Here is a 115,343-nt window from a genome sequence, read left to right as displayed (position 1 = left end):
AGATGGTTAATACCACCTGCGACGATCAGTTGGCGCTCGCCATAATTTGTTTTTTGTTCAATGACGGGGTCTAAATAGTAACCACATTGTGCGACGGCGTAACGGCCCAACTCCATCCACAACTCTTTTACGCCGCTTTGCCGCTTAATATCGCGCAGTGCGCCGAGCACATCCTGCCACTTTAGCGGGCTGCTTTCGCTGTCATAAGGAACGCCTAAGCCGCCACCTAAATCCAGTACTTGCATGGCAAAACCAAGGCGTTCACAGAGTGCTTGTAATGGCGCTAACATGCTTTGCCATAGGTGAAGCAGCTGGGCCGCATCAAGCATGTTGCCCCACTGAAAAATATGCAGGCCAATGCAATTCAGCGCAGGGTAGTCGGCTAAGTAGAGCCCTTGCCACTGCTCTGGCGCTAAGCCAAACGGAGTCAGGGTATTGCCACCGAGCGGATTACGCTCACCTTCTGGCCAGCGCAACTGCACTCTAAGCAACACATCCACTTCAATACCTTGGTTATACGCCAGCTCATTAAGCCAGCGAACTTGATTGATACTCTCCAACACAAAGGTACGTACCCCAGCGTCTAAGAATTCGCCTAACTGCTGGCGCGATTTTGCCGGCCCGGTGTTGAGGATGCGTTGTGCACCAACATGCTGTGAAAGCACCTGATTGAGCTCACCGCTGCTGGCGACATCAAAGTCAAAGCCAGCGGCTGCCAGAGTCTCGATAACCGCAGATAAAGGATTCGCTTTTACCGCATACCATAACTTCACCACATCTTGCGCCATCAGCTCATCAAGGTGCTTACGTAGACTGTCAAGATCGTAGACAAAGCAAGGTTCTTGGCGCTCCTGAGTGAGGGTATCAAAAGCGTTTAACAATGCGCCAGAGACAGGCATTAGCGTAATACCTCTTCTAACTCCAGCGATGCATCGCTGTGCTGATCGCGATACTTTACGATAAGCGCACAGCTCATACTGAGCCCTTGTTCGCGTCCCCAAGTGCTAGAGCTTGGGCGGGAGCCAGGTATAACGATGGCGTTGGCCGGAATCGCTTCGCCCTTATCGAGTTGTCGCTCGTTAACGCAGTCATATACTGGGATAGTGGCGCTTAAACGTACACCAGGGGCGAGTACCGCACCTTGGCGAACCACCACCCCTTCGACAATGACACAGCCCGCGCCGATAAAGGCATCACCTTCAATCACCACAGGGTTAGCGCCAATTGGCTCGAGCACGCCACCTAATTGCACGGCGGCACTGAGGTGAACGTTTTTGCCCACTTGCGCACATGACCCTACCAAGGCATGACTGTCGACCATAGTTCCACTGTCGATGAAGGCACCAATATTGACATATGCAGGTGGCATGATAATGGTGCCAGGGGCAACGTAAGCACCTCGACGCACAGCACTACCGCCAGGCACCATGCGAATATTATCTTGGGCGCTAAAACCGCGAGGAGCTAGATTATGCTTATCAACAAAGCCGCCCGCAAACTCGGTGTTATTGCCACTTTTGAAGGCTTCGAGAATGCCTTTTTTTACGTCCACATTGGCGTGCCATTGGCCGTGTTCGTCTTGTGTTGCGGCGCGTACGTGGCCGCTTTCGAGGTCATTTAGTAAGTCTAACCAACTCATAACTGAGGTACCTTGTTAACTAATTTTATCAATGTGCCCACGCAACAATGCGTTCATGGGCATTAAGAAGTGGTTGTGTGTCATTAAGCTCAAGGTGGCTTAATGGTGGTCGTAACACCGGGCTGTTGAGGCGTTCAAGAGCATGCAAAAGGCACTTAACGGGCACTGGATTGGCTGCACTGAACAGCGCATCAATTGCACTGCGCCAGGTTATAAAGGCATTGACGCTTTGCCCTTGAAGGCATTGTTGTACCAGATGCTGTGTCTGCTGTGGCCAGACGTTGGCGGCCACAGATACAAGGCCCGCTGCACCGGCCTGAGCAAAATAAGGCATCAGCGCGTCGTCGCCACTGAAAATCGCTAACTCAGGCGCGGCTTCGCGGTAAGCCTCAAATTGTGCAATATCACCGCTGGCTTCTTTAAGTGCCCAGCACAGTGGGTGCTGTTGTAGCTGTGCTAAGACCGTAGGGGGAATACTAACTGCAGCGCGTCCGGGCACGTTGTACAACATGCACGGCTTTTTGCTGGCATCCAGTAGTGCCGAGTACCAATGTAGCTGCCCCTGAATACCCGGTTTAGCATATAAGGGAGCTCCCAGAAGGTAGGCGTCTATGGGGTGTTGGTTACAAAAACTAAGCCAATGTAGTTGCTGGCTAAGGTTAAAACCGCCCACGCCAACCATCAGTGGCACACGCAAGGTGAGCGCTGTAACGTGACGAACTACGGCTTGTTGCTCATCTATACTGAGAGCCAGAGCTTCACCAGTAGAGCCAAGAATAAGAATGCCGTTTCCCGCTTGCTCTTGCTCGCGCACAAGTAGGGTTAAGGTGTTAAAATCAATACTGCCGTCAGCATGCATCGGAGTGATCAATGCTGTCCAGACAATGGTATCTGCTAAAGAATGAGTTGTAGTCATCTCTCACGAACTTAGTGCGAGTTCGATTGAATTAGGAAGGGGTTGCCCGCCTCGCATCGAACTGGTTAAATTCGAAGAGCGAATGGGCTTAAAACACAGAGCCAAATGGGCCCAGCGTTACTAAGACCAGAAGCTCTCCACCAAAAACATAGCGCTAAGCGCTAATGGTGACAGTCGCTGGGATTCAACCCATGCGCCCGAGACAGTAAGTAGCAAACTTTACAGGTCTCTCGGCGTACATTCCCCTCGTTATGGTGCTTTGGAGTTTGCTCTCCTTCCCATAACTACCTGAATGACGCTCCTCTTCTAGCCCTTGCGACCGCAGCACATGCGGCCGACTCAATAAGGGTGCCTTTTTATTCAATCACTTTATGCTTAACGCTGTCAACGCTAAAGCGAGAACAAATTTTACAAAGGCTGATTTTGTGTCAGTATTAAGGGGTTATTGCAAAGGCCCCTCTTATGCAACGTCTTACCAAACACTTACAAAAACGTTATTTCTGGGCAGCCAGTGTGCTTGTTGTTGTCATACTTAGCTCTACAGTGTATGTGATGAAAAGCATCAATATGCAGCGAAATGACGCAAAAGTAATAAACATTGCGGGTATGCAGCGGATGCTTTCGCAGAAGATTGCATTGCATAAATTGGCCGTCAATGACCGTGCTGTAAGATTTGAGCAGCAGCAACTCGCTCGTGCCACTATGCGCTTTTATAATAACCATGAGTTTTTATTAGGCTCACAGTTGGTGCAGCAAAGCCCTCAGGTGCTGGCGCTTTATCACCAGCAGGGCTTGGATGGTCGGGTGCGCCAGTATGTGCAGTTAGCGAGTCGCAGCGATGCATCTTTAAGTGCTTTTCAGGGTCAAAAACTACTGTCGTTATTGCAGGACTTAGATGCTGTTGTCACCGTATTAGAGTCAAAATCTAAGCAAAAAATAGAACATTTACAGCTTGTTATTCCCCTTTTAACGCTGGCAGCCATTGCTACTATTTTATGTGAGTGGTGGCTCATCTTTAATCCTTTGACACGTCGAGTGTCAGCCATTCTTTATCGGCTTCGTTACCAACGGCGTCAAGCCGCGCATGCGCATCGGGTAAAATCTGACTTTTTAGCTAATATGAGTCATGAGCTAATGACGCCAATTACAGGGATTATTGGCCTATTGGACTCTCATACTGCGGCTGGTCGCGAAGAACAGCAAACGGCATTGGGCTGCGCCCGACATTTGCAGGCGCTAGTGCAAGAAATGTTGGAATTACAGAAGCTTAAGTCGGGAGCGTTTACTACTTTAGTGACCGAGCAGTCATTAAAGCAAACGGTGAGTGCAATATTGGCGCCTTGGCAGCTTAAGTCTGAAACCCTGCAGCGATTGAGTGTCGAGGGTGAAGATAGCCTACCTGTTCAAGCACAAACTGATCATCTGCATTTAATCCAAGCAGTTAATCAGCTATTGAGCAACGCCTTTATACATACGCGCGCTGCGGTGCATGTGCAATTTGAATACCATGAACCAGCTGGGCTGCTGAGTGTTGTCGTTAAAGATAACGGCGATGGCATTGCTACTGCTGATATTGAGGCTGCTCAGCAGCATGCTGTGTATTACAACACCGAGCAGGTACAGCACTTTCAGGGCGCGAAATTAGGTCTCAGCCTCGTGTATGCGTTGGCTCAAGAGGTGGGTGGAAGCCTTACGATTCGTAGTACCACAACAGGCACTGAGGCCAAGCTAACTTGGCCCGTACTTACTATCGACAAAGCCCGGTTAGAGCCAAGCAGCCAGCATGGCGATATTCTGATTGTTGAAGATAACCCAATAAATCAGTTAGTTCTTGCTAAACAAGCTCAGCAAATAGGCTTTAACACCACCATTGTTGATGATGGTGAGCAAGCACTCAATAAATTACTAGAACATCACTATCAATGTGTATTAATGGATTTAAATATGCCAAACAAAGACGGCATAAGTACCATTATTGAGATTCGTGAGCGCTTAGCGCTCAGCGTGCCTATTTTTTTGGTGACTGCCAGTCAAGATGAGCATCGTATCGCGCAGAGTATCACTGTCGGCGCCAATGCCGTACTTAACAAGCCGGTCAATACTCAGCAGTTGAGCGCGTTATTAAAAAAACACGTTATTGAGAGGGCTGCCTTTTCGTAACCGTGAATCCTTGTTCGCGCAGTAGGTTAACGAGCCCATTTTTTTCCGGTAAATGGAGCGCACCTACGGCGATAAACATTGACTGCTGTTGCATTGGCTGGTTAAGTTGTGCGACCCAGTTTTGATTACGCTCAATAAGTAAAATATGCTCGTTAAGTTGGCCGAATTCAGAGTCATCAAAAGCATCGTGGTAGTACTGCCTCAGTATGTCAGTATCTCCCTGCTTCCACGCGCTGATCAATCGAGCAAAATAGTGGTCGAGGTCTTTGAGTTGGCGAAAAGTATCGTTGACCATTTCATCAGCGTAATTATCTAAGGCGCTGAACATTTCTAGTTGCTGCTCTAGCGACTCGAGCTCCATTATCGGCTTACCTATTGCGTTTGCCTTAGCTAACACTTGCTTGTCGATTCCGTTTTGCTCTGAATAGCCTGCATTTTGATACTCGATTTGCACCATAGTGAGTAAAACGGCCCAAGGCTTTAAGCCCGAGAACATGGCAATATTAATACTCTTTTGTGCAAAATAGTCACTGAGGCGTTGATAATTTTTACTACTCAGTTCAGTTTCTAGCGTGCGGCCGTTACGCAGCATCATTAGCGGCATGGAGCGTTGTTGAATTTGCATAGGTGAGAGCGCGCTAATATCTACTTCAACGACCACTTTATCACTGCGGCTGATTGCTTGCTCAACATAAGAGGGGAGGCCTTTCATTGCTTCATCACCAACATGCACAGTGCCAAACAAATAGGAAGTAACGCCATTTTTCTCCACTTGCCACAGTGCCGGAGTGGTGTTTGCGAGGCAGAGCTGAGTGAAAAATGCAAAACTAATGTACAGCAGTGGCCAGAAGGTTTTTTTCATAATGGTATCCAGAGGTAGTTGTTTTTAGCCAGTGTAACTGAGTTCGGTAATTTAGCCTATTGGCTGACCATTTTTACTAAAAATATTCAGCTGTTACAGCACGCTATGTTAAATACGTTTTAATGTCGCAATGAAAAATTTGGAATTATTTTTCACTTAATTGGCTTTTAAGGTTTTTTTATGTGATTGACGTCGCAATTTTTAGTTGTTTCGCATTGTTTTTATGGTTGACTTAGAAGGGCTGCCAAGGTACTAATAGAAAAAGAGCGCAGAAATGCGGTAACAAACTTAAAAAAGCGAAGCGAAAAAGTACATGTTGAATACGCAACTTAGCCTAGTCCTAGTGATTAACGTCGTGGTGATTATTATTACCACGGGGGCTTTGTAGTGCGTTAAAAAAGTAATTTCGCAAAGAAGCCCCCCGCACTGAAAAGTTCGGGGGGCTTCTTCGTTTATGGGCCAACACATTGAGGAATGAGGAAAAATGACTGGCGCAGAATTAGTGATCGACATATTAGCCAAAGAGGGCATAAACGAGGTATTTGGTTACCCTGGTGGGGCCATCATGCCCATTTACGATGCCCTTTATGAATCTCCAGTCACTCATTACTTAACTCGCCATGAGCAAGGAGCGGGCTTCGCCGCTGTGGGTTATGCACGCAGTAGTGGCAAACTGGGTGTGTGCATGGCCACTAGTGGCCCGGGGGCCACAAACCTGATCACCGCCCTTGCCGATGCCATGATGGACTCCGTGCCGTTATTAGCCATCACTGGGCAGGTACCCACAGCGGCAATCGGCTCGGATGCATTCCAAGAAGTTGACGTCTTGGGAATGTCTCTTTCATGCACTAAACACAGCTTTATGGTTGAGCGCAGTGAAGATTTAGCGCATACCCTGCAACAAGCCATCCACTTAGCTCAAAGTGGTCGCCCAGGCCCTGTGCTTGTTGATATTCCAAAAGATATTCAAATGAATGAGGCGCATTACCAGCCTTGGCTAGCCGAATCAGAGCCGACGTCGCAACCTTGCCAGCAACAAGTTCAATTGGCTAATCAGTTGCTAAGCGAAGCTCAGCGGCCAGTGGCCTATATCGGTGGTGGGGTTCAAAGTGCTGGAGCCCAGCAACAACTCATGCAGTTTCTATACAAGACCAATATGCCAGCGGTGCAAACACTTAAGGCGTTAGGCAGCGTCACACCGGATTATCCACTTAGTTTAGGCATGTTAGGTATGCATGGCACTAAGGCCGCTAACTTGGCGGTACAAGAATGTGACCTGCTGTTGTGTATTGGTGCCCGTTTTGACGATCGCGTGACCGGCAATCTGACTAAGTTCGCGGCGAACGCGAAAGTTGTGCACCTTGATATCGATGCTGCTGAAGTAGGCAAGCGAAAGCCTACAGATGCGTCGCTGGTGGCGGATTTAAAAATATCACTGCCGCAATTGCAATGTTTTGTCAGCGAGCCGCAGTGGTGTAACTATGTTGAGGAGCTAAACCAAGAGCATGCGTGGCGCTACGACTACCCCGGTGAAACCGTGTATGCACCAGCTTTACTTAATCAACTGTCGCAGCAGCTAAGTGCCGATGCAGTGGTATGTTGTGACGTTGGTCAGCACCAAATGTGGGTCGCGCAGCACATGCAATTTAGCCACCCGAGCAACCACTTAAGTAGCGGCGGTGCCGGGACCATGGGGTTTGGTTTACCTGCTGCCATTGGCGCGAAAATCGCCCGCCCCGAAGATACCGTGGTGGTGGTCTCTGGTGATGGCTCCATCATGATGAATATTCAAGAGCTGGCCACCATCCGCCGTAATAATTTAGATATTAAAATCGTGGTTATTGATAACCAAAGGTTGGGTATGGTGCGGCAATGGCAGCAGCTATTTTTCGCTGAACGCTACAGTGAAACGACCCTTTCTGACAATCCAGATTTTGTCGCTTTAGCGCGCGTTTTTGGCATCGCAGGGCGCTGTATCACTTCCCAGGAGCAAGTACAAGCTGCGCTTAGCGAGTTGCATAGCAGTGACGGCCCGTATTTGCTGCATGTGTGTATTGATGATGCCGATAACGTCTGGCCATTGGTACCGCCAGGTGCCGCGAACGATCAAATGCTGACGCAAACAAACCAACAGGGGCAACCATGAAACATCGCTTAACCTTACATCTTGCCAATCAAACCGTCGCCGTTGAACGCTTTTTACGAGTCGCTCGCCATCGTGGTTTCAAGCTAACGGCGTTGGAATTAGCCAGCAGTGAAGAGCATTATGCTATCAATATGACTGTCGACAGCGACAAACCCATCTATCTTTTAACGCAACAACTGAATAAGCTGGTAGATGTGCAAAGCGTGACTTTGCAACAACTACAACAACAAGCGATTTAGCGCTGCGACCAGCAAGGCGCACAGCAACACGGATTTATAAGAAGGTATTAACACATGACACAAACATCCGAATTAATCTGGCACAACGGCGAGATGATCCCTTACCAGCAAGCCACCACGCACGTATTAAGCCATGCCTTACATTATGGTAGCTCGGTATTTGAGGGGATCCGTGCCTATGACACCGCTAATGGGCCGGCTATTTTTCGTTTAACTGACCATATGAAGCGGCTTTTTGATTCAGCAAAAATCTACCGCATGGAAATCCCATTTTCACTGGAAGAGTTAAATCAGGCGTGTAAAGAAGCGGTGAAACAAAATGGCTTTAGCGATGCTTATCTGCGCCCGTTTGCCTTTTTAGGTCACGTTGGCTTGGGGTTAAACCCCAAATCACACCTAGCCGATGTCACCGTAGCGGCCATGGAATGGGGCGCCTATCTCGGTGAGGATAGTCTCGCTCAAGGCGTTGATGTATGTATCTCTTCATGGAACCGCCTAGCGCCTAATACCATGCCCACGGCGGCAAAAGCGGGCGGCAACTATTTGTCTTCGCAGCTTATATCTGGTGAAGCCAAGCGTAACGGCTATGTTGAAGGCATTGCCTTAGACACCAATGGGTGTTTGAGTGAAGGAGCAGGCGAAAACCTCTTTGTGATTAAAAATGGTGTGCTATACACGCCACCGACCACCGCCTGTATTTTACCTGGCCTGACCCGCGACACCATTATGACGCTTGCCAAAGAGCGCGGCTATGAAGTGCGTGAAGAGTCAATTGCCCGTGAGGCATTGTACCTTGCCGACGAATTCTTTATGACCGGTACGGCCGCCGAGGTCGTTCCGGTGCGCAGTGTCGACCAAATTCAGGTCGGCGAAGGCCAGCGTGGCGCTATCACCGAAGAGCTGCAAACCGCCTATTTTGATTTGGTCAAAGGGCGCAGTGAAGACCCGCGCGGCTGGCTAGAGTACGTAAACGACTAACGACGAGGTGCCACTAGCACCACCATTTTGGGAATGAGGTAAGTCAAGGCAGCCACGGCTGTACTTGCAAATATATAGAGGTAAACATGGCAAAACTGCGTAGCGCAACAACCACCGAAGGACGCAAAAGAGCAGGGGCTCGGGCGCTTTGGCGAGCGACCGGCATGAACGACAGCGATTTTAAAAAACCGATTATCGCGGTGGTTAATTCATACACTCAGTTCGTGCCGGGGCACGTGCATTTGAACCAGCTCAGCGAGCTAATGGCACACACCATTCGTGATGCCGGTGGGGTGCCACGTGAATTTAATACCATCGCCATTGATGACGGTATCGCCATGGGTCACGGCGGCATGCTGTATTCTCTGCCGTCACGAGACCTCATTGCCGATTCGGTGGAGTATATGGTTAATGCTCACTGTGCCGATGCCATGGTATGTATCTCTAACTGTGACAAAATCACCCCAGGGATGATGTTAGCCGCATTGCGATTAAATATTCCGGTGATCTTCGTCTCTGGCGGGCCGATGGAAGCGGGCAAAACCCGTCTTGCGGATATCGACATTAAATTAGATTTGGTTGATGCCATGGTCAAAGGCGCCGACCCTAGTGTCAGCGATGAAGACTCAGAACAAGTAGAGCGCTCTGCGTGTCCAACCTGCGGCTCATGCTCGGGCATGTTTACCGCCAACTCGATGAATTGTTTATTGGAAGCCCTAGGCTTGGCTCTTCCAGGAAACGGCACCACGTTAGCAACGCATAAGGATCGGATGCAGCTTTATGTTGAAGCCGGTCAACGCATCGTTGATTTATGTCAGCGTTACTATGGCCAAGAAGACGATTCGGTGCTGCCGCGTAATATCGCCAATCAGGCTGCCTTTATGAACTCAATGACGTTGGATATCGCCATGGGCGGTTCATCCAATACGGTGCTGCATTTATTAGCCGCCGCCCAAGAGGCTGGGGTGGATTTTGATATGAATGACATTGATAGGCTCTCACGCAGCACCCCATTTTTATGTAAAGTCGCTCCTGCGACGCAGCAATACCATATTGAGGATGTGCATCGCGCTGGCGGGATTATGGCCATTCTCAACGAATTGGCGAAAGCGGATAAGCTGGATTTATCCGTTGGCCATGTCGGGGGGGCCAACCTTGGCGAGGTGATCGCTCGCTATGATGCCAGCAAAGAAGAGAACACGGCGGCGCGCACATTTTACCGTGCTGGTCCTGCTGGCATCCGCACCACCAAAGCCATGAGTCAGGATTACCGTTGGCAAGAGATGGACTTGGACCGCGAGCAGGGGTGTATTCGCAGTGTCGAACATGCCTTTCGCCAAGATGGTGGGCTGGCGGTGCTTTATGGCAACTTAGCTCCCAACGGCTGTATTGTGAAAAGCGCGGGGGTCAGTGATGACATGTTGGTGTTTAAAGGCACTGCCAGGGTGTTTGAATCACAAGACGATGCAGTCGAAGGCATTTTAGGCGGCCAGGTACAAAAAGGCGATGTGGTGGTGATCCGCTACGAGGGCCCCAAGGGCGGCCCGGGCATGCAGGAAATGCTGTATCCGACTAGTTATCTAAAATCGATGGCCTTAGACAAGGACTGTGCGCTTATTACCGATGGCCGCTTTTCCGGTGGTACGTCGGGCTTTTCTGTGGGCCATGTTTCTCCTGAGGCTGCCAGTGGCGGTGCGATTGCTCTAGTTGAAGATGGGGATGAAGTGATACTCGATATCCCCAACCGAGGTATCAATCTGAGTTTATCGCAGCAGCAGCTTGAGGCGCGGGCGCAAAAACAGCAGCAACGTGGCAAAGATGCATATAAGCCGCTCAACCGTAATCGTCCTGTAACAGCCGCGCTCAAGGCGTATGCGCTGCTGGCAACCAGTGCGGACAAAGGTGCTGTTCGCGACCTTGAAAAGCTTGAGGAGCTAAGCTGATGGCCGCCTCCGAGCTTGACTATTTTCGCGCTATTATCCAAGCCAATATGGAGCCTTTGGTTAAGTTCACAGAGGTCAGTGAACTGACTGCGTTAGAGCAAAAACTAGGGTGCAAGGTGTGGCTTAAGCGCGAGGACCAACAACCCGTTTACTCCTTTAAGTTGCGAGGCGCTTACAACAAGCTAAGGCAACTGGAAAAAGGCAGCAAGGTGATCACCGCCTCAGCTGGTAATCACGCACAAGGAGTGGCGTTAAGTGCCACCGAGTTAGGGCATCAAGCCATTATCGTGATGCCCCTTACCACGCCGCAGATCAAGGTCAATGCAGTGCGTGGCTTCGGTGGTGAGGTGATTTTACACGGCCATCACTTTGATGCCGCAAAATCCCATGCCTTAAAACTGGCCGAGCAACTGCAGGCGGTGTTTGTGCCGCCATTCGACGATCCCGATGTGATCATTGGCCAAGGCACGATTGCGCGCGAGCTAATGCAGCAGCTTCCGCAATTGGATGCGGTGTTTGTCCCGGTTGGCGGCGGCGGTTTGTTAGCCGGTATGGCGGTGTATATTAAATCGCTGCGCCCAGATATCCGCATCATTGCTGTGGAGGCCGAGGAAAGCGCCTGTTTGCAAGCGGCTATGGCCGCTGGAAAACCTGTAGAGCTGGAGCGGGTGGGCAGTTTTGCCGATGGCGTTGCGGTGAAGACCATCGGCAGCGAAACCTTTCGTCTAGCGCAGCAGTTTTGCGACGAAGTCGTGACTGTCAGTGGTGATGAAATTTGCGCTGCGGTACAAGATATTTTTGTCAGCACGCGGGCTGTAGCGGAGCCCTCTGGCGCGCTGTCATTGGCAGGGCTAAAAAAATGGGCGACAACACAGGCTCAGCAAGGTGCTAATTTAGCGGCGGTGCTCTCTGGGGCGAACTTAAATTTTGACCGTCTTCGTCACATCGCCGAGAGAACGGCACTCGGTGAGAAGAACGAGGCGTTATTGGCGGTGACCATTAAAGAAGAGAAGGGCAGCTTCAAGCGTTTTTGCCAATGTTTAGGCGGGCGTGCGATTACTGAGTTTAATTACCGTTATGCCGGTCCGGGTGAAGCACAAATCTTTGTCGGTATCGGGTTGCGTCAAGGTGTTAGTGAGCTTGAAGAACTACTCGGTGAACTTGAACATCAGGGCTATCACTATGTTGATATGTCCGACAACGAGCTTGCTAAATTACATGTGCGTTATATGGTTGGCGGCAAGCCGACACAGCAGCTACAAGAGCGGGTACTGCGCTTTGAATTTCCCGAATACCCTGGTGCGCTAGCGCGGTTTCTCGATACTTTGGGGAGCAAATGGAATATTAGCTTATTCCACTATCGTAATCATGGGGCTGCGCTGGGTAATGTGTTGGCGGCATTTGAAGTACCCGGACAAGATTACAATGCCTTTGATGAGCACTTGAAACGCCTTGGATATGGGTTTGTAGAAGAAACAGGTAATTCGTGTTATCAGCAGTTTCTCGCACACAACGGCTGCGAAGAGGAGGGTAAAATTGCCCAACAAGCTGGTATTTAAGCCTAAGCTTTAATATAGTATTAACAGCATTAGCACAAGGAAGTACAGTGAAGCAGCGCATGGAATGGAAAAAGGGCCTACTGAGTTTATTTTTGCTTTTTGGCCCTTTTTTTTCAGTAATGGCCAGCCCGACTAAAGTGACCTTACAGTTAAAATGGCGACATCAATTTCAATTTGCAGGTTATTATGTTGCCAAAGAGCTGGGTTATTACCGTGATCTGGGCTTAGAGGTCGACATTGTCGAGGCTGTTGGTAACGACACTGACAGCGTGGCCAAGGTGCTCGATAATCATGCTCAGTTTGGTATCAGTCACTCCGGTTTGCTTAAGCATCGTCTGCAGGGTCAGCCTGTAGTCGCAATGGCCGCACTGATGCAATCTTCCCCCTATTGCTGGCTAGTAAAGAAACACTCACCAATATTCGCTCCGCAAGATTTCGATAGTAAGAAAATCAGCTCGCTTAGCGCCAGTGAGAATGCTGAGCTTATCACTATGCTTGCCAATGAAGGCATACAGCCAGAGGTTGTTGATATTGGTGCTCAGGAGCCATTGGCTGCATGGATTGAAGGGCGCCTCGATGCCATTCAGGTGTACATTACCAACGAGCCCTATACCTTGGCGCAGCAAGGTATTGATTATCGTCTCGTATGCCCAAAGCAACATGGCTTCAATGTATATGGTGACGTGTTGTTTACATCACAGACCTTTCTTGATGCTCAGCCTGAAGTGGTAGCGCGTTTTTATCAAGCGAGCATGCGCGGTTGGCGTTACGCGTTACTCAACCTACAGCACAGTATTGCCCTCACTAAGCGTCATTATGCCGTTGATAAAAGCTTACAAGAGCTGGCTTTTGAAGCAGACCAACTCAAACCTTTGATGATGCGAACTGGCAGTACGCTAGGTGCAATGTCTGATGCGCGATGGCGACTGATTGCAGAGCTTTATGCACTGGATGATAAGCCTATGCAGGAGTACTTTCGCGGTTTTATGTACCAGCCAATACAACAAAGTGGTATGCGCTTGTCGTGGATGTTCATTCTGGCTATTGCCATCATCTTAGTTGCCGTCCCGACTTATGTTCGACTCGTGGTGCAAGCGCGAAAATCTAAATAGTATAGTGGCGAGATAAAGTTTTCTGCGCTTGAGCCAAGCGATTTGATATAATCTAACAATTGCAGTCCGTTAGTCTTTCTCATGCCATCGTTAACATCGCACTTTCAACGCCTAGATCAATTGCTTAATGACACTCGAGATTACTGGCAATGTGTGGCATTTTCATGCGAGCACTACCCTTGGCCTGAACTGACAACGGTGCTGGAGAATCTCAGCGATGAGCAAGTGGCTGAGCTTGATGCCCAGCCATCACAGTTAATAGACTACTTCAGTGCTCATATTGACCAGCTTTCGCAGTTGCCAGAACTAACCGATTTGCCTACCAGCACACAGGCACAGCCTCAAGCGCTACCATTTTGGCTAAGTAATGGTATTAAAGGCCGTAAATTGACCCAGCTACAGTGCTTTGTTGATGGACTCGCACCTGCGCAGGAAGGCAGTACCGTCTTAGAGTGGTGTGCGGGTAAAGGTCATCTCGGGCGCCTCCTCGCGCACCAACATCAGGTACCCGTGCACAGTGTGGAAATTCAGCAGCATCTATGTGAGCAAGGTGAACAGCTAGCGGATAAGCTAAACTTACCGATTCACTTTCACCAAGGCAATGTACTGACAGATGATTTTAGTGCCCTAATTGAGCAGTGTGATCACGCTGTTGCCCTGCATGCTTGCGGTGGCTTGCATCAATCCTTGTTACGTCAGACCTGTCAGCAGCAAACACCTCGTATTTCAATTTCTCCCTGTTGCTATCATTTGTTTATTGATGGCGACTATTACCAACCAATGAGCGCAGCTGCACAGGCAAGCTCATTGCGGTTGACCAGCAGTGATCTAAAACTTGCGCTGCAACAAACTGTGACAGCACCACAGCGAGTGCGGCGCGTGCGGCAAAAAGAGGTGTTATGGCGACTCGGGTTTGATCAGTTGGTGCGTGAGCAGTTTAAGCGCTCACAGTACACGCCTGTGCCTTCGGTTGGTAAGCAAATATTCAGCGGTGAATTCTCAGATTTTTGTTTGTGGGCGGCACGAGAAAAGGGCTTAACCCTGCCAGAAAAGTGCGATTTTACTCGCTATTTGAAGCTCGCAGAGCAAAGGAAGCGCATGACGGAGCGAATCGAACTGGTAAGACATCTCTTTAGAAGGGCAATAGAAGTTTGGCTGGTTTTAGATCGTGCTTTATATTTGCAGCAACACAATTATCAGGTGGACCTCAGTGAGTTTTGCGAAACTGAAATCACACCTCGTAATATCTTAATTGAAGCCAGCATAAACAGTGAGATGCAATGAAGAATCTAGGTCACCTTTTTGAAAGTAATAGGCAATGGGCTGAACGAACTACGGACCATGACCCAGAATTTTTTCAAAAGTTATCGCAGCAGCAAAGCCCTAAATATTTGTGGATTGGTTGTTCAGATTCTCGCGTCCCTGCAAACCAAATAGTAGACCTTATGCCGGGCGAGTTATTTGTTCATCGCAACGTCGCCAATGTTGTGGTGCACACTGATCATAACTGTTTGTCGGTGATGCAATATGCAGTAGAAGTTTTGAAAGTTCAGCATATTATGGTGGTGGGTCATTATGGCTGTGGCGGCGTTAAGGCAGTGCTCGATGAGGCCAAGCTGGGGTTAATTGATAATTGGTTACGCCATGTTGATGACGTTAAAGCCCAGCATTTATCACTGTTAGATAGCGCACCTGAGGCCCAGCGTCTGGCTCGCTTAATTGAGCTTAATGTGATTGAACAAGTACGTAATGTTTGCCGTACCAACATAGTACAAGATGCATGGGCTAGAGAGCAGCCGTTGACGGTGCATGGTTGGGTGTATGGGCTTGAAAACGGCCGTTTACATGACCTCGATGCCGTGGTTCGCTGTCATCAAGAGCTACACAGCAGCTACAAAGAGGCGCTGCACAACGTTGCCTTGCGCGTGAGAGCTAATGCGCAATAACGAATAGTTGGGCAGCCAATCTCGCCTCGAATTAGCCTTCGTCTTGGTTTTCTTGGTTACCCTGAATTTGCGCTTCTAAAAGCGCCACTTTTTGCTCTAGCGCCGTCAGCTTTTCACGTGTTCTTACTAGCACTTGGCTTTGAATATCGAACTCTTCGCGGCTCACGAAGTCCATCTCTGAGAGTTTATTTTGCAGTACTTGTTTAGTCTTACTTTCAAAGTTTTCGGCCATATCGCGCATGCCTTTAGGCATGTTACTGCCAATCTGGCGAGCAATTTCTTCAATTTTTGCAGGGTTTATCATTGCACAGCTCCTTTTCTCACAGACTTAAGTGTAACTAACCTCAAGCACAAATAACAACTTGTTTGCCTTAGGGCAGCGTTTATATACGCTGTATCTAACCCAAGTCACAATACAGTTTGCGTTAGTGCATACTTATTTATTTCTCACGGCCCTGATATCGCGGCTGTATCACTTGCGCTAATAAGATAAAATACGTAGCCCACGGATACTCAGATTAGGTTTTATGAAGCTCAACCCTCAACAAAACGAAGCAGTGAAATACATTAGCGGGCCTTGTCTTGTCCTCGCTGGTGCGGGCTCTGGTAAAACCCGCGTGATCACTAATAAGATAGCTTATTTGGTTCAGCAGTGTGAGTATCGGGCCCGTAACATCGCGGCGGTTACCTTCACCAACAAGGCTGCCAAGGAAATGCGTGAGCGCGTTGCGCAAACTTTAGGTAAGCAAGAGGCCAAAGGGCTGTGGGTATCCACCTTTCATACCCTCGGCTTAGAGATAATTAAAAAAGAGTTGAAAACCTTGGGCTTTAAATCAGGCTTTTCACTCTTTGACGACCAAGATACGAATCAGCTCCTCAATGAGCTGACCGCAGACGAGCTCGATGGTGACAAAGACTTACTTAAGTTGTTGAAAATGCAAATCAGCGACTGGAAAAACGAGCTGATCTTGCCACAACAGGCTATTGCGGCTGCTCGAGAGCAGCAAAAAGCCCTTTTTGCACAACTTTATGCCCGCTATCAAACCCAGTTGCGTGCTTACAATGCGCTCGACTTTGACGATCTGATTATGATCCCGACGTTATTGCTTAATAGTCATGCCGAGGTGCGTGAGCGTTGGCAAAATCGCTTTCGTTATATGCTGGTGGATGAATATCAAGATACCAATACCAGCCAATACCAATTGGTTAAGCTATTGGTCGGGCAGCGGGCGCGCTTTACTGTCGTAGGTGATGATGACCAATCTATTTATTCGTGGCGCGGGGCAAAGCCACAAAACCTCGTACAATTGAGTAAAGACTACCCGCATCTGCGTCTTATCAAGCTAGAGCAAAATTACCGTAGTGCTGGACGCATTCTTAAAGCGGCTAATATTCTCATTGCCAATAACCCGCATGTTTTTGATAAAAAACTGTTTAGTGAGCTGGGCTTTGGTGATCAGATTAAAGTTATTGGTACTCGCGATGAGGAGCACGAAGCCGAACGTGTGGTAGCAGAAATTATTTCTCATAAGTTTACCAAGCGCACAAGCTACCGCGACTACGCTATTCTATATCGCGGTAATCACCAAGCGCGGGTGTTTGAAAAGGCGCTGATGAGTAACCGTATACCCTATAAAATCAGTGGTGGAATGTCCTTTTTTGCGCGTGCTGAGATCAAAGACATGATGGCTTACCTGCGATTGCTGGTAAACCAAGATGACGATAATGCGTTTTTGCGCATCGTAAACACTCCCAAGCGTGAAATTGGTCCTATGACCTTGGAGAAGCTGGGTTCGTTGGCGAATGACAAGCACATTAGCTTATTTGCTGCATGTTTTGAGCCCGAGCTTGCACAGCGTTTACAAGGGCGAGGTTTTAACGCGTTAATGGGGTTTGCTCGGTGGGTCGTGGAGTTAGCCGATAACTGCCAACGTAGTGACACCCTTGAGGCGGTGAAAGATTTAGTGCGACAAATTAATTATGAAGCCTATTTATATGAGACTTCGACTAGCGCTAAAGCCGCTGAGATGCGCATGAAGAATGTCTCTGAGTTATATCGTTGGATCACCGACATGCTCACTGGTGATGCTGACAATCCACCCCTTACCCTACCTGAGGTGGTGATGAAGCTCACTCTGCGCGATATGATGGAGCGTAATGAAGAGGAAGATGACAGTGATGCGGTGCAACTACTGACACTGCATGCCTCTAAGGGCTTGGAGTACCCTTATGTATTTATGGTAGGTATGGAAGAGGGGCTCTTGCCACACCAGACCAGTATTGACGAGGACAATGTTGAAGAGGAGCGTCGCTTGGCCTATGTGGGGATCACCCGAGCGCAACAAGAGTTAGTGATGACGTATGCCAAAAGCCGTCGTCAATTTGGTGAAACCATGACCCCAGAAATTAGTCGTTTTGTGGAGGAACTCCCGCAGCAAGATTTGGCTTTCGAAGCACGAAAAGCACCACAAAATCAGCAACAACGCATGGAGCAAGGGCAGGCCCGAGTGGCTAATTTAAGGGCTATGCTTAAGAAGGAATAGCGTGCAGTGGTTGTTGCTCGGCAATGGCGTGTTGCTGACCAATAAAGTGATGTACACCGTGATGCTCAAGCAACGAGCGATAATTAAGAATACAGGGCCCTTTAGCGATCACCATGCAGTCATTTAGTTGTGTGACTGCCAACACGCCTTGCAGCATATGATCGTAACGTGGGTCCTGTAATACTCGACGGCTAAAGGTGGCATTGAGTAATACACAGAAGTAGGGCAGCTGGGTCAGTAAGCTTAACTCGCAGCGATCTTTACCAAACTCATTGAGCCCAATATGCAATCCCTGCTGGTAGAGCTTGTCTAAATTTTTCATTTGGTTAGCGCTACAAAAGCGCAGTTCGGCTTCACTGAACAACAGGCAGAGTTTATCTTTATTCGTCAGTTGACCCACCCAATGACTAAGCCCCTCAAAGTGTTTATCATCCAGCAACAAACTTGAGCAATTGAGTAAACTCATAATGTCGCTCTGGTGTTGATTAAAGCCATATTTGAGCAGTTTGAGCTCTACCTTAGCGAGCTCGTAATTATCACTGGCAAAACGCTTAAGTTGTTCAAAACTGGTACTCCCGAGCACTGGGTGCTCGCCATAAGCATCAAGTAATTGCGCGTGAGGTTGCTGCTGGTCGAAGTTTACGATGTCGCTAGCACGAAAATGGGTGTGCAAATCCATTAGATGATGACGTTGATGTGGCTCTTGCTGATCGTTGCCATAGCCTAGCAGCGGGTGATAAAACTCAAAGCGGCCTTTGCCAGTTTGTTTGGCATAATACATGGCGGCATCGGCATCACGAATGATTTCATCGGTATGGCTGTAGTCGCGTTTACTGTAAGTAATGCCAATACTGGCACCGCTTTGAATACAAATCCCTTGGTTGCAGAAGGGTTGCTGCATCACTGCAATAATGCGCTTGGCAACATCCTCGGCTTGTTGACGCTCGTTGAGTTGGGTGAGCAGAATAACAAATTCGTCGCCACCAAGGCGGGCGATCAAATCATGATCGCGAATACATTGCTTAAGCTTATCCGCCACTTCAATGAGGAATTGGTCGCCACACTGATGACCCAGCTTATCATTGATATCTTTAAACTTATCCAGGTCGATGAACAATACGGCAAAGTCTTTTTCAGGAAAGCGCTGATATTGCCCCAATGTGCGATCAAGCTGAGATAAGAACAAACTGCGATTGGGTAACCCTGTTAGTGAGTCATGATGGGCATCATGATAAAGCTGCTGCTCTATTTTACGGCGCTCGTCAATTTGTAGTTGTAAATGTAAGTTGGCTTGACGTAGCTCCCGCGTTTTTTCAGCCACACGTAACTCTAATTCTTGGTGACTCTGTCGCAGCGCTTGCTGCGATAAATGGTTTTGCAGCACGTTGGCAATTTGGTTGGAGACGTAAGCGATGAGCTCAACATCCTCTTGCACGAAGTCGTACTTGTTGTTGTATGCCTGACAAACAATGAGTCCAATAACCCCTTGCGCTGTTTTTAGGGGAGCTCCTAGCCAGCTAGTACAGCGACAGCTCGGGTCTAATTTACCTTGGCGCTCAATGATGCCCTCGGCAATCAACTGCTCGCTGCGAGCCCTATCTATTAATTGGCACTGCTTGGATGTTAGTACTAACTCACTAAAGCCTTTTGCAAAGGGTCGCGGACCAAAGTCTTCGCTGCACTCATCGACGGCGTAAGGGAAGGTAAGCCAATTATTGTCTTTATCATACAGCGCAATATAAAGGTTTTCCGCATAGGTGATGGACTTCATGATCTGGTGAACATGGTAGTAGACATCATCAATATTGATCGACTGGCTCGCCAGTTCCGATATTTGGAATAACGTTTGCTGTCGTTCTAAAGCTTTTTTACGTTGGCTAATTTCGTCATTAAGCGCTTGGTTGCTAAGCGTTAATGCTTGAGTGCGTTGCTTTACTTGGCTTTCAAGTAATTCGCGCTTTTTTACCCGCTCAATGGCCGTTGCTAGGTACAGCGCGATGACCTCAAATAGCTCAATTTGCTCTTGGCTATAGCCTTGTTTGGCATCATAGCTTTGCGACACCATGACACCAATCACATCGGTATCTTGATAAATAGGCACACCAAGCCAATGTTCGGCTTGCGCTCCTAAAATTTTGAACTTGCCTTGTTGCTGCGCTGCCGTCATGGTTTCACGAGTGAAATAGGCGGTTGCCCGTGAACGAAATACGTAGCCAGTCACACCTTGCTCAAAATGCTGATCGGTGACTAAGGGAGTTTGTATTCCGTCTTTCTGATCAACGAAGTAGGAGAGCTCCAGTAGTCCTGTATCTGGGTTACGCAGGACCACATAAAAATTTTTACTCGGTACGTAATCGGCTAGCAGACGTTGAATTGCAGGGTAGAAAGAGCACAGCTCAGGAATGGTACTGGCTTGTTCTGACAGTAAAATAAGGGCATGTTGGAGGTGGTGTTGCTGCTTGTATTTTTGCAGCAACGCCTTCAGGCGTTTATTCTTTTTCTGGAGCTTATTGAGCTCCTGCGGGGACCACTCATCCACTGAACGTGCCATTTGTTATTTTTGTTTATTTATTAACCGCCAAATATTCCATCTTTTTTGGTTCAGGTCAAGGAGTATCGACCTCTATACTAGGAACGAAAAAGGGAGGCCATTGCCTCCCTTTTTAACTCTTTAACAAGTCGTTGTTACTGCTTAACCATAAAGTCGATAGCAGCTTGGATTTCCTCATCCGAACAATCCATACAAGTACCGCGCGGAGGCATTGCATTGAAACCATTGATCGCGTGATCAAGCAATGTATCCATGCCTTTTGCTAGGCGAGGTTCCCAGTCAGCTGCTGTTTTTGGAGCGCCGAGTGCACCTGAACCATGACATGCGAAACAGGCCGCTTGATATACTTGTTCACCACTGCGAGGGCCGCTTGGCGCCGCATCGGCAGCAGCAGTTTCACCGGCAAGGTAAACATCACCAACAGGTTGCAGGCGCTTTTTGATAGCTTCCTCGGTGAGTGAGTTGTCGTAAGGTTGCGCGTAAACAGCAGTGGATAACAGTAACAGTGCAGCTGATAGTTTCTTCATGTTTCTTTGCTCATTCGGGTGCTAACGGTCTATACGACCTGGTGACGAAATATCGGCAAATTATAACCGCAGCGAGCGATTTATAAAATGCCTAGATTTCATTAATGCGTTAAAAAGTAGCCATTTTATGCGCTAGCGCAAAATATTGTCGCCGTTGCACATCGCGTTAAACCCAGCTCAACAGCTTATTCACGGCTTTTTCGATACCGCTGGCTGCTTCTTTGACGGAGCCCGCAAGCATGTAGGCAGGCGTGGAAACAACCTTCGCTTTTTCATCAGCGACGATGTCATCAACGGCACAGTCCACATGCTCGGCGCCAAGTGCATTCATCGCCGAAGCAGTATCGTTGTCGTTACCTATGGTCGCTTTTGTGCCTTGTGGGTAGATGTGCGCAATCATTGCTGGCGCGATACACAAATAAGCCGCTGGCTTGCCTTGTTCGGCAAAGCTTTTACAGACCCGCTCTACCTCTGAATTTAATGAGCTATCGGCACCTTTTAGAGCGAAGTCGCATAAATTTTTTGCGGCGCCAAAGCCTCCGGGCAAAATAAGGGCGTCGTAGTCGCTAACATTAAGCTCTTTGAGATCGAGAATCTCCCCTCGGGCAATACGCGCCGCTTCTTCCAATACATTGCGTGTTTGCTGCTGCTCTTCCCCAGTTAAGTGATTAATCACATGGTGCTGGTCTATATTGGGGGCAAAACATTGATACTGCGCGCCCGCTTGCTCAAGATAAAGTAAAGTCAGTACTGATTCATGAATTTCGGCGCCATCAAAGACCCCACAGCCACTTAAAATTATCGCCACATTCGCCATTGTTTTGCTCCTTGATCAGATGAAAGATAATATTCTCTGCCCTAGTAAGGTAACGATCCTAGGTAGCTCCCGTCAACGCTGATTTATGCTCAGCTCTCATGCCACTAAGAGAAAAAAGTTATAAAGGATCACTAGGATCTTTGATCCTTTATGCTAGAATGCGTAGCTGGTTATCGAAAAGGACGTTGTACACGCACTCTTAGCGCCCCTTAGAAAGCCACTTTCCACATCGGATAAATAAAATAAAAAAGAAAACCGAATTACGTAGTCTTTTCTTTTTCTAACTAAAACAATAAGTTACAAACCTATCTGGATTCGAAAAATGAACCTGGAGGGTAAGTCGTGGTTTTTATCTACAAAGTTATCCACAGGTTTTTCGTTCATTACTTTTACTCTATTTACAGCGCTTAACAGCAATTGCAACTCGTTTTCTTAAGCGCCTTATGGCATCCTTGCGTTATTAAAAAACTGACATGTTTGAGTGTTGAAAAATGGCGCAGATCGCAGAAAATCCGCTTATCCTCGTTGATGGTTCCTCTTATTTATTCCGTGCATATCATGCGCCACCACACCTAACTAATTCTAAAGGGGAAGCTACGGGGGCTATTTATGGCGTAGTCAACATGCTGAAAAGCCTGGTCAAGCAGTATGACCCTACGCACATGGTGGTGATTTTTGATGCCAAAGGGAAAACCTTTCGCAACGATATGTACACTGAGTACAAGGCTAATCGCCCACCGATGCCGGATGACTTACGTACTCAGATAGAGCCGTTGCATAATATTATTCGTGCCATGGGTTTTCCTTTGATTAGTATTGAAGGTGTGGAAGCGGATGATGTGATTGGCACCTATGCACGTATTGCCAGTGAGCAGCAGCGTCACGTTTTGATATCCACAGGCGATAAAGATATGGCGCAGTTGGTCAACGAACACGTGACCTTGATCAATACCATGACGGGCAGTATTTCCGATCCCGATAGTGTAAAAGAAAAGTTCGGCGTGGGGCCCGATCGTATCATCGATTATTTAGCCTTGATGGGTGATAAAGTCGACAATATCCCAGGTGTAGAGGGGTGTGGTCCTAAAACCGCAGTTAAGTGGCTCGACAAGTACGGCTCTCTCGATGAAGTGATTGCCCATGCCGATGAAGTAAAGGGCAAAATAGGTGACAAGCTGCGCAATGCCCTGGAGCATCTGCCACTGAGCTATGAATTAGCAACGATCAAGCTCGATGTTGAACTCGACAGCGATTTGGAGCAGTTAAAACTGCAGCAACCTGATACCGACGCCCTGATTGAGCTATATGGTGAGTGTGAGTTCCGTCGTTGGTTGGCCGAAGTGCTGGATAAAGGCAGCAACACCGACACCCATCTTGATGCCCCCACCGATACTCAAGAAGTGCCAACCCGCGATGCTCATTACGAAACGATTTTAACCGAGCAGCAGCTGGATACTTGGGTGGATAAGCTTAATCAAGCTGAGCTCATTGCCTTTGATACCGAAACCACAAGCGTGAACTACATGGAAGCGCAGCTAGTCGGTATGAGTTTTGCTGTGACGGTTGGAGAAGCCGCTTATTTGCCGCTTACCCATGACTATCCTGGAGCACCGGAGCAACTGCCTCTTGACCTTGTATTGGCAAAAATTGGACCGATTTTGGCCGACGCTAACAAGGCGAAAGTAGGACAAAACCTTAAATACGATAAAAGTGTGTTAGCCAATGCTGGTATCGAGTTTAATGGTATTGCCTTCGATACCATGCTCGAGTCTTATGTCTTTAATAGCGTTGGTACTCGCCATGACATGGATTCCCTCGCGCTGAAATACCTGGGCCATAAAACCATTAGCTTTGAGGATATTGCCGGCAAGGGTAAAAAGCAGCTGACCTTCAATCAGATTGAGTTAGAAAAGGCCGCTCCTTATGCTGCCGAAGATGCTGATATTACCCTGCGTTTGCACCAGCATTTGTGGCCAAAAGTTGAGGCGGATAGCAGTTTAAAAACCGTGTTTAGCGATATAGAACTGCCTTTGGTTAATGTGCTCTCTGATATTGAACGCACTGGCGTTGCCATTGATTCAACGATGCTAGCAAAGCACTCGCAGCGCCTTGGTGAGCGTTTGCAGGAGTTGGAAAAAGAAGCCTTCGACATAGCTGGCGAGGAGTTTAATCTAGGCTCGCCAAAACAGCTACAGGCGATTTTGTTTGAGAAGCTAGAACTGCCGGTGATCAAAAAGACTCCTAAGGGAGCTCCTTCAACCGCAGAAGAAGTCTTGCAAGAGTTGGCGCATGATTATCCGCTGCCTAAAGTCATTATTGAGCACCGAGGGCTCGCTAAACTGAAGTCAACTTACACCGACAAGTTACCGCTGATGGTGAACGAGAAAACTCAACGTGTGCACACCTCTTATCATCAAGCGGTGACCGCCACCGGACGTTTAAGCTCGACCGATCCTAACCTGCAGAATATTCCTATTCGTTCAGAAGAAGGTCGCCGCATCCGTGAGGCCTTTGTTGCCGCCTCTGGCTATAAAATTGTCGCTGCCGATTACAGTCAGATAGAGCTGCGCATCATGGCCCATCTTTCACAGGATAAGGGTCTGCTCAGCGCCTTCGCTGACGGCTTAGATGTGCACAGTGCCACTGCCAGTGAGGTTTTCTCTGTGCCATTGGAGGAAGTGAGCAGTGATATGCGCCGTAAAGCCAAAGCCGTTAACTTTGGTTTGATTTATGGTATGTCGGCATTTGGCCTCTCGCGGCAACTCGATATTCCGCGCCATGAGGCCCAGCATTATATGGATAAATACTTTGAACGCTTCCCTGGCGTTTTAGAATATATGGAACGCACTCGCGAAGGAGCCGCTGATAAAGGCTATGTTGAAACGCTATTTGGTCGCCGTTTACATTTACCGGAGATCAATGCTCGCAATGGAGCACGGCGTAAGGCCGCAGAGCGGGCCGCAATTAATGCGCCGATGCAGGGAACTGCTGCGGATATTATCAAAAAAGCGATGATCACCGTACACCAATGGGTGCAACAACAACCACAAGGCACGGTCAAACTATTGATGCAGGTACACGATGAGTTGGTGTTTGAAATTGCTGAGCAACATGTTGATGCCTACACCAAAGAAATCTGCAATCTTATGGCCAAAGCCGCTAGCTTAGATGTGCCGTTAATCGCCGAGGCGGATAGCGGAGATAATTGGCAGCAGGCACACTAGCATCAAGCAGCTTGAGTACTTTTGTGCTCAAGCTGCACTTAGTTAAAACCCTGTAAAAGAGTATAAGAAATAGTTTTATTTGGTTTATATAGGATTAAATAAGCGCTGTTGCGCGCGCTTTGCGTTTATTTCTCGATATTGATTTGCTACAGTCCGCGCGTCCTCATCCTGTAGGACATCCTGTTGATGATGTGCCACTCGCTTTGCGATGGTACAGCGTATTGATAGCTTCTCCCCAGATTGCTATACCGGCTTACCGTTTTGGTAGGCCGGCTTTTTCTACTCCTTCTCTGTTATGTTTTTTATTCTCTTTCCTAGCATTCCACTGGCTGATCCCTTACTCATTTTTTTAAGTATCCCTGAGTAGTTAGTTCACCAACAGATAGTTTATTGCTAGCATGGTGATAATCATTCTTATCGAAGGAAAGCGTAATGTTTAATAGTTTTGTTCGCTCTTTAATGTGTGGAGCGCTGCTTGTTGGCAGTACCAGTGCATTAGCTGCGTGGCAGGTAGATAATAATCACAGCCGCATAAATTTTGTCTCAGTAAAGAATAACGCTATTGCGGAGAACCACTTCTTCAAAGACGTTTCAGGCAGCGTTGATGAGAGCGGCATGTTTAAGCTAGCGATCGATCTCAACAGTGTTGAGACGCAGATCCCGATTCGCAACGAGCGCATGCAGAAATTTCTTTTTAACACCGTCGAGTTTCCCGCGATGGAAGTTACTGCGAATGTCAGTGAGTTAATCGCACAAGCGAAAGATACCGGCGTGGCTCAAGGAACTGTTCAAGCACAGCTCGCGTTACACGGTAAAACTAAAGCTCAGCAAATAGCTGTGAGCGTGGTGGCAAGTCGTGCCGGTGACCTGGTGGTTAGTTCTATGATGCCAGTGTTAGTAAGTCCTGCTGACTTTGCGTTGCAACCGGGGATCGACAAGTTGAAGTCATTAGCCGGGTTAGACTCTATAACTCGCGCCGTTCCTGTCGCTTTTGTACTGACCTTAAATGAGCAGTAATGAGCAAGCGCTAGCGGCTCTGTCGCAGCAACTTGAAGGGCAAATTGCGCCTTTAGATCAATGGTCGCCGCAGCAATGCGGCACCATCGACATTCATATTACTGCAGATGGTCGTTGGTTCCATCACGGCACCGAAATTAAACGTGCTCGTTTAGTTAAGTTGTTTGCTTCGGTGTTGTGGCGTGAGCAAGGGCAGTACTACCTAAAAACCCCTGTTGAACAGATGGCTATCAGGGTGGACGATGCGCCGCTATTAATTGTTGATTGGCGTTTAGCTACAGCGCAAAACGCAGCGCATCCAGCGGTTATTTGTATCGATAATATTGGCCGTGAATTTGTGCTCGGCGCACAGCATCCGCTGCTTATACATGCCGATCCGCAAGGGCAGAAGCTGCCTTATCTGCAGCTGCCTTATGGGGTGCAAGCGAAATTAGCGCGTACGGTGTATTATGCGTGGGCCGAGCAGCTCGCTCAGCCCCAGGGTGAGGAGTTTATAATCTATTCGGCAGGAGAGTCGTTTTCACTCGGCGGCTGAGTGACAACAGGCCCTAAAAACCACTCATCTAGCTGCTTTCTTAACTCATTCAAGCCGGTACCTTTAAGCGACGAGAATGCGTGTACAGTGATGTTGTCTGCTACCTCAGCAAGCTCGCGGCGCACCTTTAGCACCTCAGACTTACGTTTGCCTTGCTTGAACTTATCAGCCTTAGTCAGTAGCGCCAACACAGGAATGTCGCTGGAGCTGGCCCACTCGATAAGTTGACGGTCGAGATCTTTTAGGGGATGACGTATGTCCATCAACACTACCAAGCCTTTTAGACTCTCGCGCTTTTGTAAATACTCACCTAAAGAGCGTTGCCATTTTAGTTTCATCTCCATTGGCACTTTGGCAAAACCATATCCAGGTAAGTCAATTAGCCGCTGATCCTCTTGCAACGCAAAAGTATTGATCAATTGTGTGCGTCCAGGCGTTTTACTAGTACGAGCGAGTTTTTGTTCGGTCAGCGTATTTAGTGAACTGGATTTACCGGCATTAGAGCGCCCTGCAAACGCGATCTCAATACCTGTGTCCTCCGGTAATTTACTGATATCCGGGGCACTTGTTATAAACTTAGCTTGCGTATAATCAACGCGGGATTTGGCCACATGAACTCCTCAGTGAGGCACCAAAATTAGATTAACCGCTAGTTTATATCAGAAAGCGGCTAAGCTAAAGGTGCAAGCAATGGGTCAGGAAAGCTCGGCAAAACTATGCGCTGAGACAAATTTTCCTTAAAACCCCGCATTTTATAAGCTTAATGTGGGCAGAAAACGTGCCAGAGAAATTTTTATCGTGTAGAATAGAGCCATTGCATCGAAAAGATTGTAAACGAATACAGGGTCCGAAACAGAGAATTTACCATGAAGAAATTAGCACTATCCTTAACTATGTTAGTTGGTGTGTTGAGTGCAAACAACGCAGCAGCATTTGATGGCGACGCCAGCGCAGGTAAAGACAAATCGGCGACATGTGCTGCGTGTCATGGCGCTGATGGTAACGCGCCTGTCACCATGTACCCTAAGATCGCAGGTCAGCACGCTGAGTATCTATATAAGCAGCTTAAAGAATTTAAATTAGGCATGACCTCTGGGGGCGAAGAAGGTCGCGCGGATCCAGTCATGGGTGGCATGGCAATGCCTTTGAGCGATCAAGATATGAAAGACTTGTCTGCTTATTTTGCCTCGCTCAATATGTCTGAGGGCACAACCCCTGAAGATGTCGTCGAGCAGGGCGAAATGCTTTACAAAGCAGGTGACGCTGAACGTGGAATTCCAGCTTGTGCTGCGTGCCATGGTCCTCGTGGTAACGGTACTTCTTTAGCTGGATTCCCAAAAATCTCGTTCCAGCATGCGGAATACCTTAAGGCGCAGCTAGAGAAATTCCGTGATGGTGCACGTGCAAATGACCACAATGGCATGATGCGTGACATCGCTAAGAAATTGACCGATGAAGATATCGAGGTCTTATCAAAGTACCTAGGTGGTCTACACTAAAATTCAGCCTCGTCCAAATGGATGAGGTTTTGAAAAGTGACTAAGAAAGCAGCATTAGCTGCTTTTTTTGTGTATGTTAATTAAGTTGACGATATCTCCACCTGCTTGTAAGACATTGACCATATGTGAATGTAATCTATTGCTCATTTTAAATCACTAAATAAACCTTAACTTAATGAAATTAAAAAACTTACCTATTTTGGTACAGCAACAAAACTACAAAAAATAGTTAAACCAGTTGTAACTAAGTTATGAATCAGTAAATTAGTTGCTGTCGCAACAAACAATAACAACAGGGAAATTCGTAACGGAATCGCGGCAAGTTTGTGCGCTAGGGGAGCATCGAAAGATGCACAACCAAGGAAGAATAACAAAGAGTTAGGAAGACCGAGAAAAATAAAACACCACACGGAAGATAATAAAAACAATACGGAAAGTAATAACAAAAATAATAAAATAAGACTTAAAATCAAGTCGAAGGGAGAAGTGTCCAAATTCATTTTGGCGCTCGAGTTGCGAGGCGGTAGAGGTTAGCTCTACCGCCTTTTTATTTGTCCTGTTACAATAGTCGCTATGAAAGCGAATACCTGCCCGCTGTGTCAAAGCTCAAACCCAAATCACTACTACCGCGATAAAGTACGCGACTACTGGCAATGCCAGCGTTGTGCATTGGTGTTTGTGGCGGCGTGCCAATACGTAACGGCAGCACAAGAGAAGGCCATCTATGATCATCATGAGAATGACCTTTATGACCCAGGGTACCGTCGTTTCCTAAGCAGGGTCTTTAATCCGTTGCAGCAGCGTTTAGTTGCTCGAAGTAAAGGCTTAGATTTTGGCTGTGGGCCAGCGCCCTTACTCGCTGCTATGTTGCAAGAGCAAGAACATACAGTGGCATTGTATGATCTCTATTACTACCCTGATCAATGTGTGCTTAATGATCGTTATGACTTTATATGCAGCACCGAAGTAATAGAGCATTTGGCCGAACCTAATATTGTCCTTGGACAATGGTACGAATTATTACGCCCAGGGGGCACTTTGGCTTTGATGACCAAGTTAGTTATCAATGCTGAGCGTTTTGCCACCTGGCACTATAAAAATGATCCAACACACATTGCCTTTTATAGCAAAGATACCTTTGCTTATATCGCCGAGCAGTTTGGATTTAATGTGGAATTTATTGCGGCTGATGTGATCTTCTTAACACGGCCGCGCGATAGAGATTAACTATGACGAGAAAGAAAAAGTCCCGCAAGGTCATCAACAACGGCACTGCGCGTTTAAGTAAAGATAAGCTCAGAGAGCTGCGAGCGATGAAAGAGCAGCGCAGCAAGAAAAAGAAAAAAGGTGCCGAGCCCGGTAACCGTAATTCACAACTTTTAAAAGTTGAGGGTAGCGAGAGCAGTGAGAGCGGCAAAACAGATAAGCGGGTGGGCAGCAAAAAGCCTGTGAGCTTAACACCACAGGCACCTAAACAGAGCAAGCCAGAGTCTAAACCTCGGCGCAATCTTCAACCACAAGCGACTCTGCGCCAAGCGCATGAGCCAGAACTGAGCCCGCAACAAGAGTTGGCACAGATTGAAGCGGATGAACGCCTGTTAGCGCTTATTGAGCGCCACGATCAGGGCGAAGTTCTAACAGGTAAAGACGCCAAGTATTTTAATGCCAAAGTTGCACGTCATGAGCAACTATGCGAGATACTGGGTATCGATGATGAAGACTTTGCGGATGACGAAGATCTGCTTGATAGTTATATGAATGACTCGTTGGCGGATGAGTGGCTAGACGAAGAGGATAAAAAATGAATTCCATGTGGATCATTGCCATCGTAATTGGGGCGCTGATCATTGCCGGGTTGGCTTTTTACGCAGGGCGCTTGATTTGGCAAGTGAAGGAGCAAAATCAGGCGATTGCAGCTAAACGAGCGGAGCTCGCCGAAAAGCGCTTAGCCCGTAATGCAAAATTGAGTGATAGTATCCACCTGCTCGCGAAAGCGATGAAAGAAGGTCAATGTGAATACTCGGAAGGGTGTTTACGAGTGTGGGTACTTATGAGTCAGTACAGCTTCGATCAAGAGCGCGATTTGCAGGTGCACTATCCGGGTGTCTATGCCATGTACGATGCGGTCAAGGACTTACCTACTCACGAGGCGCGTAAAAAATATTCGAAGAAGGAAATCTTCAAGCAAGACAGTGCGCGTTGGCGTAAAGAAAAAGAGTTGGAAGCGGATATTCTTGCGGATGCAGAGAAGATTCTCAGTGAATTTACAGCTGACCCCAACAGTAAGCATGTGTTTATGTAAGAAAAGCCGCTGTACAGCGGCTTTTTTTATCACTTCTAGATTACTCGCGAAAAGCGTTGTTGGTTGAGTTTTTGTTGTAAGTATTGATCAAAACACATACAGATAATGCGAATGAAGAGAATGCCTTTTGCAGTTACGCGAATATGCTGCTCACTAACGCTAAGCATGTCATCGTTAATAAACCCCTGTAACTGCGCCAACTCGTTGGCAAAGTGGGCTTTAAAGTTTATATCGTATTGATTTGAGAATGCGTCCATATCTAGCTCAAAGTGGCAAATAAGCTGCTTTATTACCGCCGCGCGAATATGGTCTTCATCGTTGAGTGTCAGTGCTTTACAGGCACTCAGAGTATGGTGTTCTAACGCTTGGTAATACAGCTTCAACTCTTTGTGGTTTTGAATGATGTGATTGCCCAGTTGCGAAATGGCGGACACGCCTAAACCCAGTAGGGGGAGGTCACCGCCGAGAGTGTATCCTTGAAAGTTCCGGTGCAGATGACCTTGACGCTGAGCGACAGCCAGTTCATCTTCCGGCTTGGCAAAGTGGTCCATACCAATGAATTGGTATCCAGCCGCGAGCATGGCGGAGAGGGTTTCTTTAAACATCGTCAGCTTGGCTTGGGCACTGGGCAAATCGGCGTCTTTAATTTTGCGCTGCGCGGCAAAACGCTCTGGCAGATGGGCATAATTAAATACCGAGACGCGATCCGGGCCAATATCAATCAGTCTGGCAATGGAGCGCGCAAAGGAAGCCGTTGATTGTTTCGGTAATCCGTAGATCATATCAACATTGACCGAGGTAAAGCCTACCGCTTGCGCGCGACGAACCAGTTGTTCTACATCCTGTGCGCACTGTGGCCGATTAACGGCGTTTTGTACCTCATCATTGAAGTCTTGAACACCAAAAGAAATACGATTAAAACCGAGCGCCTTAAGCTCATCAATGCGCTCTAGCGGTAAAGCGCGGGGATCAACTTCAATGCTGCGCTCACTGTCGCTGGCAATATTAAAGTGCTCATTAATGAGAGTCATTAAGCGGTGCATTTGTGCGCTATCTAAAAATGTTGGCGTGCCGCCGCCCAAGTGCAGCTGTTTAACTTTTAAGTGGCGGCTATGCTCACTTAATAGCGCCATTTCCTGGCCTAGATAATCCAGGTATAAATCCGCTTTATGTTGGTGGCGGGTGACAATTTTATTGCAGCCGCAGTAATAGCAAAGTTGGTGGCAGAAGGGGATGTGAATATACAACGATAATTCATCGCCCTGACACTGATTTAGTGCGTTTATTAGCGTATTGCCATCGGCCCCATCGGTTAATTGTAAAGCCGTAGGATAAGAGGTATATCTCGGGCCAGAAACGTTGTATTTGTTTATTAGCTCATTGTGCCATTGTACTTGTGCTATCACGACGCTCTCTCACACAGGTGGAAGTGCGGCTAGTTTACTTAACTTGCACAGCGGTGCTTTGATCTACAGCAATTGAGCGTGAACTATTCCAAAGTCGGGGTATTGCGTGCCAGTTCAACCATTAGAGCATGGGCACTATCGCCGGTCATTTCATACGGATTAAACTCACTTTTGCCGCTAAAGCGCATGGTGGTTTCGCGAATAATGCTTGAAGCGGGGATATAACCCATACTCCAACGGCCAAAATTACGTTCAGTGATCTCACCATAGCTCAGCAGCAGTATATCTTGATGCCGTGTATCGCTTAGTATGCGCTGGTACAAAGCATTCACTCTGGCTCTTGAGCCTTCTAAACACTGTAAAAAGTATTCATGGTTGAAACAGAGTAATCCTGATATATCGTTACTTCGGTTGTTGCTGCGCGAGTGCTCTAAAATTTGTGCCACATCGTCAGTGCTGAGAGAATCACTGACACGGGAAGCGTAAACTAAACGAACTAAAAACATAGCAAGTTGAATTCCTTGGTGTTGTACTGTGCAAAGTGTAGATGGCGGTGAGTTAATTTGGGAGAAAATATGACAAAAAAAATCGTGATTATTGGAGCCGGTTGGCTTGGTGAAGCGCTGGCACAGCGCTGTTTATCGTCAGGGTGGCAGGTACAAGCAACGCACCGTCGTCGTGGTGAGCAAAGTCACGAACGTCAATTTGTTATTAACGAGCGTGGTGAACTTGAGCATGACCTCGATTTAACCGATGCGTTTTGGCTATGCGCAATGACTCCGGGGAGTCGAAACCCCAATAGCAACTACCTACAAAGCCTCGAGGCGGCGCTGGCGCTCTATCAAACATTGCATGGCCGAGGATTCGTATTGTGCTCAAGTTCGGGTATCTACCCTCAACAGAGTGGCGACTACAAAGAAAGCAGTGAATTGACGCTAAGCAGTGAACGTCAGCAGCGTTTGTTTGCTGCCGAACAGCGCGTGTTACAACAGGGTGGTCGGGCACTGCGTCTAGGAGGTCTTATAGGCCCGAAGCGGGAACCGGGGCGTTTTGTTAGTGGTAAAGCGCTATCATCACATGGCGATGATGTGGTGAACATGGTGCACCGTGACGATGTGATTGACGGCATTTTGCAGCTACTGTCGCACTATGAGCAAACGCAAAGCGTTTACAATTTGGTTCATCCTCAGCACCCTACGAAACAGCAATATTACCGTGATCACTGTCAGCGTTTGGGCAATGAGCCTCCGACCTTTACCAATCAGAGGCCCATTAAACGGCGTATCGATGGGAGCGCCATCGAACAATTAGGGTTTAGTTATCAGCAACCCATTTAGGCCGACGGCAACACCCCGTCAATCAGAGTACATAGTGCGCGCTCTTTGAGCAATTGATTAGCGCGCTCAATATCGGGGGCGAAATACCGGTCCTTGTCATAGTAAGCGACGCGCTCTCGCAAAGTGGCCTTGGCTTGCTCAACACTGGCGGCCGCTGTTAGCGGAGCGCGAAAATCAAGCCCTTGCGCACTGGCTAAATACTCTACTGCGAGTACACCGCGAGAATTCTCCGCCATATCTTGCAGTCGTCGCGCAGCAAAGGTGGCCATCGACACATGGTCTTCTTGGTTGGCCGAGGTGGGTAGGCTATCGACCGATGCTGGGTGAGCTAAGGATTTATTCTCCGAAGCCAAAGCTGCTGCGGTGACTTGGGCTATCATAAACCCCGAATTTACGCCGCCGTTTTCCACCAAAAATGGCGGTAGTTTAGATAAGTTCGAATCTATAAGTAGGGCGATGCGGCGCTCGGACAGCGCGCTGATTTCGCTGATCGCTAAGGCAAGGTTGTCCGCCGCCATGGCGATGGGCTCAGCATGAAAGTTGCCCCCGGAAATGATCTCACCTTGCTCGGCAAAGACCAGTGGGTTATCGGTGACACCATTGGCCTCGACTAGAATGACTTCACTGGCTTGGCGAATTTGCGTTAAGCAGGCCCCTAGTACTTGTGGCTGGCAGCGTAAGCAGTAAGGATCTTGCACTTTTTCACAGTCGATATGGGCGCGGCTAATGGCTGATTCTTTATCTAGCAGTTGCCGAAAAACTTGGGCGCTGTCGATTTGCCCTTGTTGGCCTCGGGCGAGGTGAATACGCTCGTCAAAAGGTGCCCGTGAGCCCATCGCCGCCTCAATGCTCATGGCGCCGATAACCGCACTTTGTGCCCATAAATCCTCGCCCTGAAATAACCCCTCTAAAGCTAATGCCGTCGACGCTTGGGTGCCGTTGAGTAGTGCCAAGCCTTCTTTCGCGGCAAGGGTGATGGGGGTCAGGTTAGCTTTGGCGAAGGCTTGCGCTGCTGGCAAGATATCACCTTGATAGCGCACTTCTCCTTCGCCTAATAGCGGTAGGCACATATGTGCTAAGGGCGCTAAGTCTCCGGATGCGCCCACTGAGCCCTTAATGGGAATGCACGGGTAAATACCAGCATTAACTTGGGCAATTAAGAGATCGATAACGCATTGTCGCACGCCGGAAAAACCACGTGATAACGAGTTTATTTTCAACAACATCATTAAGCGAACTGTACTATCTTGCATCAACTCACCAATACCGGCGGCATGTGAGAGCACAATAGAGCGCTGCAGCAGTTCTAGTTCCGGCTCAGCAATTTTGGTGTTCGCAAGTAAGCCAAAGCCAGTATTAATGCCATAAACGGTTCGCTTATCCTTAATCACTTGTTGCACGCAGGCGGCGCTTGCGGCGATAGCGCTCAGAGCACTCTCGTCTAAGGTGATATTGATAGGTTGTTGCTGCGCTTGGCGCAAAGTGGCTAAATCGAGCTGACCAGGGTGCAAGTGAACATTAATCATGGCGTTGCTCCTTATTGACCATAGGTAAATCTAAGCCTTGCTCGGTAGCGCAGTCTATGGCGATATCGTAGCCGGCATCAGCATGGCGCATCACTCCGGTAGCGGGGTCGTTCCACAGCACTTTCCCCAGTTTGTCGTGTGCTTCATCGCTGCCATCGGCAACAATGACTACCCCAGCATGTTGGCTAAAGCCCATGCCTACGCCACCACCATGGTGTAGTGACACCCAAGTGGCGCCGCCAGCGGTGTTCAGTAACGCGTTTAATAACGGCCAATCCGATACCGCATCTGAGCCATCGCGCATCGCTTCTGTTTCGCGGTTAGGGCTTGCAACTGAGCCAGAATCAAGGTGATCGCGGCCAATGACAACCGGCGCTTTTAGTTCACCGTTTTTAACCATGGTGTTAAAGGCTTGCGCTAAGCGGGCGCGATCTTTGAGCCCTACCCAACAAATACGAGCCGGTAGGCCTTGGAATTGAATACGCTCACGGGCCATATCGAGCCAATTATGCAGATGCGGATCATCGGCAATAAGTTCTTTCACCTTGGCATCGGTTTTATAAATGTCTTCTGGGTCGCCCGATAAAGCCACCCAGCGGAAGGGACCAATACCTTGGCAAAAGAGTGGGCGAATATAAGCAGGCACAAAACCAGGGAAATCGAAGGCGTTATTGACGCCCATATCTTGTGCCATTTGGCGAATATTGTTGCCATAATCTGTGGCAGCGGCGCCTGTGTGTTGCATGGCGAGCATGGCACGTACCTGCACCGCCATGGATTGTTTCGCTTCGCGTACCACCCGCTCTGGGTCTTGCTGGCGCAGCTCATGAGCTTGCTCCAGAGTCCATCCCTGTGGCAAATAGCCATTTAATGGATCATGAGCGGAGGTTTGGTCGGTGACCACATCGGGTGTAACTTGACGCTCAACCAGCTCGCTGTAAACATCGGCGGCGTTACCTAATAACCCCACTGAGATTGCTTCACCTTGAGCGCAGGCGCTGTTAATCATTGCTAAGGCTTCGTCTAAGCTACTGGCTTGTTTATCCAGGTAGCGGGTTTTTAGGCGAAATTCAATTCGGCTTGGGTCACACTCAACGACTAAGGCACTAAAGCCTGCCATGGTTGCTGCTAACGGCTGGGCTCCGCCCATGCCTCCTAGGCCGCCGGTGAGGATCCAACGACCCTTTGCTTGACCCTCAAAGTGCTGTTTGGCCATTGCCACAAAGGTCTCATAGGTTCCTTGCACTATGCCCTGAGAGCCAATATAAATCCATGAGCCGGCAGTCATTTGTCCGTACATCATCAGACCTTGTTTATCGAGCTCGTTAAAGTGCTCCCAATTAGCCCAATGAGGCACCAAATTTGAATTCGCGATGAGCACTCGGGGAGCATTGCTGTGGGTTGTAAAAACGCCAACAGGCTTTCCTGATTGCACCAATAAGGTTTGGTCATCTTCAAGGCGGTCTAGGGTGCGAATGATCTCATCAAAACAAGGCCAGTCACGAGCTGCACGGCCTATCCCGCCGTACACAACCAGTGCTTCAGGGTGCTCGGCAACCTCAGGGTCGAGGTTATTCATTAGCATGCGTTTAGCAGCTTCAGTTTGCCAGCTTTTAGCGGCGATTTTATCACCGTGCGGGGCGCGAATAACGCGGCTATTATCTAATCTGTGTGTTGTCATAATGTCACCTGTTGATAGGTTGTATATACAATTGGTTTTTATAAAATTTTTTAACTGCGTTTAGTGAATGTTAAATGGCCACCCAAGCGATATTTGCTGCCCGGAGATACAAGCCTAGCGAAGCTAACAATGCCTCTTTGTGACCAGGTGCGACGGATCACTTGTAAGCAAGGCTCTTCGTTATAGAGGTTTAACCACGTACACATTTGTTGGTTTGGAGTAATAGCCTCGACCGTATGTCGGGCCTCGGTCAGAGGGGCAACTTGAGATAAATACTCATGTGGCGTCAGGGTATGAAAATCCTGTTGCAGGTAGTTAGGTGCCAGCTCCGGGTTAACAAAGCGTTCTTCTACTTGCAGGGGCGCATCGTTTTCAAAGTGCACTAATACTGAGTGATACACCTGCTCGCCGGGCTCCACGCCTAGCGCAATAGCGATGGGGGCAACGGCATCAATGGACTCTAGGGTTACCGGCGCACAACTGTAACTGTGGTTACGTTCACGCACCTCATCGGCGATGTTACGGATCTCCAGCAGTGATGACTGTGATTTAAAACTGGCAACGAAGCTCCCTAAACCTTGGGTGCGAGTGAGTATGCCGGCATCGGTAAGCTCACTTAGAGCACGGCGTGCGGTCATGCGGCTGACTGCAAACTGCTGCGCAAGCTGGTTTTCTGATGGCACACGTTGGAACTCTTGCCATTGTCCGCTGCGGATCTGGGTTAAAATATGATCTTTAATTTGATGATACTTAGCTGACGACATGGGGGCTCCTAATCAATACCATCGCGGCACTTTGCACTGCCTTGGTTATTATGTAAACATGGCATAAATATCTTGTATATACAAGCTTAGCAAATTACTCATTAGGAGCACGTCTAATGCACGCGGATCACATTATAGTAGATGTAAATATCGCCACTATGGAGCCTCAAGGTGATGACCTTTATGGTGTTATCGAGCAAGGAGCCGTGGTCATGGGTGAGGGGGTTATTCAATGGCTTGGGCCGATGAGTGAGCTCCCAGAACTGGATTTATTAAGTATTCCTGTGACCTCGGCAAAAGGGGCGTGGGTGACTCCAGGGCTCATTGATTGCCATACTCACTTGGTGTTTGCCGGTAATCGTGCACGAGAATTTGAGCGCCGTTTGCAAGGAGAAAGTTACCAAGCTATTGCTGAGCAAGGGGGAGGGATTGCGACCACCGTGAGCGCAACCCGCGCGGCAGAGCCGGAACAGTTGTACGTTAGCGCCAAACAGCGCCTTGATGCGCTCTACGCTGAAGGGGTGACCACAGTAGAGACAAAATCAGGGTATGGTTTAAACCTAGCTGCTGAGCTAAAACTGCTGGAGGTCGCCAAGTTACTTGATAGCCATCATCCAGTATCAATTCAGAGTACATTTTTAGGTGCCCATGCATTACCAAAAGAGTATCAAGGTGACAGTGATGGTTATATCGACCTGGTATGTGAGCAGATGCTTCCTGAAGTGGCGGCCAAGAAACTGGCCAGTGCGGTAGATGTTTTTTGTGAGCATGTTGGTTTTTCTCATGCGCAAACGGAGCGGGTGCTTAAGGCGGCGCAGGATTTAGGCTTCAAACTTAAGCTCCATGCCGAGCAGCTCTCTAATATGGGCGGTACTGCCTTGGCTGCGAAATATCAGGCGTTATCGAGTGACCATCTTGAATACCTTGACGAACAAGGGGTTAAGGCAATGGCACAAAGCGGTATGGTTGCGGTGTTGCTTCCGGGGGCGTTCTATTACCTTAGAGAGAGTCAGTATCCACCGATAGAGTTGTTGCACCGTTATAATGTGCCTATCGCGATTGCCACTGATTTTAATCCCGGCACATCCCCGTTGTGCTCATTGCAGCTAATGATGAATATGGCCTGTACTTTGTTTCGACTAACACCAGCGCAAGCATTACAAGGTGTGACATGTCATGCGGCACGAGCGTTAGGGCTTGCAGATAGAGGTACGCTTGCACCAGGGATGCGTGCCGATGTGGCGTTGTGGGACATTGAACACCCCGCACAATTAAGTTACGAATTTGGAACCAAGCCCTTGAAACAACTGTGGATTCAGGGAGTGTTAAGCAAAACTTTCTGATCATGGGCGGCTAAATTATAAGCGGCTATACTTGGCTTATTAACAAGCGTCAGCCGCGTCAACAATAACGATAATAATCATGATCACCAGCATTCATTTGAGCGCCTTTATTAGCGGACTGTTTATGATGGCGCTAATCGTCAGCGTTGTTCTTGTCAGCGAGCGCCGTGATGGCTTAAGTGCGATGTTCTACTCAATCGCTGGGCTGGCCTATATCAGTGGCTATTGGCAAGTCGCCAGCGTCATTTTGTTAGGCGCTTATGGCGTTCGTTGTTGGCTTGTATACCGGCATCAAAATAAACGATTACTGCTTGGCAAGGGTGGGTTAGTGCTATTGCAGAGCTTGCTGATAGCAACGCACCTCTCTTTTGAGCTGCACAGCGCTTGGTTATGCATCGTCCCTTTGTTGTTGCAGCTTAGCGCTTATATGGAGCTGAGCTTTAGTGAGCCGGAAGTTGCATCCAACCAACAAGCTAATACACTTGATAACCACTCTCTCCCTATTATTTCTTGGCCGCAAGCGTTAGCGCAATATCAAGATTGGAGCGCCAATAATCGTGCTGATATCGCCTTGATCTTAGTGCAAATAGAAGGCTATGAGCCTCTTAACCGTCAGCTCGGGCAAGAATTCGCTGAGCTATTATTGATGCAAGCGTTAACGCGGATGAATCAAGTCATCGACCACCCGCAAGTGTTAAATCTCAATGTGCCGCGACGACAAGTGCAACAGAGCGCGCAACTTTTCCAAGTTGCTCCGCTGTGTTACGGCACCGTGGTGGTCTTTGACCAAGAGCGACACGTACATGAGCAAGTTGCTCAGCAGCTAGCCGATGCCGCTCAGCGGCCGTTCAATTCTCAGCAAGGTATCGTCGAGCTAAAACCACATATCGCTATCGTACAAGGGGCGAGTTCAGCATCAAGCCTTGATGACATGTTGCAGTGCGCGTTTAAAACGCGTGACTTTTATCCCGAGCAACGCATTAGTCATTACAGCGCTGAGCTAGAGCAGCAGGTGCAAGCCCACGAAGTACAACTGAAAGAGTTAGAAAAGGTCGATTTTGAGCAAGACTTTGTACTTTATTTTCAGCCTGTAATTGGATTGCCCAAACAAGAGCTCTTGTATGTAGAATTATTACTACGATGGCAGCACCCAGAAAAAGGGTTATTAAAAGCCGAAGAATTTATTGCTGATCTGCGAGCTGTAGGACGTGGTTATAAGCTGGCATTTCATGTGCTTGAACGGGCAGCGGAAATGGCCTTGGCATTAAAAATGGACGGGCAGCCGACCCCGATAAGCATTAACTTGTATGGTGAAGAAGTCTTGCACGATGAGTTTGTTGATTTTGCTGAGCGTATGGTACGAGAGCATAATCTTGCTCATGGCGATTTAATTGTTGAATGTCCTCTGCCAGTGCTTATGTCGCTGGATAATCGCGCTTTATCATTGTTAACTCGGTTACACCAGGTGGGGGTTCACGTTTGTTTGGATGGCCTTGGCGAAACGCCGCTATTTTTAGCGAAATTGCCGAAGCTTAAGCTAAGTTACGTCAAAGTAGATCCCGCATTGACCGAAGATGTTGATTACACCAGCGCCAACAAAGCGCTACTCAATGGCCTTATTGACATGCATCGCCACCTAAAGGCGCAAGTGATTTGCCAAGGTATTGAAACCGAAGCCCAGCTTAGCTATATCAAAGAGTTCAATGTGCAAGGCGCGCAAGGGTTCATTTTTACCCAGCCTTTACCATTAGAAGGATTATTAGGGTGGGGGCGACAGTGGCGTCACCAGCAATCTTTCAGCTAGCGTTGGTATCTTGCACGTAAAAAAGCAATAACTAAGGCAGTGAGAATTTGCCCAGCGGCATTTGCACCAGCGTCATAACCATTGGGGTCTTGCTCTGGAGCCGCTTCGCACAAATGAATGTACGCCAGCGCCGAAGTGCGTGCAGCGCAAAAGACATATTGCTCAGCTTCGCTAAGGCTTACACCTCGGTGATTAAACGCACTGGCTGGCGCGCAGGTAATGGCATCGACATCCAACTCTATGGCCAGTGGGCTATTAAGAGTAAAGCTGTGTAGGGCGCTATTCACCGACTCTGCTATTGATGTGGTCGTGGCTACTTTAAGAGCATGATAACTGGTATAGCTGGCGTGATGTTCATGCAGTGCGGCTAATATATCTTGGTTATTTTTCTGTTCATCCAGAGCAATGACATGGTAGCCCTGTAAATATCCCCGGCGTGCCGCGTAGTGAAAACCATTGCCACTGTGGCGTCCCTCAAGTGCACGAAAATCACCGTGCGGGTCTAGATTGAGCGCATTGATGGCGCAGCCGAAATGCTTGCTGCTTGCGCTCAGCAACGGGTAACAATTATTGTGACCGCCACCTATCACTATCGGGGTTAGTCCGGCCGCTAGAATAGCTGCTACTACAGGCTCGACTAACTGATCTATATTCTCACACAAAGCCCGTAGGCGCACCGTGTCGTCTGGATTAAGATTGTCCAAAGCTTGGCTTTGCAGCTGCAGCGCTTGGCAGTCTATTTCTCCTAGCAGGAGTGTGTCTTGTACGGGGGTAAATTCATTGACAGGAAGGTTTAAAAACTTTGATAAAAAAGCGCGAAAACCTTGTTGAGCACCGCCTTTACCTAAGTTTGCCCGAGGGCCTATATCTTCTGGAATACCAAGAATAACGTAACGTATGCCAAAGGCATAAGCATCTTTGAGGGCTTGACTGAACTCCAAACGTGTATCGATCAAGGCCATCGCCTGCCACACACGCTGTTCGCCGGAGCGAGCAGCCACTATGCCTTGTAAGCTCTGCTCATCATAAATAGTGACTGCATGGTTCATATAGTGGATTAATCCTCTAATACATCAAGTTCTTCGTCTTCGATGTACTCTAGCTCTAGCTCCTCGGCGGACAATATAATGCCGGTACTATCGGCATAAATATAATCATCTTCGTAGAAAGAGACCCCGGCAAAGTTAACTGGAATTCCTTCTTCACCCGGAGCGAGGTTGTCTGCGCCCACAGGAATTGAGGCAATCGCTTGGATGCCTAGCTCCAGTTCTTCAAGCTCATCAACATGGCGTACCGCACCATATACGATGATCCCTTCCCAATTATTCTCGACGGCCAGTTCTGCAAGCTCGATGTCTACCAGCGCGCGGCGAGTAGAACCGCCACCATCAACAAGCAGCACACAGTCAGTACCATCTTGTTGCAGTACCTCACGCAGCAGTTGGCTACTCTCAAAACATTTCACCGTTCTTATACGGCCGCAAAATGCACTTTGACCACCAAAATTAATAAACATGGGTTCAAGCACATCAACTACATCGGCAAAATGGTCGCAAAGTTCAGAAGTACTGTATTCCATTGGGCTCTCCTACGGGCACTTTTGCATCAAGTATACCTAGGTTATGGGGCTTAGCAAGCGAAGCGCAAGGTCATCGTGAGACGACATATTAGTGTCTAAAAAACGTCATGTAATTGTTATTTTCGCTCACTATAGTCAAAGTAAGTCAGCTAGTTAGGTGAAAGCGAATGATCTTATCGCACATAGATCGCATAGACAGGGCACTGTTTAAGGTGATATTTCGCCCGCGTTACCGACGCTGGTTACATCACTGCATTCGCATGACTTCACGTTCAGGAGACGGCATTTTATATGGGGCCTTTGCACTGTATTTAGTGGCATTTAGTACCGCGCAGCAACAGACGTTAGTGATGGTACTGCTGGTGGCTTACCTAATAGAGAGACCAGGGTACTACGCTACGAAAAACCTGTTTCAGCGTGTAAGGCCCTGTGATGGCGTGATAAGCCATGCGCATATTCGCCCAAGCGACAAATTTAGCTTGCCTTCAGGGCACAGCGCAGCGGCGTGGGTCTTTGCGACTGTAGTCAGCCACTTTTATCCACCACTAGCTATATTTCTTTATGCGTGGGCAAGCTTGGTAGCGTTATCGCGGGTGTTGCTCGGGGTGCATTATCCCCTTGATGTCGTCATCGGCTCGTTGATGGGTTACGGCTGTGCACTGTTAGCACTTATTATTACAGGGACTTTATGAGAATTCTTTATGGCGTTCAGGGCACAGGGAATGGCCACACCACACGCGCTCGGGTCATGGCCAAGGCATTTGCCAAGGCAGGTATTGAAGTGGATTACTTATTTTCTGGGCGCAGCAAAGCTGACTATTTTGATATGCAGGAGTTTGCCGACTTTCAGACGCGAACAGGGCTTACCTTTGTCACCGAGCGGGGGCGAGTCAATGGTTTTAAAACGGTTAAACAAGCGAAAATACGAGAATTTATCAGTGATATTCGTGAACTCAACTTACGCCATTATGATTTAATCTTTAATGACTTTGAGCCTGTTACCGCGTGGGCTGGGCGTCGGCAAAAAATTCCTGTTATTGGCATGAGCCATCAAGCTGCATTTTTATCACCTCACGTACCAGTGACTGGCGATAACCTCTTTACCAAAGCAATGATCCGCAACTTCGCTCCAGCGGATGTTTATCTCGGAGTGCATTGGCAGCCTTTTGACGATTCTATTATTCCCCCGTTTATTGAGCATGGCACTGCGGTTGATAGTGAGTATGTTGATAACAAGGTATTGGTGTACCTGCCTTTTGAGGAACTGGAGGAGGTCATACATTATCTCAAAGACTTCCCTGGCAAAGAGTTTTACTGTTATCACCCACACGCGCAAGACCAGTCACTTGCTCATATTCATTTGCGCCGCCCGTCTCGGGCAAACTTCCTGCGTGATTTGGCAAGTGCGAGCGGAGTTATAGCCAATGCCGGTTTTGAACTTGCCAGTGAAGCGCTTACATTGGGTAAGAAGCTTTTGCTTAAACCCCTGAACGGTCAATTCGAGCAATACTCAAATGCGTTGACGTTGCAGCAAATGCAGCGGGCGCAAGTGATGCACTATCTTGACCAAGATGCGCTCGAAGACTGGGTCAATATTGCGACCCACTCTCGGATTAACTATCCTCAAGATCCTGCGCCTTTGGTCGATTGGTTAGTACAGGGGCGGTGGCATCAGCGTAAAGGCTTAAATGAGCAGTTGTGGCACAACGTGTTGTAATTTTTGTTGGTTCTGGTCGCTTGATTAAGATATAACTGCCTTGATTTTAAGAAAAATCGACAAATTTTTTGCGACATATCATATATGGCGGCTAAAATTTGAAGATAATGGCGCTGCAGTTACTTAGAAGGTCAAAACCATGAACTTTATGAAAAAGCTCACGATTAAACGTCGTTTACAGTTAAATGGCGCAGTCGTAGCAACAGCTTTGCTGGTGTTATTCGCTGTAATTATCTATGAATCCCGCATAATGGGGTTACTTAACTCCACACTGGAAAATGCTGAAGAGCTCAATGTTCATGAGCTTACCTTACGTAAGCATGAGAAAAACTTTCTATTTTACAAGCAAGAACAATCATTGGATGAGTTCGCCAGTGAATATCAAGCGCTTGAAGCGCGGGTAGCGAAGCTGCGCAAGCAGTTTGTGACCCTCGATGGTGATACTCAGCTTATTGATAATTTCGCTTCACAGGCGCAGCAGTATCGTGATGACTTTAACAACGTCGAGGCTTTACAGCGCGAAATCGGTTTGCACCCGAAAGATGCACTTTACGGCGCTCTACGCAGCGCCGTACATGAAGTCGAAACTCTTCTTAAAGAGCGACAAAACTTTGAAATGCTGGCGCTGATGTTACAACTTCGCCGGGCTGAGAAAGATTTTATGTTGCGCCTTGATGTGAAGTATCTAGGGAAGTTTGACACCCATTTCAGCACACTGAAAAACAAAGTGCAGAGCGCGGGGTTTGATGCGCCTTATCGCACCAAGTTAATCACCCTCCTTGATGACTATCGCAGTAAATTTAAAAGCTTGGTTGATGCGCAACAACGCTTGGGCGTTGATTTAGAGTCTGGCGCGCTGGGGCAATTACGCCAGTCTGTTGAGCAAAGTGACAAGTATGCTCGCCAAGTGCTGGGCGCCACGAAAGAGATGATAGAGCAAGAGATGCGAGTGACTCAGATCACCGCTCTGACAATTTTAGTGATTGCTGCAATCTTGGTGGCGGCGCTGCTGACAATGACCAGTCGCGCTATTATTCAGCCAATTGATAGAGCGGTCAGTGCTATTACCCGTATTCGTGAGACCAATGATTTAAGTATTCAAATTGACACCCATGGCAATGACGAAATTGCTATGCTGACCAGTAATATCAATAACCTCACCGCCGGTTTTAGAGGGCTGATTTTTGATGTGAATAACGCCCTAGCGACATTGAACGCCGCAACAGAAGACTTAGCTAGCACCACCGCATCAACCAGCACTGGCGTACAAGAGCAGTTGCAAGAAGCTGATATGGTGGCCACAGCGGCCACCGAGATGCAGGCAACCATTCATGATATCTCTGGCAACACAGAGGAAGCTGCAAAACGAGCGCAAACAACTAATGAAAGTGCTTCTCAAGGGCGTCAGGAAGTGGATGCCACCGTATCTCGTATTGCCCAGCTCTCAGACTCGCTTGGCAATGCCTCTGGGGTGGTTGGTGATTTAGAAAAAGATGCTGACACCATTGGTTCAGTACTGGATGTTATTCGCGGTATCGCTGAGCAAACCAACCTCCTAGCGTTGAACGCTGCCATAGAAGCTGCACGGGCAGGTGAGCAAGGCCGTGGCTTTGCGGTGGTTGCGGATGAAGTACGTTCATTGGCGCAACGTACACAAGATTCCACACAAGAGATAGAAAATATTATTTCCGGCCTGCAACAGCGGACCCAACAAGTTGTGAGTATTATGCAACAGTGTCGCGACCAAGGAGGTGAGAGTGCAGAGCAAGCTTCTCGTGCCGGCGACCTACTGAGCTCGATTACCCAAGAAATTGAAACCATAATGGAAATGAGTACGCAAATCGCGGTGGCCATTGAACAGCAATCACAGGTTGCCTCTGAAGTGAATCAAAACGTGGTGCGTATTCGTGATATTGCTGAGCAAGCCAGCGGCCATGCAAGTAATAATGCCCATACCAGTGAGGAAGTAGCAGAGCAGGCTCGGGTGTTGCACGATGCCGTGGCTAAATACAAGGTTTAGAAAAAGCCGAAGACAGTAACATAATAAAAGGGGGCGAGAGCCCCCTTTTCTTTACTCACCCACCCTAGGTGATGATGGCAATGCACTTAGCTTAAGGCGTCACCTTAATCGCAATACTTGCATCACGCTGGGCATTCGCAGCTTTAAGTCGCGCCAAATAACTCTGCCAGAGATTATCTTTGTTGCTGGTCAGCTCGGCTAAGTAGCGAAAGCTGTATAAGCCACTGAGATGGCCATCATCAAAAATTAAGCGCACGGCATAGTGGCCAACAGGTTCGATTTTGTTGATACCAACATCCCGTTTGTTGGTAACGAGGTTTGGCTCGCTTTGATGGTGGCCTTGTACTTCGGCAGAAGGGGAGTGTACACGCAGGAATTCAGCACTGAGCTCGGCGCTATCGCCATTGTCAAAGTGAATGTCTAAGGTTTTTGAACGCTGATGATAGTGTAAGGTTGTTATCAACATAAACCAGCCTCAGTAAAAAGGGCTTGGGTGGAGTTGCCCAAGCCCATGCCGTTATAAAATAAAGCGGCTTAGGTCTTCGTCTTGCACCAAGTTACCCAAGTGCTGATTGACGTACTCGCCGTCAATGGTAAGACGTGAGCCTGCCTTATCGGAAGCATCGAAGGATATTTCTTCCATCAATCGCTCCATGACTGTGTGTAGTCGACGAGCACCAATATTTTCTGTTTTTTCATTCACTTGCCATGCTGCTTGAGCAATGCTGTCAATGGCATCATCGGTGAACTCGATGGTGACTTCTTCGGTATTCATAAGCGCGATTTGTTGCTCTGTTAACGAAGCATGCGGCTCAGTCAAAATACGCTTAAAGTCATCGGCGCTGAGGGCGTCCAACTCAACTCGGATCGGTAAACGACCTTGTAGTTCAGGGATTAAATCTGAGGGTTTAGCCATTTGGAATGCACCAGAAGCAATAAATAGAATATGATCAGTTTTCACCATACCGTGCTTGGTGCTCACACTTGAACCTTCGATAAGCGGCAGCAGGTCACGTTGTACCCCTTCACGGCTTACATCTGGGCCATTTGCTTCACCGCGCTTACAAATTTTGTCTACTTCATCCAAGAACACAATACCGTGTTGCTCAACGGCTTCAATAGCGAGCTCTTTAACATCTTCAGGGTTAACCAGTTTGGCGGCTTCTTCCTCAACAAGTAGCTTAAAGGCTTCTTTAATCTTCAACTTGCGCTTTTTGGTTTTGCCGCCGGACATGTTTTGGAACATGCTCTGTAGCTGGTTGGTCATTTCTTCCATGCCGGGCGGTGACATGATTTCAACATTAGGCGCTTGCTCAGCAACATCGATTTCAATTTCTTTATCATCGAGCTGACCTTCACGTAATTTCTTACGGAAACTTTGGCGGGTACTGTTATTTTCACTCGGTTGTGACTCGCCCCAGGTGTCTTTAGCTGGTGGCAGTAATGCGTTTAAAATACGTTCTTCTGCAGCTTCCTCAGCACGGAAGTGGTGTTTTTTCGCCTGCTGCTCACGAACCATCTTAATGGCGATATCGACAAGATCGCGGATAATAGTCTCTACTTCTTTGCCAACATAGCCAACTTCAGTGAACTTAGTCGCTTCTACTTTCAAAAAAGGAGCATTAGCAAGTTTGGCTAATCGGCGTGCTATTTCAGTTTTACCCACACCGGTTGGGCCGATCATAAGGATATTTTTCGGTGTTACTTCCGGGCGCAGGCTCTCGTCAAGCTGCATACGGCGCCAACGGTTACGCAGGGCGATAGCCACCGCTTTTTTAGCATTGCTCTGACCAATAATGTGTTGATCAAGCTCGTGAACGATTTCTCTGGGAGTCATAGCTGACATGGCAGCTCCTTTTACAATTCTTCGATAGTTTGGTGGTTGTTGGTAAATACGCAGATATCGCCAGCGATTTTTAAGCTGCGTTCAACGATTTCACGCGCACCAAGCTCGGTGTTTTCTAGTAATGCAATTGCGGCTGATTGGGCAAAGTTGCCGCCGCTACCAATCGCAATTAGGTCATGTTCAGGCTGTACCACATCGCCATTACCAGTAATAATCAGTGAGGTGGTTTCATCAGCAACAGCAAGAATGGCTTCGAGTCGCCTTAAGGCTCTGTCACTGCGCCAATCTTTGGCCATCTCTACAGCGGCTTTGGTTAAATGCCCTTGGTGCATCTCTAATTTACTTTCAAAACGCTCAAAAAGGGTAAACGCATCGGCTGTACCGCCTGCAAACCCGGCGATCACTTTACCGTTGAAAAGACGACGCACTTTACGCGCGTTGCCCTTCATTACCGTGTTGCCGAGCGAAACTTGGCCATCGCCGCCAATAACAACCTTGCCTTCACGGCGTACAGAAACGATTGTGGTCATGTGTGTCCTTATACCCAGTCTGGGTGTTTGTAACTGTCTAATAGCGAGGAAATATGGGCATGAAAAAGGGATTTCAAGGTAAACTTGCAATCCCTTTATGTGATTTGCTGTGCCTGCTTGGTTATTTACATGGCGATAACGGCTTTCGCTTTGCCTAATTCCACAACCAGATGCCACAGCCCATGATTTTTGCCTGACGCTTAAGCTTGTTCTTATCGCTCTCTGCGCCGCGCTTGGTCGGATAGGGGCCTAACCGTACTCTAAACCAGACGCCATTGCTGCCTTCAGTGCGCCTGATTTCTGATACTAGCCCGACAAAGGCTATTTTGGCCTTGAGCGTTTCCGCCTGTGCATAGGTTCTAAATGACCCGCATTGCATTTGATAAGGGCCTTTTTGCTCAATTTCTTTGACCTCAACCTCTATCTCGGCTTGCTTTATTTCATTGATAAATTCGGGCGTTTGCGGCTTTTTAATTTCTGGCTTGGAGGCGCTTGGTTTCTGCTTAACTTGCTCAACAGCCTCAGGATCAGCATTGGTTTTTATATACCAGAGGCCGTAAGCGAAGCCGGCGAGTAACAAAATGGCCAAAGCAATAAGCACAAGCGGCAGAGGCTTTTTTGCTGGGGCTTTTTTGTTCTTACCACGCTGAGGTCGTTTGCGATTTATATAGTCGTGCTGCGCCATAATTGTTTTTGTGTTCTCTTTACATCATGTCTATGGGATCAACGTCCAAATTCCAGCGTACTTTTTGTGCCAGCTTATTACTACCGAGGTAGTTCATTAGTTGCGCCAAAAAGCCGTGTAGCGCGCCTCTATCTTGCCCTTGAATATGCAATTGATAACGGTATTTGCCAGCGACTCGTTCGAGCGGTGCGGGAATCGGACCCAGCAATTGTATCTTAGGCACGGGGGCTGCGGGAACTAAATCCGATAAAAAGCGCAACAGTAGCGATAAATCATGCGCTTCCGCCCTTAGCAGGGCTAAGTGCGAAAACGGTGGCATTTCTGTTTCATGGCGCTCTTGCAAAGCATAACGGGCAAAGTGTTGGTAACCATTGTTGACTAAATCTTGCAATAGTGGGTGCTCTGGGAAGTGAGTTTGCAGTAACACGGTGCCTGGTTCGCCACTGCGCCCTGCGCGTCCTGCTACTTGAGTCACTAGTTGTGCTAAGTGTTCGGTGGCACGGAAATCACATGAGTATAACCCGGCGTCGACATCAAGAATAATGACTAGGCTGACATCGGCAAAGTGGTGGCCTTTGGCTAGCATTTGTGTGCCCACCAATAAGCGTGCGCCGCCGCGATTGATGGCAGCCAGTTCTTCCTCCAAACTGCCTTTACGTCGTGTTGAATCTCGGTCGATACGGCTGATGGGTGTGTTGGGAAATTGCTCGCTTAGTGCTTCTTGCAATTGCTCGGTGCCCAGCCCCACCGGGTTTATTTGTGTGCTACCACAATCCGGGCATTGCATGGGCGGTGCACTTTGCTCGCCACAATGATGGCACACCAAACGACGCATGGCCTTGTGGTAGGTCGCGCTGGTGCTACAACGCGAGCAGTCGCTGAGCCAGCCGCACTCATGGCAAATGAGCGAAGGGGAAAAGCCGCGACGGTTCAAAAACACCATCACTTGCTTTTGTCTCGCCAGCTCACGCTTGATATAGGCAAGGGCGCTATGGCTGAGTCCAGCCTCAAGGTGCTGACCTTTAATGTCTATGAGTTCAAATTGATTGTCACTGCTGGTTTGTGCCCGTTGAGTGAGACTGAGCAATTGGTACTTATCGGACAATGCACGGTTGAGTGTTTCCAGGGCAGGGGTTGCGCTGCCTAGAACTAAGGGAATGTTTTGCTGTTGCGCACGGTAAGCGGCCAAATCACGGGCGTGATAGCGTAGGGTGTCTTGCTGTTTGAATGAGGCGTCATGCTCCTCATCAACAATAATCATGCCTAAGCGTAAAAACGGCATAAAAATCGCCGAACGTGTGCCGATCACTATGGCACAGCTACCTTTTTGGCAGAACCGCCAGGTTTGCAAACGCTCATTATCTGTCAACGCTGAGTGCCAGAGCATTATTGGCGTATTGGGGAAGCGGCGGCGAAAGCGGTTTACCGTCTGTGGTGTTAGGCCTATTTCAGGGACCAAGACTAAGGCTTGTTTGCCTTGTTGCAAGACCTCCTCTAAGCACTGCAGATACACCTCGGTTTTGCCGCTGCCTGTGACCCCCTCAAGTAAAAAAGCGGCAAAGCCAGGGGATTGGTTAATGGCAGTGCAGGCGATGGCTTGCTCGCTGTTTAACCTTGGTTTGTTGGCCACCTGCAATGGCTGCTCGCGCCATTGACTATCAAATTCAACTGCTTGGGTTATTAGTTTTTTATTAATGAGGGCATCAATGGTGGCTTTGGAGTAGCCCAGAGCTTTAATTTCCGTGGTGGGCGATTTCCCTGATTCAGCCAGCTGCTTAAGCAAGGCTTGTTGCTTTTTCGCCCGCAGTGTCGGCTGCTGTTGCCCTTGCTCGGTGAGTTGCAGGTAATTAATGCTGGTTTTATCAATATCGGCGCCTTCACGCAGCGCTTTTGGCAAAGCGGTAAAGACGGTTTCACCTAATGGATAATGATAATAGCGAGCAGTAAATTGCAATAATTGTAGGTGACTGTCATCAATAATGGCTGTGCTATCGAGCACGGCTTTAACGGCTTTGACTTTATCTTCCGGCATCTCTGTGCTGGCTTTTACCTTTAATACCATACCGGTCAGGACACGCGAACCAAAAGGAACACTGACCCTCACCCCTACAGTCACGGCACGAGAGCACAACTCGGTGGGTAATAAATAGTCGAAGCTACGGTGTAAGGGCACCTTAAGTGCTACTTCAACGTAGCACGGGGTCGCGTTGCTACTGTGGCTGTTGGAATCGCGAGATGATGGCAACAAAAATCAGGCCCCAAGAACTAGAATATAGCGCTAATGTACTAAATTCATGGCGCAGTGAATAGCCGCAATTAAAGCTTGAACATTAATCAGGAGTCAAATAAAATACGCGGCCTTAAGGGTGCTGAGCGGGTTATATCCATGCTTTGGCACATTGAAACTAACGCGTATGGTGCCAAACTTCGGGTTTGGAGAGCGATACGGCCTATTTAGAGGTAACCCCCATGAAAGAAGGTATCCACCCTAAGTACGAAGCAATCAACGCAACGTGCTCTTGTGGCAACAAATTCCAGACAAGCTCTACCCTGTGTAAAGACATTCACCTAGACGTATGTTCAGAGTGTCACCCTTTCTACACTGGTAAGCAAAAGATCCTTGATACAGGTGGTCGTGTTGATCGCTTCAATAAGCGCTTCGGTGCGCTTAGCAGCAAGAAGTAATCTTTGCTTGTCGAGAAAAGCACCTTCGGGTGCTTTTTTTGTGTCTATGATTTTTATCCATCCCCATTATTCATACTAGCCATTTCACCTTAAGCTCTAGCTCATTTAAAATGACAAAAAAGCACAATAATGACGCTAAAGTTCACTAAAATTCACTTACTTTGTTATTAGCGAACAATAAGATTCGTTATCCGGTCGGTATTCTTTTTAGTTATATTAAGTTATTCGGATATAGCATTATGCATGGCTTTAGGTGGTTTTTTATGCATGCATAAGTCCCTATAGTGCATGGAATATCAAAATTTACACATAAAGCTTTAGATAATGTGCATGAATTTGGGCTTAAAACCCTTTAATTTCGTACAACAGGATAGACCTGATATTGCTTGAATATATTTAGAAAAGCGGTATGGTTTGCCTTAACTAGCTGAACTCTCACATACATTTCTAGCAGGATACTCGTTCATGTCTGACTTTCGTGAAAAAGCCCTCGATTACCACGCTAACCCCGTTCCAGGAAAAATTAGCATTGAACTCACCAAAAGCGCCGAGACCGTTAACGATCTCGCTTTAGCCTACAGCCCAGGTGTTGCAGAGCCGGTGCGTGAAATCGCTGCCGATGCTAACAATGCTTATAAATACACGGCCAAAGGCAATATGGTTGCTGTGATCTCTAATGGCAGTGCCATTTTAGGGTTGGGTAACTTAGGGCCGTTAGCGTCTAAGCCGGTCATGGAAGGCAAGGCACTACTGTTTAAGCGTTTTGCTAATCTTGATTCCATCGATATCGAGGTGAAGCATCGCACCACGGAAGACTTTATTAACACTGTAGAAAATATTGCCGATACCTTTGGCGGTATTAACCTCGAAGATATTAAAGCCCCAGAATGCTTCGAAATCGAGCAAGCGCTCATTGAACGCTGTAATGTGCCAGTATTTCATGATGATCAACACGGTACTGCTATCGTCACGGCCGCAGGCATGCTAAACGCTTTAGAAATTCAAGGTAAAGATATTCGTGATGCCTTGATCGTGTGTTTGGGGGCTGGCGCAGCGGCAGTTGCATGTATGGAGCTGCTTATTAAGTGTGGCGCTCAGCGCGAGCATATTTACATGCTTGACCGTAAAGGGGTGATCCACACGCGTCGTGATGACTTAAATGAATATAAGCAATTATTTGCTAACAACACCGATAAGCGCACCTTGCAAGACGTTATTGCTGATGCCGATGTGTTCGTTGGTGTTTCTGGCCCAGATTTGCTCTCAGCTGAAGACCTTAAATTGATGGCCGACAAGCCGGTCATTTTTGCCTGTTCTAACCCAGACCCAGAAATTAAGCCGGATGTGGCACACAGTGCGCGCAAAGACTTAATTATGGCCACTGGGCGCTCTGACTACCCGAACCAAGTGAATAACGTACTGTGTTTCCCATTTATTTTCCGTGGTGCACTGGACGTGCGTGCCACCGCTATCAATGATGAGATGAAAATTGCCGCTGTAGAGGCTATTCGCAGTATCGCCAAGGAACCAGTACCTGAGTCAGTGTTAACGGCATCTGGAGTGAGCGAATTAGAGTTTGGCGCGCAATACATTATCCCCAAGCCCATGGATCCACGATTATTGCCACGCGTAGCGAAAGCCGTGGCGCAGGCGGCTGTGGACTCAGGTGTTGCGCAAATTGATATGCCAGCGAATTATATGGCTGAGTAATCACTTTACTATTCAGCGCTAGAAAAAGAAAACCCAAGCTTAGTGCTTGGGTTTTTTTATGGCTTGCAAAGAGTAATAGCTTCACTAACCGCTTCTCATACAGGCCGACTTGCGACATATATGAACAACACTAAGCTAGCTCCTGCAATGAGGTCTAATGCTCAGGGGTTAGTTAAACTTGCTTGTCTTTGTTAGTCGTCTCCGATAACAGGCACTTCCACACCCATTTCTTCCATAATTTTTCTCACCTCTTCCGGTACCTTCTCCGGATTATCTTTTCGGAGATCTTCGTCATTTGGCAGCGGTTGACCAGTAAAGGCATGCAGAAATGCTTCACACAGCAACTCACTGTTGGTGGCGTGACGAAGATTATTCACCTGGCGGCGAGTACGTTCATCGGTTAATACTTTTAAAACATTGAGCGGGATGGAAACGGTAATTTTCTTTACCTGTTGGGCTTTTTTTCCATGCTCCGCATAAGGGTGAATGTATTCACCATTCCACTTGGCCATAATTTGCGTCTTATTTTTGGTCACTTAGGCATCAATAAGGGCGAAATTTTATCGCGTTGGTAAGGATAGTCAAATATTCATAAATTAGCTATTTAGACGTATAAATGTTTTGACTTCTAAATTGTGTTAATTTAACCTTTTGGACGTCTAAACATCCATTTTCTTGATTGGGGGCAAATATGTCACAACTAAAAAAAGACACCATCGCCGTGCGCCATGGTATTGATGCTGATAAGCACCATGGTGCGGTGGTGCCACCCATTCATTTATCGACCACCTATTCCTTTGCCGATTTTGATAGCAAACGCGAATATGATTATGGTCGTAGTGGTAATCCCAATCGGGATATTTTGGCGCAGACCTTAGCGCAACTAGAAGGGGGAGAGCACGGAATTATCACCGCGACAGGTATGGCCGCAGTGCATCTAGTGACGCAGCTACTGACACCCAATGACACCCTAGTGATCCCCCATGATTGTTATGGCGGCAGTTATCGCTTATTTACCTCTTTAGCTAAGCGGGGGTTGCTCAAGGTCGAGGTTATCGATTTCACTCAATCAAACTGTTACCAACGCTTAGTGGCCGCCAAACCCAAACTGGTGTGGATTGAAACGCCCAGTAATCCCATTTTGCGACTTACGGATATCCGCGCAGTGTGCGATGCCGCGCAGAGCATCGGTGCGCTGGTTGCAGCCGACAACACGTTTTTATCTCCCGCCTTACAGAACCCGTTGTTATTGGGTTGTGATGTGGTGGTGCACTCGACCACTAAATATATCAATGGTCACTCCGATGTGGTCGGTGGTGCGGTGATCACCAAAACCAAAGAGTTGGGTGAAGAGCTGGCATGGTGGGCTAATAATATTGGCATTACCGGCGCCGCTTTCGACAGCTATCTCACCCTGCGTGGTTTGCGTACCTTGAAAGTGCGCCTTAAGCAGCATGAAGAAAATGCCTTGGCGATTGCTCAATACCTTGAACAGCACCCTAGTGTGCAGTCTGTTTACTATCCAGGGTTGAGTTCGCACCCACAACACGACCTGGCGAAGGCGCAGCAACAGGGCTTTGGCGGTATGGTGAGCTTTGATATTAAAGGTCAGCTGCAAGACAGTGCAAAATTCCTCACTTCAGTAACGCAGTTTACCTTAGCGGAATCGTTGGGCGGGGTGGAAAGCCTTATTTGTCACCCGGCGACCATGACTCATGCGGGCATGGATAAAGCCGCACGACTTGAGGCTGGGGTCGGCGACACGCTTATCCGGGTTTCTGTAGGTATTGAAGATAAGCAAGATCTTATCGATGACTTAGATGCCGCTTTTAACGCGTTAGCAAGCAAATAAGAGGATACTATGACTCAGGTTGTACATAAGTTTGGTGGTTCGAGTCTCAGCAACGCGGCGCGTTACCATGCGGTCGCCAATATTATTATCGGCAACAGCCAACTCGGTGACGTGGTGGTGGTCTCTGCGGCGGGCAAAACCACGGATACGCTAGTGAAGTTGTGGCAGGCCTACCAACAGCACGATAGCCATGGCTATCATGATGTCTTGCAGTTGCTACGCACCCATCAGCATGAGCTTATTGATGAGCTATTAGCAGCGCACCAGGCACACGCTCTGCAATCACAGCTTAATAGTGAGCTTCAGCGCATAGCTGAGCAATTGCAGACAAACACCTTAGATGAGGCGTCCTTATTAGCCCATGGTGAACTGTGGTCGGCCCGCTTGCTGGCGACCTATTTGCAGCAGTTAGGCTATGCTGCGCAAGATCTTGATGCGCGGCAGCTACTGTGTGTGCACCAAGGGCAACTACTGCATTTGGACAATGAAAAGCTCTGCGAGCGCTATATTGCCAGGGATAAAATCAACGTTGTAACGGGGTTTATTGCCGCCGATAGCAACCAGCAAACAGTCACCTTGGGACGCAATGGCAGTGACTACAGCGCCACCTTATTGGCCCGTTATGTAAACGCCAAACAAGTTTGTATATGGACCGACACGCAGGGGGTTTTCAGCACCGACCCACGCAAAGTAGCCGATGCCTTAAAGTATCAAAAAATTTGTCGTGGCCAAGCCAACCGCCTTGCCCAGTTAGGTAATCCGGTATTGCATGCGAAAACGCTGTCGCCTTTGCAAGGTAGCGCCATCAAGCTATCGGTGCGCAGCTCCTATGACAGCGATGCCAGTGGCACCGAGATTGTCCGCGAAGGTTACTGTAAGCATAAACGTTTTTTGACCACCATAGAGGGCGTTGACCTATATCGTGTGTCGAGCCTTAAAGTGGATGAACTGGCAACCTTAAGCCAGCTTATACAGCACACCATAGGCCACTTTCAGCAGCAGGGGGTAGACTTTTTGATTGTACCCAGCGCCCATAGCACTCTGATCTCCCGTGAGCTGGGAGAGCGTGGACAACTCGTTGAGTCAAACCTCAATGGGTGCGCCTTAGTCAGCCCAAACCAGTATACTCAGCAAGGCTACCAAGAAATGCTGGCATGCTTAGAGCAACTTAACTTAACTATCCGCTTTAGCCACTGCGATCAAGACTATGCCTTGGTACTGACCGATCAAATCATTGATGCCGATAGTTTAGGCAAGGTACATCGCACTTTAATTGGTGCACACCAGCAAATTGCCGTGATTGTCGCCGGCCTTGGAAATGTGGGCAGTGTGTTTTTACAACAGTTTACGCAGCAGTTAGCGCGTTTAGAGCAGCACTTTGAGGTAAAACTGGTTGGTCTACTGCGAAGTCGCAGCATGTTATTTGACCCCTGTGGGTTAGACCCGCAGAACTGGCAAGGTCAATGGTTAGAACAAGCGGTTCCCTATCAAAGCGAGCAGTTGTGCGAACGCCTCAATGAGCTTGATTACGAACACAAGGTGGCCATTGATATAACCGCCAGTGAGTCATTCAGTGGTCTATACCCTGATTTTGTGCGAGCTAACTGTCATTTGATCAGTGCCAACAAGTATGCCGGAACAGCGCCACATAGTTGGTATCAGTCGTTACGTAACGAGCTGGCAGAGCGCAATCTCAAATGGCGTTATAACACCAGTGTTGGTGCTGGGCTACCCATTAACTTTGCATTAGCCGATTTGCAGCGCAGTGGCGATGAGATCACCCGTATTCAAGGTGTGTTTTCTGGGACGCTATCATGGCTATGCAGTCACTATGATGGCAGCCAAGCTTTTTCTGAGCTGCTTTTTGCGGCGCAAAAGTTAGGCTTTACCGAGCCCGATCCGCGTGAAGATTTATCCGGCCGAGATGTACAACGTAAGCTGTTGATCCTCGCACGCGAGTTGGGTTTGCAGTTGGACATTGACGATATTGAGCTAAGCCCGCTGATGCCAGAGTCTTTAGCACAAGGGAGCTGGCAAGATTTTCTGGATAACATTGCCTTACTTGATGACTTTGTTGGCACCCACGCACAGCAGGCGCAAAAAGAGCAAAAGGTACTGAGGTACAACGCTGACTTACGCATTGTTGATGGCAAGGTAAAAGCCCAAGTGGGTCTTGTTGCAGTGGCACAATCCAACCCATTAGCGGGATTAAGTCCGGGCGACAATATCTTTGTCATCAACAGTCGCTGGTATGCGCAGAATGCCTTGGTTATTCAAGGCCCAGGTGCAGGGAAAGAGGTCACCGCTGCAGGTGTCCACTCAGATCTCTACTGGCTTATTGAGAGTCTTAGTTAATGCGGTAACAGGGTAATAAAAAAGCCAAGCATCATTGCTTGGCTTTTTTATTTAGAAGAGTTCGTCTTCAGTGGGCAGCTCAGGTTCATCCTGCCCTTGAGTTTCGAAGATCACCGGCGGCGCTTTTTCCACATACTTAGTGGGGGCGGTCCCTTTTATAAAGTATTCAAAGCGGCTGGTGTGGTCGTTTTGATGACTCAATAATCCTGATTTTAAATCAATTCGTACTGATTCCAGTCCTTCGGGTGGCTCGATAGGGGCCGCAGGCTCCTCTTCAAGGGCCACACGCATGTAATCAATCCAAGCCGGTTGCGCTGTTTTCGCGCCAGACTCGGCACCAAAGGTTTGTCCTTTCCCTAAGTTATTGTTGTAACTGGTGCGCCCTAGCGGATTACCTGGGTTATCGAAGCCAACCCACACTGTGGTCATAACATTGGCGTTAAAGCCACTAAACCAGGTATCGACCGAGTTGTTAGTGGTGCCGGTTTTACCTGATAAATCACGGCGCTTTAACCGCGTCGCGCGCCAGCCAGTGCCATTCCAGCCGGTGCCATGCTTCCAGCTGCCACCGCCCCAAATTGCACTGGTCATCGCATCGGCAATTAAGAAGGCATTCTGTTTAGAAATAACCCGAGGTGCGCATTGCGGTAACTGGGTATCAGTAGTCTCTGTGCTGTTAGTGTTGTTGGGGTTACTCTCACTGGCGCCGCTGGGCTCAAGCATTGCCAGCTCTGCAAACATTTCATTACTGCGCTTTTGCTCTTCAGAGCAGGCCTTATAGGGGCGAGCTTGCATTAGCACTTCGCCTTCGGCGCTTTGTATTTCGGTAATAAAGTAAGGCTCAACTAAATGCCCACCATTTGCAAAAGCGCTCATACCGCGAGCTAATTCTAAAGGTGTTAATGAAGCACTCCCCAGCGCCAGGGTTTCATTGCGCGGGATATCTTCATCATGAAAGCCAAACTTGAGTAAGTGTTCAGCGGCAGGGTCTACACCGACGCCGCGCAGCAACCTGACTGAAACCACGTTTTTTGACTGCGCTAAGGCACGTCTAACACGGATCGGGCCGACATATTTAGCTGGGCTATTCTTGGGTCGCCAAGCAACACCTTGGCTTTTATCCCAGTGGTTTATCGGCGCATCGTTAATAATGGTTGCTAAGGAGTAACCGTGCTCTAACGCCGCTGAGTAAATGAAGGGCTTGATGTTAGAGCCAACTTGGCGCTTTGCTTGAACCGCTCGATTGTACTGGCTTTGTTCAAAGCTGTAGCCACCGACAATCGCCTTTATGCGGCCGTCTTTAGGGTCAATAGAGACCAGTGCACTGGATGCTTCGGGAACTTGCGCTAACAGCGGGCGGCCGTCATTGTCGAAACGATACCAAATCTGTGCACCTGCAGAGAGGATATCGGCCGCACTCTTCGGAGCGTAACTTTGGCGAGACTGAGTAATAAATTTGCGCGCCCATTTTAATCCGTCCCACTCTATGGTGAACCGTTCGCCTAATTCATTAAGTACTTCAACGGATTGTTCGTCCACACTCATCACCACTGCACCATGTAAGTCGGCGAGTGGGTTAAGGCCCTGTAAGTGGGCAATTAATTGTGGTTCGTCAAGAGGAGCTTCAGTTTCGTTATCCCATAGTACGGCCTCGGGGCCGCGATAACCATGGCGCATATCGTAAGCATATAGATTATCACGCAATGCTTGCTGAGCAGCTTGCTGCACTTTTGACTCTACCGAGGTGTAGACTCGCATACCTGAATTATAGGCTTGCTCCTCGCCATACTGAGCAACCAACTCGGCGCGCACCATCTCAGAAATATAAGGTGCATAAAGCTCTATCTCGGCGCCGTGGAAACGGGCGGTAATTGGTTTGTTAGTTGCCTCATCAAACTCAGCCTGAGTGATGTAGCCCTCATCTAACATCCGGCCTAACACCACGTTACGACGATTTTTAGCACGCTCAGGGTTGCGGATAGGGTTAAGTGCAGAAGGCGCCTTAGGTAGGCCCGCAATCATAGCCATTTGCGCTAAATCAAGCTCTTGTAGAGGCTTTCCATAGTACACTTGTGCTGCAGCACCGATGCCAAAGGCACGATTACCAAGCTCAATTTTGTTGAGATAGAGCTCGAAGATTTCGTCTTTGGTTAATAATTGCTCAATATGCAATGCGATAAATATTTCTTTCACTTTTCGGATGTATGCTTTTTCCCGAGTAAGAAAGAAGTTTCGTGCCAGCTGCATGGTGATGGTACTTGCGCCTTGGCGCTTTTCACCGGTCGAGATAAGAACGATTGCACTACGGACAATACCGATAGGGTCGATACCGTAGTGATCGTAGAAACGATTATCTTCAGTGGCCAGGAATGCATTCAGCATAGGCTGAGGTACTTCGCTGATTTTTACGGGAATTCGCCGTTTTTCACCAAACTGGTTGATAAGTTTTCCATCTCGGGTAAATACTTGCATTGGAGTCTGCAATTTTACGTCCTTTAGCACCGCCACACTGGGGATGTCAGATCTGACGTAAAGGTACAGCCCAGCTAGTACGATGCAGCCCAAGAGGACACATATGCAAAGGATTTGTAAAAATTTTTTGAATATTTTCACGGATATTTCCCTGTTTGGACTCCCAATTGAGCGAAGAGATTGGTAGTATATCTTGATTGAATAGTGAATAAAATTTTTTCATCGATAATTTATAAGTCTATTATAATTATAAAAAAAGGTTTCACGTTGCTCTTATGTTAAATCGACTTCTTAAAAAGTCTGTGCCTGCTATGGTCGGTATAGATATTGGCTCGCACTCTGTAAAAGCGGTGTTATTAACACAGCATGAGCAGGGTTATCGCCTTGATGCTGTTGCTATAGAGCCCATGCCTAAAGGGGCTATGGCCGAGCGTAACATTCAAGACATTGAGGCGATTGGACGAGTTATTGCAAAACTTAGACGGCGCATTCCAAAGTCTGTTAGCCATGCCATTGTTGCAGTTTCTGGTCAAACAGTGATCACTAAGATGATCTACATGGATGTGTCTCTGAGTGACTCTGAACTAGAGTCACAAATCGAAATTGAGGCTGACAGCTTAATTCCTTATCCACTTGATGAGGTCAGTATCGACTTTGAAAAGTTGGAAATAAATGAAGCTGATCCATCCAAGGTTAATGTTTTACTCTCTGCTGCGCGCACCGAGAGTGTTGAAGCTCGTTCCGGCGCCGTTGAGGCCGGTGGCTTTGATACCAAGGTGGTTGATGTTGAAACGTACGCGTTATCACGTAGCTTGGATGTGAGCTATGCTGCACTACCAGAAGATGCGAAAGATAAAGTTGTGGCGCTTGTGGATATCGGCGCGGTGATGACGCTAGTGAGTGTGGTGCAAAAGGGTGAAACCATCTACACCCGGGACCAGGTCTTCGGTGGCGAGCAGTACACTAACACTATTGTCTCCTACTACAATAAAAACTTTGACGAAGCTGAGCGCGCCAAGTGCACCAGCGATTTGCCGCCAAACTACACGTTTGAGGTACTTGCGCCGTTCCAGACCTCATTGCTACAGCAAGTGCGTCGAGCCGTGCAAATGTTCCTTACGACCAGCGGGAAAGACCAAGTGGATTACATTGTTCTCTCTGGTGGAACGGCAATGATCGAAGGATTAGATAGACTATTAATCGACGAGTTAGGGATCCACACTGTTGTCGTTGACCCATTTGCGAGCATGGAGATTGGTTCCAAAGTGGACCAAGAGCTAATGCAAAAGCATAAGGCACAGTTCGCTGTTGCTGCGGGTCTTGCATTGAGGAGTTTCTCAGCATGCCACATATAAATTTATTGCCCTGGCGTGAGGCCGCGCGTAAAGAAGCACAACAACGTTTTGTAACTATTTTAGTTGTTGTCTTAGTTGCCGCTTTTGCGTCAATGTTTGCTTTAAGTTCATTCTACAGCGCACTCAAAGATGGGCAGAACGTTCGTAACAACTTCCTGAGCCGGGAAATTCAGATCTTAGATAGGCGCATCGCAGAAATTCGTGAGCTAGATAAGAAGAAAGAAAGCTTGCAACAGCGCATGCGTCTAATTGAAGAGCTGCAAAGTAACCGAAACCTCGGTACCCAAATAATGGATGAAGTGGCGAAAATTGTACCTTCAGGTGTTTACTTCACGACCTTAGAGCGTCGCGGCGATGCGATTCAAGTAACGGGTAAAAGTGAGTCAAACAACCGTTTATCGACTATGATCCGTCAGGTAGAGAGTTCATACCTGCTTGAAAATGCCTCATTGCAAGGCATTGTAGCCGGTGAAGAGCAGTCACGATTACTTAGCGATTTCAATATGCAATTCAATGTGAAGTCTTTCGATGAAATTGGCGAGGCACAAGAATGAGTATAGATCTTAAATCCCTCAACGATATCGATTGGAATGAGCTGGAACTAGATAATATCGGGGATTGGCCGGTAGCCGTAAAAGCAATTGTTTGTGTGATTGCTGCAGCGTTGGTGTTGTTTTTCAGCTATAAACTATTGGTTGCTGACGAAATAACCTCTTACGAGCAAGCTCAGCAAAAAGAGTCTGAGTTACGCAGCACTTACCGTACCAAGTACGCAGTGGCAAGTAGATTAGAAATCTACAAGCAACAAATGCAGGAAATGGAAGAAAAGTTCTCGCAGTTGTTGAAGAAGCTACCAACGTCGAACGAAACCCCAGGGTTACTTGATGACCTTTCTTATGTAGGGACAACAAGTGGCCTGACCTTCGTAAAAATAGGTTGGCTTCCCGAGATTAAGAAAGAGTTCTACACCGAGCTTCCGATCAAAATCGAAGTAGAGGGAAGTTATCACGAGTTTGGCGAGTTTGTTGGCAAAGTGGCTCAGCTACCTCGTATTATCAGCTTGCACGACTTTGAAATTGAAGCGACGGGTGATGACCAGCTGGTATTCAGTGTGGTTGCTAAAACTTATCGCTATGAGGGGGCAGAATAATGAAAAAACTCCTCACAATTACCACCGTGGCGGTGTTATTGAGCGGTTGTTTTGATGATACAACCGAACAACGCGAATTTATTAACCGGGTAAAAGCCAGCACTCAACCTAATGTTGAGCCTATCCCCGAAGTCGCGCAGTTTGAACACTTTGCGTATGATGCTTCGAGCTTGCGTAGCCCGTTTGTGGCACCGCGCCCGGAAGTTATTCAAGATAAATTGATACAAGTGCAAAACTGTTTGCACCCCGATCCACAGCGTAAAAAGGAACCGCTGGAGCGTTATCCATTGGATAACTTATCAATGAAGGGAACTTTAGGCTCAGGTGAGCAAACGTGGGCGTTAGTTAAAGCGTCGGATGCAACATTGCACCGTGTATCACGCGGCAACTATGTTGGCTTGTATCACGGTAAAGTGACACAAGTACGCAGTAACTATATAGAATTATTAGAGTTAATCCCTGATGGAGCAGGATGTTGGAAAGAACGCCTGACCAAGCTAGAGATGTTGGAGGCAGGCGATGATTCCAGTTCATAAAAATCAAGGTAAAAGCACAATGCAAAAACACGGATTCAATATGAATCGTATTTACTCTTTGGTACTCGCTTTTGCGACCCTATTTATGTCGAGTTTTGCGACCGCAGTGCCGCTGTTGTACGACGTTCGCTATAACCCTTTGCTGGAAGGTGAAACTGAGATCGAGTTCGTTTTTGACGAAGAGATCTACATCGAACCGCAGATTCAGGTATTCAGTGAGCCAGCGCGAATTGAACTGTTTTTTGACGAAGCCGATTACGAACAGAGCCTTGAAGAGGTCTTAATCAATAAGGCGGGTGTTGAAAAAGTCACCAGTGAGTTCGTAAACGACGGCTTTAAAGTGACGGTTTATCTTGATCACTTAAAGATTTATCAAACCCGTATCGACAAAAACCTGTTCTACTTGCACGTTTCTGACAACCCTACGCAAGATGCTGCACAAACAATTGCAGAAGAAGATGAAGGCACAAGCTACATCAACCGTATTCAAGCGTTAGATTTTCGTCGTGGCGAGAAAGGCGAAGCTCGGGTGCTGGTATTCTTGCAAGAGAATATGGCGGCTATCGACGTAAGAGAGCAAGCGGGTAAGATTGTTGTTGAATTCCATAATACGGACATTATCGATGATCTGTTGTATCAACTCGATGTTATGGACTTTGGTACTGTCGTGAGCATGATTGAAACCTTCAAAGATGGTTCCAACAGTCGTATCGTTATCGATACCACAGATGCCTTTGATTACAACTATCAGCAGCTAGACAACATCTTTACTATCACTGTTGAAAAAGATGAGTCGAAGCGTAGCTTCTTGGGCAATGGTAAAGAATACCAAGGCCGCCCAATGTCTTTGAACTTCCAGGACATCTCAATTCGAGCAGTATTGCAAATCATCGCTGACTATAACGGCTTTAACCTTGTTGTTAGTGACTCAGTAGCAGGTAACATTACTCTTCGTTTAGATGGTGTACCTTGGGACCAAGCGTTAGACATTGTGCTGCGAGTTAAAGGCTTAGATAAGCGTATGGATGGTTCCATTTTAATGGTTGCACCGACCGAAGAACTTGCAGCGCGAGAAGCAAAAGAGCTTAAAGCCAAACAGCAAGTTGAAGACTTGGAGCCGCTTTACAGTGAGTATATTCAGCTTAACTATGCTAAGGCGCAGACCTTTGCAGACCTACTGAAAACGGATGTAAACAGCATTATTTCTCAGCGTGGTAGTGTGTCTGTTGATGAACGTACCAATACGTTGCTTATCAAAGATACGGCGAAGAGTATTGAAAACGTGCGTCGTATGATTGAAAACCTCGATGTGCCAGTTAAGCAGGTTGTGATTGAGTCACGCATGGTCACTGTTCGTGACAATGTTCAAGAAGACTTAGGTATTCGTTGGGGTTTCAGTGACCAGCAAGACAGTGACGGTATTTCTGGTAATCTTGATGGTGCCAATGCTATTGCTAACGGTCAGCGCCCAAGTATTGGCGACCGTTTAAATGTTAACTTGCCTATCGCTAACCCTGCGGGAAGCATTGGTATGCATGTAGCGAAATTAGCTGATGGTACTTTAATTGACCTCGAGCTTACAGCGCTAGAGCAAGAGAACAAAGGTGAAATCATTGCTAGCCCGCGAATCACAACGGCTAACCAGAAAAAGGCACGAATTGAACAAGGTACGGAAATTCCTTATGTTCAGGCCGCCTCAAGTGGTGCCACTACCGTAACCTTCAAAAAAGCGGTGTTGAGCTTAGAGGTGACGCCTCATATCACGCCAGATAACAAAGTGATTCTCGATCTTGCTATTACCCAGGATACACGAGGCGACACCGTAGACACACCAACTGGCCCTGCGACAGCAATCGATACACAACGTATTGAGACGCAGGTGTTAGTAGAAAATGGTCAAACAGTGGTGCTTGGTGGTATTTACCAGCAGCAAATTATTAACTCTGCCAGTAAAGTACCTTTGTTGGGTGACATTCCTTACCTAGGTTACTTATTCCGCTCAACCAGTGAGCGTAATGAGAAACGAGAGCTACTTATCTTTGTTACTCCGAAGATCATGGTAGAAGACTCGATTTAAGCACGAGTTAGATAGCAAAAAGCCACTTCAAACGAAGTGGCTTTTTTGTGCGCGTTGATAACGAAAATGCGAGTTAAGTAACCCGATAATAGGCGCTCACGTTTTTACATGTATTCGAATACCTTAACGACGCGCTCCACGCCTGAAATATTGCGAGCGATATTGACCGCTTTGTTTGCTTCCACGTCTGCTACCAGCCCCATTAAAAAGACCTCACCGTTTTCCGTGACTACTTTAATATTGTTGCCACTGACATCCTCAGCTGCCAGCAACTGGGTTTTTACCTTAGATGTTAGCCAGGTATCGTGGCTTTGTGTGGTGATGCTGGTAGGAGAGCCAATACGTAATTGGTTATGAAGCTTTCGCGTGCCATCGATGCGCTCTGCTGCGCGTTGTACAGTGGTTTTATACTGTTCACTAGGCACTTGCCCTAGCAGTAATACAATACCGTTATAGCTGACGACAGACACGTTGGCATTGGCATTTTCGCCTAACGCCTCTTTAATCGCCATGGTGGTTTTTATTTCAATATTATTGTCATCTATCTGACTGCCTATAGTACGGCGGTCGTTGGCTGCTGTGACTGCGCCAGCGGTGCCGGCGACTACGGCTGCGGCGCAGCCTTGCAAGAGCACAGTACCAACCAAAATAGCTATAAGGTTCTTATTCATTAGCTTTCTTCCTGTGGGAATAAGGTCATATCAACAAGTTCTGTCAAACAGTGTATGTTGACTAAATGAGATTCCAAAATACGACTTGGACGCTTAGCTGGTACGCGAATCTCGACGTCACTTGCACTGAGCAGTCCCGCCAGCTCGCCGCCATCATCGCCGACTAACACGATAACGGTCATGTCTTTAGTCAAAGCGGCTTCTACGGCGCTGACGACATTCTTTTCATTGCCATTAATAGCAATGGCAAGTAATAAATCCCCTTGCTCGCCGAGCGCTTTAATCTGCCTAGCAAAGATATCGCGGCTGGGTTGTGATGAGCCAGCTGGGCTTAAATTCAGTGCATGCGATGACAGTGATACCGCAGGTAAACACGGGCGCTCGGTCTCAAAATGGTTCACCAACAGAGCGGCAAAATGGTCGCTGAGCATATGACAACTTGCCGCGCCACAACATAATAATTTGCGGCCGTTAATCAATGTCTGTGCAATACTCAACGAAGCGGTTTCAAGCACGCTAGGTAAAACTTCCCCTGCGGCAATTTGCGCCTGAATGCTTTCGGTAAAAAGTGCTTTAACTTGTTCCTGCATTTATAATACGTTCTTTATCCAGTGAAACTCTGGCTCTTTCTCACCTTGTATTGCGACAAAATCAGCACGCAATACGCAGCCTGCTAAGCCCTTTTGTTGCACATAGTGTGCAATGGTTCTTTGTAGTCGCTGTTGCTTGGTGTGGCTAAGCGCATGCAGAGCCCCGCCATAACTACTGTGGCGACGAAACTTTACTTCAACAAATACCCACACTTGACCTTCTTTCATTATCAGGTCCAGTTCGCCATAGCGACAATGGTAATTGCGCGCCACCGGCGTCAGCCCTTGCTGAGTTAGGTATTTCTGTGCCAGCAACTCAAAGTGCTGGCCTTTTTCTCGGCTATTGCGCCACGCTTTCGGGAGCCATGACATTACTCGATTCCTCAAATTGCTTCTTCATGAAAAGCGGTGTGGGATCGAGGTGCTCAAGACTCACTTTGTTAATGCTTCTTGACTGATAGCGTGCCCACGCTAAATGGCGAACAATCTCGCCGTTACTTATTACACCTAGCTCTCCAGTAAGACCGGTTTGGCTTTTTCCTGGCAGCATACTGAGCTGTCGCAATTGCGGGATCAGTGAAATCGCATCATAGCCCATGGCAAATAGACGCTGCTCAATGTCGGCAACGTCAGGCCAGAGGCTATCAAAGTGTTCTCTGAGCTGCCGAGTATTCAGATTAGCTAACCCCTTTGTCGGTAGCATCCACGGTAACTCAGTGAAGTATAAGCCATTTAAGTCACGTTTATCGGTGCTATCAATGCGCGTGCTGTGGCTTTTGGAGCTTGCATACAGGGGAATGCGCTCAACGAAGGTGCTCACGTTAACATCAAGATAGGGTTTTAATAGCCGAGTTTGCGTGGCATTAGCGAGTAGATAAACCACATCTATGTCGCGACGAGAACGGGTTTCACTCTTTACGTTGCGCTTAAAAATGCCCTCGATGGCGTCTATGCGTGCTTCGCTATCGTCGACTTCAAGTAACTCAGTGATGACTTTTTCCATCTCTTTATTGTCATCGAATAACCCCACAAGTGGTGGCTGTTCATTATAACGTTGCCACTGACTGCTAAAGTGCTCACTCAATCTTTGTCCTGAGCGCTCATTTGGGGCCAAGATCAGCGGCTTTTCAAAGCCTTTAGCCATAAAGTGTGCTAAGGCCTGATCTAATTCGTGCTCCGGGGCCAGAGCAAAATAATAATGCTGTAAAGACTGGCGTTCGATGTCGCTGCGGTTCAGGTATATGCTGGGTATTCCCTCTAGCAGGTTGTGCTGTTCAAAGCGGTTAATGTTGCTTTTCAGTAATGGCCCTACGGCGAAATCGATTTGCTTGTCATTGAGCTGCTGCGTTAGTTGCTGATTTTCTAAATTTGCATCAATGAAATAAATGTCTTCGAATTGATAGTTATCTAGGGCCGCCAATACACCTGACTTCACGGCTTCACCCAGGCCCTTATTAGCGCCACTTAAAGGTAAAATAACAGCTAATTTAGTGGCGTTATAGGGCTCAACTTTCATCAGCTCAGCCACTTTTTCGTCTAGGGCAAAGCTCGCGGGGTGTCCTGGATAGCGGCGTTGCCAGTTATTGGAAGCTTGATGTAACTCAACTGGAGAGCCCAAATAAAGTTGTTTTATTTTAGCAAGTTGTACCCAGCCTTTAGCGATAGCTGAGCCGGAGTCATACTTTGTTAGCTGTTGCGGGCTCAAAGATTGTAAAGACCGCCACAAAATGGGGTTTAACTGTGATGCTTCTATTTGATAGCGGTTTGCGGTTTCTGAAGCACGTAATAAAAATGGTGCGCTTTGTTGTGGCATTTGCATTCGCATGTAGGCGGTGCCTTGCACTAACTGATGCCAGTAGAAATGCTCTGGCGTTTGCAATTGCGATTGCACTGAGCGTGAGGTTTGCAAAGCACGTTGTGGTTCGCCCATTTGCGCTTGCGCGTAAGACTTTAATAACACCGCTTGAATTTGTTGCTCAGGGTGGCTGCGTAACAGGGTGTCGCTGGCTTGCAATAGTAGCGACCAATTTTGCTCATTAATAGCCTGATTTTGAGTGCGGTTAAGTAACTGTACGCGAGTGGCGCCTTCGCTATTTTGAGCTTGTTGATATAACTGCTGTGCACTGAGTGTCTGAATCGGCTCAGGCTCACTCACGTTAGTTGTAAGATTTTCACTTTCTTGTGGCTTTTGTGTTGTGCTGCAGGCCGATAAGCCTGACAATAACAGCATAAAAGCAATCGATTTGAGTCGCACAGTCTTTGTATTCCAATTGGCCTTAGTGTGATTCGCTTATCTTACTGACTGATGCAGGAGAGCTCAATGTCCAATGCGGATATTTCAACCGACCCCCAAGACCAAGGTACCTTGTTTATTGTTGCCACACCCATTGGTAACTTGGATGACATCAGCCAGCGTGCTATCAAAACCCTAAGTGACGTCGACTTAATCGCTGCTGAAGACACGCGCCACACTGCCAAGCTGCTGTCGCACCTGGGACTCAGTAAGCGTACCTTTGCCTTGCATGATCATAACGAAAAACAAAAGGCACAGCAGGTACTCACTTGGCTACAACAAGGGCAAAACGTAGCGCTGGTGAGCGACGCCGGAACACCACTGATAAGCGATCCTGGTTATGCCTTAGTGAGTTTATGCCGTGAACAAGGGGCTCAAGTAACCCCAATTCCTGGCGCATGCGCAGCTATTGCGGCGCTGAGTTGCTCCGGATTACCCACCGACCAATTCCAATTTATTGGTTTTGCTCCAGCAAAATCCAAAGCCAGACAAAGCTTTTTTAGTGACGCGTATAACTCAGGCATGACCAGCATTATTTACGAAAGTACGCACCGTATTATGGCGAGCTTAGAGGATTTAAGTGCCGCGCTAGGAGAGCAAGCTCAAGTCGTGCTTGCTAAAGAGTTAACGAAAAGCTTCGAGACCTTCTTCAGTGGTACGGTCACTGAGTTACAACAGTTTTTACAGCAGGACCCCGCGCGACAAAAGGGTGAAATCGTGTTGATGTTACCAGGGAAACCGAATAAGGCCAGTGCCGTAAGTGAAGAAGCACTGCGTTTGATTGCCTTACTGGAAGAGCACATGCCACTGAAGCAAGCTTGCGGTGTGGCTGCTGATTATCTCGGACAAAAGAAAAATGCACTGTATAAGGCCGTGATAGCGCAAAAGCAATAAAGTGCTGGGCAAATCACTTGGCATGCGTATAATGGCGCCCCTGAGTCAGCCGGATAATCGCTGCCTGTGACGAAAATGATCAGGGGGAGGAAAGTCCGGGCTCCACAGGGCAGGGTGCCAGCTAACGGCTGGGGGGCGTGAGCCTACGACAAGTGCAGCAGAGAGAAAACCGCCTAAGTCCTTCGGGACCGGTAAGGGTGAAAGGGTGCGGTAAGAGCGCACCGGGCCACTGGTAACAGTTGGTTGCAAGGTAAACTCCACCCGGAGCAAGACCAAATAGGGTTCCTTATGGTGTGGCCCACATCGGAACCGGGTAGGTTGCTTGAGCCATAGAGCAATTTATGGCCTAGACGAATGATTATCGATCTCCTTCGGGAGTGAACAGAACCCGGCTTATAGGCTGACTCAATCAATTCCATGCCCGCTTGATTAATCAAGCGGTTTTGGAACCTTTCCTTAGTAATATTTAACTCTTTCAGCCATGTTGGCGGACAGAGGTACACCTTGTGGCGCGCAGGGTTCTTTATTAGCAACTAACTGATAGTGCTTTACCTGAAGCTGCCAATTGCATCAGAACTTGATGGTTTGCCCATACACAGGTATCTCTGCCTCTATCCTATGATCGCAGCGCAATTTTTCTTTAAGTGTGGCTAAGGCACTGGGCTCACCATGCACTAATGCGAGTTGTAATGGCAGCTGAAAATGTCCAATCCAATCACTCAATTCCTGTTGCCCTGCATGCGCGGAAAACCCACCTAAGGTTTCAACATTGGCTTTGACAGCGAATTGTTCACCGAACATCCTGATATGTTCTGCCCCTTCAACCAGCCTACGCCCCAAGGTGCCTTGGGCCTGATAGCCGACAAAAATAAGGGTGTTGCGACTCTCCCAGATACGGTGCTTAAAGTGGTGAGTGATGCGCCCACCCGTGCACATACCGCTGCCAGCGATGATCAGTGCGCCATTGGTGATCTTGTTGATTGACATCGACTCTTCTGGCGACACCATAAGGTGCAGCGTGCTGAGAAAGTGCTTGAGTAGGGTTTGTTCGCCGGTACATAGCGCTTTTACGCCCTCACAATCTAAGGTTGGCAACCATTGGTCATAAATCTGAGTGACCTCTATGGCCATTGGGCTGTCTAAAAATATGTGCCAATCGTCAAGCTCCCCAGCGAGCTGTAACTTACCCAAATAAAGTAATAGCTCTTGTGTTCGTCCTACGGCAAAGGCTGGGATCATGACATTACCGCCTTTAGTGTATGCGCGGTGCAAAATATCTTTAAACTGAGCTAAGGTATCGCCTTGAGTGCGGTGTTCACGGTCGCCATAGGTGCCTTCCATGACCACTAAGTCGGCCCGCGTCAAGCATGTGGGATCCTTCATCAACAAGGTATCTTTATTGCCTAGATCTCCAGAAAAAATTAAAGTTTTTTGACGGCTATGTTCATCAAATTTCAATTCTACAATCGCTGAGCCGAGTATGTGGCCTGCGTCGTAGAAACACACAGAGGCGTTGTCGGCTAATTTTCTCTGCTGTTGATAGGCCCTGGGTTTTAATAGAGCGAGCACATGCAGGACATCGGCTTTAGTGTATTGTGGCGTCAATTCACACTGACCTTTTCGTTTGAGCTTACGATTCTCGCGCATTAAGTCGTTCTCATACAGGCTAAGTGCATCAAACAACATAATTGGCAGCAACTGTGCCGTTGCCTCAGTGCAATAGATATCACCGTTAAAACCATCATGAACCAATAACGGCAAACGTCCACAATGATCTAAGTGGGCATGAGATAAAATAACTGCATCCAGGGAATAGGGATTGAAAGGAAATTGCTCACGTACCGCCTCCGTTTTTGCTTTCATTCCTTGGTGTAGGCCACAGTCTAGTAGTACCGCGCCAAGCGCTGGAGACGAAACCAAGTGACATGAGCCGGTCACTTCTTGTGCCGCACCGTAAAAGGTAATTTCAGCCATGCATATCCCCCCTCACACCCATGCTAGCGACAACCGTTATTACTGTACTATCAGTGTAGTGAGTAAAACTGACGAGGGTAAGAATTTATTCAAACCTCGCTTTAAGCTAGCGATGATTGGTCAATCGCCGTTGCAACACTTGAGCGAGGTCATTCAATCAGTATGCTAAAAGTTAGCATCTAGCACGCTAATATTTCCGGTTACTCTATCCATAAACGCACACTACACTGAACCTATGTCGTTTCATAACGCGAGTTATCAGCGTAAGTCTAAAGGTGCACCATGAATGTTATTAAAGTACTCAATGCCCAGCCTGCTGAAGATGGGGCGGGCGTTAAGATCCGCCGCGTACCAGGTTTCGACGGTCGTTATCTAGATCCCTTTTTAATGCTTGATGAGCTTAAATCGGACCATAGTGACGATTATATGGCAGGGTTTCCCGCGCATCCCCATCGCGGCATTGAAACGTTTACTTATCTTATTAAAGGTGGTTTTGAACATCGCGATCATCTTGGCAACCGTAAAGCTGTTCGCGCCGGTGATGTGCAATGGATGAGTACAGGTAAAGGAGTCATCCATAGTGAAATGCCCCTGGCTGATAGTGAAGGCCTGCACGGTTTTCAGATTTGGCTCAATATGGATGCCAAAGACAAAATGAATGCGCCACAATATCAGGACTCAGCGCAAAGTGGCTTGCCGCAAATAAGTAGCCAAGGAGTGCATTTAAAAGCCTTGGCAGGAGCTTGGACTCTTAACGCTGAACAAGTACAGTCACCTCTGAGCAACCTAGCTTGCAACGGCGCCATTGCTGATATCAACATCGAATCAAAGGCGCAACTAGAGATGCCGGCGATGGGCTGTGAGCGGGTGCTAGCCTATATACACACTGGTTCAATTACTGCGGCAGGACAAAGGTATCAGGCGGGACAGTTGCTGGTGCTTGATGGCGACAGTGCCATCATTGCGAGAACGGATCAACCCAGTGGGTTACTACTGCTGCGGGGCGAACCGTTGCGCCAACCGATCGCACACATGGGTCCATTCGTTATGAATACACAAGCCCAGTTACAGGATGCTATCCGCGATTATCAAAACGGGCAATTCGGACAATTATCACAATAGGAGGCTACCTTTATGGGTTTACTCGTGAATGGAAAGTGGCAAGACAAGTGGTACGACACTGATAGTAGCAAAGGTGAATTTCAGCGAGAAAGTGCGCAGTTACGTAACTGGGTCACCGCTGATGGCAGTGCTGGACCAAGTGGTCGGGAAGGGTTTAAAGCGCAGAAAGGGCGTTATCATTTATATGTGAGTTTAGCCTGTCCATGGGCGCATCGAACGCTTATTTTCCGCACCTTAAAAGGCCTTGAAGACTATATTGATGTGTCGGTAGTGAGCCCAGATATGCTGTCGCAAGGATGGACTTTCGATCAAGCTAAGGGTAGCTCGGGTGACTCATTATTCGGCTACCACTATATGCATCAGTTGTACACGCGCAATAATCCTAAATACAGTGGTCGTGTCACTGTTCCTGTGCTGTGGGATAAGCAGCAAAACTGTATCGTGAGTAATGAATCAGCGGAAATTATCCGGATGTTTAATGAGGCCTTCAACCACCTGACTGGCAACACTTTGGACTTTTATCCTGAGCATTTACGCAAGGATATCGACGCGATTAACGAACTGGTTTACCACGGTATCAATAACGGCGTCTATCGAACGGGGTTTGCCACTACACAGCAAGCCTACGAACAAGCCTTTGATACGCTATTTAGCGCTCTGGAAAAAGTAGAAAGAAGACTGGCAGGTCAGCGTTACCTGGTGGGCAGCGAGCTCACTGAAGCAGATTGGCGGCTATTTACGACCTTGATACGGTTCGATGCCGTTTACTTTGGCCACTTTAAGTGTAATAAGCGCACCATAGAGAGCTATGATAATTTAGCGAATTATTTGCGTGACTTATACCAAGTTAAGGGCGTGGCTGAAACACTCAATATGGCGCACATTAAACGTCATTATTACTTTAGTCACACCATGATTAATCCGACTCAAGTAGTGCCCAAAGGGCCTGATTTAGATTTTAGTCGTCCGCACAACCGTCGCTTTATGGGCTAAATTAAAAGCTGAGCCAGTCGCAGCCATTTTAAAGAAGGGCGGCTGGTTAGCAGCTCTGTAAGACTGCCAGCAGAAAATGCCGTAGCCACACCTTTGGGGTGGCTCATCAACTTACCACCTTGATAATGTAGCTGCTGTTTGTCCAAAGCGATGAGCTGCTTACGAATCTGCCCTTGCTCGGCCAGTAAATCAGCATATTCAGTCTGTTTTTTCAGGATCAGACGGGTCAGCATCGGTTTGCTCCTGTGAAGATGAAGGTTTCTTGCTTACTGCAATGGTGCGTTCAAAGCTCACTTGCGCCAAGGCAAGCTTCATTTGCCGAATTAACCACCACAGCAGAAGTAGTTGCGCCGCTAATGAGCCACAGATACTCAGAGCCATCGATTGTGTTAACCAGTACAGCACCGTGGCGGCGGCGCCAACAACAGTTAACCAAATTACCAATGCGGTCATAGCAATGGCGACAATCAAACCCAAAGTTAATAACAGCGCTTTGGCACTTATTTTAGCTTCAGTGGCAGCGAGCTCAAAGATGCACTGTATTTGTTCACCCCAGCGCTGCGCGTAATCTTGAAATAATTGAGCAACCCGCGTCAAAGACGCAGATTGCTCATCATGCTGCTCGTTCTCAGCAGCCGAGTCATGATGCTCTTCAGCCATGATTATTTACGGCGAATAAGAGCGGTAACGGCCATGCCTGCCGCGAATGCCAATCCCGCACATAGCAATGGATTTTCTTGCGCAAAGCGGCGACTGCGACTCACAGAGCTTTTCAAACTCGCTTCTAACGCTTCGCGTTTCTCGTGTAGAGTCTCGGCAGACTCACTAGCATGTTTGCGCACATAGTCTTCCGCCGTGGCCGCTTTCTGAGCCACTTGGTCTACCGCAGCGTGGGCGGCTTTAGAGGCGCTTTCAGTAGTTGGAGCTGTGGGTGTGTGAGCTGAATTGCTTTGCGTTTGTTCAGCAGTCTTAGTATTAGCATTTGCCATGGTGTATCTCCTTTATCTGACAGTTCACTGTTTTTAACGCAACTCTCATTCCAAGTATTATAAATCAACAAAATCAGTAGCTTAAAAACATACGCAGATAAAATTGAGAGGGTAAGACTAAATACTTACGCACTCAGGCAGTAAAATTTACACAGTGAGGATCACGGCATCACGTGGAATGAATAAAAAATGAACATTTATTCCCTAGGTAAAAGTATGATCCACATTTTCCCACCGAATTCATAGACTTCCTTAAAACCCGCATATTATCTAGCTTTGCAAGAGGTTGTTGGATTTTTCATTGCTTGACAAAAAGGCTTGTCAAGCCCTAGACTGTAGTTCAGTGGGAAAATGTGGGTTTTAGTGGATCAATGTGGATCTGCACTATTACCGAAAACCAAAACAGCAACACTTGGACGGCATTTTATTTATGTTTCGCGGCGCCAGCACACTCAGCCTTGATGACAAGGGCCGATTTGCGATACCAACAAAGTATCGGAATCAGCTGCTTGCGGATAATGGCGGCGAAATTATCTGCACTATCAATTTAAGTGATCCCTGTTTATTGCTGTATCCCCTGAGTGAATGGCAAGTCATCGAACAACGCTTAGCGAGTTTGTCGAACATTAAGCCCAGAGCGAAACGCATGCAGCGCTTGCTACTAGGGAACGCGATGGATTACCAAGTTGATAAAAATGGCCGTGTGCTATTAGCTCCTCATCTACGCGACTATGCGCAACTAGGTAAGAAAATCGTACTCGTGGGGCAACTGAATAAGTTTGAAATTTGGGATGAGGCGCGTTGGCAGCAGCAAATGCAAGATGACATTGCTATCGAACTAGGACAAGAATTTGAACAGGATGAAGATCTCGCTGATTTTTCATTCTAACTCTAAAAGGCGCGAACACACGCATGAGCGAAGACTTTCAACATATATCCGTGTTAATGACGGAGACAATAGAGGCCCTGGCCATTAAACCTGATGGTATTTATATCGACGGGACTTTTGGCCGTGGTGGGCACTCTGGCGAAATACTCGCTCGTCTTGGTGAGCAGGGGCGCTTGCAAGCCATCGATCAAGACCCGAGTGCTATCGTTGCGGCACAACGCTTTGCTGATGACCCGCGTTTTAATATTGCCCACAGTCGTTTCTCTCGTCTTGATGAAGTCGCCGAAGCACAGGGACTTACCGGCAAGGTCGATGGTATTTTGCTCGATATTGGCGTGTCGTCACCTCAGCTAGATGACGCTGGACGTGGCTTTAGCTTTATGAAAGACGGCCCCTTAGATATGCGTATGGACCCCTCTCAAGGGCGAAGTGCTGCGCAGTGGCTGGCAGAAGCAGAGTTAGAGGACATGGTTTTCGTGTTTAAAAAGTACGGTGAGGAAAAGTTTGCTCGGCGTATCGCAACCAAAATAATCGAGACTCGCGCCCACACTGACATTAATTCAACCGCGCAATTAGCCAAGCTGATTGATGAGGCGGTGCCTGTTAAAGACAAACATAAGCACCCAGCAACGCGTACATTCCAAGCTATTCGCATTTATATCAATAGTGAGTTAGAGGAAATTCAGACGGCATTACAAGCTGCTCTGAAAGTACTGAAACCGGGTGGGCGATTAGTGGTGATTTCTTTCCACTCCTTAGAGGATCGCATTGTAAAACAGTTTATTAAAAAGCAGAGCAAGGGAGAGGCAATGCCTAGAGGTCTGCCGTTAACCGATGAGCAATTAAAACAACAGTTAACGCTCAAGGCAGTAGGCAAAGCCATTAAGCCGAGCGAGGAAGAAATCGCTCGCAACAGCCGTGCGCGCAGCTCCGTCCTTCGTGTAGCTGAGAGATTGGGATGAGCCAACAACAACTAAATCGCCATCCAAATCTCTTGTTAGAGATCTTGCGGGGACTATTTGACAATAAGATCACATTGGGGCTGCTTTTTCTTATTCTTATCAGTGCCTTGGCTATAGTGCAAGTCACTCATTTGTCGCGAGCAAAATTGATCGCTCAAGACCGTTTATTACAAGAGCGGGACGAATTAGATTTGAACTGGCGTTACTTATTAGTTGAAGAAGAGTTTTATTCTCAACATGCCCGCATCGAGCAAATAGCGAAAGAGCAGTTGGATATGAAGCGCCCCACCAGTGAAGACGAGGAAGTGGTAATAGTCCCATGAGAGCTGCAAAGCGTAAAAACAATGGTAACAACCTTATCACCTGGCGGTTTATGCTGGTCTGCGGTGCTGTGCTTATGGTGTTTGTCACCTTAGTTGCACGTGCCGCTTATTTGCAAGTGATAGAGCCGGATAAAGCGCGTAGCGAGAACGCCAAACGCACCGTGCGAGTAGAGAAGCTTCAAGTGCAACGCGGTATGATTTTTGACCGTCAAGGCAAAGAGTTGGCGGTCAGCGTACCTGTTGTGAGTGTTTACGCTGACCCTAAGGCGATTGATAAGTACCTGCGCAAGAAGGTAGTGAGTCATACCAAAAAGCAGGGCCAAGACCCGCAAGATGTCTTGGACAGACCCGCCCACTTAAAAGATTTAAAACAAGCGTTCTACAAACAAGATATGCGTTGGCGTGAACTGGCCGATGTATTGCGTTTAGGACGTGCCCATGTCGATAAGCGCCTTACCGGCGATAAAGACCGCCGCTTCGTCTATTTAAAACGCCAAGTAACTCCTGCGGTTGCCAATTATATTGATGAACTCAACCTGCCAGGCGTGCATCTGCTAGACGAGTCTAAACGTTATTATCCAGCGGGAGAGATCACCGCTCATGTATTGGGCTTTACCAATATTGATGGGCATGGCATCGAGGGCATTGAGAAACTCTATGATGAAGCACTCACGGGCACCGAAGGACGACGCACTATTCGTAAGGATGCGCGTGGCCGCGAAGTGGCGGTGCTTGACGAGCGTCAGCGCGTGGAGCCAGAAAATATCGAGCTATCGATTGATCAGCGTATTCAAGTTATCGCATATAAGGCGCTGAAATCAGCCGTGCTCACCTACAAAGCAACATCAGGTTCGGCCATGGTGGTGGATGTAAAAACCGGCGAAATTTTAGCCATGGTTAACAGTCCCTCGTTTAATCCCAATAATTTAGAAGATGCAGCGCCACATAAGCGCCGTAACCGCGCTATTACCGATTTATTTGAGCCGGGTTCAACCATTAAACCTTTGTCAGTGTTAGCTGGTTTAGACTATGGCAACATCCAAGCGAACGACACCATAGACACTTACCCAGGGTGGATGCGTGTGGGTGGCAGTCTAGTTCAAGATACCCATAACCGGGGTGAGATGTCACTGCGCGAAATACTCAAAGTATCAAGCAATATGGGGGTGGCGAAGATCACCCAAGATCTCCCTAAAGACTATTTCGTCGGTTTATTTGAGCGTGTTGGTTTTGGCAGTGATACCGGCACTGGCATGGTGGGTGAGAGCAGCGGCTTATTCTACCCAAATCGCCGCTGGTCAGATTTCGAAATCGCGACCTTATCCTTTGGTTATGCCATTTCTGTTAGTACCGCGCAGCTCGCGCGCTTCTATGCCACCTTGGGTTCGGGCGGTATTTCTCGGCCACTGACGATTTTAAAACAACCACAACCTTTGCAAGGTGAACGCGTTTTTAAAGAAAAAGACGTGAATGCGGTAGTTGAGATGATGGAAAGCGTCTTTGAAAAAGGCGGCACGGCCTCGAAAGTGAAAGTGGATGGTTATCGTGTAGCGGCTAAAACAGGAACTTCTAAAAAAGCGGTTGCGGGTGGCTATGGCGATGAATACGTGGGGTATTTTGCCGGCCTTGGTCCAGTCAGCGATCCGCGATTAGCGGTTGTGGTAATGGTTAACGAACCCGGCGGCGATGTTTACTATGGCGGTGCTACAGCCGGCCCTGTATTTGCTGAGATCATGTCCAATGCGCTGCGTATTTTGAATGTAGCACCTGATTTAGAGCCCGTCGCTAACCTTGCAGAAGAAGGAGGTGGAGATGCGTAATCTTCGCGAAGTACTCGCACCTTGGGGCATAGATACCGACATTGAGTTGGTCAATGAGTTGCAGCTCGATAGCCGCCGCGTCAATCGCGGCGATGTCTTTGTAGCTATTAAAGGCCATCAACTGGATGGCGGACAATTTGCTAAACAAGCCATTGCCGCAGGAGCGAATGCGGTTATTGCCGACAGCCGTTGTCAACTTAACAGTGATGATGAACGCATTATTGTCGTCGATGAGCTGAGCCTGCGTCTTTCGCAGTTGGCGGCGCAATTTTACGGCGAGCCAAGTAATGCCTTTGATCTGGTTGGCGTAACTGGCACCAATGGGAAATCGTCTACCACCTCATTTATTGCTACTTTAGCGCAGTACTGTGAGCGCAGCAGTGCCATAATCGGCACGTTGGGCTGGGGCGATGCCCAGCAGATGAATGCGTTGAGCAACACCACACCGAGCAGTGTTGAGCTGCAACAGATTTTTGCCAAGTTAAAACAACAACAAAAACAGTTAGTGGCAATGGAAGTCTCTTCGCATGGCCTTATTCAAGGCCGTGTTGCCAATAGCCATTTTCGCGCTGCTGTGTTTACCAACTTGTCTCGCGATCACTTAGATTACCATGGCGATATGCAAAGTTACGCTGATGCCAAGCTGATCCTCATGCGTGATTGTAATGCGAAAATGGTGGTGCTTAACCAAGACGATGCGGTTGCCCAGGGGTGGCTAGAAAAATATCCATTTGATGACTTGGTTGTATACGGCCGTAAAACCTTACCCCCTGAGCTCGGTCGCTATGTGTATTTTAGCAATGTTCAGTTTTTACCTAGCGGTTTACGCGCGCAGATCAGCAGTAGTTGGGGAGAAGGGCAAATAGAGCTGCCACTGTTCGGTGAGTTTAACCTTTATAATGTGTGCGCTGCACTGGCAACATTGCTTGGCCTTGGTTATCCGCTGCCTGAGTTACTAGCTGGCTGTAAAACTTTGATGCCTATCGCTGGGCGTATGCAAGCGTATAGTGCACCACAGCAGCCAACCTGTGTGGTGGATTATGCCCATACCCCAGATGCTTTAGAGCTCGCATTACAAGCCTTGCGTCAACACGCACCTGGTAAAGTGACCTGTGTGTTTGGTTGTGGCGGTGACCGCGATAAAGGTAAGCGGCCATTAATGGCCAAGGCGGCACAAAAGTACGCTGACCGCGTGGTGGTGACCAGCGATAATCCACGCAGCGAAGACCCACACACCATACTCGATGATATTAAAAGCGGTTTCAGTGCCAATATTGAAGCTCATTATGAAGTGGACAGAGCGAAGGCAATCGCCTTGGCGATTACACAAGCGGGCAGTGAGGACATTGTGCTCATCGCCGGCAAAGGCCATGAAGACTATCAAGTCATTGGCGAGCAGACACTCGCGTTTTGCGACCGCACTGTGGTGCAGCAGTTATTGCATCAACAAGGAGGTAAATAATGATTGCCATGGATTTAAACTGGCTTAGCGACACCTTAGGGTGTGCCTACCAGGGCGAGAATTGTGCTGTCGAAAATATTAATACCGATACGCGTAGCTTATGTGCAGGGGAAGTGTTTTTAGCACTTAAAGGGCCGAATTTTGACGGCCATCAGTTTATTGATGTGGCTGAGCAACAAGGGGCCGTTGCGCTCATTGTTGAACACCCAGTAGATAGTACTTTGCCGCAACTGATTGTGGCTGATACACGATTAGCTTTAGGGCAAATCGGTGCTGCGGTAAAAGCCCAAGTCGCCCCTAAAACTATCGCTATCACAGGGAGCGTGGGTAAAACCACAGTGAAAGAAATGTGTGCGGCAATATTGGCACAAAAAGGTGAAGTGCTGGCGACAAAAGGCAATTTTAACAACGATATTGGTGTGCCATTAACCTTAATGCGTCTAGCGCCAAAACATCAGTACGCCGTTATTGAGTTGGGCGCGAATCATCTCGGCGAAATTGCCTACACCACATCATTAACTAAACCCGATGTGGCTGTAGTGTGTAATGTTGCTGAGGCACACCTTGAGGGCTTTGGCTCGTTACAAGGAGTGGCCACCGCGAAAGGCGAAATTTTTTCTGGTCTCGGCGAGCATGGCGTAGCAGTCATTAATGCTGATAGCGAATTTAAACAGCAGTGGCTAGACGATTTGGGCTCACGTAAAGTGAAGCAGTTTTCCATGAGTCAGCAACTTGATGTATGGGCGGAAGATATTCATCTTGATGCTTTAGCCCGGGCGTCGTTTACGCTGTGTAACAGCAAAGAAAAAGTCGCTGTTGAGCTTGCTATTCCCGGTAAACATAATGTCACTAATGTCTTGATTGCTGCAGCATTAACGACCAGTGTCGGCTGCTCCTTACAAGAGGTTGCCAGCGGTCTTAAGACCATGCATCAAGCCCATGGCCGCGTTAACCTGATTGAGGTATCAAGTCAGCTCACAGTCATTGATGATAGTTACAATGCCAACGTCAAATCGGTGCAAGCCGCTATTGACCTACTCGCTGACGTTCAAGGCCACCGTGTACTGGCTTTGGGTGATATGAATGAGCTCGGTGAAGATGCCCGTGATTATCATCAACAAGTGGGTGAGTATGCAAAACAACGCGGTATTGAAGCCGTTTATTCTCTGGGCGTATTGAGCCGTTACGCCAGTGATGTCTATGAACAAGCCGAACGCCACTTTTCTGGGCGTGATCAACTCCTTGAGCAAATGCTTAAAGACTTACGACAGACACAACAAAAAACAACGGTAGTCGTGAAAGGATCGCGCAGTTCACGCATGGAGCTTTTAGTGGAAGATTTAGTGGCGCATGGCAAGCAGTTAGCCAGCGAGGGAGAGAAGTAATGTTAGTGTGGCTGGCTGAATACCTGACCCAATTTTATAGTGGATTTAATGTCTTTTCATATTTGACGTTGCGAGCCATTTTAGGAATTTTAACGGCGTTGTTGATGTCGTTGTACTTTGGGCCGAAATTGATCGTGGCGCTCCAGCGTATGCAAATCGGTCAAACCGTGCGTGATGACGGACCACAATCTCATCTAAGTAAATCCGGCACACCCACCATGGGTGGACTACTCATTCTGGGCGCTATTTTTACCAGCACTTTGCTGTGGGCCGATTTAAGCAATAAATACGTGTGGGCAACGTTGTTTGTCATTGGCTCGTTGGGGATCGTTGGGTTTATTGATGATTACCGTAAAGTGATTCGCAAAGACCCCAAAGGGTTAATCGCTAAGTGGAAGTATTTTTGGCAATCAGTCATTGCCTTAGTCGTCGCGTTTGCGCTTTATGCCAGCTCTCAGCAAGCAGCGGAAACGGCGCTGATAGTGCCGTTTTTCAAAGAAGTGATGCCTCAGCTAGGGCTGTTCTACATTGTAATGACCTACTTCGTTTTAGTCGGTACATCTAATGCGGTCAACCTCACCGACGGCCTTGATGGGTTAGCCATCGTACCGACTATTCTGGTCGCCTCAGCGTTGGCAATCATCGCTTATGTTACCGGTCATGCGAACTTTTCCAGCTACCTGCATATCCCTCATTTACCGCTGACCAGTGAGCTGGTGGTGGTGTGCACCGCCATTGTTGGCGCTGGGTTAGGCTTTTTATGGTTCAACACCTATCCAGCTCAAGTCTTTATGGGCGATGTTGGTTCCTTGGCGCTAGGCGGAGCACTGGGCATTATTGCCGTGTTGGTACGCCAAGAGTTGGTATTGGTGATTATGGGCGGGGTCTTTGTGATGGAGGCGTTGTCAGTGATCTTACAGGTGGGCTCCTACAAGCTGCGCGGTGAGCGTATTTTCCGGATGGCCCCCATTCATCACCATTACGAATTAAAAGGTTGGCCAGAACCGCGCGTCATCGTGCGCTTTTGGATAATTTCCATTGTATTAGTTTTGGCCGGTTTGGCGACATTGAAGATTAGGTAATGAGCTATTTAGACACGCTTAAAAATAAACGTATCGCGGTGCTCGGACTGGGTATATCTGGTCTGGGCACGGTGCGTTTTCTGCATGCTCATAATCTTCACCCTGTGCTTATTGATTCCCGTCAACAGGTACCAACACAATTGTGGCTCGACTCTCACGTGCCGCACTTAGAACGTTGCTTTGGTGAGTTTGACAAAGCCGAACTGACGCAGTTTGATGTCATTATTATCGCCCCAGGCATAGCTCTCAGCACACCACAAGTGCGCCAAGCAATTGCCGCAGGTGTTGAAGTGATCGGCGATGTCGAGCTCTTTGCTCGTCTTAATAACAAACCCGTGCTTGCAGTGACAGGTTCAAATGGTAAGTCCACGGTGGTTTCGCTGTTAGCTAAAGTGCTTGAGTGCGGCGGCTTACAGGTGGGCTTAGGTGGCAACATTGGCACCGCAGTACTTGATTTGCTAGCGCAAGATATGGATGCGTATGTATTAGAGCTGTCGAGCTTTCAGTTAGAGACAACAACCAGCTTAGCCGCGAAGTCAGCATGCATCTTGAATTTGTGTGAAGATCATCTTGACCGCTACGCAGGCATGGCTGATTACATCCGCGCCAAGCAGCGTATTTATCAAGATTGTCAGTTAGCTGTTTACAATCGTGGTGACACAGATACCTACCCAGAGCATGCATCACAACAGCTGAGCTTTGCGTTGCATGATGCTGACTACCATATCATGCAACATCAGGGCGAGAGCTATTTCGCATACCGTAACTCGCCTTTATTGCCTTGCCGTAAAACGGTGTTACCGGGCAGCCATAACCAACTCAATGTGCTTGCAGTGATGGCGTTGTGTCATGATTTTCACTTTGATATCGGTGTGTTTGAGCGTGCATTGTCAGAATTCAAAGGCTTAGACCACCGCTGTCAGTATGTTACTACCTTAAATGATGTGCGCTATTTCAACGACTCAAAAGCCACCAATGTTGGAGCTACACTGGCAGCAATTAAGGGGTTAGCCACTGAGCCCGGGCGATTGATTCTACTTGCTGGTGGTGATGCCAAAGGCGCGGATCTGATGCCACTGAAAGAAATCTTGGCCGAACAAGTCGCTGAACTCATCTGCTTCGGTAAAGACGGTGATGCTATTGCCGCGCTCAAACCAGGCAGTCATCGCGTTAGTGGCATGGGTGAAGCGGTGCAAAAGGCAAAAGCCTGCGCGCAGGCTGGCGATATTGTGTTGCTTGCACCGGCTTGCGCCAGTTTAGATATGTACAGCAATTACATGGCCCGGGGTAATGACTTTATTCAACAGGTGTTGGAGGAGTCATCATGAGTTGGGAAAAGATTAAAGACTTATTCCATCTAAAACCTTCAGGGCAACTTTATGATGTGCCACTTATCTACGCGTTGCTGTGCCTTATTGGCGTAGGCTTTGTAATGGTGACCAGTGCCTCGATGCCGGAAGCGGAGCGCCTGTACGATAACCCTTACCATATCATGATCCGCCAAGCTGTGTTTGTGGCCTTAGGCTTTGTGCTATTCATTGTCGCCATCAGCGTAAAAATGCAATGGTGGAAAGTGGCCAACCCTTATTTGCTGCTGTTAGGTTTGGGTTTATTAGTGCTGGTATTAATTGTCGGCAATGAAATCAATGGGTCGAAGCGGTGGATCCCCATGGGGCCGATTAATATCCAAGCTTCTGAAGTAGCGAAGTTATTCTTTTTTAGCTACTTAGCTGGCTACCTCGTGCGTAAACGCGATGAAGTACAGGAAAATTTAAAAGGCTTTGTTAAACCCATTAGTGTGTTCATTGTCTACGCCGGATTGATTTTGTTGCAGCCGGATTTAGGCACCGTGGTGGTGATGTTTGTCACCACGGTCGGGCTACTTTTCCTTGCCGGCGCGAAACTATGGCAGTTTTTCGCGCTTATGCTCTCTGGCATAGGTTTAGTCATCGCTCTTATTGTTTTTGAGCCATACCGCTGGGCTCGTGTGGTGGGTTTCTTGGAGCCGTGGGAAGATCCCTTTGGCAAAGGTTATCAACTGGTTCAGTCGTTGATGGCCTATGGGCAGGGTGGATGGCTAGGCCAAGGGCTAGGCAACAGCGTGCAAAAACTGCAATACATGCCACACGCTCACAATGACTTTATATTCGCCGTTGTAGCGGAAGAATTAGGCTTTATAGGTGTATTAACCATTCTCGTACTGTTGGGAACCTTGGTATTTCGCGCTCTGCTTATCGGCCAGCGCGCCCTCAAAGCAAATAAGGAATATGAGGGTTATTTAGCTTTAGGAATTGGTATTTGGTTTGCTTTTCAAAGCATGGTGAACGTTGGTGCCAGCGCCGGAATTTTGCCAACCAAAGGCCTTACCTTACCCTTTATCTCGTACGGGGGGTCTAGTTTTTTAGTGATGGCCATTGCGGCGGGCGTGTTACTGCGAGTGGATTTTGAAACGAAAATGGCCACTAAGCAAGCAACACCGCGTGGTAATCGCCGAAGTGTCAGTGGCTCAACTTCAGCAGTTCAGGGGGCAGCATGAGTAAACGTATGGTAGTGGCTGCAGGTGGAACTGGTGGACATATCTTTCCGGGCATTGCCGTAGCCCAATACTTAATAGCGCGCGATTGGCAGGTATCTTGGGTCGGAACCGACGACCGCATGGAAGCCGAAGTAGTCCCTAAACACGGCATCGAGATTGATTTTATCGATGTTCAAGGCGTGCGCGGGAACGGCTTAATGCGACTGTTCAAAGCGCCACTGATGATTTTGAAAGCGTTTTTTAAAGCGCGTCATATTCTCAAGCAGCGTCGCCCTAATGTGGTGCTGACTATGGGCGGCTATGTAACTGGCCCCGTTGGTTTGGCGGCAAAAAGTTTAGGCATCCCTTTAATTATCCATGAGCAAAATGCGGTCGCTGGTATGAGCAATAAACTGCTCGCTAAAATTGCCACACAAACGCTTGGGGCCTTCCCCGGGGCTTTAGCCAATGATGATTTCAAAGTGCTGGGTAATCCGGTGCGCCAGTCATTGATGCATATTGAACCTAAGCAGGTTGGCTCACCAGTTAACATGTTAGTCGTGGGCGGCTCTTTGGGAGCGAAAGTGTTGAATGACGTGCTGCCTGGTGCTTTTGCTGAGCTTACCCAGAGTTATCCTCTTGCCGTGTGGCACCAAACCGGTAAGGCGCGCTCAGCGCATGTACAGCAGCAATATGATGAGCTAGGGCTTGAAGCGAAAGTAACTGAATTTATTGATGATATGGACGCAGCATTGGTATGGGCTGATGTGATTGTTTGTCGCGCTGGAGCGCTGACAGTCAGTGAAGTTGCAGCCGCTGGGCGGATGGCGCTGTTTGTGCCGTTTCCACATGCTGTGGATGACCATCAAACCGCCAATGCAGAGTATTTGGTGCAAGGTGAAGCAGCATTATGTATGCAACAGAGCGACTTTAATCACAGCTCTGTACAACAGCTGTTGATGCCATATTTGCAGCAACCAGAATTAATGACCGAGATGGGCAAGCGCGCGAAAGCGCTCGCCAAGCTCGATGCAACCGCACAGGTTGCCAAACAATGTGAGCAGTATAGTTAATGACACAGGCAATGAGCACAGCCCCAAAATTGGGCAAGCAACAAGATAACGGCCAACGACCAGCGATGCGCCGCGTTGAGACAATTCACTTTATTGGCATAGGCGGTGCTGGTATGGGCGGTATCGCCGAAGTGCTGGCTTACGAAGGATATCGTATTACCGGTTCGGATATAGCCCAAAGTGCAATGACTGAGCGGCTGATTAAAGTCGGCGCAGAAGTGTTTATTGGGCACGACCAAAACAATGTTAAAGATGCGTCGGTAGTGGTGGTTTCCAGTGCTATTGATGAGCAAAACCCTGAAATTATCGCTGCTCGAAGTGCCCGTATTCCGATTGTGCGTCGCGCTGAGATGCTCGCTGAGTTGATGCGTTTTCGCCATGGTATTGCCATTGCTGGTACTCATGGCAAAACTACCACGACGAGCTTAGTAGCCAGTATTTTTGCTGAGGCCAAGCTCGACCCCACCTTTATAATCGGCGGCTTACTCAATAGTGCCGGCAGTAACGCAAAGGTCGGTGACAGTCGTTATTTAATTGCCGAAGCCGATGAAAGTGACGCTTCATTTTTACACTTGCAGCCGATGGTATCGGTGATCACCAATGTGGAAGAAGATCACATGGATACCTATGATGGCAGCCTCGAAAAAATGAAAGACACCTATGTGGATTTCATACACAACTTGCCATTTTATGGTCTTGCCGTGGTGTGTATTGATTCTGAAGTCGCTAAAGAGCTGATTCCCCGCTTTTCTCGTCAGGTGACAACCTATGGCGAACACTGTGATGCTGACTATCGGCTCACTGACTTTAGCCAAAATGCCAGCACCTGCTCGTTCACGGTACTGTCAAAACAGGGTGAGCGTCTCGACGTGACCTTAAATATGCCCGGCAAACACAATGCCTTAAACGCCACCGCCGCGATTGCTGTAGCAAAGGATGAAGGCATTAGTGATAGCGCTATTCTCAGTGCGCTGCAGAAGTTTGAGGGCATCGGTCGTCGTTTCCAGCATTATGGTGAGTTCACTAACGAGCGTGGCAAAGTCATGCTTATTGACGATTATGGCCACCACCCGAGTGAAGTCGCAGCCACTATTAAAGCGGCGCGTGACGGCTGGTCGCAAAAACGCTTGGTGATGATTTACCAACCACACCGTTATAGCCGTACCCGCGATTTATACGAAGATTTTGTTAAGGTATTGAGTGATGTCGATCAGCTGATTTTGCTCGATGTTTATGCTGCCGGTGAAGAGCCTATTGTGGGTGCTGATTCTAAGAGTTTGTGTCGCAGTTTGCGCCAGCGTGGTAAAGAGCCATTGCATGTGGCTGATCACAACGAGTTGGCCCGTGTTCTGGCGACCACCTTGGCTGACGATGACTTAGTGATCACTCAAGGAGCAGGCAATATTGGTCAGCTAGTGAAGAAGCTGGCGGCCACTGAGCTACAAATAAACCAACTTGAGCAGGTGTCGTCATGAGTCGAGATTTCGGTAAGGTAGCCGTTCTACTTGGGGGCTCGTCGGCTGAGCGCGAAGTATCGCTAAAATCAGGTAATGCAGTGCACAACGCGCTTGTCCAAGCGGGTGTTGACGCTCACCAGTTTGACCCCGCACATCAACCTCTACACGAACTCATGCAAGGCCAATTCGCACGGGTGTTTATTGCCCTGCATGGTCGCGGCGGAGAAGATGGCACCTTACAAGGCGCTCTGGAATTTATGGGCCTGCCTTACACCGGGTCGGGAGTATTGGGCTCCGCGTTGGCTATGGATAAAGTGCGCTGCAAACACTTATTCCAGGTAGCGGGACTGCGTACCTCTCCTTATGTTGTGGTCGATAAAAACAGTGCCTACGACAGCCAGGCGATAATGGCACAGCTTGGTCACGTGATGGTTAAGCCGTCTCATGAAGGGTCCAGTATTGGTATGGCTGAAGCGCATACCGCACAGCAGCTAAAGCAAGCATTGCAAGACGCTTTTCAGTTTGATGATCAAGTGCTGGTGGAGCAATGGTTAAGTGGCCGCGAATTTACTGTGTCGATTTTGGCTGATAAGGCCTTACCTGTGATTGAAATGCGCACTCCCAGTGGCTTTTACGACTACCAAGCCAAATATCAATCCAGCACCACTGAATACTTTTGCCCTGCTGATATCAGTGCTGAGCAAACAGCACAGTTACAAGAGATGGCGCTTCATGCATTTAATCTTGTTGGTGCCAAAGGATGGGGACGGGTTGATGCGATGCAAGGTGATGACGGCGAGTTTTATTTGCTAGAAGTGAATACCGTGCCAGGGATGACAGAGAAATCCCTAGTACCCATGGCGGCCAAAGCGCAAGGTATTGAATTTTCAGAGTTAGTACAACGCATTTTGGAGCAGACCCTGTAAATGAGTGAACTGAGAGAGAAGCTTACCAACTTAAAAGAGCGTACCAACTGGTCGCTACTCTTTGGTGTGAGTTTCTTTCTGTTGGTGCTATTTGTGGTGATTAAACTGACCTTTAATTTCTCCGATTGGTTGGTCCAAGATAAAGACGCGCGACTCAAGCAACTGCAGGTACTGGGTGAGCCACATTACACCGAAGAGCGAGATATTATTACCGCCATTAAGCAAGCCGATCTGGATAGCTTTTTTGAGCTTGATGTAAAGCATGTTCAGCAATTAGTGACTGAACTGCCCTGGGTAGCCAGCGCCTCGGTGCGCAAGCAATGGCCAGACACTTTGCAGGTGTATGTGGTTGAACATCATCCCGTTGCTTATTGGAACGATGACATGCTGCTCAATACTAAAGGGCAGGTTTTTTCTGCCCCCACCAACAAGGTGAATACTCAACTGCCTAGCCTATTTGGCCCAGAGGGCAGCGAAGGAGAGGCGTGGCAAACGTTTGTGCGCTTTAAAGAGTTGTTTGCTGTTAATGGCCTTAACCTAACGAGCTTGGCGCTTTCGGAGCGCTTTGCCTGGCAATTATGGTTAGATAACGGCATTCGCTTGAACTTAGGACGTGAAGAGAAAGCTAAGCGGGTGCAGCGATTTATTGATGTCTATCCACACTTGAAAAAACGTCAAGATGTGCGAGTAGATGTTGTCGATTTACGATATGATACCGGCCTTGCGGTGCAGTTTAAGCCGCTGGATGTAACGGAAGAAGAACAAAAGAGTAAGGCATGACCAAGTCAGTAGAACGTAACCTTGTGATCGGTTTAGATGTGGGCACTGCAAAAGTAGTTGCCACCGTCGGTGAGATCACCGATGACAATAAGCTCAGCATAGTCGGCGTCGGCCGCCAGGTTTCGCATGGCATGGATAAAGGGGGGGTGAACGACCTCAACCTTGTTTCCGAGTCTATTCGTCGTGCCATCGATGAAGCTGAGCTCATGGCTGATTGCCGTATCAGCTCAGTGTATTTAGGTATTTCTGGTAAGCATATTCAATGTCAGAATGAAACCGGTGTTGTGGCGATTAATAACACCGAGGTCACCGACGAGGACATCGATAACGTCATTCATATCGCCCGTTCAGTGCCTATTTCTGCTGAGCGCAAAATGTTGCATGCATTGCCGCAGGAATACAGCATTGATATGCAAGAAGGCATTAAAAACCCGTTGGGCATGAGCGGTGTGCGCATGGAAGCTAAGGCGCATATTATTACTTGCTCAAATGACATGGCCAAAAACATTGAGAAATGTGTTGAGCGCTGTGGCTTACAAGTCGATCAGCTTATCTTTAATGCCCTTGCATCATGCTACTCAGTACTCACTGATGATGAGAAAGAACTGGGTGTTGCGGTGTTAGATATCGGTGGTGGCACCATGGATATCACTATCTACATTAATGGCGCGCTACGCCACTCCGCAGTGATCCCAGTCGCTGGAAACCAGGTGACTGGAGATATCGCGAAAATTTTCCGTACGCCAATTTCGCACGCGGAAGCGATTAAAGTGCAACACGCCTGCGCGAGCAGCCAAATGGCCAGCAACGAAGAGCAAATCGAGGTACCTAGCGTAGGCGGTCGCCCAGCACGCATTATGTCGCGCCACACCTTATCAGAGGTAGTGGAGCCGCGTTTTAGAGAATTATTTGAACTGGCGCTTGAAGAAATTCGGCGCTCAGGCTTAGAAGATCAAATTGCCGCAGGATTGGTTATTACCGGCGGTAGTTCGAAGATGGCCGGTGCCCTGGAAGTGGCTGAAGACATTTTCCAGATGCCGGTACGTATCGGCAGTCCGATAGGGATAAGCGGATTGACCGACTATGTAAACGATCCCTCATTTGCAACCGCTGTAGGTTTGTTACAATATGGTCGGACCATGCAGTCGATCAACGCAACAAAAGCGAAAGCAGACGAGGGTAACTGGTGGAACCGAATTACGAAGTGGTTCCAAGGCGAGTTTTAGTGCTCAAGTCGGAGAGTTAACATGTTTGATATGATGGAAGAACACAGCGAAGAAGCTGTTATCAAAGTAATAGGTGTCGGTGGCGGCGGTGGTAACGCCGTTGAACACATGGTGCAACAGCACATTGAAGGGGTAAAATTTATTACCGCGAACACCGATGCGCAAGCACTGCGTAAATCATCAGCTGACGTCACGGTTCAGCTAGGTACGCAGATCACCTCAGGTTTAGGTGCTGGTGCCAATCCAGATATTGGTAAGAAAAGCGCCGAAGAAGATGCAGAAACCATTAAAAGCGCACTAGAAGGCGCTGATATGGTATTTATCGCAGCCGGTATGGGCGGCGGTACGGGCACGGGTGCAGCCCCAGTGGTGGCACGTTTAGCTAAAGAGCTCGGTATTCTAACTGTAGCTGTGGTTACCCGCCCGTTTGATTTTGAAGGCAAGAAGCGTGCAGCAGCAGCGGAACATGGCATTGGTGAGTTGGCGGAAATTGTTGATTCATTGATTACTATTCCAAATAACAAATTGCTTAAAGTGCTCGGTAAAGGCACAACCTTATTGGACGCTTTCGCTAAGGCAAATGACGTACTTTATGGTGCGGTACAAGGTATTGCCGAGCTGATCACCCGCGCTGGATTGATCAACGTCGACTTTGCTGACGTACGTACGGTGATGTCAGCCATGGGGACGGCGATGATGGGCTCAGCCTCAGCATCAGGTCCTGACCGAGCACAAGAAGCTGCCGAAGCGGCGATTTCAAGCCCGCTCCTTGAAGACGTGGATCTAACGGGTGCAAAAGGCATCTTGGTCAATATTACTGCCGGTATGGACTTATCAATCGAAGAATTCGAAATCGTTGGTAATCACGTTAAAGCCTTGGCATCTGAAAATGCCACCGTGGTCGTTGGTACCGCAATTGATATGGAAATGAGCGATGAACTGCGCGTAACCGTTGTTGCAACGGGTCTCGGTGGTGATCGTCGTCCACAGTTCGGTGTAGTCGACAATGGTTTCAAGCGAGCTTCAGGCTCAGATGTAACTTCTAGCACGAGCAACAACCAGAGCACGTCTATGTTTGTGCCAAGTTTTGCTTCGCAGGGAACTCAAAGCGCTAGCGAAGAGTCCAAGCCGGTAGAAGAGCAGCCTAAAGTCGATAATAGCAGTGCAAGCCCAGCGGCAACGCCGAGCCAAGAAAGCCACAAAAGCAGCGGCAATAGCGCTGGCAGCAAGAAACAAGAAGACGGTGGCGATTACTTCGACATCCCAGCGTTCTTGCGTAAGCAGGCTGATTAGTACAGAAAATAAACTGATTTGTTAACAGCAGCGATGTGTGGTAGAATCCGCCGTCTGACTTTAGTTTAAAGAGTGAGCGAAAGCCTATGATTAAACAGCGTACGATTGCAGAAGTAGTCAAAGCCACGGGTGTTGGGCTTCACAAAGGTGAGAAGGTTTCCTTAACTCTCCGACCTGCGAGCGCAAATACTGGGATAGTATTTCGTCGCGTGGACCTTGATCCGGTTGTGGATTTCGAGACAACCCCGGAAGCGGTGGGTGATACGCAATTGTGTACCTGTTTAACAAACAAAGACGGCGTTCGTTTATCGACTACTGAACACCTTATCGCTGCGGTTGCGGCGTTAGGTATCGACAACTTAATTGTTGAGTTAGATAGTGCAGAAGTACCTATTATGGACGGCAGTGCGTTGCCGTTCATCTATCTACTACAAAAAGGTGGGTTAGCCGAGCAAAATGTTGCTAAGCGCTTTATTCGCGTGAAAGAAAAGGTACGCGTTGAAGAGGGCGACAAATGGGCCGAGATTGAGCCTTATGATGGTTTCCATATCGACTTTGAAATTGCTTTCGACCACCCAGCTATCAATGAAAGCCGTCAGCGTATCGGTCTTGATATTACGGCGCAAAACTTCATTGAACAAATCAGCCGCGCGCGTACTTTCGGATTTATGAAAGACATTGAATACATGCATGCCAACAACCTAGCCCTTGGCGGTAGTATGGATAATGCAGTGGTATTGGATGATTTTAAAGTATTGAATCCGAATGGCTTGCGTTATGACGATGAGTTCGTAAAACATAAGATCCTCGATTGTGTGGGTGATATGTTTATGACCGGCCACAACATTCTCGGTAAGCTGACAGCTTATAAATCAGGGCATGACCTGAATAATAAGCTACTGCGTAAGATTATGGCTACTGAGTCTGCATGGGAATGGGCAACATTCGAAGACACCGTATCCATGCCTGCTCCAGCGCTCGAGCTGCAAACAGCTTAAAAAATACTGATAAAAAAATGACGCCGTTGAGCGTCATTTTTTTTGTCTGCCGTGTAGCGCCAAGCGCCGTAATTTTTCCTGTAACGAGGGTGGAGCATTCTCGGCCACATGTTCCAAATACTCGGCGCTTTGCTCGCTCATAGCTCGCTTCTTCGTCGCGGTTGCTTTGTTGCTGTCGGTCTGCGACTGAGGAGTTAAACGTCTCGCGGCATCGGGAGAGGTTTGAATTTTTACTTGGCAAAGTTGCGCTAAGCCTTGCTGGCGAAAGGCGGAAAGGATATCCATCTTTACGTAATTGAGTTTTAACGCAATGGTGGCACTTTGTGCTTCAATGATCAGCGCATCATCACGAATATTAGCAACACGGCATTTCTTCGCTAGATTTTCACCGATCACTTCACGCAGCACGGTCTGTTGCTGACTGAGCTGTTGGCTTTTAGCGCTATAGCCGGCAATACGTGACCCCATACGCGGGCTCAACTGGCCCAAAACTTCGTCAAGTTGTTTGGGTGCATACCTATCTTTCGCCATAAATCTAAGGTGCCTCTTGAATTCGCCTAAATCGTCACCACCTCTAGAGAATGCTTGAGCCCTGAGAATCACTTCTTTATTGCAAGCGGTGGGCAGCCAGTCATTCGGATGATTGCAAAGATCTCTATGAACGCTATGATAGGCCAGCGATAATACCAATGCCATTAATTTCTAATGCTGTAAACTACTGCGGCCAACAGGATAAATGGAATTGGTATTATTAGGTGCTGCAATTCATTGAGTTTGTTATGATGTCGCTCAAAAGTACACCGCTCAAGCAGTCACATTTTAGTTTGTCCACGCCAAGTGCTTCTAATGTCACGCTGGTGCTGTATAAATGGATGATATTAAGTAAGCAAGTGACTCGGGTTTGACCCAGAGCGCTTAATGCAGATGAGAATGTAACGGTTAAATCATGATCACTAAATTATTTACCAAGGTTTTTGGTAGCCGCAATGACCGCACAATAAAAAACCTACGCAAAACGGTCGCTTTAATAAATGCGTTAGAGAGCCAACTAGAGTCGCTCAGTGATGACGAGTTAAAGGCGAAAACCGCCGAGTTTCGCGAACGTTACGATAATGGCACCAGTCTAGATGACCTTCTTCCAGAAGCCTTTGCTGTTGTGCGCGAGGCTTCTAAGCGTGTTTATGGCATGCGCCACTTCGACGTGCAGCTAATTGGCGGCATGGTATTACACCAGGGCCGTATCGCAGAAATGCGTACCGGTGAAGGTAAAACCCTGACGGCAACGTTGCCTGCCTACTTAAATGGCTTGACCGGTAAAGGTGTGCACGTTATTACCGTGAATGATTACCTTGCTAAGCGAGACGCGGAAACCAACCGCCCGCTGTTCGAGTTCTTAGGTTTATCGGTTGGCTGTAACGTGCCTGGCATGATGCCGATGCAGAAAAAAGAAGCCTACAGTGCAGATATTACCTACGGTACTAACAATGAGTTTGGTTTCGACTATTTGCGCGACAACATGGCTTTCAGCATTGATGAGCGTGTGCAACGACCACTCAACTTCGCTGTTGTCGATGAAGTGGATTCAATCCTTATTGACGAGGCGCGTACCCCGCTGATTATTTCTGGCCCGGCAGAGGATAGTTCAGAGCTATATACGCAAATCAATAAGATTGTGCCTGAGCTCGAACTGCAAGAAAAAGAAGACGAAGAGGGTGTTGAAGGCGATGGTGATTTCACTATCGACGAAAAAGGCAAGCAAGTTCACCTGACCGAGCGCGGCCAAGTTAAAGTTGAAGAACTGCTAACGCAACGCGGTCTAATCGAAGAAGGTGACTCGTTGTACTCAGCTGGTAGCATCACCCTACTGAGCCATGTTTATGCGGCTCTTAGAGCCCATAAGCTGTATCAGAAAGATGTTGATTACGTGGTCAAAGACAATGAGGTTATTATTGTTGATGAGCACACCGGTCGTACTATGGAAGGGCGTCGCTGGTCTGAGGGATTACACCAAGCGGTTGAGGCCAAAGAAGGGGTGAAAATCCAAAACGAGAACCAGACGCTTGCATCGATCACCTTCCAGAACTACTTCCGCATTTATGAAACCTTGGCCGGTATGACGGGTACCGCTGATACCGAAGCGTTCGAATTCCAACAAATTTATGGCCTAGATACGGTTGTTATCCCTACCAACAAACCGATGATCCGCGACGATCGTGCTGATTTGGTTTACCTGACGCAAGACGAAAAGTACGAAGCCATCTTAGCAGATATTAAAGACTGCCAAGAGCGCGGCCAACCGGTACTCGTGGGGACCATTTCAATTGAGAGTTCTGAGTATCTGTCGCAATATTTGCGTAAAGAGAAAATTCAGCACAACGTATTGAATGCCAAATTCCACGCCCAAGAAGCGGATATCGTTGCTGATGCTGGTCTGCCTGGCACAGTAACAATTGCGACCAACATGGCTGGTCGTGGTACCGATATCGTGCTCGGTGGTAACTGGCAAAGTGATATCGATAAGCTTGATAACCCAAGTGAAGAGCAAATCGCCGACATCAAGGCTAAGTGGCAAGAGCGCCATGATGCCGTTATCGCAGCCGGTGGCTTACATATTATTGGTACTGAGCGCCATGAATCTCGCCGTATCGACAACCAGCTACGTGGTCGTTCTGGTCGTCAGGGGGATGCGGGTTCAAGCCGTTTCTACCTATCAATGGAAGATGCACTGATGCGTATCTTTGCCGGCGAACGCATGACTAACATGATGCGTAAGCTAGGCATGCAGCGTGGCGAAGCTATCGAGCACCCTTGGGTTAACCGTGCTATTGAAAATGCGCAGCGTAAAGTTGAGGCCCGTAACTTTGATATTCGTAAGCAACTACTTGAGTACGATGATGTGGCTAATGACCAACGTCGCGTCGTTTACGCTCAGCGTAACGAGTTGCTTGAAGAAGGGGATATCTCAGAGACAATTACCGCCATCCGCCATGACGTGGTTAATGGCGTGATTGATCAATACATTCCGCCGCAATCATTGGCAGAAATGTGGGATGTACCTGGTCTAGAAGAGCGTCTAAAAGCCGACTTCCTGCTCGAGTTACCTATTCAGCAGTGGCTGGCCGACGATAACAAGCTGTTTGAAGAAAAGCTGCGTGATCGTATTGTTGATGAGGCGGCCAACGCTTATAAAGCGAAAGAAGAAATGGTCGGCGCACAAGTGCTTCGTCAATTTGAAAAAGCGGTCATGCTGCAAAGCTTAGATCAGCACTGGAAAGATCACCTTGCTGCGATGGACCACTTACGCCAAGGCATTCATTTACGTGGCTACGCGCAGAAGAATCCTAAGCAAGAATACAAGCGTGAATCGTTTGAGTTATTCTCTGCTATGTTAGAGAACCTTAAGATTGACGTAGTTAATATTCTAAGCAAGGTACAAGTGCGTGCCGAAGAAGACGTAGAGAAAGTCGAAGAGCAGCACCGTAAATCGGAAGAAGTTCCTCGTCAGTATCAACATGCTGATGCTGAGCAAGTCGGTGGCGATGCGCCGCAGGCAGCTGTGGCTTCTCGTAGTGAGCCAAAGGTGGGCCGTAACTCTCCCTGTCCTTGTGGTTCAGGTAAAAAGTATAAGCAGTGCTGTGGCAAATTAAGCTAATAGCACAGTTAAAATAATGGTTTTAAAAAGCGGCATATTGCCGCTTTTTGTTTATGGAGTTGTACTATGAAGCAGGTTGACGTTGCCGTAGGTATTATTAAACGCGAATCGCAAACCTATATTTGTAAGCGTCCAGAAGATAAGCACCAGGGCGGGCTGTGGGAGTTTCCTGGGGGTAAAATTGAAGTGGGTGAATCAGTTGCCCAAGCGCTGAGCCGGGAACTACACGAGGAAGTGGCAATCCGTGTGCATAGCACCGAAGAGTTTATGCGCATCGAGCATGACTACGGCGATAAGCATGTGTGTCTGCATATTCATATTGTCGCCGATTTCAGTGGCGAACCACATGGTGCCGAAGGGCAGCAAGGGGCTTGGGTGGATATCGCAGCCTTAAACGACTACGCCTTTCCTGAGGCGAATGTAGCGATTATCAACAAGCTACTGGAACAGTCATAAATTGTTACAAACTGCGCCTGTGTTTAGCAAATGTTCAGGTTAATATGGCGTAGTCGGAATAATAACTCTATTAATCTAATCGGGACAACAACATGTATAAAGTAACCTTAGTTGCTGCGGCTACGGCCTTAGCATTAGGTTTGACTGGTTGTAGTGAGCAGCCAACACAGTCAAGCAGTAACAATCAACAAGCAGAAACAGTTGCAAAACAAGAAACAAAAAAATCGCAGCAGCTGGGTTCAGGTATTGAGCTTGAAAATATCGATAGTAACGTGCGTGCACAAGATGACTTCTACTATCACGTTAACGGCCAATGGCTTGAGCGCACCGAGATTCCCGGTGATAAATCTAACTACGGCTCATTCACCGCTTTATATGATCAGTCGCAAGCAGCGCTTAAAGAAGTGATTGAAGCAGCAGCTAAAAATAGCGACGCTAAAGCGGGCAGTGATGAGCAAAAGCTAGGCGCATTTTATACCAGCTACATGAATACTGATGCGCTTGAAGAAAAAGGTATTACGCCATTAAAGCCGTACTTAGAGAACATTGCCGCCGTGAGCGATAAGTCAGAGTTAGTATCGCTGATGGCCGACATTCGCATTCAAGGTGGTACCACGCCATTTGCTTGGTATGTTAACAATGATGCCAAAAACTCTAGCCAATATGCGCTTTATGTATCGCAATCAGGTCTAGGTCTACCAGATCGTGATTATTACCTAAAAGATGAAGAAAAGTTCGCCACTATTCGTGATGAATATATTACTTACATCACTGATATGCTGACTAAAGCGGGTGTTGAAGATGCTCAGCAAGCGGCCCAGGACATCGTTGCATTAGAGAGTAAGCTTGCCAAAGCCCAGTGGAGCCGAGTGCAAAGCCGTGATGCGACCAAATCGTATAATAAGATGACTGTAGCCGAGGCCAGTGAATTAACGGGTGAATTCGACTTTGCGCAGTTCTTAGCGCAATCGGACATCGACAGCAAAGAAGTGATCATTCGCCAACCGTCTTACTTTGAGGACTTTGGCAGCATCTTCGCAGAAACTGAGCTGGATACTTGGCAGGATTACCTGACTTTCCACTTCGTGAGCAACTATGCCGATGAGCTAAGTAAAGACTTTGTCGATCGTAAATTCGCTTTCTACAGCACCACATTACGTGGCGTAGAAGAGCAAAAACCGCGCTGGAAAAAGGCGGTGGACTCCGCCAATGCCGTGTTAGGCGAGATGCTCGGTAAGGTCTATGTCAAAGACAACTTCCCGCCAGAAGCGAAAGCGCGTATGGAGGAGCTGGTAGAGAACCTGATCAAAGGCTTTGACCAAGCGATTGACGGCCTAGAGTGGATGAGCGCTGAAACCAAAGTGGCCGCCAAAGAAAAACTAAATAAATTCACACCGAAAATCGGTTACCCAGATAAGTGGAAAGATTACTCGGCACTGGAAATTAAAGCAGATGACCTAGCGGGTAACTTTATTCGCTACAGCGAGTGGGCGTATAACGAAATGCGCGAGAAACTAGGTAAGCCGGTTGATCGTTCTGAGTGGCATATGACGCCACAGACCGTTAATGCCTATTACAACCCAGTGAATAACGAAATTGTATTCCCAGCAGCTATTTTACAACCGCCATTTTTCAACCTAGAAGCGGATGACGCCGTCAACTACGGTGCGATTGGTGCGGTGATCGGCCACGAACTAGGCCATGGCTTTGATGACCAAGGTGCTAAGTATGATGGTGACGGAAACCTACGTAACTGGTGGAGTGAGCAGGACTTAGCGCAGTTTGAACAGCGCGGTAAGAAATTAGTGGAGCAGTTTAACGGCTTCGCTCCGTTTGAAGATGCCAGCGTCAACGGCGAGCTAACACTGGGCGAAAACATTGGTGACTTAGGCGGCCTAACCGTGGCCTACAAGGCTTATCAGCTGTCATTAAATGGCCAACCAGCGCCAGAGTTGGATGGTTTCACGGGTGAGCAGCGTTTCTTCATGGGCTGGGCACAAATTTGGCGTCGTAAGTATCGTGATGAAGAGCTCCGCAACCGTTTGATGACTGACCCTCACGCCCCAAGTCACTACCGTGTGATTGGTGTATTGCCAAACATGCCTGAATTCTACGAGGCCTTTGACGTCAAAGAAGGGGATGAGATGTACATCAAACCCGAAGATCGCGTTAAGATTTGGTAATTTCCATTAATCGCTACAAGGCCCAGCAATTGCTGGGCTTTTTTATGTTGGCGACCGCAAAGACATTGCTTCACTGTCGATTTATCACTAAGTTAATTAGGCGACTAAAAAAACAACAGAGTAGAGTATGAAGCGAATAACATTAGGACTATGCGCAGCAGGGATTTCGCTCAGTGTATTATCTGGGGTGGCCCAGGCTTATGATCGTATTACCGGCCATAGCTTTGCCAGCCGTTCGGAAGTGATTGCAACGCAAGGAATGGCAGCAACTTCCCAACCGCTGGCCACACAGGTGGCCTTAGATATTCTCAAACAAGGCGGTAATGCTATTGATGCTGCGATTGCTGCCAATGCCACGCTTGGCCTAGTCGAGCCCACAGGGTGCGGAGTCGGCGGCGACTTATTTGCCATTGTGTACTCAGCTGAGGATGACAAACTTTATGGTTTGAATGCCTCAGGGCGATCGCCCCAAGGCTTGAGTTTCGATGAACTAAAGAAACTCACCGCTGAGGAAGGTAAAATCCCCAGCTATGGGCCTTTACCGGTTTCTGTGCCCGGTGCTGTCGATGGCTGGTTTGAGCTGCATAAAAAGTTTGGCTCGTTGAGCATGGCAAAAATTCTAAAGCCGAGTATAGAGTATGCAGAAAACGGCTTTCCGGTCAGTGAATTGATTGCCTATTACATGCAGCGTAGTGTGTCAGCGCGGGCTCAATACCCGGGTTTCCAAGAAGTCTTTATGGCTGATGGTGAAATGCCGAAAAAAGGCGAGATATTTAAAAACCCGGCATTGGCTAATACCTATAAACAGCTAGCCATGGGCGGGCGTGATGCGTTTTATAAGGGCAAAATCGCCAAAGAAATAGACCGTTATATGCAAGCCCACGGTGGTTATCTGCGCTATGAAGATTTAGCGAACCATACTAGCGAATGGGTCGAGCCGGTGGCCAGCACCTATCGTGGTCATACGCTATGGGAGTTGCCGCCGAATGGTCAGGGGATCGCGGCACAGCAAATCCTTAATATTCTTGAAGACTATGATATTGCCGCCATGGGCTTTGATAGTGCGCAGTATATTCATACTTTTGTCGAGGCGAAGAAGTTAGCCTTTGCTGATCGCGCTAAATATTATGCCGACCCTGCGTTTAATGACATTCCTGTGCAACGGCTGATCTCTAAAGACTATGCCGACGAGCGACGCAAGTTGATTGACCCCAATAAAGCGGCGAAGCGCGATCAAGCCGGACCGGTAGAAGGGGATACCATTTACCTCACGACCGCAGACAAAGACGGTAACATGGTGTCGCTCATTCAAAGTAATTATCGCGGTATGGGCTCAGGCATGACCCCCGAAAAGCTGGGTTTTGTACTGCAAAACCGAGGAGAGTTATTCTCGTTGCAGCCCGGGCATTTTAATCAGTACCAACCCGGCAAGCGTCCGTTCCATACCATTATTCCTGCCTTTGTGACCAAAGATGGCGAACCGTACATGAGTTATGGGGTGATGGGAGGGGCAACACAGCCACAAATGCACGCGCAAATCCTCATCAATATGATTGATTTTGGTATGAACTTGCAAGAAGCGGGCGATGCGCCTCGGATCTTACATACGGGCTCCAGCCAGCCTACTGATGAAGTGATGACCGACGGCGGCTATGTATCACTCGAAACTGGCTTTAGTATGGAAACGCAGCGTCAGCTAATGAAAAAAGGTCATACCCTGCAAGGCGCAGTGGGGCCATTCGGAGGCTATCAGGCGATTATGCGTGACCCGGAAAACGGAGTTTATTACGGCGCCTCTGAAACCAGAAAAGACGGTCATGCGGCGGGATATTGATACCCTAGCAGGCAGATTGTATTAATTGATAAAGGCGGCTTCGGCCGCCTTTGTGTTTAATCAGCGGATGTAAATAGTCGATAAATGATAGCGCTGTCATTATGAATTTTATATGATGGTCGATAATCAGCCAAAAAAACAATAACACCAACAAGGGAAGGAATGAGTCACCATGTTTAGAAAACGCCTTATCGCCGCCTTAATGCTCCCCATTGCGGCTCAGGCTCAGCTGAGCCAAGAGCAAGTTAACCAGTTTGCTGCGAATACCGAGTTTATGTTCGCGGTAGAAGACAACTTCCACAACAAAGACCGCAGCTTTCTTGGCAGCATTACCCTGACTAACCGCTCCGATGTGGCGCTTCCTGCTGGCCAGGGAGATTGGCAAATCTACTTGCATAACGTGCGCAAAATGAAGGAGCAAAGCGTTAAAGGGCTGCGTATTGAGCATGTTAATGGCGACTTACATCGATTAATCCCCACCAGTGACTTTGCCGGTTTAGCCAGTGGTGAAACCCTAGTGATCCCATTTGAAGCCAGTGTATGGATAGTCGCTTACAGTGACTTTATGCCCCGTGCCTTTGTTGTTGCTAAGGATACTAAGCCTGCCATTTTTGCTAATACCGACAGCGAGGACTTTAGTGACTTCGTTACCCCTTTTAGTGAGCCCAAGCAGCTCCGCCGTTACAACAACCCCGAAGATAAAACCATCTTGGTTGATGCAAAGGTGCGTTTTGAGCGTAACCAAGGTTTAACCAAGGTCGATGCCGAACAAGCAGTTAAACGGATTATTCCTAGGCCACAAGAGGTGGATTACCATCGTGGCAGTGCGGTGTTAGACGAGAGCTGGAGTATCAGCTTTGCCGGGCAGTTAAGCTCAGAAGTTGCGCTCTTCACTGCGGATCTTAAAGCCAAATATGGCTTGAATCTCAGCGCTCAGGCCGACCACCTTAATACTGGCGAAGATAAAGTCATTAAGCTCAGTGTGGATGCTCAGGTCGGTGAGCCTGAAGGGTATTACCTGGAAATTGATGACAACATTATCCGCATCATCGGCCACGATAATGCCGGTGCTTTTTATGGTATGCAGAGTTTGTTGGCGCTGTTACCAGCGACCGGTGCGGCAACATTACCGAACCTTGAAGTGCGCGATAATCCCCGTTATGGCTGGCGTGGCATGCACTACGACAATGGCCGTAATTATCATGGTAAGGCAGCGATGTTCAAGCTCGTAGAGCAAATGGCGCGCTATAAAATGAACCGCTTACATTGGCATTTTTCCGAAGATGAGGGGTGGCGCTTAGAAATTCCTGGTTTACCCGAGCTTACCGAAATTGGTGCGTATCGTTGTTTCGACCTACAAGAAAATCGCTGTTTGCTTACGCAGTTGGGCACGGGGCCATTTAAGTCAGGTTCTGGCAATGGCTACTTAAGTCGCGCCGACTTTATCGAGCTATTGCAGTTTGCCAAAGCCCGCCATATTGAGATCATCCCAGAAATTGAGGGGCCCGGCCATGCTCGTGCCTCTATTAAAGCGATGGAAGCGCGTTATCGTCGTCTTAAGCAGCAGGCTGAGCAATATGCTCAAGGGTCTCTAACTAACCCACAACCCGATACTCAGGAATTTAGTCAGGTTGATTTAAGTGCCGCCACCCGCTATCTGCTCAGTGACCCAAAAGACACCTCCAGCTATATTACGGTGCAAAATTACACCGATAACTCAATGAATGTGTGCTTGGACTCAACCTATGCGTTTATGGATAAGGTCACTTATGAGTTACAGCAAATGTACCGTGAAGCGGGGACTAAACTTCGCTACTTGCACATCGGCGGTGATGAAGTTGGAGCTGGCTCTTGGATCGGCTCTCCCGCATGCCAAGCGCTATTTGCCGAAGCCAACAATGGGGTGGCCGGAGTGGCTGATTTAAAACCCTACTTTACTCAGCGGGTGGCGCAGTTGCTGCATAAGCGCGGCATTGCCCCTGGGGTGTGGGAAGACGGCATTATGTACGACAAGGTCAACCCGTTTAACCGCGATGAATACCCCAACGAGGTGTTCTTTACCAACGCCTGGGACAATATTTGGGAATGGGGCGTCGCCGATCGCGCCTATCGCTTGGCTAACGCCGGTTATCAAGTGATCCTCTCCCATGGCACACACTTATATTTTGACCACCCTTATGAAGCGCACCCACAAGAGCGCGGATATTACTGGGCAACGCGCTACACCGATACCGAGAAAGTGTTTGGTTATATGCCTGACGACCTATATGCCAATGCTGATTATACCCGCGCTCGCGATAAAATAGATAACCTCGAAGCCTTGGTGGGGCGACCAATGCCAGCCTTGGAAAAGCCAGAAAATGTGTTGGGAATGCAAGGGCAGGTATGGTCTGAAACGATTCGTACCGAAGAACAAGTCTTAGCCATGGTTTTCCCCCGTATGCTTGCGGTCGCTGAGCGTGCATGGCACAAAGCGAAGTGGGAAGGAGAGCAACCCGATTCTCGCGCACGCCAGCAGGATTGGCAGCGCTTTGCCAGTGCCTTAGCAATAAAGGAGCTGTACAAGCTCGATCGTGATGGCATTACCTTGCACTTACCGGTGCCTGGCGGTGTGATAGAGCAGGGTAAGTTGGTGGCTAATAGCGCCTACCCTGGGCTAGGCATCGAATACAGCCTAGATAATGGCAGCACTTGGCAGCCTTATAAGCAGTCGGTCACTGTCAGTGCGAACGCTGAGGTGTTACTGCGCTCACGGGTGAATAATCAAATCAGTCGCACCACTAGCGTGCGTTAATCACCGCATACATAAAAAGGCATGGCTGCGAGGCGATGCCTTTTTTGTATCCCTCCACTCATTGCATATAGACAGCGCAAAGCGCCGGTTAATAACCTTTGTAACCCGGCATAATTAAGGCAACTCTTTGTTATATAGCCCTTTATCAGGCTTACAAAATTCTTGCTGGTAAAATAAACGCTTTTGACGTACAGTTTATGGCAGCGCTGTCATTTTTGTGAACTAGGCGTTAGTTTTATCCTAACGTGCTGTGAAAAAAGCGCGGCTATAACAATAATATTTATATTCGGTGAGCTTGTGCGCTTACTTATATGCTGGCTTTGAAGTCAGCTTCCATCGAAACGGTAGAGATAACTATATGATCTGCTTAGTTTTGATGTTATCTATATCGACAACGAGAAGAGTTTATGGAAGCAACAGTGTCAACAACTAAAAAGCAAAGCAACTTTGTGCCTATGGCCATTGTCGCGACCCTGTTTTTTATTCTAGGGTTCGCAACATGGCTCAATGGCTCATTGATGCCTTACCTCCAACAAATTTTGAAGCTGACGCCGTTTCAGGCCTCGCTTATTCTATTTTCTTTCTATATTGCGGTTACTTTTACGGCTGTGCCCTCAGCACTAGTGATTAAGAAAATCGGCTATAAAAATGGCATGGCACTGGGTATGGCAACTATGATGGTCGCGGGGTTCTTATACATTCCGGCCGCCAAAACCCAAGTGTTTGCATTGTTCTTATTTGCCCAATTAGTGATGGGGATAGGGCAAACCTTGCTGCAAACAGCCGTTAACCCTTATGTCGTGCGCATTGGCCCTGAAGAGTCAGCGGCAGCACGTGTAAGTATTATGGGCATTTTAAATAAAGGTGCAGGGGTGTTTGCGCCTATGGTGTTTACTGCACTGATTATTAGCAACTTTACCGGTTTAGTGGGCAAAGAGCTCAGCCAAGATGATATTGATGCCATGGCTAACAGCTTAGTATGGCCTTACGTTGGCATGGCACTGTTTATCGGTGCGTTGGCGTTAGCTGTTAAATATTCTCCGCTGCCTGAGTTGGTCGATGATGAAGAGCAAGCAGGTGGTAAAGGTCAGGTTAAAGCCGCATTAGCGCACCCGAACTTGGCTCTGGGCGTGATGGCCCTGTTCTTGTACGTCGCGGTTGAGGTGATCGCCGGTGATACTATTGGCTCTTATGCACTCGCTCTCGGCGTGGAAAACTACGGGGTGATGACCTCTTACACTATGGTGTGCATGGTGGCGGGTTATATTCTCGGGATTATTCTTATTCCGCGCGTTATTTCCCAGCAAGCCGCACTCAGTGGCTCAGCAATTCTCGGTTTTGCCTTGGTGATTGGTATTACCACAGTGAGTCGCGACTCTACAGTGTTAGCGCAAGCATTGTTAGTGCCTTTTGGTGGGCCTGCACTACCAGACACGGTTCTGATGCTCGCTTTGTGTGGTCTAGCTAATGCTGTGGTATGGCCAGCAATTTGGCCACTGGCATTATCGGGCTTAGGCAAACTGACTAGCGTCGGCTCAGGCCTATTAGTGATGGGTATTGCTGGAGGGGCGTTCGGCCCAGTGTTTTTGAGTTTAGCGACCGGTTCAACGATTTCCGCAGAAGGACAGCAAAATGCGTATTGGGTGATGTTACCTAGCTATGTATTCTTCCTGTTCTATGCCCTCAAAGGTCACAAGATGACCTCTTGGAAGTAACTAATTTCTATTCCATTAGAAATATTCCCGTGTGTGAATGCCAGCCATGTGCTGGCATTTTTTATATTGGTAGGCTCGGCGTTACAGTAGCAACGTTCTTAGCTGGCACAGCGACTTTACTTCATAGGTTGGGGTCATATGCTCAGGGGCCTGTTTCTCATGGCGATTTAGCCAGCAAGTATCAATGCCCGCATTGATGCCGCCAACAATGTCCGATTCCAGCGTATCGCCAACCATCAGTATCTGCTCTTTTGGTGGGTGACCCATTAGCGCGAAGGCATGGTCAAATACCGCCATATGAGGTTTGGCATAGCCGACTTGCTCAGAAATAACCAACCACTCAAAAGCGCCTTTTAAGCCGGTTTTTTCTAATCGGGCGCTTTGTAGTTCAGTAAAACCGTTGGTGATAATGCCCAGCTTCGCTTTACCTTGTAGCGCGTTAAGCAGCTCGATTGCACCGGGCAGGGGTTGGCAAATTTCTGCCATCGCTTCCATAAATCGTAAGTTTAGCTCTCGAGCACTCACGCCTAGGCGCTCTGACCATTGCTCGAAGCGGCGTTCCTGTAACTGCTGCGCAGTGATGGTGTTGTCCTGATATGCCACCCATAATGGCCGATTTACGGCTTCGAAGGTGCGGTAATCAGCGTCAGCAAAGTCCACTTCATAGCGGGCAAACATGTGTGTTAAGCCCGCTTTAGCATCAAAGTGGAACAGGGTTTCATCGGCATCAAAAAGAATCCAAGGGTAGCGCATAATTAACGTGTACTCGCAAATAACTCACTGTGATTAAAAGGCGCCATTGCCAGTAACAAGGCCTGTTGATAACTGCTTTGACGGGTGGCGTGGCCTTGCGTTAACAAGCCAATAGCACCGCCTTGCTGTTTAATATTCTTGGTTGCAAAAGCCTCATCCATCACATTGCCAAGCTCTTGGCCTTGCTCTAGTTTTTGGTATAAGTGCTTTGGCAGCGGCAAATTGCAGCTACGTCCGACACTGTGCTCGTCGCCATGAGCGATAACCACAAAGGCAAAAGTGGCCGCCCCGTAGTCGAATTGCGCGGCGCCGCCTTCCATAGCCATGTAATAATCACCTTGATAATGCGCTTGGCAATAACGAATGCGGTTGTGTGCACCAAGCAGGGTTTGTGCCTCACCTAAAGGTTGATCGGCAACTCCTGAGGGAGCGTCCACACCTTGGCAAATAATGTCTCTATCCGGGAAGTAGGTGGCAAGGGCGGCTTTGGCGGCATTGATCTTTACTGGGTTTTTAGAGCCCACAATCAGCGTAATGGGTTTGTCGCTGTGGCATTCAAGCATGTGTCGTCCTTATTGTGCTGTTTGCCCAAAGTGTAGCATGCTCAATTGGCATTAAATATCAGTAGTGACTCTCCAGCTTCCAAACGGGCTTGATATTCATTTTGTTGCCACCCCAGAGTGGCTAATACTTGGCTTTCAATACTGGACCAATTATTAATGCTACGAAAGCGTTTGTGGGTATGAGCAATGTTTTCTGCCACCTTTAAAATGGCGTAGTACAAGCGCTCTTCTTCACTGCTTTGGTGTTCATCTAAAAAGTCTAAATCATGATGGCGAAGCACGGTATTGCACAGCACTTTCGGTAAATGCCAAGAATGGGCCATGTAAAAACCAAGGATGGCGTGATTACAGGGATAGCGTTTATCTTCAAGCTGAGTCAACGATGCATGGACGTTGTCGTTGGCTTCGTTTAGTACGTTCACGTAATCAGGATAATTCATCGCCATCACGGGAATGCCGATATCATGAAATAACCCCAATGTTTGTAAATTATCAGCAGGCAAGCTTCGCGTTAAGCTTTGGCCGATGTAAACGCATAAGCGTGAGATCTCGGTTGAGGTATCCCAGAACCGCGCTAGGGAAATGCAGCACCCTTGTTGCCGAAATACTTGTTTGAGCAAATAGCGGGAGACAATATGGCTAATAGTATTGAGGCCTAAGAGAATCACTGCGTAGTTAATATCGGTGATTTCCTTTTCTTTACCAAAATTGGGTGAATTTACCACGCGAAGCACGGTAGCTGACATCGCCACGTCGGTGGCAATAAGCTCACTAACAACATCAATACTGGGATCGTTGCGGTTTAACTCCGCTTGCAGCTGCTCTAATGCGGCGGGCTTAACAGGCAGCTTAAATCCAGCTTCTAGCTGTGACAGTAATGTTTCGTCAATACCTTGCATTGCCTCTCCCAAAGTTAGTTGGCGCGCATCAAAAAAGGATGCACCCGTGCTGAGCCTCTAGGGTTTAGTTGTTATACACCAAGTACAGTCACTATCACGCCTAAGTTTAGCGTAAATTCACGGTCGTGACCCGAAAAGTCGTGCACTTGCAACGTGTTATCACCACAGTGCTGTAGGGGGTAGGGCAAAGTGGTGCACTGCAAGGCAGCGCACCAAGAACATTCGATAAGGGTTTAGAACTGATAGCGCACTGAGGCTTTAAAGTTGCGTGGCGCGCCGTAGCGGTATTGATCGTAGAAACCTATTTGATTGTAGTAGCGTTTATCAAAGAGATTATCGAGGTTAATGCTGAACGTAAGGTGCTCAGAAACAGCATAACGAGCCATGATATTGGCGATACCGTAGCCACCTTGACCTACTTCTACTGGGCCGGTCACTGGATTTGAAACTTCATCAAAGGTTTCGCTTTGCCAGTTAATGCCACCACCGAGGGTTAAGCCAGCTAGGGCACCAGAAAAATCATAGGTAGAAAAGACTTTAATCTGATCTTCTGGGTTGGTTGAGTTTAATATCTCGCCTTCTGGTGTTTCGCCCTCGGCATGAGTATAACCCAGATACACTTGCCAATTTTCGGTGATAGCACCGTTAAGTTCGAGCTCTACGCCTTTAGTGCGAGTGCCGTCAATGCCTTTATAAATACGCTGCGTGGTGCCTGGAATGGTCTCGCCAGTGTATTCACCAACATTATCTTGGTCGATTTGAAACGCCGAAAAAGCAACATCGAGCTTGTCGTTGAACAAGGTGGCTTTAATACCCAACTCGAGGTTTTCTCCTTGCACCGGGTCGAGATATTGGCCTTGCTCGCCAATTAAGCTTTGTGGTGAGAAAATATCAGCGCTGTTGGCATAAACAACCCAGTTATCGGTGAGCGCGTAAGACAGCCCTAAATAGTAAGTGAGTTCGTCGTTTAGTGAGTAATCATGCGTCCGGCCGAAATTATCGGTATCGGTTTGCCATTGGTTTAAGCGCACACCGCTAATTACCGACAATGATGCCGTTGGTTTCAACTGTGCAGCCACATAGGCTGACTGTTGCTCGGTCTCACCATACGAGCCGTAAGCGGCGGTGTCAGCCCACTGCGGCGCAGGGAATGCATAATCATCTTGGCGAAAATCACCGACCTGGGTTGGGGCGTTGATTGCCGGGTAGTAAGGCGTGGCAAATTCTTGCTTCTGCTGATTCCAACCCACAAGCAGCTGATGCGATTGGCCTAGCCAGTCAAACTGACCCAGTAGCTCGATGTCGCCCGTGTGCTGCGTTCGTTCGGCGTCAATAAAGTTGACTGAGCCGGGGACCATGCCCTCATTGCTTTCCCGGTCGGGGTTTCCGCGTATCCACCAGACATCGTACTCTAAGTCGTTATCGCCATATATATAGCTGGCTGAGAGTTGCCAATGTGAATTGAAGTGATGCTCAAACGTCACCACCGAATTAAGCGCTTGGGTTTTTGATGATGACCAAGGTTGTGCCGTTGAGGTGCCACGGTCGTATTGCGTGCGACTACCATCACTATAAAATATCGGCATCCCTCCAGACATGGTTCCTTCTGGTTTGGTATATTGATAGTCAGCACTCACTCGCAATAAGCTAGCGCGACCAATATCGGTTTCAACTGCGCCGTATAAAGTGCTTTGGCTCTGTGCAAAGCGCGATTGGAAAGATTCACGATCGCTGTAGGCAGCAACAACTCGACCACGAACTCCCCCTTGTTGGCTCAGTGCCCCAGAGGCATCAAGGGTTGCTCTTTGGTAGTCCCATGAGCCCAGTGAAGCAGAGACATTAACCTGAGCGACCTCGGTTGGGCGTTTGCGGATAAGGTTGATAGCCGCAGAAGGGTTACCGGCTCCTAACATTAATCCAGTGGCACCGCGTACCACATCAACGCGTTCATAAATTGCTGTATCGGTTAAGTTATCACCGTAGTTGAAGCGGGTGTCGTAGGTAGTGGCAATACCATCGTATAAAATACTGTTGACGCCAATACCGCGCGCTCGAATGGAAAACTTGCCATTATCCGCTTCGCGAATACTGATCCCGGTGACAGCACCAATCGCCTCAACTGGACTGGTTAGCTGTTGGTCTTGCATACGCTGCTGGTTTATAGCAATGGCAGATTGTGGGGTATCAAGGTGGTTCAAATCCAGCCCGGTGGCGGAATTTAAAGACTCAACGCGATAGTCTCTGTTATTGAGCTTTTGTCCGGTTACCGTGAGAACCTCGATATGACGGGTATCGTCTTTAGGACTGGCTAAGGCGCAATTGATGGAGCTGAACGAAAGTAAAAGACTTAAAAAAGGTAGGGAAAATCTAAAAGAGCACATAAAATAAATCCGTTATTTTGATGAATAAAGAAGCGCTTACAGGATTGTGAAACTGCTAGACGCTTTGGAACTGAATTAGATACGCGAGCCATTATAAAGAAAGGTAAATAAATGTAAATCATTATCATTTAATGTTTTGCCATGACGCCGGAGGATAAATGAAAGTATTTCTAAGTGTTAGTTGCGCCCTGTTGTGTGCTTTGTTGATGGTAACACCCCTGCAAGCCCAGCAGATGCAGCAAGGAGCGATGAGTGGCGAGCAGTTGCTAAGCGATTACCCCGCTTTTCAACAGCATTACCAAGACTACCAACCCACAGAGCAAGACTTACAAGCAATGGCTAAGTTAGCTGGTAAGGAGTTAGTGGTGTTTTTAGGCACTTGGTGTCACGACAGTGAGCGGGAAGTCCCTAAACTGCTTAAATTGCTAAAGCACAGCGAAGTTGAGCTCGCCCAGGTGTCGCTCGTTGCCGTGGACTACCAAAAGCAGGATAAGGCGGGTGTGGCTCAACGTTTTAATCTTAAGTACACACCCACGTTTATTGTTCTAGATGAGGGGCAAGAAATTCACCGTGTGGTTGAAAAGCCCAACAAATCGCTAGCAGCCGACCTTACGCGGTTTTAAGTCATTGCGCAGTGAGCTGCTGAGCAAGCTCACTAAGGCGCGAAAATGCCTGCTCTCGAGATTGCTGGTGGCGCTCATCAGCAAATTCTTGTCCTTGTATTTGCACATCAATAAAGCGCTCTACACCTAGATAATGCGCCACCGTTTTCAGATGCGGCACTAAGTGGTTCATGGCGGCTTTATGCTCACCAGGCGCAAGGCCATACTCGCCACATGACCAACACAAAATAAGCGTTTTCCCTTGTAACAGTGGACGCAGGGGCGAATCACCCCGCGTGGCATCAAAATCGAAGGTTTTATTAATTCTGATCACCTGATCAACCCAGGCTTTTAATGCACTGGGCATCCCATAGTTATACATCGGGGTAGCCAAGACAATAACCGAGCTTGCCGCTAATTCGGCGATTAAGGTGTCCGACTCCAGCAGTGCCTGTTGATGAGAATAACTTCTTTGCTCGTCAGCGGTGAAACAGGCCTCAATCCAAAATTCGCTAATGGCACTGGGAGGGTGTTTGCCCACGTCTCTGCGGATAATATGCACCGCCTGCTGTGGTAATTGACTAATGAAATGGTCGGCCATTTGTCGAGATATCGAGCGGTAACTCGGGTTTTTCTGATCGGCGGCGCGAGCGCTGGCATCAATACGTAGTAGCTTCATAATTAACTCCGGTTGTTGGGGGAGTGATTACTATGGGCTTTTGAAGCACTGTGGCGCAAACGGATAAAACTCAGCTATGGATGAGATAAACTCATCTACTTGTGGTGCTCTATTCGCGTATACTCAATGCTTATTTACTCTTGGAGATAGAGTGATGCTGCCTTCTTTAAATGCGGTTAAAACCTTTGCCGTCGCGGCGCGTAAAAAAAGCTTTAAGCTCGCCGCTGCAGAGCTCAATGTCAGTGCCACCGCTGTCTCACACCAAGTACGTAATTTAGAGCAATGGCTAGGCAGCAAGCTGTTTATTCGCACTGCGCAGCAAGTTCAGTTAAGCGCCGCCGGTGAGCAGCTATACAGCCATATTCACGGCGCTATGGATGATATTGAACAAGGCCTCATGCAGCTTAAACGCCAGCAAAGTCGCCTGCTTATTCATACAACCAGCGCCATAGCCACGTGGTTGATGCCGCGCATAGAGCACTACCGCGCACAGCAGGGCGAGTTGGCCTATCAGCTCATCACTTCAGAGCAGATAGCCGTTACCGGGCAGGAGCTAAGTAATGAGATAAGCCTGCGCTTTGGTGACACCAGCACTGTGCCGGCATCGCAACGTGTGAGCCAAGCGAGTTATGGGCTCTACCAAGCGCCGCATAAAGCGGCTGAATCTCAGGTGTTTATTCCCACATGGAAACAAAAAGGCTTAACCGAGCCACCTTGGCAACAATTTATTGCCAGTAATAATTTGAATGAGCAGGATTTTGACCGCCAATACTACGATCTCGAATTTCTTATTTTGCAGCAGGCGATAGCCGGGCGTGGTTACGCGTTTTTACCGCAGACCTTTGCCCAAGACGCAGTGCAGCAGGGGCTGTTAGTACAAAGTCGGTGGCAGCCAGTGCCCAGCGAGCAGGGAGTCTATTTTTATCAGGGAAGTACAGATAAAACAGCGGCGGCACAGCATTTTATGCAGTGGCTACAGGAACGTGGATAGGTATAAAGTGAGGTTATCGGTTTCTTAACAGGGACCCTCGCCAAGGTCATTCTGATTAGTTATCTAAGCTGACAGGCAAATGTATGGAAGAAGTGAATGAGCACACCCTAGGGGTCGGCGCACAATATCTTTAAGCTATTGCTGATAGGTGGCTACTTGATGCCTTAGTTAATCCTGAAATACCTCAAGTACTTTGAAGTCAGCGTCCCAGCGACACCTACTATTAGCGAAGTACTTCACCTGAGATACACCACTATCAAACTCAAATTGTACTTCTCGATCAGTTTAAGGGAAGTGGACACTTCCTTTAAAAAAGCTGCTACTTTGGATGTGATACATAGTCGCTGCCCTGCTTAACTTGAACGAGCACTTATCTATATCTGTAGTTAGAGTTCCGTATGCATCTACGAGTTTTTTATACAGTAACAAAGCGCTTTCAAACCTTGCTTTTTGCGTTTACATAAATCGCTATTTCGCAAAGAGGTTTTCTTGTGAGGGATTGAATTTCTAAAATGTCTGAATACAGAAGTGTTAGAGGATTTAGAAAGGGGTATTGTTAAATAGGAGGTTTTCAATTAATATCAAAAATGCCAAGGCGCTAGCCCCACTTGCACGCGAGTGAAAAACAGCAACCTTCTATACCGAAAGGTAATCTTAAATCAGTACTATTTTATAAACATTACGTAGCTTGAGAAATCATCCGTAATCGCGTGTGGCTTTGATTATGAGCAGTTATTTGCCTCAAGCGTATGGAATTGTTTATGAAAAATTTAAAGACACTATCTCACTCTACTAAAACTCTACTAGCCAATGAGAGTTGTCGGGTTAAGCATACACACATCCTCGAATTAGTAGCCGCTGCCCATGGGTTTAATAGTCATGCTGCGTATAGCGCATCGAGCAATGTAGTAAAAGTCGCATCGCCTCAGGAGCCTATTAGGGCAGAAAAGTGCATTTTTCATAGAGCGCTAGAGCTCGGTTATGAGTCACAGTTGGCATTGAAAACCGCTCAGGTAATTAGTTCACAACAGTATATTTTGGAAGAGCCAATTACAGAGTACGTGAAAGAATATCTAGGGTGCTGTGATTCTGGGGAGGCTGAACGCTTCGAAGACTTCGATAATTTTTCAGAGGACGATGAGGAGGTATTCAACTTAGAAGTTGTTGAATTGTTGAAGCACTTTATCAATCAAGGAAATCATGAGCACATATACCTGGCTTTACTCCTCTCTGTGAATGAAATAAGTCACTATCATGAAAGTTATGACATGCGCGCGGCTGAGCATTGGTTAGCAAAAAGTCAAAGTGGAGCTCAATTATCCCTCTTGCAGCAAGAGATACTGGAAGCCTATAAGGTAACAGAGTTATTTAATGGGTTACTTGGTACAGTGGAGCGACAGCTAGAGCAGATGGACATTGATTCATTAAACCGCCCTAAACAAGTCTTAGATCTTCGGAGTCACCTTGAACAAGTTGAGTCTGATGCTTCAGTTAAATTTAGTGATTTATGTTACCTAGACCCGCTTGATGTAGTTTATGCCTTAGAGTTTCTATTAGAGCGCATAGCTTCAGATGCAGTCTTGAGGCTCCACGCTGATTGGTATAGAGCTTATTTATTGAAAAGTGCCAACAAGGAATCAATTGCTAGCTTTATAGGGCGACATATTTCAAATGAAGAAGCTTGGTTTTGGTACTACTTTGGCTTAAGTCGTGGGTTTGACATAACAGAGTCAAATCACATAGGAATTAATCCTGACACCGGTGAGGAGTGGGATGGTTACGGTCCTGTAGTAGTTGGAGGATATGACGGTATAGAACTGCCTCATATCGATTTAGCCTCGAAGACTAAAGTTGAATTATTTGTTAATGGGTACTAGCTCTGTCGAGCCCGACAGCTACGGCTATAGCCCCTCTTGACGTGTTGAGGGCAGTTTTGGGAGACGCTAGTTTTCTTGTTCGCTCGTTGTGAGCAGATTCACATTTAAGTTAACGCATCGATCACTGATGGCAAGTCGCCAATTTACCTGGTGGATGCCTCTCCCTCTCCTGGCCTTTTTTCTGGGTGGGATGATTGAGCCTAAGGCATCATGAGCAGTGGCCTTGAGTGGGGCGACTCTGCGAGTCCTCCCTACCTCTTCGAGTAGGTACGACTCGCAGTGACATATCCTATGTAGTATATTGATTTACAATCTTTTTATAACTTTAGTCGCCGGTGAAAAGGCCGTCTTCGACGGGAGAGTTTTTTATGGGAGAAGTGCAAAGTTCATCACGTCTTGCCTATGTTATAAGTGCAATGACATTGTCGGTTCCAATTCTATACCTAATTGGCTATTTCTATCAGTACGGGTATTTAGAGGAATATAATTTATCTATATCTCTATTTGGCGACTCGCTAGAGGGTTACCTAGTAAGTGCCTTTGTCTTTTTTATGCAAGCGTTTGTCATTATTTCGACCTTTTTGCAAGAACATCCATGGTCGGTATTGATTTTCGCGTTAGGCATATGGCTATACGGTCTTCTTATTGCGCTCGTTAATAGAAAAAAGGAGTCGATTAAAAGTAAAGCTAAGAAAATATCCAAGTGGGAACATTTTGATATCGTAATTTTCCCTATTGGTTTAGCTATAGCATCAGTAAGCCTTCCATCTATGATCTTTACCTTTTTTGCTGGAGCTATTTTAGGCATTTTGTTTAGTTGGGGCGTAGGACATCAAGTCGCTCAAAAAGAAATTAGCAATTTCCCAAAATGTGAGGGAGTCAGTAAGTGTATTTCTATAAGCAGTAAGCGGGGACGCATAGGTCAGGGTCGTGTTGTAGCTGCAACTGATAAATACCTGGCTATATATGATGGTATTAAGGTTTCCATTGTGCCAAATAATGAGCTGACATTTGAAACCCAACCTAAAAAATAACTATACAGCAACGTAGCACAGAGGTAGAACCTAAGGGATTCGGTTAGTCGTTGATAACAAGGAAGAGTAGGAAAAATGGTGGCCCCACCTGGACTCGAACCAGGGACCTAACGATTATGAGTCGTGCGCTCTAACCAACTGAGCTATAGGGCCATTTTGTGTTTTATAGTGAAGTCAGAGTAAACACATCCATGATGATAGTCACTCGGCTCGGTCATCCACGACCTCGCGTTCTTCACTTTCGAAGTGATGTTAAATCACTTCTCAA

99 protein-coding genes, 1 tRNA gene, 1 other RNA gene and 1 riboswitch (1 of these 102 running past the window's edge) are annotated in these 115,343 nt (G+C 47.8%); of the genes, 63 read left to right on the top strand and 38 right to left on the bottom strand.

The genetic code is table 11. The features are described 5' to 3' along the window. The 3 genes in view from MHM94_RS17115 to dapA are tightly spaced (at most 28 nt apart) and all read right to left on the bottom strand, a layout consistent with a single transcriptional unit that may run on beyond the window. On the bottom strand, positions 1-899 hold the 5' portion of the coding sequence (locus MHM94_RS17115) for a PLP-dependent decarboxylase (RefSeq protein ID WP_235419165.1). Its footprint begins 304 nt before the window's first position; the window shows 899 of its 1,203 coding nt (coding positions 1-899); its start codon is at positions 897-899; its stop codon lies beyond the left edge, outside the window. Further along, a complete protein-coding gene (locus MHM94_RS17110; protein WP_235419166.1) occupies positions 899-1,639 on the bottom strand; it encodes a 2,3,4,5-tetrahydropyridine-2,6-dicarboxylate N-succinyltransferase in 741 nt (246 codons plus the stop codon). Before MHM94_RS17110 ends, MHM94_RS17115 begins: the two co-directional genes overlap by 1 nt. A gap of 28 nt (positions 1,640-1,667) precedes the next feature. Next, on the bottom strand, positions 1,668-2,555 hold the full coding sequence (dapA, locus tag MHM94_RS17105; protein ID WP_235419167.1) for a 4-hydroxy-tetrahydrodipicolinate synthase: 888 nt from the start codon (positions 2,553-2,555) through the stop codon (positions 1,668-1,670). A 122-nt stretch (positions 2,556-2,677) separates the two neighbouring features. After that, positions 2,678-2,869, bottom strand: a riboswitch (Lysine riboswitch). A gap of 148 nt (positions 2,870-3,017) precedes the next feature. On the opposite strand from dapA, the gene MHM94_RS17100 reads away from it, so the two are divergent. Beyond that, positions 3,018-4,715 carry a response regulator gene (locus tag MHM94_RS17100; protein WP_235419168.1) on the top strand — a complete coding sequence of 566 codons (1,698 nt, stop codon included), beginning with the start codon at positions 3,018-3,020 and terminating at the stop codon, positions 4,713-4,715. Here MHM94_RS17100 and MHM94_RS17095 read toward each other — a convergent pair. Next, complete coding sequence (locus tag MHM94_RS17095) at positions 4,690-5,577, bottom strand: TraB/GumN family protein (protein WP_235419169.1); 888 nt, start codon at positions 5,575-5,577, stop codon at positions 4,690-4,692. The two genes, MHM94_RS17100 and MHM94_RS17095, sit on opposite strands and share 26 nt — an antisense overlap. Before the next feature lie 484 nt (positions 5,578-6,061). On the opposite strand from MHM94_RS17095, the gene ilvG reads away from it, so the two are divergent. The 8 genes from ilvG to can all read left to right on the top strand — a co-directional run bounded on the left by ilvG (position 6,062) and on the right by can (position 15,500). Beyond that, positions 6,062-7,723 carry an acetolactate synthase 2 catalytic subunit gene (ilvG, locus tag MHM94_RS17090; RefSeq protein WP_235419170.1) on the top strand — a complete coding sequence of 554 codons (1,662 nt, stop codon included), beginning with the start codon at positions 6,062-6,064 and terminating at the stop codon, positions 7,721-7,723. Further along, positions 7,720-7,962: an acetolactate synthase 2 small subunit gene (gene ilvM / locus MHM94_RS17085; protein ID WP_022943892.1), complete on the top strand. Its 243-nt coding sequence runs from the start codon at positions 7,720-7,722 to the stop codon at positions 7,960-7,962. Before ilvG ends, ilvM begins: the two co-directional genes overlap by 4 nt. Positions 7,963-8,016: 54 nt before the next feature. Further along, positions 8,017-8,940 (top strand): branched-chain amino acid transaminase, encoded by a 924-nt coding sequence (locus MHM94_RS17080; RefSeq protein WP_053910196.1) that lies wholly within the window; start codon positions 8,017-8,019, stop codon positions 8,938-8,940. An 86-nt stretch (positions 8,941-9,026) separates the two neighbouring features. After that, positions 9,027-10,883 (top strand): dihydroxy-acid dehydratase, encoded by a 1,857-nt coding sequence (gene ilvD, locus MHM94_RS17075; protein WP_045980453.1) that lies wholly within the window; start codon positions 9,027-9,029, stop codon positions 10,881-10,883. Beyond that, complete coding sequence (ilvA, locus tag MHM94_RS17070; RefSeq protein ID WP_235419171.1) at positions 10,883-12,442, top strand: threonine ammonia-lyase, biosynthetic; 1,560 nt, start codon at positions 10,883-10,885, stop codon at positions 12,440-12,442. The genes ilvD and ilvA overlap by 1 nt, the downstream gene beginning before the upstream one ends. A gap of 47 nt (positions 12,443-12,489) precedes the next feature. Further along, entirely contained in the window at positions 12,490-13,554 is a 1,065-nt protein-coding gene (locus MHM94_RS17065; protein WP_082079370.1) for an ABC transporter substrate-binding protein, read from the top strand. Between the two features lie 81 nt (positions 13,555-13,635). Next, the gene (locus tag MHM94_RS17060; RefSeq protein ID WP_235419172.1) at positions 13,636-14,838 is read left to right on the top strand and encodes a methyltransferase; all 1,203 of its coding nucleotides are present in this window, start codon (positions 13,636-13,638) and stop codon (positions 14,836-14,838) included. Beyond that, positions 14,835-15,500: a carbonate dehydratase gene (gene can / locus MHM94_RS17055; RefSeq protein WP_235419173.1), complete on the top strand. Its 666-nt coding sequence runs from the start codon at positions 14,835-14,837 to the stop codon at positions 15,498-15,500. The genes MHM94_RS17060 and can overlap by 4 nt, the downstream gene beginning before the upstream one ends. A gap of 31 nt (positions 15,501-15,531) precedes the next feature. Here the strand turns inward: can and MHM94_RS17050 are convergent, their stop codons facing one another. Next, the gene (locus tag MHM94_RS17050) at positions 15,532-15,804 is read right to left on the bottom strand and encodes an accessory factor UbiK family protein (protein WP_022946623.1); all 273 of its coding nucleotides are present in this window, start codon (positions 15,802-15,804) and stop codon (positions 15,532-15,534) included. A gap of 223 nt (positions 15,805-16,027) precedes the next feature. Here MHM94_RS17050 and rep point away from each other — a divergent pair, with 223 nt between their 5' ends. After that, entirely contained in the window at positions 16,028-18,043 is a 2,016-nt protein-coding gene (gene rep, locus MHM94_RS17045; protein WP_235419174.1) for a DNA helicase Rep, read from the top strand. On the opposite strand, the gene MHM94_RS17040 is transcribed toward rep, so the two are convergent. The 3 genes from MHM94_RS17040 to elbB all read right to left on the bottom strand — a co-directional run bounded on the left by MHM94_RS17040 (position 18,030) and on the right by elbB (position 21,938). Continuing rightward, on the bottom strand, positions 18,030-20,594 hold the full coding sequence (locus MHM94_RS17040) for a diguanylate cyclase (protein ID WP_235419175.1): 2,565 nt from the start codon (positions 20,592-20,594) through the stop codon (positions 18,030-18,032). The two genes, rep and MHM94_RS17040, sit on opposite strands and share 14 nt — an antisense overlap. Positions 20,595-20,728: 134 nt before the next feature. After that, positions 20,729-21,121: a cytochrome c5 family protein gene (locus MHM94_RS17035; protein ID WP_022946626.1), complete on the bottom strand. Its 393-nt coding sequence runs from the start codon at positions 21,119-21,121 to the stop codon at positions 20,729-20,731. A gap of 166 nt (positions 21,122-21,287) precedes the next feature. Then, positions 21,288-21,938, bottom strand: a complete 651-nt coding sequence (gene elbB, locus MHM94_RS17030; RefSeq protein WP_022946627.1) for an isoprenoid biosynthesis glyoxalase ElbB — start codon at positions 21,936-21,938, stop codon at positions 21,288-21,290. A gap of 491 nt (positions 21,939-22,429) precedes the next feature. Here elbB and polA point away from each other — a divergent pair, with 491 nt between their 5' ends. From polA to MHM94_RS17015, 3 genes are all read left to right on the top strand, one after another. Next, positions 22,430-25,162 carry a DNA polymerase I gene (polA, locus tag MHM94_RS17025; protein ID WP_235419176.1) on the top strand — a complete coding sequence of 911 codons (2,733 nt, stop codon included), beginning with the start codon at positions 22,430-22,432 and terminating at the stop codon, positions 25,160-25,162. A gap of 432 nt (positions 25,163-25,594) precedes the next feature. Then, positions 25,595-26,179, top strand: a complete 585-nt coding sequence (locus MHM94_RS17020) for a YceI family protein (protein ID WP_235419177.1) — start codon at positions 25,595-25,597, stop codon at positions 26,177-26,179. Further along, complete coding sequence (locus MHM94_RS17015) at positions 26,169-26,714, top strand: DUF1285 domain-containing protein (RefSeq protein WP_138508887.1); 546 nt, start codon at positions 26,169-26,171, stop codon at positions 26,712-26,714. Before MHM94_RS17020 ends, MHM94_RS17015 begins: the two co-directional genes overlap by 11 nt. Here MHM94_RS17015 and yihA read toward each other — a convergent pair. Further along, entirely contained in the window at positions 26,678-27,325 is a 648-nt protein-coding gene (yihA, locus tag MHM94_RS17010) for a ribosome biogenesis GTP-binding protein YihA/YsxC (RefSeq protein ID WP_022946631.1), read from the bottom strand. The genes MHM94_RS17015 and yihA overlap by 37 nt on opposite strands. A 255-nt stretch (positions 27,326-27,580) precedes the next feature. Here yihA and MHM94_RS17005 point away from each other — a divergent pair, with 255 nt between their 5' ends. The 4 genes from MHM94_RS17005 (at position 27,581) to MHM94_RS16990 (ending at position 30,515) form a co-directional block, all read left to right on the top strand. After that, a complete protein-coding gene (locus MHM94_RS17005) occupies positions 27,581-28,213 on the top strand; it encodes a c-type cytochrome (protein ID WP_022946632.1) in 633 nt (210 codons plus the stop codon). A gap of 573 nt (positions 28,214-28,786) precedes the next feature. Further along, positions 28,787-29,440 carry a class I SAM-dependent methyltransferase gene (locus MHM94_RS17000; RefSeq protein ID WP_235419178.1) on the top strand — a complete coding sequence of 218 codons (654 nt, stop codon included), beginning with the start codon at positions 28,787-28,789 and terminating at the stop codon, positions 29,438-29,440. A 2-nt stretch (positions 29,441-29,442) separates the two neighbouring features. Beyond that, positions 29,443-30,018 (top strand): Der GTPase-activating protein YihI, encoded by a 576-nt coding sequence (yihI, locus tag MHM94_RS16995; protein ID WP_138549109.1) that lies wholly within the window; start codon positions 29,443-29,445, stop codon positions 30,016-30,018. Then, entirely contained in the window at positions 30,015-30,515 is a 501-nt protein-coding gene (locus MHM94_RS16990) for a DUF2489 domain-containing protein (protein ID WP_151173301.1), read from the top strand. The genes yihI and MHM94_RS16990 overlap by 4 nt, the downstream gene beginning before the upstream one ends. A gap of 35 nt (positions 30,516-30,550) precedes the next feature. On the opposite strand, the gene hemN is transcribed toward MHM94_RS16990, so the two are convergent. Both hemN and MHM94_RS16980 read right to left on the bottom strand, forming a co-directional pair. Beyond that, positions 30,551-31,921 (bottom strand): oxygen-independent coproporphyrinogen III oxidase, encoded by a 1,371-nt coding sequence (gene hemN / locus MHM94_RS16985; RefSeq protein ID WP_235419179.1) that lies wholly within the window; start codon positions 31,919-31,921, stop codon positions 30,551-30,553. Between the two features lie 83 nt (positions 31,922-32,004). Further along, positions 32,005-32,427 carry a BLUF domain-containing protein gene (locus tag MHM94_RS16980; RefSeq protein ID WP_138549111.1) on the bottom strand — a complete coding sequence of 141 codons (423 nt, stop codon included), beginning with the start codon at positions 32,425-32,427 and terminating at the stop codon, positions 32,005-32,007. 69 nt (positions 32,428-32,496) lie between these two features. Here MHM94_RS16980 and MHM94_RS16975 point away from each other — a divergent pair, with 69 nt between their 5' ends. Continuing rightward, on the top strand, positions 32,497-33,258 hold the full coding sequence (locus tag MHM94_RS16975) for an NADP-binding protein (RefSeq protein WP_022946638.1): 762 nt from the start codon (positions 32,497-32,499) through the stop codon (positions 33,256-33,258). Here MHM94_RS16975 and hutH read toward each other — a convergent pair. From hutH to hutC, 3 genes are read right to left on the bottom strand one after another with little or no spacing between them, the layout of a single operon-like run. Then, on the bottom strand, positions 33,255-34,784 hold the full coding sequence (gene hutH / locus MHM94_RS16970; RefSeq protein WP_235419180.1) for a histidine ammonia-lyase: 1,530 nt from the start codon (positions 34,782-34,784) through the stop codon (positions 33,255-33,257). The two genes, MHM94_RS16975 and hutH, sit on opposite strands and share 4 nt — an antisense overlap. Then, positions 34,777-36,465, bottom strand: a complete 1,689-nt coding sequence (gene hutU, locus MHM94_RS16965; protein ID WP_235419181.1) for a urocanate hydratase — start codon at positions 36,463-36,465, stop codon at positions 34,777-34,779. The genes hutH and hutU overlap by 8 nt, the downstream gene beginning before the upstream one ends. Before the next feature lie 50 nt (positions 36,466-36,515). Continuing rightward, positions 36,516-37,229 carry a histidine utilization repressor gene (hutC, locus tag MHM94_RS16960; protein WP_045980439.1) on the bottom strand — a complete coding sequence of 238 codons (714 nt, stop codon included), beginning with the start codon at positions 37,227-37,229 and terminating at the stop codon, positions 36,516-36,518. Positions 37,230-37,345: 116 nt separating this feature from the next. Here hutC and hutI point away from each other — a divergent pair, with 116 nt between their 5' ends. Together hutI and MHM94_RS16950 are read left to right on the top strand one after the other, a co-directional pair. Beyond that, on the top strand, positions 37,346-38,572 hold the full coding sequence (hutI, locus tag MHM94_RS16955) for an imidazolonepropionase (RefSeq protein ID WP_235419182.1): 1,227 nt from the start codon (positions 37,346-37,348) through the stop codon (positions 38,570-38,572). 79 nt (positions 38,573-38,651) lie between these two features. Then, a complete protein-coding gene (locus MHM94_RS16950) occupies positions 38,652-40,376 on the top strand; it encodes an EAL domain-containing protein (RefSeq protein WP_235419183.1) in 1,725 nt (574 codons plus the stop codon). On the opposite strand, the gene MHM94_RS16945 is transcribed toward MHM94_RS16950, so the two are convergent. Together MHM94_RS16945 and rraA are read right to left on the bottom strand one after the other, a co-directional pair. Beyond that, positions 40,373-41,425: a formimidoylglutamase gene (locus MHM94_RS16945; protein ID WP_235419184.1), complete on the bottom strand. Its 1,053-nt coding sequence runs from the start codon at positions 41,423-41,425 to the stop codon at positions 40,373-40,375. The genes MHM94_RS16950 and MHM94_RS16945 overlap by 4 nt on opposite strands. 8 nt (positions 41,426-41,433) lie before the next feature. After that, positions 41,434-41,955 (bottom strand): ribonuclease E activity regulator RraA, encoded by a 522-nt coding sequence (gene rraA / locus MHM94_RS16940; RefSeq protein WP_022946645.1) that lies wholly within the window; start codon positions 41,953-41,955, stop codon positions 41,434-41,436. A 167-nt stretch (positions 41,956-42,122) separates the two neighbouring features. Here rraA and MHM94_RS16935 point away from each other — a divergent pair, with 167 nt between their 5' ends. The 3 genes from MHM94_RS16935 to MHM94_RS16925 all read left to right on the top strand — a co-directional run bounded on the left by MHM94_RS16935 (position 42,123) and on the right by MHM94_RS16925 (position 45,692). Further along, positions 42,123-42,647: a phosphatase PAP2 family protein gene (locus MHM94_RS16935; protein WP_235419185.1), complete on the top strand. Its 525-nt coding sequence runs from the start codon at positions 42,123-42,125 to the stop codon at positions 42,645-42,647. Continuing rightward, positions 42,644-43,672, top strand: a complete 1,029-nt coding sequence (locus MHM94_RS16930; protein ID WP_235419186.1) for an MJ1255/VC2487 family glycosyltransferase — start codon at positions 42,644-42,646, stop codon at positions 43,670-43,672. Before MHM94_RS16935 ends, MHM94_RS16930 begins: the two co-directional genes overlap by 4 nt. Positions 43,673-43,811: 139 nt before the next feature. Then, on the top strand, positions 43,812-45,692 hold the full coding sequence (locus tag MHM94_RS16925) for a methyl-accepting chemotaxis protein (protein ID WP_235419187.1): 1,881 nt from the start codon (positions 43,812-43,814) through the stop codon (positions 45,690-45,692). Positions 45,693-45,783: 91 nt separating this feature from the next. Here the strand turns inward: MHM94_RS16925 and MHM94_RS16920 are convergent, their stop codons facing one another. The 5 genes from MHM94_RS16920 to priA form a co-directional block, all read right to left on the bottom strand. Continuing rightward, a complete protein-coding gene (locus MHM94_RS16920) occupies positions 45,784-46,158 on the bottom strand; it encodes a DUF971 domain-containing protein (RefSeq protein ID WP_022946649.1) in 375 nt (124 codons plus the stop codon). Between the two features lie 51 nt (positions 46,159-46,209). After that, complete coding sequence (gene hslU, locus MHM94_RS16915; protein ID WP_235419188.1) at positions 46,210-47,538, bottom strand: HslU--HslV peptidase ATPase subunit; 1,329 nt, start codon at positions 47,536-47,538, stop codon at positions 46,210-46,212. Between the two features lie 11 nt (positions 47,539-47,549). Further along, positions 47,550-48,068: an ATP-dependent protease subunit HslV gene (gene hslV, locus MHM94_RS16910; protein WP_022946651.1), complete on the bottom strand. Its 519-nt coding sequence runs from the start codon at positions 48,066-48,068 to the stop codon at positions 47,550-47,552. 154 nt (positions 48,069-48,222) lie between these two features. Next, positions 48,223-48,753 (bottom strand): SPOR domain-containing protein, encoded by a 531-nt coding sequence (locus MHM94_RS16905; protein ID WP_022946653.1) that lies wholly within the window; start codon positions 48,751-48,753, stop codon positions 48,223-48,225. A 19-nt stretch (positions 48,754-48,772) separates the two neighbouring features. Then, the gene (gene priA / locus MHM94_RS16900; RefSeq protein ID WP_268838180.1) at positions 48,773-50,998 is read right to left on the bottom strand and encodes a primosomal protein N'; all 2,226 of its coding nucleotides are present in this window, start codon (positions 50,996-50,998) and stop codon (positions 48,773-48,775) included. A gap of 224 nt (positions 50,999-51,222) precedes the next feature. Between priA and rpmE the strand changes: the two genes are divergently transcribed. Next, positions 51,223-51,438 carry a 50S ribosomal protein L31 gene (gene rpmE, locus MHM94_RS16895; protein ID WP_081604468.1) on the top strand — a complete coding sequence of 72 codons (216 nt, stop codon included), beginning with the start codon at positions 51,223-51,225 and terminating at the stop codon, positions 51,436-51,438. 465 nt (positions 51,439-51,903) lie between these two features. Beyond that, positions 51,904-53,148 (top strand): malic enzyme-like NAD(P)-binding protein, encoded by a 1,245-nt coding sequence (locus MHM94_RS16890; RefSeq protein ID WP_022946655.1) that lies wholly within the window; start codon positions 51,904-51,906, stop codon positions 53,146-53,148. Between the two features lie 191 nt (positions 53,149-53,339). Here the strand turns inward: MHM94_RS16890 and metJ are convergent, their stop codons facing one another. Further along, complete coding sequence (gene metJ, locus MHM94_RS16885) at positions 53,340-53,660, bottom strand: met regulon transcriptional regulator MetJ (protein ID WP_235419190.1); 321 nt, start codon at positions 53,658-53,660, stop codon at positions 53,340-53,342. Between the two features lie 179 nt (positions 53,661-53,839). Between metJ and metB the strand changes: the two genes are divergently transcribed. Together metB and metL are read left to right on the top strand one after the other, a co-directional pair. Continuing rightward, the gene (metB, locus tag MHM94_RS16880; RefSeq protein ID WP_235419191.1) at positions 53,840-55,000 is read left to right on the top strand and encodes a cystathionine gamma-synthase; all 1,161 of its coding nucleotides are present in this window, start codon (positions 53,840-53,842) and stop codon (positions 54,998-55,000) included. 9 nt (positions 55,001-55,009) lie between these two features. Next, positions 55,010-57,355 carry a bifunctional aspartate kinase/homoserine dehydrogenase II gene (gene metL, locus MHM94_RS16875; RefSeq protein ID WP_235419192.1) on the top strand — a complete coding sequence of 782 codons (2,346 nt, stop codon included), beginning with the start codon at positions 55,010-55,012 and terminating at the stop codon, positions 57,353-57,355. Positions 57,356-57,406: 51 nt separating this feature from the next. On the opposite strand, the gene MHM94_RS16870 is transcribed toward metL, so the two are convergent. After that, positions 57,407-59,968 carry a PBP1A family penicillin-binding protein gene (locus tag MHM94_RS16870; protein ID WP_235419193.1) on the bottom strand — a complete coding sequence of 854 codons (2,562 nt, stop codon included), beginning with the start codon at positions 59,966-59,968 and terminating at the stop codon, positions 57,407-57,409. A 134-nt stretch (positions 59,969-60,102) separates the two neighbouring features. Here MHM94_RS16870 and MHM94_RS16865 point away from each other — a divergent pair, with 134 nt between their 5' ends. From MHM94_RS16865 to MHM94_RS16845, 5 genes are read left to right on the top strand one after another with little or no spacing between them, the layout of a single operon-like run. Further along, positions 60,103-61,182, top strand: a complete 1,080-nt coding sequence (locus MHM94_RS16865; RefSeq protein ID WP_022946666.1) for a pilus assembly protein PilM — start codon at positions 60,103-60,105, stop codon at positions 61,180-61,182. After that, positions 61,170-61,736 (top strand): PilN domain-containing protein, encoded by a 567-nt coding sequence (locus tag MHM94_RS16860; protein WP_022946665.1) that lies wholly within the window; start codon positions 61,170-61,172, stop codon positions 61,734-61,736. Before MHM94_RS16865 ends, MHM94_RS16860 begins: the two co-directional genes overlap by 13 nt. Beyond that, entirely contained in the window at positions 61,733-62,332 is a 600-nt protein-coding gene (pilO, locus tag MHM94_RS16855; RefSeq protein WP_045980430.1) for a type 4a pilus biogenesis protein PilO, read from the top strand. The genes MHM94_RS16860 and pilO overlap by 4 nt, the downstream gene beginning before the upstream one ends. Further along, the gene (locus MHM94_RS16850) at positions 62,332-62,868 is read left to right on the top strand and encodes a pilus assembly protein PilP (protein ID WP_022946663.1); all 537 of its coding nucleotides are present in this window, start codon (positions 62,332-62,334) and stop codon (positions 62,866-62,868) included. The genes pilO and MHM94_RS16850 overlap by 1 nt, the downstream gene beginning before the upstream one ends. Beyond that, the gene (locus MHM94_RS16845) at positions 62,852-64,945 is read left to right on the top strand and encodes a type IV pilus secretin PilQ family protein (RefSeq protein ID WP_022946662.1); all 2,094 of its coding nucleotides are present in this window, start codon (positions 62,852-62,854) and stop codon (positions 64,943-64,945) included. Before MHM94_RS16850 ends, MHM94_RS16845 begins: the two co-directional genes overlap by 17 nt. 104 nt (positions 64,946-65,049) lie before the next feature. Here MHM94_RS16845 and dolP read toward each other — a convergent pair whose 3' ends face one another. The 4 genes from dolP to MHM94_RS16825 are packed head-to-tail and all read right to left on the bottom strand — an operon-like array spanning position 65,050 to position 68,436. After that, positions 65,050-65,616 (bottom strand): division/outer membrane stress-associated lipid-binding lipoprotein, encoded by a 567-nt coding sequence (dolP, locus tag MHM94_RS16840; protein WP_045980429.1) that lies wholly within the window; start codon positions 65,614-65,616, stop codon positions 65,050-65,052. Beyond that, positions 65,616-66,206, bottom strand: coding sequence for an SIS domain-containing protein (locus MHM94_RS16835; RefSeq protein ID WP_022946091.1), 591 nt, complete (start codon positions 66,204-66,206; stop codon positions 65,616-65,618). The genes dolP and MHM94_RS16835 overlap by 1 nt, the downstream gene beginning before the upstream one ends. Then, positions 66,207-66,578, bottom strand: coding sequence for a YraN family protein (locus tag MHM94_RS16830; protein WP_022946090.1), 372 nt, complete (start codon positions 66,576-66,578; stop codon positions 66,207-66,209). Then, positions 66,547-68,436, bottom strand: coding sequence for a penicillin-binding protein activator (locus MHM94_RS16825; RefSeq protein WP_235419194.1), 1,890 nt, complete (start codon positions 68,434-68,436; stop codon positions 66,547-66,549). Before MHM94_RS16825 ends, MHM94_RS16830 begins: the two co-directional genes overlap by 32 nt. 90 nt (positions 68,437-68,526) lie before the next feature. Between MHM94_RS16825 and rsmI the strand changes: the two genes are divergently transcribed. Further along, positions 68,527-69,393, top strand: coding sequence for a 16S rRNA (cytidine(1402)-2'-O)-methyltransferase (gene rsmI, locus MHM94_RS16820; RefSeq protein ID WP_022946088.1), 867 nt, complete (start codon positions 68,527-68,529; stop codon positions 69,391-69,393). A 41-nt stretch (positions 69,394-69,434) separates the two neighbouring features. Continuing rightward, an RNA gene (gene rnpB / locus MHM94_RS16815) (RNase P RNA component class A) lies at positions 69,435-69,805 on the top strand. A 158-nt stretch (positions 69,806-69,963) separates the two neighbouring features. On the opposite strand, the gene MHM94_RS16810 is transcribed toward rnpB, so the two are convergent. Continuing rightward, a complete protein-coding gene (locus tag MHM94_RS16810) occupies positions 69,964-71,367 on the bottom strand; it encodes an MBL fold metallo-hydrolase (protein WP_235419195.1) in 1,404 nt (467 codons plus the stop codon). Between MHM94_RS16810 and MHM94_RS16805 the strand changes: the two genes are divergently transcribed. From MHM94_RS16805 to MHM94_RS16795, 3 genes are all read left to right on the top strand, one after another. Beyond that, complete coding sequence (locus MHM94_RS16805; protein ID WP_235419196.1) at positions 71,366-71,536, top strand: hypothetical protein; 171 nt, start codon at positions 71,366-71,368, stop codon at positions 71,534-71,536. The two genes, MHM94_RS16810 and MHM94_RS16805, sit on opposite strands and share 2 nt — an antisense overlap. Before the next feature lie 113 nt (positions 71,537-71,649). Beyond that, positions 71,650-72,489: a pirin family protein gene (locus tag MHM94_RS16800; protein WP_022946085.1), complete on the top strand. Its 840-nt coding sequence runs from the start codon at positions 71,650-71,652 to the stop codon at positions 72,487-72,489. 12 nt (positions 72,490-72,501) lie between these two features. Beyond that, on the top strand, positions 72,502-73,482 hold the full coding sequence (locus MHM94_RS16795) for a glutathione S-transferase family protein (RefSeq protein WP_235419197.1): 981 nt from the start codon (positions 72,502-72,504) through the stop codon (positions 73,480-73,482). On the opposite strand, the gene MHM94_RS16790 is transcribed toward MHM94_RS16795, so the two are convergent. Genes MHM94_RS16790 through MHM94_RS16780 form a run of 3 tightly spaced genes read right to left on the bottom strand, consistent with a single transcriptional unit; the run spans position 73,479 to position 74,471 of the window. Beyond that, positions 73,479-73,715 (bottom strand): hypothetical protein, encoded by a 237-nt coding sequence (locus tag MHM94_RS16790; protein WP_022946083.1) that lies wholly within the window; start codon positions 73,713-73,715, stop codon positions 73,479-73,481. The genes MHM94_RS16795 and MHM94_RS16790 overlap by 4 nt on opposite strands. Further along, positions 73,681-74,142, bottom strand: a complete 462-nt coding sequence (locus MHM94_RS16785; protein ID WP_022946082.1) for a hypothetical protein — start codon at positions 74,140-74,142, stop codon at positions 73,681-73,683. The genes MHM94_RS16790 and MHM94_RS16785 overlap by 35 nt, the downstream gene beginning before the upstream one ends. 2 nt (positions 74,143-74,144) lie before the next feature. After that, the gene (locus MHM94_RS16780; protein WP_022946081.1) at positions 74,145-74,471 is read right to left on the bottom strand and encodes a hypothetical protein; all 327 of its coding nucleotides are present in this window, start codon (positions 74,469-74,471) and stop codon (positions 74,145-74,147) included. A gap of 430 nt (positions 74,472-74,901) precedes the next feature. Here MHM94_RS16780 and mraZ point away from each other — a divergent pair, with 430 nt between their 5' ends. The 16 genes from mraZ to lpxC all read left to right on the top strand — a co-directional run bounded on the left by mraZ (position 74,902) and on the right by lpxC (position 92,662). After that, a complete protein-coding gene (mraZ, locus tag MHM94_RS16775) occupies positions 74,902-75,360 on the top strand; it encodes a division/cell wall cluster transcriptional repressor MraZ (protein WP_045980475.1) in 459 nt (152 codons plus the stop codon). Positions 75,361-75,383: 23 nt separating this feature from the next. Continuing rightward, positions 75,384-76,322 (top strand): 16S rRNA (cytosine(1402)-N(4))-methyltransferase RsmH, encoded by a 939-nt coding sequence (gene rsmH, locus MHM94_RS16770; RefSeq protein ID WP_235419198.1) that lies wholly within the window; start codon positions 75,384-75,386, stop codon positions 76,320-76,322. Beyond that, positions 76,319-76,645, top strand: coding sequence for a cell division protein FtsL (ftsL, locus tag MHM94_RS16765; protein WP_022946078.1), 327 nt, complete (start codon positions 76,319-76,321; stop codon positions 76,643-76,645). The genes rsmH and ftsL overlap by 4 nt, the downstream gene beginning before the upstream one ends. Then, positions 76,642-78,465 carry a penicillin-binding transpeptidase domain-containing protein gene (locus MHM94_RS16760; RefSeq protein WP_045980425.1) on the top strand — a complete coding sequence of 608 codons (1,824 nt, stop codon included), beginning with the start codon at positions 76,642-76,644 and terminating at the stop codon, positions 78,463-78,465. Before ftsL ends, MHM94_RS16760 begins: the two co-directional genes overlap by 4 nt. Then, entirely contained in the window at positions 78,458-79,927 is a 1,470-nt protein-coding gene (gene murE / locus MHM94_RS16755; RefSeq protein WP_235419199.1) for a UDP-N-acetylmuramoyl-L-alanyl-D-glutamate--2,6-diaminopimelate ligase, read from the top strand. Before MHM94_RS16760 ends, murE begins: the two co-directional genes overlap by 8 nt. Continuing rightward, the gene (murF, locus tag MHM94_RS16750) at positions 79,927-81,312 is read left to right on the top strand and encodes a UDP-N-acetylmuramoyl-tripeptide--D-alanyl-D-alanine ligase (protein ID WP_045980424.1); all 1,386 of its coding nucleotides are present in this window, start codon (positions 79,927-79,929) and stop codon (positions 81,310-81,312) included. Before murE ends, murF begins: the two co-directional genes overlap by 1 nt. After that, positions 81,312-82,394, top strand: coding sequence for a phospho-N-acetylmuramoyl-pentapeptide-transferase (gene mraY / locus MHM94_RS16745; protein ID WP_022946074.1), 1,083 nt, complete (start codon positions 81,312-81,314; stop codon positions 82,392-82,394). The genes murF and mraY overlap by 1 nt, the downstream gene beginning before the upstream one ends. Further along, a complete protein-coding gene (gene murD / locus MHM94_RS16740; RefSeq protein ID WP_235419200.1) occupies positions 82,394-83,722 on the top strand; it encodes a UDP-N-acetylmuramoyl-L-alanine--D-glutamate ligase in 1,329 nt (442 codons plus the stop codon). Before mraY ends, murD begins: the two co-directional genes overlap by 1 nt. Continuing rightward, positions 83,716-84,930: a cell division protein FtsW gene (ftsW, locus tag MHM94_RS16735; protein ID WP_045980422.1), complete on the top strand. Its 1,215-nt coding sequence runs from the start codon at positions 83,716-83,718 to the stop codon at positions 84,928-84,930. The genes murD and ftsW overlap by 7 nt, the downstream gene beginning before the upstream one ends. Next, positions 84,927-85,982, top strand: coding sequence for an undecaprenyldiphospho-muramoylpentapeptide beta-N-acetylglucosaminyltransferase (murG, locus tag MHM94_RS16730; protein ID WP_235419201.1), 1,056 nt, complete (start codon positions 84,927-84,929; stop codon positions 85,980-85,982). Before ftsW ends, murG begins: the two co-directional genes overlap by 4 nt. A gap of 11 nt (positions 85,983-85,993) precedes the next feature. Then, entirely contained in the window at positions 85,994-87,457 is a 1,464-nt protein-coding gene (gene murC, locus MHM94_RS16725) for a UDP-N-acetylmuramate--L-alanine ligase (RefSeq protein ID WP_040643288.1), read from the top strand. Then, positions 87,454-88,365, top strand: a complete 912-nt coding sequence (locus MHM94_RS16720; RefSeq protein ID WP_045980420.1) for a D-alanine--D-alanine ligase — start codon at positions 87,454-87,456, stop codon at positions 88,363-88,365. Before murC ends, MHM94_RS16720 begins: the two co-directional genes overlap by 4 nt. Continuing rightward, on the top strand, positions 88,366-89,145 hold the full coding sequence (locus MHM94_RS16715; protein ID WP_022946068.1) for a cell division protein FtsQ/DivIB: 780 nt from the start codon (positions 88,366-88,368) through the stop codon (positions 89,143-89,145). Beyond that, positions 89,142-90,371 (top strand): cell division protein FtsA, encoded by a 1,230-nt coding sequence (gene ftsA, locus MHM94_RS16710; RefSeq protein WP_022946067.1) that lies wholly within the window; start codon positions 89,142-89,144, stop codon positions 90,369-90,371. The genes MHM94_RS16715 and ftsA overlap by 4 nt, the downstream gene beginning before the upstream one ends. A 21-nt stretch (positions 90,372-90,392) precedes the next feature. After that, positions 90,393-91,664 (top strand): cell division protein FtsZ, encoded by a 1,272-nt coding sequence (ftsZ, locus tag MHM94_RS16705; RefSeq protein WP_235419202.1) that lies wholly within the window; start codon positions 90,393-90,395, stop codon positions 91,662-91,664. Positions 91,665-91,750: 86 nt separating this feature from the next. After that, positions 91,751-92,662, top strand: coding sequence for a UDP-3-O-acyl-N-acetylglucosamine deacetylase (gene lpxC, locus MHM94_RS16700; protein WP_022946065.1), 912 nt, complete (start codon positions 91,751-91,753; stop codon positions 92,660-92,662). A 33-nt stretch (positions 92,663-92,695) separates the two neighbouring features. On the opposite strand, the gene MHM94_RS16695 is transcribed toward lpxC, so the two are convergent. Beyond that, positions 92,696-93,193, bottom strand: a complete 498-nt coding sequence (locus MHM94_RS16695; RefSeq protein WP_235419203.1) for a DciA family protein — start codon at positions 93,191-93,193, stop codon at positions 92,696-92,698. Between the two features lie 415 nt (positions 93,194-93,608). On the opposite strand from MHM94_RS16695, the gene secA reads away from it, so the two are divergent. The 6 genes from secA to MHM94_RS16665 all read left to right on the top strand — a co-directional run bounded on the left by secA (position 93,609) and on the right by MHM94_RS16665 (position 105,296). Next, positions 93,609-96,314, top strand: coding sequence for a preprotein translocase subunit SecA (secA, locus tag MHM94_RS16690; RefSeq protein WP_022946063.1), 2,706 nt, complete (start codon positions 93,609-93,611; stop codon positions 96,312-96,314). 66 nt (positions 96,315-96,380) lie between these two features. After that, positions 96,381-96,770, top strand: coding sequence for an 8-oxo-dGTP diphosphatase MutT (gene mutT, locus MHM94_RS16685; RefSeq protein WP_045980417.1), 390 nt, complete (start codon positions 96,381-96,383; stop codon positions 96,768-96,770). 92 nt (positions 96,771-96,862) lie between these two features. Continuing rightward, complete coding sequence (locus MHM94_RS16680) at positions 96,863-98,953, top strand: M13 family metallopeptidase (RefSeq protein WP_138548610.1); 2,091 nt, start codon at positions 96,863-96,865, stop codon at positions 98,951-98,953. A gap of 127 nt (positions 98,954-99,080) precedes the next feature. Then, complete coding sequence (gene ggt, locus MHM94_RS16675) at positions 99,081-100,787, top strand: gamma-glutamyltransferase (RefSeq protein ID WP_138508604.1); 1,707 nt, start codon at positions 99,081-99,083, stop codon at positions 100,785-100,787. A gap of 172 nt (positions 100,788-100,959) precedes the next feature. Then, positions 100,960-103,581, top strand: a complete 2,622-nt coding sequence (locus tag MHM94_RS16670; RefSeq protein ID WP_235419204.1) for a family 20 glycosylhydrolase — start codon at positions 100,960-100,962, stop codon at positions 103,579-103,581. A gap of 407 nt (positions 103,582-103,988) precedes the next feature. After that, positions 103,989-105,296 (top strand): sugar MFS transporter, encoded by a 1,308-nt coding sequence (locus tag MHM94_RS16665; RefSeq protein WP_022946057.1) that lies wholly within the window; start codon positions 103,989-103,991, stop codon positions 105,294-105,296. Positions 105,297-105,377: 81 nt separating this feature from the next. On the opposite strand, the gene yjjG is transcribed toward MHM94_RS16665, so the two are convergent. From yjjG to MHM94_RS16645, 4 genes are all read right to left on the bottom strand, one after another. Then, positions 105,378-106,049 carry a pyrimidine 5'-nucleotidase gene (gene yjjG / locus MHM94_RS16660; protein ID WP_022946056.1) on the bottom strand — a complete coding sequence of 224 codons (672 nt, stop codon included), beginning with the start codon at positions 106,047-106,049 and terminating at the stop codon, positions 105,378-105,380. Positions 106,050-106,051: 2 nt separating this feature from the next. Further along, complete coding sequence (gene yjjX, locus MHM94_RS16655; RefSeq protein WP_138508601.1) at positions 106,052-106,612, bottom strand: inosine/xanthosine triphosphatase; 561 nt, start codon at positions 106,610-106,612, stop codon at positions 106,052-106,054. Positions 106,613-106,653: 41 nt separating this feature from the next. Next, positions 106,654-107,511: an HDOD domain-containing protein gene (locus MHM94_RS16650; protein WP_022946054.1), complete on the bottom strand. Its 858-nt coding sequence runs from the start codon at positions 107,509-107,511 to the stop codon at positions 106,654-106,656. A 233-nt stretch (positions 107,512-107,744) separates the two neighbouring features. Next, entirely contained in the window at positions 107,745-109,892 is a 2,148-nt protein-coding gene (locus MHM94_RS16645) for a TonB-dependent siderophore receptor (protein WP_235419205.1), read from the bottom strand. A 158-nt stretch (positions 109,893-110,050) separates the two neighbouring features. Here MHM94_RS16645 and MHM94_RS16640 point away from each other — a divergent pair, with 158 nt between their 5' ends. After that, positions 110,051-110,515 carry a thioredoxin family protein gene (locus tag MHM94_RS16640; protein ID WP_235419206.1) on the top strand — a complete coding sequence of 155 codons (465 nt, stop codon included), beginning with the start codon at positions 110,051-110,053 and terminating at the stop codon, positions 110,513-110,515. Position 110,516: 1 nt separating this feature from the next. On the opposite strand, the gene MHM94_RS16635 is transcribed toward MHM94_RS16640, so the two are convergent. Continuing rightward, complete coding sequence (locus tag MHM94_RS16635) at positions 110,517-111,173, bottom strand: NAD(P)H-dependent oxidoreductase (RefSeq protein WP_235419207.1); 657 nt, start codon at positions 111,171-111,173, stop codon at positions 110,517-110,519. Positions 111,174-111,327: 154 nt separating this feature from the next. Here MHM94_RS16635 and MHM94_RS16630 point away from each other — a divergent pair, with 154 nt between their 5' ends. The 3 genes from MHM94_RS16630 to MHM94_RS16620 all read left to right on the top strand — a co-directional run bounded on the left by MHM94_RS16630 (position 111,328) and on the right by MHM94_RS16620 (position 115,075). Beyond that, the gene (locus tag MHM94_RS16630) at positions 111,328-112,164 is read left to right on the top strand and encodes a LysR family transcriptional regulator (RefSeq protein ID WP_235419208.1); all 837 of its coding nucleotides are present in this window, start codon (positions 111,328-111,330) and stop codon (positions 112,162-112,164) included. 761 nt (positions 112,165-112,925) lie between these two features. Beyond that, positions 112,926-114,041 carry a hypothetical protein gene (locus tag MHM94_RS16625; RefSeq protein ID WP_235419209.1) on the top strand — a complete coding sequence of 372 codons (1,116 nt, stop codon included), beginning with the start codon at positions 112,926-112,928 and terminating at the stop codon, positions 114,039-114,041. Positions 114,042-114,409: 368 nt separating this feature from the next. After that, complete coding sequence (locus MHM94_RS16620) at positions 114,410-115,075, top strand: hypothetical protein (protein WP_235419210.1); 666 nt, start codon at positions 114,410-114,412, stop codon at positions 115,073-115,075. A gap of 76 nt (positions 115,076-115,151) precedes the next feature. On the opposite strand, the gene MHM94_RS16615 is transcribed toward MHM94_RS16620, so the two are convergent. Further along, positions 115,152-115,228, bottom strand: a tRNA-Ile gene (locus MHM94_RS16615). Between the last annotated feature and the right edge of the window lie 115 nt (positions 115,229-115,343).

Origin of the sequence: Pseudoalteromonas sp. CNAT2-18.1, assembly GCF_022347865.1 — a bacterium.
GTDB classification, from domain to species: domain Bacteria; phylum Pseudomonadota; class Gammaproteobacteria; order Enterobacterales; family Alteromonadaceae; genus Pseudoalteromonas; species Pseudoalteromonas ruthenica.
This window is presented reverse-complemented; position numbering and strand designations above follow the sequence as displayed.

What these genes read in the sequence shown, in the direction of transcription:
- elbB (WP_022946627.1), bottom strand. Translation starts at nt 21,938, where the DNA reads ATGGCGAATGTGGCGATAATTTTAAGTGGCTGTGGGGTCTTTGATGGC.
- MHM94_RS16920 (WP_022946649.1), bottom strand. Translation starts at nt 46,158, where the DNA reads ATGTTGATAACAACCTTACACTATCATCAGCGTTCAAAAACCTTAGAC.
- mraY (WP_022946074.1), top strand. Translation starts at nt 81,312, where the DNA reads ATGTTAGTGTGGCTGGCTGAATACCTGACCCAATTTTATAGTGGATTT.
- yjjG (WP_022946056.1), bottom strand. Translation starts at nt 106,049, where the DNA reads ATGCGCTACCCTTGGATTCTTTTTGATGCCGATGAAACCCTGTTCCAC.
- MHM94_RS16905 (WP_022946653.1), bottom strand. Translation starts at nt 48,753, where the DNA reads ATGGCGCAGCACGACTATATAAATCGCAAACGACCTCAGCGTGGTAAG.
- MHM94_RS16990 (WP_151173301.1), top strand. Translation starts at nt 30,015, where the DNA reads ATGAATTCCATGTGGATCATTGCCATCGTAATTGGGGCGCTGATCATT.
- MHM94_RS16805 (WP_235419196.1), top strand. Translation starts at nt 71,366, where the DNA reads ATGCATATCCCCCCTCACACCCATGCTAGCGACAACCGTTATTACTGT.
- MHM94_RS16625 (WP_235419209.1), top strand. Translation starts at nt 112,926, where the DNA reads ATGAAAAATTTAAAGACACTATCTCACTCTACTAAAACTCTACTAGCC.
- MHM94_RS16850 (WP_022946663.1), top strand. Translation starts at nt 62,332, where the DNA reads ATGAAAAAACTCCTCACAATTACCACCGTGGCGGTGTTATTGAGCGGT.
- MHM94_RS16945 (WP_235419184.1), bottom strand. Translation starts at nt 41,425, where the DNA reads ATGAACCATGCAGTCACTATTTATGATGAGCAGAGCTTACAAGGCATA.
- can (WP_235419173.1), top strand. Translation starts at nt 14,835, where the DNA reads ATGAAGAATCTAGGTCACCTTTTTGAAAGTAATAGGCAATGGGCTGAA.
- murC (WP_040643288.1), top strand. Translation starts at nt 85,994, where the DNA reads ATGAGCACAGCCCCAAAATTGGGCAAGCAACAAGATAACGGCCAACGA.
- ftsZ (WP_235419202.1), top strand. Translation starts at nt 90,393, where the DNA reads ATGTTTGATATGATGGAAGAACACAGCGAAGAAGCTGTTATCAAAGTA.
- metJ (WP_235419190.1), bottom strand. Translation starts at nt 53,660, where the DNA reads ATGGCCAAGTGGAATGGTGAATACATTCACCCTTATGCGGAGCATGGA.
- ftsL (WP_022946078.1), top strand. Translation starts at nt 76,319, where the DNA reads ATGAGCCAACAACAACTAAATCGCCATCCAAATCTCTTGTTAGAGATC.
- MHM94_RS17060 (WP_235419172.1), top strand. Translation starts at nt 13,636, where the DNA reads ATGCCATCGTTAACATCGCACTTTCAACGCCTAGATCAATTGCTTAAT.
- MHM94_RS17100 (WP_235419168.1), top strand. Translation starts at nt 3,018, where the DNA reads ATGCAACGTCTTACCAAACACTTACAAAAACGTTATTTCTGGGCAGCC.
- metL (WP_235419192.1), top strand. Translation starts at nt 55,010, where the DNA reads ATGACTCAGGTTGTACATAAGTTTGGTGGTTCGAGTCTCAGCAACGCG.
- mutT (WP_045980417.1), top strand. Translation starts at nt 96,381, where the DNA reads ATGAAGCAGGTTGACGTTGCCGTAGGTATTATTAAACGCGAATCGCAA.
- rsmH (WP_235419198.1), top strand. Translation starts at nt 75,384, where the DNA reads ATGAGCGAAGACTTTCAACATATATCCGTGTTAATGACGGAGACAATA.
- MHM94_RS16635 (WP_235419207.1), bottom strand. Translation starts at nt 111,173, where the DNA reads ATGAAGCTACTACGTATTGATGCCAGCGCTCGCGCCGCCGATCAGAAA.
- MHM94_RS16780 (WP_022946081.1), bottom strand. Translation starts at nt 74,471, where the DNA reads ATGGCAAATGCTAATACTAAGACTGCTGAACAAACGCAAAGCAATTCA.
- MHM94_RS16810 (WP_235419195.1), bottom strand. Translation starts at nt 71,367, where the DNA reads ATGGCTGAAATTACCTTTTACGGTGCGGCACAAGAAGTGACCGGCTCA.
- MHM94_RS16715 (WP_022946068.1), top strand. Translation starts at nt 88,366, where the DNA reads ATGAGTGAACTGAGAGAGAAGCTTACCAACTTAAAAGAGCGTACCAAC.
- MHM94_RS16790 (WP_022946083.1), bottom strand. Translation starts at nt 73,715, where the DNA reads ATGCTGACCCGTCTGATCCTGAAAAAACAGACTGAATATGCTGATTTA.
- MHM94_RS16650 (WP_022946054.1), bottom strand. Translation starts at nt 107,511, where the DNA reads ATGCAAGGTATTGACGAAACATTACTGTCACAGCTAGAAGCTGGATTT.
- MHM94_RS17110 (WP_235419166.1), bottom strand. Translation starts at nt 1,639, where the DNA reads ATGAGTTGGTTAGACTTACTAAATGACCTCGAAAGCGGCCACGTACGC.
- MHM94_RS16935 (WP_235419185.1), top strand. Translation starts at nt 42,123, where the DNA reads ATGATCTTATCGCACATAGATCGCATAGACAGGGCACTGTTTAAGGTG.
- MHM94_RS16795 (WP_235419197.1), top strand. Translation starts at nt 72,502, where the DNA reads ATGGGTTTACTCGTGAATGGAAAGTGGCAAGACAAGTGGTACGACACT.
- secA (WP_022946063.1), top strand. Translation starts at nt 93,609, where the DNA reads ATGATCACTAAATTATTTACCAAGGTTTTTGGTAGCCGCAATGACCGC.
- MHM94_RS16975 (WP_022946638.1), top strand. Translation starts at nt 32,497, where the DNA reads ATGACAAAAAAAATCGTGATTATTGGAGCCGGTTGGCTTGGTGAAGCG.
- yihI (WP_138549109.1), top strand. Translation starts at nt 29,443, where the DNA reads ATGACGAGAAAGAAAAAGTCCCGCAAGGTCATCAACAACGGCACTGCG.
- hutI (WP_235419182.1), top strand. Translation starts at nt 37,346, where the DNA reads ATGCACGCGGATCACATTATAGTAGATGTAAATATCGCCACTATGGAG.
- dolP (WP_045980429.1), bottom strand. Translation starts at nt 65,616, where the DNA reads ATGAATAAGAACCTTATAGCTATTTTGGTTGGTACTGTGCTCTTGCAA.
- MHM94_RS17005 (WP_022946632.1), top strand. Translation starts at nt 27,581, where the DNA reads ATGAAGAAATTAGCACTATCCTTAACTATGTTAGTTGGTGTGTTGAGT.
- hslV (WP_022946651.1), bottom strand. Translation starts at nt 48,068, where the DNA reads ATGACCACAATCGTTTCTGTACGCCGTGAAGGCAAGGTTGTTATTGGC.
- MHM94_RS16670 (WP_235419204.1), top strand. Translation starts at nt 100,960, where the DNA reads ATGTTTAGAAAACGCCTTATCGCCGCCTTAATGCTCCCCATTGCGGCT.
- hutC (WP_045980439.1), bottom strand. Translation starts at nt 37,229, where the DNA reads ATGTCGTCAGCTAAGTATCATCAAATTAAAGATCATATTTTAACCCAG.
- MHM94_RS17020 (WP_235419177.1), top strand. Translation starts at nt 25,595, where the DNA reads ATGTTTAATAGTTTTGTTCGCTCTTTAATGTGTGGAGCGCTGCTTGTT.
- MHM94_RS16890 (WP_022946655.1), top strand. Translation starts at nt 51,904, where the DNA reads ATGTCTGACTTTCGTGAAAAAGCCCTCGATTACCACGCTAACCCCGTT.
- hutU (WP_235419181.1), bottom strand. Translation starts at nt 36,465, where the DNA reads ATGACAACACACAGATTAGATAATAGCCGCGTTATTCGCGCCCCGCAC.
- MHM94_RS16695 (WP_235419203.1), bottom strand. Translation starts at nt 93,193, where the DNA reads ATGGCGAAAGATAGGTATGCACCCAAACAACTTGACGAAGTTTTGGGC.
- MHM94_RS16630 (WP_235419208.1), top strand. Translation starts at nt 111,328, where the DNA reads ATGCTGCCTTCTTTAAATGCGGTTAAAACCTTTGCCGTCGCGGCGCGT.
- MHM94_RS16865 (WP_022946666.1), top strand. Translation starts at nt 60,103, where the DNA reads ATGTTAAATCGACTTCTTAAAAAGTCTGTGCCTGCTATGGTCGGTATA.
- rep (WP_235419174.1), top strand. Translation starts at nt 16,028, where the DNA reads ATGAAGCTCAACCCTCAACAAAACGAAGCAGTGAAATACATTAGCGGG.
- MHM94_RS16760 (WP_045980425.1), top strand. Translation starts at nt 76,642, where the DNA reads ATGAGAGCTGCAAAGCGTAAAAACAATGGTAACAACCTTATCACCTGG.
- MHM94_RS16640 (WP_235419206.1), top strand. Translation starts at nt 110,051, where the DNA reads ATGAAAGTATTTCTAAGTGTTAGTTGCGCCCTGTTGTGTGCTTTGTTG.
- hslU (WP_235419188.1), bottom strand. Translation starts at nt 47,538, where the DNA reads ATGTCAGCTATGACTCCCAGAGAAATCGTTCACGAGCTTGATCAACAC.
- MHM94_RS17015 (WP_138508887.1), top strand. Translation starts at nt 26,169, where the DNA reads ATGAGCAGTAATGAGCAAGCGCTAGCGGCTCTGTCGCAGCAACTTGAA.
- MHM94_RS16930 (WP_235419186.1), top strand. Translation starts at nt 42,644, where the DNA reads ATGAGAATTCTTTATGGCGTTCAGGGCACAGGGAATGGCCACACCACA.
- ftsA (WP_022946067.1), top strand. Translation starts at nt 89,142, where the DNA reads ATGACCAAGTCAGTAGAACGTAACCTTGTGATCGGTTTAGATGTGGGC.
- MHM94_RS16830 (WP_022946090.1), bottom strand. Translation starts at nt 66,578, where the DNA reads ATGTCATGGCTCCCGAAAGCGTGGCGCAATAGCCGAGAAAAAGGCCAG.
- dapA (WP_235419167.1), bottom strand. Translation starts at nt 2,555, where the DNA reads ATGACTACAACTCATTCTTTAGCAGATACCATTGTCTGGACAGCATTG.
- murD (WP_235419200.1), top strand. Translation starts at nt 82,394, where the DNA reads ATGAGCTATTTAGACACGCTTAAAAATAAACGTATCGCGGTGCTCGGA.
- MHM94_RS17080 (WP_053910196.1), top strand. Translation starts at nt 8,017, where the DNA reads ATGACACAAACATCCGAATTAATCTGGCACAACGGCGAGATGATCCCT.
- polA (WP_235419176.1), top strand. Translation starts at nt 22,430, where the DNA reads ATGGCGCAGATCGCAGAAAATCCGCTTATCCTCGTTGATGGTTCCTCT.
- mraZ (WP_045980475.1), top strand. Translation starts at nt 74,902, where the DNA reads ATGTTTCGCGGCGCCAGCACACTCAGCCTTGATGACAAGGGCCGATTT.
- MHM94_RS16980 (WP_138549111.1), bottom strand. Translation starts at nt 32,427, where the DNA reads ATGTTTTTAGTTCGTTTAGTTTACGCTTCCCGTGTCAGTGATTCTCTC.
- MHM94_RS16860 (WP_022946665.1), top strand. Translation starts at nt 61,170, where the DNA reads ATGCCACATATAAATTTATTGCCCTGGCGTGAGGCCGCGCGTAAAGAA.
- ilvA (WP_235419171.1), top strand. Translation starts at nt 10,883, where the DNA reads ATGGCCGCCTCCGAGCTTGACTATTTTCGCGCTATTATCCAAGCCAAT.
- ggt (WP_138508604.1), top strand. Translation starts at nt 99,081, where the DNA reads ATGAAGCGAATAACATTAGGACTATGCGCAGCAGGGATTTCGCTCAGT.
- MHM94_RS16720 (WP_045980420.1), top strand. Translation starts at nt 87,454, where the DNA reads ATGAGTCGAGATTTCGGTAAGGTAGCCGTTCTACTTGGGGGCTCGTCG.
- rraA (WP_022946645.1), bottom strand. Translation starts at nt 41,955, where the DNA reads ATGGAATACAGTACTTCTGAACTTTGCGACCATTTTGCCGATGTAGTT.
- MHM94_RS16825 (WP_235419194.1), bottom strand. Translation starts at nt 68,436, where the DNA reads ATGCTGTTATTGTCAGGCTTATCGGCCTGCAGCACAACACAAAAGCCA.
- murG (WP_235419201.1), top strand. Translation starts at nt 84,927, where the DNA reads ATGAGTAAACGTATGGTAGTGGCTGCAGGTGGAACTGGTGGACATATC.
- ilvG (WP_235419170.1), top strand. Translation starts at nt 6,062, where the DNA reads ATGACTGGCGCAGAATTAGTGATCGACATATTAGCCAAAGAGGGCATA.
- MHM94_RS17000 (WP_235419178.1), top strand. Translation starts at nt 28,787, where the DNA reads ATGAAAGCGAATACCTGCCCGCTGTGTCAAAGCTCAAACCCAAATCAC.
- lpxC (WP_022946065.1), top strand. Translation starts at nt 91,751, where the DNA reads ATGATTAAACAGCGTACGATTGCAGAAGTAGTCAAAGCCACGGGTGTT.
- yjjX (WP_138508601.1), bottom strand. Translation starts at nt 106,612, where the DNA reads ATGCTTGAATGCCACAGCGACAAACCCATTACGCTGATTGTGGGCTCT.
- MHM94_RS16645 (WP_235419205.1), bottom strand. Translation starts at nt 109,892, where the DNA reads ATGTGCTCTTTTAGATTTTCCCTACCTTTTTTAAGTCTTTTACTTTCG.
- MHM94_RS16845 (WP_022946662.1), top strand. Translation starts at nt 62,852, where the DNA reads ATGATTCCAGTTCATAAAAATCAAGGTAAAAGCACAATGCAAAAACAC.
- MHM94_RS16835 (WP_022946091.1), bottom strand. Translation starts at nt 66,206, where the DNA reads ATGCAGGAACAAGTTAAAGCACTTTTTACCGAAAGCATTCAGGCGCAA.
- MHM94_RS17050 (WP_022946623.1), bottom strand. Translation starts at nt 15,804, where the DNA reads ATGATAAACCCTGCAAAAATTGAAGAAATTGCTCGCCAGATTGGCAGT.
- murF (WP_045980424.1), top strand. Translation starts at nt 79,927, where the DNA reads ATGATTGCCATGGATTTAAACTGGCTTAGCGACACCTTAGGGTGTGCC.
- MHM94_RS16680 (WP_138548610.1), top strand. Translation starts at nt 96,863, where the DNA reads ATGTATAAAGTAACCTTAGTTGCTGCGGCTACGGCCTTAGCATTAGGT.
- ilvM (WP_022943892.1), top strand. Translation starts at nt 7,720, where the DNA reads ATGAAACATCGCTTAACCTTACATCTTGCCAATCAAACCGTCGCCGTT.
- hutH (WP_235419180.1), bottom strand. Translation starts at nt 34,784, where the DNA reads ATGATTAATGTTCACTTGCACCCTGGTCAGCTCGATTTAGCCACTTTG.
- MHM94_RS16925 (WP_235419187.1), top strand. Translation starts at nt 43,812, where the DNA reads ATGAACTTTATGAAAAAGCTCACGATTAAACGTCGTTTACAGTTAAAT.
- pilO (WP_045980430.1), top strand. Translation starts at nt 61,733, where the DNA reads ATGAGTATAGATCTTAAATCCCTCAACGATATCGATTGGAATGAGCTG.
- MHM94_RS16665 (WP_022946057.1), top strand. Translation starts at nt 103,989, where the DNA reads ATGGAAGCAACAGTGTCAACAACTAAAAAGCAAAGCAACTTTGTGCCT.
- rsmI (WP_022946088.1), top strand. Translation starts at nt 68,527, where the DNA reads ATGTCCAATGCGGATATTTCAACCGACCCCCAAGACCAAGGTACCTTG.
- MHM94_RS16800 (WP_022946085.1), top strand. Translation starts at nt 71,650, where the DNA reads ATGAATGTTATTAAAGTACTCAATGCCCAGCCTGCTGAAGATGGGGCG.
- MHM94_RS17040 (WP_235419175.1), bottom strand. Translation starts at nt 20,594, where the DNA reads ATGGCACGTTCAGTGGATGAGTGGTCCCCGCAGGAGCTCAATAAGCTC.
- MHM94_RS16620 (WP_235419210.1), top strand. Translation starts at nt 114,410, where the DNA reads ATGGGAGAAGTGCAAAGTTCATCACGTCTTGCCTATGTTATAAGTGCA.
- MHM94_RS17035 (WP_022946626.1), bottom strand. Translation starts at nt 21,121, where the DNA reads ATGAAGAAACTATCAGCTGCACTGTTACTGTTATCCACTGCTGTTTAC.
- rpmE (WP_081604468.1), top strand. Translation starts at nt 51,223, where the DNA reads ATGAAAGAAGGTATCCACCCTAAGTACGAAGCAATCAACGCAACGTGC.
- MHM94_RS16785 (WP_022946082.1), bottom strand. Translation starts at nt 74,142, where the DNA reads ATGGCTGAAGAGCATCATGACTCGGCTGCTGAGAACGAGCAGCATGAT.
- metB (WP_235419191.1), top strand. Translation starts at nt 53,840, where the DNA reads ATGTCACAACTAAAAAAAGACACCATCGCCGTGCGCCATGGTATTGAT.
- murE (WP_235419199.1), top strand. Translation starts at nt 78,458, where the DNA reads ATGCGTAATCTTCGCGAAGTACTCGCACCTTGGGGCATAGATACCGAC.
- MHM94_RS17095 (WP_235419169.1), bottom strand. Translation starts at nt 5,577, where the DNA reads ATGAAAAAAACCTTCTGGCCACTGCTGTACATTAGTTTTGCATTTTTC.
- MHM94_RS16950 (WP_235419183.1), top strand. Translation starts at nt 38,652, where the DNA reads ATGATCACCAGCATTCATTTGAGCGCCTTTATTAGCGGACTGTTTATG.
- ilvD (WP_045980453.1), top strand. Translation starts at nt 9,027, where the DNA reads ATGGCAAAACTGCGTAGCGCAACAACCACCGAAGGACGCAAAAGAGCA.